This window comes from uncultured Croceicoccus sp. (genome assembly GCF_947496385.1).
Taxonomy (GTDB): domain Bacteria; phylum Pseudomonadota; class Alphaproteobacteria; order Sphingomonadales; family Sphingomonadaceae; genus Croceicoccus.
On record NZ_CANMCP010000005.1, the window covers coordinates 1 to 115,343 of the forward strand.

The following is a 115,343-nucleotide window of genomic DNA, read 5'->3' on the forward strand; positions in this document are numbered from 1 at the left end:
ATGGGCCAATCGCACCGACAGCAACTGCCGCATCTGCTTCGTCCTCATCGACGGCAGGTTCGAACCGGAGTTGGAAGGCTGACTGTGCCTGCCGTGCCGGTGGATGTCGATCCCTTCGGCGACGAGTTCCTTCGCGATCCCTATGCGTTTCACGGGGCGCTCCGGGACGCGGGGGCCGTTATCTGGCTCCCCGCGATCAACGCTTTCGGCATGGCCCGGTTCGAACATGTCAGCGCCGCGCTGAAGGATCACGAAACGTTCTGCTCATCACGGGGTGTCGGGCTTGCCGACTTCGCCAAAGAGGAACCGTTCCGCGCACCCTCTCTCCTGCTGGAGGCCGATCCGCCGCTGCACGACAGAACACGTCAGCTGATGAACAGGATCGTGTCGCCCAAAGCCTTGAAGGATTTGCGACCGCAATGGCAGGAGAAGGCCGACAGGCTGGTGCGGACGCTGGCCACCGGAATCGAGTTCGATGCGGTGACCGAACTTGCCGAGGTTTATCCGATGATGGTGTTTCCCGATACGATCGGGCTGATGGACGAGGGGCGCGAAAACCTGCTCGACTATGCGGCGATCGTCTTCAACGCATTCGGCCCCAGGAACCAGATTTTCGAGGACGGCATCCGGGGCAGCGAGGCGGCGATCGCCTGGGTCGATGCTGCGTGCAAGCGCGAAAACCTGAAGCCCGGCGGGTGGGGAATGGCGGTGTTCGAAGCCGCGGATCGCGCGGAATGCTCGAACGAAGAGGCCGAACGGCTTGTCCGGTCATTCCTTACCGCAGGCGTCGATACGACGGTCAACGGTATCGGGCACCTCGTGCTGGCGCTATCGCAAAACCCGGATCAATTCGCCCGGCTGAGGGCGGACCCCGCGCTGGCGAAAAAGGCATTCGAAGAGAGCTTGCGCTGGGATTCCACCGTGCAGACGTTCTTTCGGGTGACCACGCGGGATGTGGAAATCGACGGGACAGCGATACCGCAAGGCGCGAAGGTCCTGCTCTTCCTGGCCGCAGCCAATCGCGATCCCGGCCACTGGATCGAGCCGGAGCGGTTCGACATCGAACGCAATGTGAGCGGACATGTCGGCTTCGGCTTTGGCATCCATCAATGCCTTGGGCAAATGGTGGCGAGGCTGGAAGGGGAACTCGTCGCGAAGGCGCTTGCGCAGAACGTCGCTTCGATCAGGCCGTTGGGGGAGCCGGTTCGCCGTCTCAACAATACGCTTCATGCGCTTGCGAGCTATCGCGTCGCGGTTCAACCCGCATGACCGCGCACAGCGCGCCGTGCGCCGCCGGGGCACCGGGACGGAATGCCGTGCGGGAGGGAGGAAGACGCCCGCCTGTTCGATCAATCGGCTTTCAGCGCGGCGGACACCGCGAGAGACACGACGCGCCGGACAACCTCGCTGCGGTCCACTTCCCGCGGCTCGATCTTTTCAATCATGTGTTTGCGCCGAAGCGAAGCAAAGCCGTAGATCGTCGACCAGAATGCAAGGCTTCGCAGACCGATCTCGCTTTCATCGCCGTCGGGGAATGCCTCCCGCAGCGGTCGCAGCAGGGCCGCATGTCCGATATCCTGATACTGGACCAGAACAGGGTCGACCGAAGGGCTCGTGAGCTCGCTTTCATACATCAATTCGAGAAGTCGCGGGCTGGAGCCCGCAAAACCGACAAATTGCATCCCCATCTCGTGGAGGGTTTCTTCGGGCGAGAGTCCGGCATTCACGGTGGACTCCGCAAATCTGGAAAGCTCGGCATAACCCTCGATCGCGAGGGCGAGGAGCAAGGAACGGCGATCCCGGAAGTGATGGTAGGGCGCGCCGGGCGATACGCCCACCGATTGCGCCAGGGTTCGGACGGAGAGGGAATGGTGACCTTCCTCGTCCACGTATTTGCGCCCGGCCCGCAACAGGTCGCCGCGCAGGTCGTCCTTGTGATATTTTTCCGCCTTCGAAGCCATCATCAATCCCGCAACAGCAATTTTCAGTCCTGAAATTCCGACTAAGCGATGGAAAGCACTCTTGCAAATGATCTAATCGCTGATTAGAAGTCGATCTAATCACAGATTAGATAGTGATGCGCAAAAGAGGGATGGGGATGTGAGCAAGGGCAAGATTGCCATTATCGGTGCGGGGCCGGGGGGCATGGCGGCCGCGCTCGCCGCGATCCGCGTGGGTTTCGACGTCACCTTGTTCGAACGCATGACTGAGGTGCACGCCGCGGGAAACATCCTGAACCTTTGGCCGCCGCCGCAAAAAGTGCTGAAGCTGATCGGGGTCGACACCGACGATCTGGGCGCGCCCTGCAAGGTGTTTTTCAAAAATCCGCAAGGCCATGTGCGCGCAGAGGTCATGCTGCCCGCAGAGGTGGAGCGTGAATACGGCGGCGGTTTCATCGGCCTGCTGCGCCGTGGCCTGTATCAGCGCATGCTCGATGCCTTGCCGCCTGGCGTCCTGCGCCTCGGTCACGAACTGACCGGGATCGAGGATCGCGGGGATAGCGTCATGTTGCAGTTTGCAAATGGCGAGCGGGACGATGCGGACGTGCTGATCGGTGCCGATGGCATCAACTCCTTCGTCCGCAGGCATTTGTAGGGGGAGGAGCCGATCCGCCACCAGAAGCTTCACCTCGTCGGCGGCTATCTTTTCCTCGACAGCGAGCCGGACGGAATTGGCGTGCTGTCGCACAATCGCACGACGCAGGTGAGTTACACGCCCATCCGTCACGAGGGGAAGTGGGGCTACGAGTGGTGGGTTCTCGAAGCCTGCGATCCCGACGCTCCGCCGCCCGCAGACCTGCATGCCTTCAGCGTCGAGCGCGCGCGCGGCTTTTCGAAGACGGTGCGCGATCTCATCGCCGCGACGCCGAAGGAGCATTTGCAGCGTTGGCCGATCCGCGACCGCCCGCCGATACGGCAGTGGTCCAAGGGCCGGATCACGCTCGTGGGCGATGCGGCGCATCCCACCTCTCCCTATGCGGCCTATGGCGCGGGCATGTCGATCGAGGATGGCTATTTCCTCGCGCGCGAGCTGGCCGCTGTGGATATCGGGGATACGCCGGCAGTGTCCGCCGCGCTGCAACGGTTCGAGGACAGGCGCAAGCCGCACACGTCGCGCGTGTCGCAGGAAGCCTACCGGATCGGCAAGCTGTTCCACCATTTGCCTGCGCCGCTTCGTCCGGTGAGGGATTTCGTCCTCGACCACACCCCCCTGCTCCAAAAGCAGGTCGGGGACGGCATGCCGGATCACATCATCTCGCAACTTGCCGAGATCGAGGACGCCGAACCCTACGTTCCCCTTCATCGCCGTGAGAAGAGCCACAGCCAATGACATCGCATTTTCAATACGGCGTTTCGCTTTACAGCTACACCGACGACTTCGGCACGGTCATGGACCTCGAAGACGCCTTCTACCACGTGTCGGAAACGGGCTCGACCGGGATCGAGATACTGGGCGAAACGCACCTTCCGGCCTACCCGCAGCTTGAAACGGCATGGCTGGACCGCTGGTTCGGCTTGCTGGACAAATACCGGCTCGAGCCGACCAATTTCGCGAGCTGGATCGATACCGACATTCAGCGCCGCCGCGATATGACGGTCGAGGAAGGGGCGCGGCAGCTGACCACCGATCTTGAGCTGGCGAGCCGTCTGGGTTTCAAATTCGTGCGCCCCAAGTTCGGCGTGATCGACGAGGAATTGACGCCGCACCCGATTTGGGAAGGCTGTGTCGAACGGGTGCTCGACCTGGCCGCGAAGCTGGATATTATCATCATCCCGGAAATCCATTCGCCCACGCCGATCCGGCATCCCGTGGTGGAAGGGTACATCGATTTCATCCAGCGAACCGGAACGAAGCATTTCGGACTGCTGATCGATACCGGCATCTTCCAGGACCGGCCCCTGCCCTTCTGGCAGCACGAGACGCCGGAAATGCGGGACGGTGCCATGAGCTTCCTCAACGGTATCAAGGTGCCGGTCGAGCAGCTGGCCGAGGTGATCGAATATACACCCTTCATCCAGGCGAAGTTTCACCACATCGACGAAGAGCTGCACGATCACAACATCCCCTGGGAAAAGGTCATCCCCGCGCTGAAGTCGCTCGGTTACTCCGGCTATCTGTCCAGCGAGTACGAGGGAAAACGGGACCCGTGGGTCGCCATCGAACAGGTGAGGCGCCAGCACGCCCTGATCCGCAAGCTGGAGCGCGAGTGGGAACAGGCCAATCCCTCGAAACCCAAGGAGCAGCGCGATGCTTGAGCATACCCCGATCCAGAGCAGCGGCTTTTCCAATATCGGCCCCGACGAGGACCGGACCGGCTTCTGCCTGAGGATACGCCAGCCCAATTACCGCGGTCTGCGCATGTCGCTGGTGGAGGGGATCAAGGTCGTCGTCGACGAGATCGAGTATCCCGCCGCGACCAATCTCTATCGCCTCGGCGAACGCACCTACACGTTCGATGAGCTCGACGCCGAAACCCAGGCGCGCTGGCCGGTGGGAACGGCAATCGAGGTGCTCGTCGACAAGCCGGGCGGCCTCGACGTGGGCGTCCATCTCGTCGAAATCGAGGTGCTTTTGCGCCACCCCTATTTCCCGCCCCAGTTCCGCCCGGCCCCGGTCCACGACCGCCGCCATATCACCATCATCCGCTGAGCTGGTGGGGGGCATGTCGACTTCTCTCAATGCCGTATCGCCAGCGGGACCGGCTCGCCGCGCGGGGACGGCACAGGGCATAATCATCATCCTGTCGGGTTTCCTGCCTGTGCTGGCGATCGTGAGCCTGGCGCCGGCGGTTCCCAGCATCATCGGCGCGTTCGCCGATATTCCGGGCGCGACGACCTGGATTCCGCTGGCCGTCACGGCGCCCGGCTTCATGATCGCGCTTTTCTCTCCGCTCATGGGGTGGATCGCGGACCGCCATGGCCGCAGGCGGCTGCTGATCGCCTCCACTTTTGGATATGGCCTTGTCGGGCTCCTTCCCTTTTTCTTCGGGACGATCGAGGTGCTCTTCGTGTCCCGGCTCACCCTGGGCTTTTTCGAAGCGGCGATCCTGACCGTCACGAACACGCTGATAGGCGATTATTACGCGCATGATCAGCGGCGCACCTGGCTGACGCTGCAAGGCGTGCTCGGGCCGATACTGGGCACGTCGACGGTGTTTTTCTCAGGGCTGCTTGCCGCGCAATCGTGGCAGTATCCCTTCGCGATCTATGCCGTGGCGCTGCCCATTGCCGTGGCGATGATCTTCCTCATCCACGAGCCTGACGTGAAGGCCGAAATCGGCACGCGCACGGACGTCACGCCGTTTCCATGGCAGACGATCCTCGTATGCTCGGGGTTCACGCTGTTCGCGGCGGCGCTCTACTATGTCTATATCGTGCAGGTCGGCCGGGCGTTCGGCGAAGTGGGCGTGGCGTCGCCGGACCGTGTCGGCCTGCTGATCTCCATCGCCAGCATCGGCGTGGTGATCGGCGCGACCCTGTTCCAGGTCATCTCGCGCAGGTTCGCCGCGGACTGGCAGCTGTTCACCTTCCTCGCCTTGCTGGGGATCGGTCTGATCGGGATCGGCAACAGCGACACCGCCACGGTGATGACAAGCTTCTCCTTCGTTCAGCAGCTGGGCGCCGGCATCCTGATCCCGGCGCTGGTGCTGTGGACGGTTTCGCATCTTCCGCCTGAGCATCGCGGGCGGGGCATGGGCATCTGGAGCGCTTGTTTCTTCCTCGGCCAGTTCGTCAGCCCGTTGCTCTTCTCGCTTGCGAACGACCTCTCCGGCTCCGTTCGCAACGCTTTCGCCTGGCTCGGCGCGCTTTCGATCGCCGGCGCGATCGCGGCCCGCCTCATGTCGAAGTTCATCAAGTAATTTATGTCACGATTCACAAAATAATTAAAAACTAACGGGAGTGGTTTCATGAAATATTACAGGATCAAGGCGTGTCTTCTCGCTTCTGGCGCGGCGCTTTGCGTTGCGGCGCCGGCCTCGGCGCAGGATACGGGCGCGGCGTCGTCGCGGGACGAACAGGCATCGAATTCCATCATCGTCACGGCGCAGCGGCGCGAGCAGGACGTGATGGACGTGCCCGTCAGCGTTACCGTGCTCAGCGAAGAAACGCTGACCAACCGGGGCATCAACGATCTGCGCGGCGTGACCAAGCTCGCCCCCAGCCTGCAGGCCGGGCAGGACAACCAGTTTTCCATTCGCGGCATCGGCACCGCAACCTACGCCGATACGGTGGAGCCGAGCGTCACGCAGGTCATCGACGATGTCGTGCTGGGCGCCCGCTATTTCGCCAGCGTCGGGTTCTACGACATCGAGCGCGTCGAAGTCCTCAACGGTCCGCAGGGTTTGCTGTTCGGCAAGAACGCCTCGGCCGGCGTGGTCAACATCACCACCACCCCGCCGCGGCTCGGCACGTTCGAAGCGTCGTCGGAGACCGAGCTCGTCTCGCGTTACCGCGACGGCGATGATGGTTTCGGATTTCGCACGCAGGGAACCGTCAACCTGCCGATCGGCAAAACGAGCGCCCTTCGCGTGAATGCGATCTACGGAGACCAGGATTCCATCGTCAACATCTCGAACGTGAATGCCGTGCGTTCCGAAGCGGACGTGGAGGAATATGCGTTCCGCGCCAAGTTCCTGACCGAGCCGACCGACGCGCTGTCCCTCTACGTGATCGGCGATTACGGGAAGGTCAGCGGCATTTCGGGCACGTTCGATTACACGTTCCGGTCCCTCGGAGAGGGAAGCCAGTATCCGCAGCTTCTGGAGGATGCAGGGGTGACGCCGGGTCCGCGCAATCTCACCTCCGTGGTGAACGGTCCCTATTTCCGCGATCTGGAAACGGTCGGACTGCAGGCGAAACTCGCCTATCTGTTCGATAGCGGCCTCGAGATCAGCAATATCACCGCGTGGAAGTCATACAGCCTCGACCAGACGTTCGATTCCGACTTCACCACGGGGGACTATCTCAACCGCAACGCAGCGACGAGCGACTACGATCAGTTTTCGAACGAGCTTCGCGTGACGCTGCCGGACAGCAATCGGCTCAGCGGTCAGGCCGGGCTGTATTACTTCTACTCGAAGAACAATTTTGCAGGGGACCGCCGCGGTGCCAACGGCCTGCCGCCCTTCGTGACGGGTGGCTTTCCCTTCTGCGTCGGCGCCGACGTTTCGGCAGGGCCGCCCCCTGCCTGCAATGTCAGCAATGTCGCGTTCATTGGTCAGGATTACGTCGGCACGAACAAGAACGAGAGCATGGCCGTGTTCGGCCAGCTGAGCTACGAACTGCTCGACACGCTCACCGTTACGGCGGGCGGGCGCGTCACGAACGATCAGGTATCCCTCGATCTTCTGGAGAATACCGATTCGTATTTCGTGACGCTGGGCATTCCGAACAATCGTTCCATCGGCGAAGTCGAAAACACCAATTTCAGCTGGAGGATCGGCGTCGATTGGGAGCCGGTGCCCGAAACGCTGGTGTACGGCTTTGTCGGGCAAGGGTACAAGGGGCCCGGTTTTTCGAACGCGGCGCCGGCCGTCAATTCGGACCTGTCGGTGGAGCCGGAAATCTCGACCAGCGGCGAGATCGGGATCAAGCAGGCGCTATTCGACCGCATGATGAACGTCAGCGTTTCCGCGTTCTATACCAAGTTCGACAATCTGCAGGTTCAGGCTTTCGACGCCGCCTTGCAGACGATCATTCTCCAGAACGCTGCGGAAGCCACCACGAAGGGTGTCGACGTCAACATCCAGGCGCAACCCGCACGCGGCCTGACCTTGCTGGCCAGCGCGTCATACGTCGATGCGACATACGACACCTATCCCGGCCGGCAATGCTACCCCGGCCAGGTATCGGCGAGCTGCGATGCAACAGGGACCTACGACGTGTCTGGCCGGCAGGTGCCGCTCTCGGCGAAATTCACCTCCGTCGTTTCGGCAGATTACGAATTCCCGCTCAGCGGCTCGCTCTACGGCAATGTCGGCGGCAGCTATTACCACCGCTCCTCGCTGCTTAGCGAATACGCGCCGGGCGCGGTGATCCCGTCCTGGGATACGTTCGATGCCAATCTGGGCATCCAGGGCGACAACTGGAGGGCTTCGCTGTTTTGCAAGAACTGCTTCAACGAAATCCGTCCGGTGTCGATCGAAGTCGAAGCGGGTGACGGCATCAACGCAGGGGCACTGACCCTGCTGCAGCGCTGGAGCTACGATTCGGTCCGCACCGTGGGCCTGCGGGTGGGTTTTGATTTCTGATCACGGTCGGGTGCAATCCGCATAATCCGGTTCCTGCCGCTTGGGTTGATCCCGAGAGGAAGGACCGGATTGGTGTGTGAGCAACCGTGTCGAACTCGCGGCTTCGCATGGGACCGATGGGCGGCGGGCATATCGCATCGCAGGATCTGCGCGCGCATCTTCCGATTCCGCCAAGGCGAGACGACCCCGCGTAGGGGATGCAGGGATCGCCGGTTTCGTGGTGCCTGTCCTCTCGCACCGGCGGGACGGAACCAGCGCGACCGCCAGCGTTGCTTCGTTTTTTGAAGGGGCGACCCGTTCGTTCGAAAAACGGAATGCTGCGCTATCCGGGCTGTCTGAACGGCACCGCGCGAGGCGCTCGATCATCGGGCCTATCCGCCCGCGCCCCGGTCGGCCGATCCCCGCCATGGAATGAACAAGGTCGCTGATCCTTACCGGACACTGTACCTTCCGAACGAGGAGGATCGAAGGAATTGCGATCCGATTTCCTGCCGGGTCGTCTTCACCCGATCATCCGCTGAGCCCCTATTGACCGGGAGGCCATGGTGCCGACGAAGGCCGGGACAATCCGTCGATCCGCGTGCCCGCGTCAGGGATCGGCGCGTGCCATAAAATTCATGCGCACCGGCCCGAGCAGACCCGATGTGCGGAGATCTGCGTCCGCAGTGTAAGTCGGACCGAACACCGTCGCATTCCGGGTGTCCTGCACGGCATCGCCAATCAGGCGGTTCACCCAGAGATTGGCGACCCGGATCTCCATGGTGTTGACGCCCGGCTTGATCAAAGGCGTGACGTCCAGGGTGTATGGTTCGGTCCACGCGATGCCCGCCGAAACGCCGTTCACCATGACCTCCGCCACGTCCCCCACCTTGCCGAGGTCCAGCTCGACGCGGGTGTTCTGGGCAAGAGCACGCCGTTCGATGGAAAATTCGCGCCGATAGGTCGCCGTCCCCGAATGATATTTCAATTCCGGTTCCGGCAACTCGGTCCACGAGACAAGGCGCTGCATGGCCGCCTGTTCGTCGGGCCCGTCAAACCGGACCTGCCAGTCGCTGCTCAGGTCGAGCTGTGCCTTGCGCACCATGGTCGCGCGCGAGGGCGCCGCGGACTTGCCGTCGTTGAGAAGGACCACGATCGCAGAACCGCCCGCAGGCATTTCCAGCGAGACAAGGGTACGATCCTGCACGGTGCGATAGGGCAGGCGCGCGCGCCGACCGGTAACGGCATCCCATAGTTCGGCGCGAAAACCGCCGGCCCTTAGCGAAACATCGCCGGCAAAGCCTTGCGCCCCCCGGTTGAACACGAAATATATTTCCGCATCCTTCAGCCTGCGGTGCTGCACCACGAAATCCGCATCGGGCGATGCGGTCCAGTCCGGAGTCATGCCCTGGTCGTGGAGAGCGTCATCGAGGCTGCTGAAAACGATGCCCTTGCCGACGCGATGCGGGCTTTTGCTGCCGGCCGGCCATAGTTCGTCGGCAAGCTGCTCCCAACGTTGCACGTCGTCGCTCAGGCTTGGCGTGCCGTCGGGGCGGGGGCCGGCGACCACGGCACCGCCGCTCACCAGCGAATGAATGCGCTCCAGCGTTGACAGGGTCATGCGTGCGCTGCTCCCGCCCAGCGCCAGGAGCCGATAGGGCACGCCGCCGTTCGAGATCAGCGTGCCGTCCGAAGACATGCGCATGGCCGACCGCAAGCCTTCCTCGCCCACGAAATCGAAGCCATAGCCGCGAGGCACCCCGTCGAAGGGACATTCGGAATACAATGCCGTAACAGGCGCTTCCTCGCCCACGAAATAGGCGATATCGGCCGCGTGGCGCCCTTGTTGCATGAGCCATGAAACGCGCGCGAGATAGTCGGTCCAGCCGCGCGCCATGCCGGCCCATGTTTCGTGCCGGGTGAAATACTGCCCAAGCTGCGGCGCGAGCGAGAACCCCGGTTTTGCATCGCCCAATGGCTGATGCGCCGAGGTGTGGATGATCATCCGGTTCACGCCCAGCGCGAAGGCGTGGTCGGCCGAAGGTTTGAGATCGGCGGGCGCGAACCCGAAGGGTTTCCCGAATGCGGTCAGGCTTTCGGCGCCGACCAGCTCGCGACCGTATATATTCGCCACCGATGCCGCGCCCTGTATATCGGCCGCGAGAGTTGGCCGTTCGAGGCGTCCGTTCGGCGCCCACCAGAATGCACCCATGGGAATATCGGCCCGGGCGCGGATCGCCAGATCGTCACCCAGTTGCGGGCGACGATCCTCGAGCGCTTCGGCGTAGTAGATGAGGCCGCTGGCTTGCGCTTCGCGCGCGAGCGTTCCGTAATGCGCCTCGGTCAGCAGGTCGGATATGGTGCGGCGAAAGTCCCAGAGAAACCGGTCGCTGTCCTGTGCGCTGTCGATCACCACGCCCGTGAGTGTGGGCAGGAAGGGCGTCGGATCATAACCGCGCAACCGGCGAAAATCCTCGATCATTCGCGGCGTCCAGTTCTGCGCTCCCGCCTCGATGCTATCGCTCAGCAGAGCGCGGATCCCGTGCGCGCCGACGAGCTGGTCGCCCACCGCCTCGCGATAGATGTCGAGGTAATGCGTGATATAACGCGCGACGGCATCGGGATCGAGCTTGTCCACTTCCAACCCGGTCGCCTCTGCGGGTGCCGGGCCGTTCGTCTCCCCGGTGAGGGAATAACCAAGGCGCAGGATCGTCCAGCGCCCGGCTGGCGGCACCCAGGCCAGTGAGCCATCGGCTTGAAGGAACCCGGTCACGTCGACGACATCGCCGGCGGGAATGGCGTCGTCATCCGCCGTCGCGGGCGTATCGTTGGCGTAGTAGTCCGCCGTGGTGGCAAAGCCCGCCTTTTCGACCCACCGATCGACCCTCGCACGTCCGGAAAAGCGCGCCTCCGTCAACGAAAAACTGTCGGGGGCGGGCGGCGCGGGCACGCCCACGGTGCCGGGCGCGGGGGGCGGCGCCCCGCCGGGGGGCTGCAACAGTTCGACCCTTGCAAATCGTACCGTCTCCGGTGCGAATGTTATCGCGCGCACACCGGCAGTATTGCCCGGAAGATCGGCGATGGTGCGGTAATTCGTTCCGTCCTCGCTCACGCTCAACACGGCTTCGGGTGGCGGGGGCGCGCCGAAACCCGTCGCCGCATTCAGGCCAAGTTCGAAACTGCTGATCGTCCTGGAAACGCCAAAGTCGAACGTCAGCGCCGCGCCGGCCTCTGTATCCATGGGCACGGATAGGGCTTCGGAATATCGCTCATCCGTCATCAGGGCCGTGTCGAGAGCGGCGTCGCCGCTCCGTATTGCCGCAATATCGGCGCGCGCGTCATCGATGGAAGGAAAGGCGAGTACCCGCACATCCCGGTAGAACACATGCCCGGCGCCGGTATGCGCGTTCGACAGATCCTGAATCGGGCCGGCAACATCCGGCGGCGAGGGAAGCATGCCGACGGGCATTGCGCCGGGCACCTCGATACGCGACCAGACGAGCTTCTTCATCGCGTCGGGAGCCTGAACAAAGGGTGCGCCGGTCGCGCTCCACCCGGGGGAGGAGGCGATCGCCAGTTCCAGGCCCAGTTGCTCCGCGACAAAGGCACTACGCGCGACGGCCTCGCCCCATTCCGGCGAGGACCAGATCAGCGGAGGATCGACGACGCGGGGTGTCGACAGCGTGCCCTCGAACAGTTGCACGCCGCCGATCCCCGCATCCGCCATCCAGCGAAGATCGGCCTCTGCATCCTTTGCGGAAACGTTGCCATTCATCCAGTGCCACCAGCTATACGGTCGCGCTTTGGAAGGAGGGTTGGCGAAGCCTTCTGCGAGCGATTGGGATTGGGATACCGATTGCGTGCATCCGGCCAGCCACAGGCCAATCGTGCTCAGCAGTGCGACTGTCCCCGCCCTCTTGATTCCAGTGATCCGCCGGCGGCGAAAATCGAGTGCTTCGTTTTTTGCAAAGCGGTTGGGCGTGCGCGGCATAGGGCTCGAAACTCATGGATAAATTTCGAACAGGCATAGCGCAGAAAAGAAGCTTGCAAACAATATAATCACTGATTGGATTGGCCGGCAGACGGTATTGGGTCGTAGACGGTCCCGCTCTTCGCGATCTGCCGGAGGGCCATGCGATGTGGCGGATACCGAACCCGAAGACCGAAGACCGAGCTTTCGCATTTTTCCCTTACCGAGGCGCTCTGCATATAGGCGAAATTGCAGCCCGGCGAGATCACGAGATCGGCAGTTTCGAGCGCCTCCACCCCCGCGCAATTTCCGAGGATACCGTTGACCCCGACATTATAGGGATTGTCCGGCTCCAGAAATTCCTTGGCCTGCGTCGTGTGGACCATCGGCGCCTTCACCTTTTCGCAAAAGGCGACGATCTCGTCCCGCGCGTCGCGTGCCCCGATCCCGGGATAGACCGTGACCTTGCCCGCCGCATCGACCAGCTCGGCGAGCTGCGCCATTTCGGAGTCGTTGGGCCGGCCCGCACGTGCCCGCGCACACGGCCAGCTCTCCGGTCATGCAGGCCTCGTCGCCTGCGGCGAAGGCGCCCGGCGGGATTGCGACAAATTCATTCAAGCGCGCAGCATGCGCCCCGCACGTCTTTCCAACCCGCCCATTGGCGCGCAAGGTGCGCCTTGGCCACAAGGGCCGCGATGGAGGAGCATGCATGGGCAGGACGCTGATCGGCGGGATCGAGGCGGGCGGAACCAAGATCGTCCTGGCGGTCGCGGAAAGCCCGACCGAGATTGTCGCAACCCATACGATCCCGACCCGCGAACCGGACGAAACTCTCGCCACGGCGCGCAACTGGTTCGAAGAAAACGGACCACCCTGCGCGATCGGGATCGCCAGCTTCGGGCCAGTGGAACTCGATCCCGGCGCGCCGCAATGGGGCCATATTCTCGAGACACCGAAGGCGGGCTGGTCCCAATACGACCTCGCCGGACATTTCTCCAGCGCGTTTTGCGTTCCCGTCGGGTTCGACACCGACGTGAACGCAGCGGCGCTCGGCGAATATCGTCACGGCGCCGGACAGGGTGCGGCCTCGCTCACCTATGTGACGGTCGGCACGGGCATCGGCGGCGGGACGGTCATCGATGGCCGGCTCGTCCACGGCGCCGGTCATCCGGAACTCGGCCATATCTATCCGCGGCGCGGCATTCAGGATCGCGATTTTCCCGGCATATGCCGCTTTCACGGCGATTGCCTCGAAGGTCTGGCCTCCGGTCCGGCCATTTTCGCACGCTGGGGAGCGACGCTTTCCGACCTTCCGGACGACCACGAAGCGCACGGGCTTGTGGCTGGATATCTCGCCCAGATGTGCCACACCGTCCACGCTTCGATCGCGGCGCAGGTCATCGTGCTGGGCGGTGGCGTCATGAACACGCCGGGTCTGACGAAGCGGATCGCCGGGAAGGCGCAGGCCCTTGGCGCGGGCTATTTTCCCGGCGCAGCGGACCACCGGATCGTCGCCCCTTCGCTCGGCGACAGGGCCGGGATCACCGGCGCACTGCTGCTCGCGGAAAATGCACGGGGCGCTTGATCGTGACCGGTTCGTTCGCGCCAATAGACGGAAGGCAGAGACATTTTTCGCGGCGAAACGCAGCCTTGCGCGATGGACGGCAGGTGGATGGAACGCGGGGCTTCTCGATCAAGATCGCGACGATCAGGCCCGCAACAATCTGCGCGAAGTGCACAAGAAACTTTCGCGCCGGGTGCGGCATGGCGCACGTAGGCCGACATGTTGCCAATCGGCGCCGTGATGGAAAAGAGCGCCCCACGCCGCTCCGTGCACGGTGGGAGGTCGGAACCGGGCAGGCCTGCTCTGGGCCGGCATGGGCTGGGCGATCCCGATCTGCTCGCCCGGAAAACCGCGCCGATATCATTGCGACCACCATGGCGCCCGACCCTCATCGAGGGCGAGATAGGCAGGGGCCGCGCACCCGAACACGGCCGCGCCTGACTCGTCGATCCGCAGCAACATGCTTCCCCTCGACATGGTGGAGGAGGCCGGCCTGCCCGCAGGGCGCACCGCGACCGGGAAAGGTGTTCAGACTGGCGCGCGGCCGTTGCCGCCGGGACGCGCGGCGGCACGATCCAGCCCTCGCTCGCACCCCGAACGGCGGAACAGGCATCGCTAGTCGTGGGTCCACGCCTTGAACCCATGCGCAGGACCTGCCCGCTCGGCGGCAAGTCGTCGCTCCCCCTGCCCTGAACCTGAGGTCATTTGAGGACCGATCCGCAATGCGCCATAAGTGCTATCGATCGAGCGAACAGGGCGTATAAAGCACCGCGAAATTCACGACCAGGAAACGATGTTCGCCATGCTGAAATCCCGTTTCCTGAGTGCGGCGCTGGCCTTCTCGCTCTGTGCTTGCAACACAGCGACGGCCTCGCCGCCGCAGAGCGTCGCCGACACGCCTCCCGCCGCGACGATGGTGACCGTTCCTGTCGACGGGCGCGAGCTTCGCATTTCCGTGTTTCGCCCGGCCGAGGCGCCGCGCGGCGTACTTTTCCTGTCGCATGGCGCCGGTGGCTCGCCGGAGATGATGCGTCCGCTGATCGACCGGCTGATCGGGGCGGGATTCGCCGTCGTCGCCCCGCTTCACCGCGATTCCATGACCTACCCGGCGCAGGACCGCGAGGATCTGCAATCCGCATTCGCAACGCGTATCGCCGACCTTCAGGCGACCTCGGCCGTCGCGGATCGACTCTTTCCGGGCCTGCCCTATGGCGGCGTGGGATATAGCTACGGTTCGCTCTTCGCCTTGATCGGCGGCGGCGCGCTAAAGGACATGGTCGGCGCCAGCGTCCCCGCGATGAAGGCGGTGGCCACCTTTTCCTCGCCGGGGCTGATACCCGGCGTGGTCACCGATGCGGGCCTGCAAGGCGTATCGGTGCCGACACTCATGATTACCGGCACTCGCGACATGGTGACCGGCTTCATCCCCGATCCCGCGGCCCACGTGCACTATTTCGAGAACGAGCCGGCCGGGGGACGCTATCTGGCGATCGTTGACGGCGCATCGCATGACTTCGTCTATGGGCAGGAGCCTGGCTATGACGCCGCGATCGACATCACGGTCCGCTTCTTGCAGGCCTATGTCCTGGGCGACGGGGCGGCTTTGCGGATGCTCAACGATACCGAAAGCCGCGGATTGATCGAATTTCGTCGCCGCTGAATTCCAAGGGCGCGCAGGTCGGCGCGCGTTCCCGCTAACCTACGCGGCGAATGCGCGCAGCAGGCGTATGGCATCGGCCGGAACGATGGGTTTGGGGATGAATTCCGCGCGTACCGGCAATACGTCGAGTGCAGGCTTGTGACCGCCGGACGTGACGATAATCTCGATCGGGGGCCAACGTTTCCGCACTGCCGCGGCGAGACGCAGGCCATCCATCGATCCGGGCATGTCGATATCGGTAAAGACGACGCGAATGTCCTTCCGCTGTTCGAGGATGATGACCGCCTCGTCGGCGTCCCTCGCCTCGACCGCTTCATAGCCTGCGTCCTCGACAAGATCGATCATCCCCAGCCGCTGAAGCGGGTCGTCCTCCACCACGAGAATGAGAACCGAAGGGTTCGATGTTGAAGCGTGTGAGATCATGGCAAATCAGGAACGCTCGAGATCGGCAATCGGCGCCTCGAAAGAGGCATTAAATCCGCCCGCTCCGTAATTCAGCGTACTTCCCCCCGTGCCGGCAAGCCCCATGCGGATGAGCCGCGACCCGAAGCCTTTCGTCGCGGGCTCCTCGACCGGCGGGCCGCCCCGCTCGTTCCAGTGCAGGATCAACTCACGCTCCTTCCCCTGCCCGGCGATGGTCCATTCGATTGCGATCGTGCCGTCGCTCGACAGCGCGCCATATTTCATCGCATTGGTCGCAAGTTCGTGGATCAGCAAGGATGTCGACAGCGCGGACCTCTGCCCCAGCCGCACATGTGGCCCCTTCGCACGGAAACGATCGGTGGCGCCCACGGCATCAAGCACCCGCCCGATCAGCTCGCCCAGATCCGCCGGGCCGATCGAATGGTCGAGCAATTCGTTCTGCGCCATGCCCAGCGCAGTGAGACGACGCGCGAATATGCTCAACGCGCCGGGTTCGAGATTATCACGAAGCGTCAGATTGGCGATCGATTGCACCATGGACAACGTGTTTTTCAGGCGATGGACAATCTCGTGATTGAGGATGTCCTGCTGTTCCTCGGCGCGGATACGCTGCACCGCGACGCGGATGCGCGCCGCCGCGTCCCGCAGGAACTGAAGATCCTCCCCGCTCCAGCTTCGCGGGCGCGTCGAGATCGCATAGAGCAGCGCCACGAACCGGCCTCTCTCAATGACCGGCACGTTCACGAAAGCCTGGGACCGGCGCGCCTCGAAGGCTGCGATATGGTCACGGGTGCGCGGATCGGTGCGACAATCCGTCACGATAACGGTTTCGCCGCGTTTGAGATCGTCGATATAGGACCCGTAATCCCGGAATTGATGCGTTCCCGACAAGGACAGCGCATCGTCGGTGGCCCAGTCGCTTTCGACCGCGATCGTTTCCGCATCGCTATCCACGCTGCCATAACCGACCAGTTCGATGCCGAGCGTCTGCCCGATGACCGCGCTTGCCGATCCAATGAGATCGTCCACCAGCGACGCGTTCTGAAGAACATCGGTGAGCGCGACCACCCCTGCCTGCCGGTTGAGCCGGTCCACCCGCTCGGTCGCGTCGCTGAAGATGACGGTGAACCGATCACCGCCGATCGACTGCGCGACGCAATCGTACCATCGGCCAAGGGCGCCGACCTGCTGCGTAAAGCGCGCAGGCTCGCCCGTTTCCACGACCGTTGCGAATGCCGCGATCCATTCGTCTTCTATGCCTGGAATGATCTCACGCACCCGGCGCCCGACCGCCTGGCCGCGCGGTACCCCGACGAGATCGTGCCACGCATCGTTCACCTCCTCGTACCGCCAGTCGATCGCCGCGCCGGCCGCGTCACGGATCAGCTCGCCGAGCAGGAACCCTTCCTGCAACGTGGCGAAGATGCCGCGCCATTTCCTTTCACTCGCGCGCAATGCCTCGTCGGCGAGAACGCGATCGGTGGTCTCGACGGCGAAAATGAACAGGCCCGCCACCGCGCCGCCGGGATCGAGAACGCGCGAATAGGAGAAGGAAAACCACGTTTCGGCCCGCCCCCTGTCCGTGGCAAGTTTCCACGGCAGGTCGGTATAATGCTGCGAGCGTCCGTCGAAGGCGTCCGCGATGATCGGCTCTGCCTGTTCCCACGCATCGGCCCACACTTCGTGGAACGGCGCCCCCATTGCCCATTCGAGACGCGGGCCGAGCAGCGGAAAATACGCCTCGTTGAAGAAGAACGTTAGCTCCTCTTCGCCCCAGCACAGGATCATCGATTCCGGCGAGTTGAGTATCAGGCTCAGGCAGGATTTCAGCGTATCGGGCCAGCGATCTGGCGGACCCAGCGGATGATCCGTCCAGTCGCGCGCAAGGATGAGCGTCGTCGCCTCCCCGCCGCCCGCAAGGAACGGGTACGCGTCGATGGACCTCGAGGATCGGTTGTCGGAATCACGTTTCATCGATGGGATCAACCAAGCCGCGGGCGGGGACGTAACCCCTTGAATAGAGTGGTGCCGCCGACGGACAAGCGCAAATGCTCCTGTAACGAAGAATGAGCCCGTCGCCCATTGTGCCGCATGCGTCCGGCACGGCTGAAACCCGTCAAAAGGTCGCGCCTGTTCCCCCTCGCCGCCGGATGCAAGCGAACGAAGCTGTCAGTCGGATGCGATACGCGCTCCGTCCTGCATATTGCGCCCTTGCCGAATTGTTCTTCAGGCCGTCGGATCTTGCCACAAGGCGGTGTTCGGTATTGAAGTGATTGTGGCAGGAGGCATGAACCGAGGCGAACTTCTGTAGCGATTTCATTAGGCTGAAGCGCAGCATCGCTCCTTCCCATCGTCGGAATGGCAGGTGTGAGTTTTCAGCTCGGTTGTTCGCGTAGCGGCCGGTCTCCTGCTTCTGCTCGCAGTTCAGTTCGGACATCGCAGCTTTGTAGGAGCGCAGACCGTCAATGACGCTTCAGCGCTCTTATCACGAAACGCAGGTCGGCTCCCTCCTCCCTGATTGAGGTGACGGAGCTTTCGCGCAGCTCGCCTGCGTGATCGACGGTGCGCCAAAGGTATACCATCTTGTCATTTATGCGGACGTACATCTCATCGAGATGCCAGTTCCACTGACGGAACCCGCGCATTCGGCTGATCCGCTGACGCCCTCTGTCCGCCGCAAAGATGGGGCCAAACCTGTTCCACCAAAGCCGTACGATCTCATGGCAGATGTCGATCCCGCCTTCCGACAAGCGATCTTCGACGTTCCGCAGCGAAAGCGGAAATCGAACCTGCATCATCACCACGCGGATGACCTCCGGCGACGAATGGAAATACCGGAAAGGGTTGGCTCGTTTGCGAGGGCGGCTCATCAAACTCGCCTAGCCTACCCCACCAAGTCTGCTTAGCGGCGCAATCCTTCCGACGAGGCCATTTTCCCCAAGGAAATCGCAGGAGGTGGCGGAGAGGGTGGGATTCGAACCCACGGTACGGTTGCCCGTACACTGCATTTCGAGTGCAGCGCATTCGACCTCTCTGCCACCTCTCCGCATCCGAGGTTCGTGCATCGCCTTTCGGCAACGGGTCGAACGAAGGCGGGCGGTTAACCGATGCGCCGCCCTTTGCCAAGGGGGCATTCGCAAAATATTCGAGATTTCCCACATGCGCGAAATGGCGCTCGCTTGTTTCGATCCCGCCATGCGCCTATATTGGGCGCATGAGCATCAATTTCGGTTCCAATGAGATCGACACGGACGCGGGCAGGAAACGCTCCACGTTCTATTCCCCGCAGGCCGGACGGGCGGTGAGCGCCCCTGCGGTGACGAGCGCGCGATTCGCCATCGGCGACGTGGTCCGCCATCGCAAGCACGATTTTCGCGGCGTCATCTTCGACATCGACCCCGTCTTCGCCAACAGCGAAGAGTGGTACGAATCCATTCCCAAGGAACTGCGCCCGCGGCGCGAACAACCTTATTATCACCTCTTCGCGGAGAACGATGAAAGCAGCTATGTCGCCTATGTCAGTCAGCAGAACCTGACCGAGGACGGCATTTCAGGGCCGGTCGACCACCCCTCGATCGAGATGATCTTCGGCGAATTCACCGACGGCCGCTACCCGCTGCACCGCTCATTGAGCCATTGACCGGTCAGCTGCGGATCTTCCATCCCGACCGCAGCACCGCATAGACGATGATCGCGAGCACGAGGTTCAGCACGCCGAGCCCGATCGCCCCGTGCAGGACTGCCATGTTCGTGTCGCCGATGTCGCTGCGCCCCAGAAAGCCGAAGCGAAAGCCCGAAATCACGTAGAAGAACGGGTTCAGGCGGCTGATCGACTGAAAGAACGGGGCGAGATTGTCGATGACGTAGAACGTGCCCGACAGCAGCGCGAGCGGCGCCACCACGAAATTCGTGACCGCCGCGTTATGGTCGAACTTTTCCGCCCAGATCGACGTCAGCATGCCGAGGAACGCCAGCATCGCCGTCCCCATCAGCCCGAACCACACGATCGCCCAGGGATGCGGCGCGGCGAGGTCGACACCGGGATAGAGCGCCATCGCCAGCGCGACGGCCAGCCCGACCAGCACGCCGCGCGTCACCGCCGCACCGACAATGGCGATCATCAGCTCCGCATTGGATAGCGGCGGCATCAGATAGTCGATGATCGTGCCCTGGATCTTCCCGCCCAGCAGGCTGAAGCTGGAATTGGCGAAGGCGTTCTGCATCATGCCCATCACGATGAGGCCGGGCGCCACAAAAGTCGCGAAATTCACGCCGAGGATTTCCCGCCCCGAACGGCCCAGCGCGACCGAGAAGATCACGAGAAACAGAAGCGTCGTGATCGCCGGCGCCCAGATTGTCTGCGTCTGCACCTTGAAGAAACGGCGGACCTCTTTCATATAGAGCGTCCACAGCCCGAGTCCGTTGACACGGCCGATAATAGGCTCGCCCGGCGCGCGAAAGCGCGAGACATGTTGCTTTATCGGGGCGGGCGTGATTTTCGGATCGTTCATACAGTCGGTGCGGTTACCGGTATGCGATGGGGATGGCAAGCAGCCCCGCCGCCTTCCACGCCGCGCCCGCACCCTGTCGGGCGAAAAGTATTTGAACGGAGTATCCATGAGCTGGACCGAGGAACGCATCGCCACGCTGACAAAGCTGTGGGAAGGCGGATCGACCGCATCGCAGATTGCAGAGGAACTGGGCGGTGTGAGCCGTAACGCGGTCATCGGCAAGGCGCATCGGCTGGGCCTGAAATCGCGGCCCTCGCCGGTGAAATCCGGCGAAAAGGCGAAGCCCAAGCCGGCCAAGCCGAAGAAGGAGGCCGCAACGCCCGAACCCAAGGCGCCCGCGGCGGAACCGGTCGCGGCGAAACCCGCGCCCGAACCCGCGCCTGCGCCCGCCCCGGCCCCTGTGGAACGCCCCGTCCGCCCGCAGGCCGAGCCCGCGCCCGCGCCGGCCCCCGCCGTGAGCGAGGACGACGACGCACCCGCGCAGAAAAGCAGCCCGCGCATCGTGTCGGTCGGCCCCGGCGGCTTCCTGCGGCAGGGTCCGGGCGATCAGCAGCCGCCGATTCCGCCCGCGCCGCCGCGCCGGCTCGTTCCCGCGAAACCCAGCCCGGACATCGCGGACAAGACCAGCCTTCTCGACCTCAACGAGCGGATCTGCCGCTGGCCGATGGGGCATCCGGGCGAACCGGATTTCCATTTCTGCGGCGAGGCGGTCAATCCCGGCTTCCCCTATTGCGTCGAACATTGCGGCCGCGCGTATCAGGCGCAATTGCCGCGCGGTTCGCGCCGCCCCCCGCCGCCGCTGCCGTTCGGCGGTCCGCGCGTGCGCTGATCTTCGGCTGATTCTTGAAAAAGGGCGTCCGGGCCGACCGGGCGCCCTTCTTCGTGGCCGGTCTTTTTCTCGCCATCGGCCGCTCGGTATGCTGGCCTATGCGGGTTTCATCGCTATCTGACGGCCATGAACGAAACCCTCTATCTTGCCGCGGCGCTCATCGTTCCGCTCATCATCGCCATCGTCTTTCACGAGGTGTCGCACGGCTTTGTCGCGCGCATGCTCGGCGACCATACGGCGGAACGAAAGGGGCGGCTCACGCTCAATCCCGTTCGCCATGTCGATCCGGTCGGCACCCTGCTCGTGCCGGGCGTGCTGGCGATGCTGTCGATGCCGGTGTTCGGATGGGCAAAGCCTGTACCCGTGGCAAAGAACCGCCTGCGCAATCCGCGCATCGGCATGATGCTGGTCGCGATCGCCGGGCCGGGGAGCAATTTCCTGCTCGCGCTCGTCGGCGCGGTGTTGCTGGGCACGGTTGCGGGTCTGGCCGGGCCGGATGCGGCGGGCGTTGCCGGTTTTGCGCTGACCTCGCTCTATTATTTCATCGCGATCAACATTTTCCTCGCGCTGTTCAATCTGCTGCCGATCCCGCCCTTCGACGGGTCGCATATCGTGGAGGGGCTTCTCCCGCGCCGGGCGATTCCGGCCTATGAGCGGCTCCGTCCGGCGGGCTTTGCGCTGGTGGTGATCCTGCTGCTCGTGGTGCCATACGTGTTTCCGGGGCTTGGCATCGTGGAAAACGTCATCCTGCCGCCGGTGCAATGGCTGCTCGACAAATATATCGGCATCGCGGACCTGGTCGCCGGTTATCGCGCATGATCAACGGCTGGATCATCCTCGACAAGCCGCTCGAACTCGGATCGACGCAGGCGGTTTCGGCGGTGAAGCGGAACCTGCGCGAGGCGGGGCTGGGCAAGGTGAAGGTGGGCCATGGCGGCACGCTCGACCCGCTGGCGACCGGCGTGCTGCCGATCGCATTGGGCGAGGCGACGAAGCTTGCGGGCCGGATGCTCGACGCGACGAAGGAATATGCCTTTACCGTGCAATTCGGCAGCGAGACCGACACGCTCGACGCAGAAGGCAAGGTGATCGCCGAAAGCGACCGGCGCCCGCCGTTCGCCGCGATTGCGGCCGTGCTCGACCATTTCACCGGCCCGATCGATCAGGTGCCGCCGGCCTATTCCGCGCTCAAGATCGATGGGCGGCGCGCCTATGATCGTGCGCGCGCGGGCGAGGACGTCGAGATGACATCGCGCCGCGTGACGATCCACGCGCTCGGTCTCGCGTCCGAGCAGCGCGACGATAGCATTGCGGGCAGCTTCGCGACGGCGGGCGGAAGGCCCGACCCCTACGACCCTGCGGCCCCGCTCGAACTCGCCGAATCGGTCACGCTGCTGGCAAAAGTGTCGAAGGGTACCTATATACGGTCCCTGGCGCGCGATATTGCGCGGGCGCTGGGCACCTATGGCCACGTGACCATGCTGCGCCGCACGCGCGCAGGCCCGTTCGGCGAGGCGCAGGCGATTTCGCTGGACATGCTGAATGAAATCGGCAAGGGCGCGCCACTTGAACGCATTCTCCTGCCGGTAGAGGCGGGGCTGGACGACATCCCGGCCCTCTCCCTTTCCCCGGACGCGGCAGGGGCGGTCCGACAGGGCCGCAAATTGTCCGGGCTTGCCGAACCCGACGGAACCTACTGGGCGAAATCGGGCGAAACGCCGGTCGCCCTCATCGAGGTTGCGGATGGCGAGGCAAGGGTCCTTCGGGGCTTCAACCTTTAACAGGATGTCGCGGAGTAAGACTATGTCGGTTACCGCCGAAGAAAAACAGCAGATTATCCAGGACCACGCCCGCCACGAAGGCGACACCGGCAGCCCGGAAGTGCAGGTCGCCATCCTGACCCAGCGCATCCGCAACCTGACCGGTCACTTCGACGCGAACCACAAGGATAACCATTCGCGTCGCGGCCTGCTGGTCATGGTCAACAAGCGTCGTAGCCTGCTCGCCTATCTGAAGAAGATCGATGTCGAGCGGTATAACGAGCTGATCAAGAAATTGGGCCTGCGCAAGTAAGCCGAGAGTTACGGGAAAGCGGCCTCATCAAACGGGCCGCTTTTTCGCTTATGGGGTCTGGGCCACGCCGCGACCCCCGATCAAAGGCAAGGCGAACGCAATCCGGCGTCGCCGCCTGCAAACAGGGGCCGATTTGCCCCGCACCGGACCGGGACGGATATTCCCGGCAAGGAAACCCCGCCTGAGCAATCTGGCCGGCGGGATTGAGGAAAGTACATGTTCGACACGAAAACCGTATCGATCGAGTGGGGCGGCAAGACGCTGACACTCGAAACCGGGCGCATCGCCCGTCAGGCCGACGGCGCCGTTCTGGCGACCTATGGCGAAACCGTGGTGTTGTGCGCCGTCACCGCCGCGAAGAAGGTGAAAGAGGGCCAGGATTTCTTCCCCCTCACCGTTCACTACCAGGAAAAATTCTCGTCCGCCGGCCGTATTCCCGGCGGCTTCTTCAAGCGTGAGCGCGGTGCGACCGAAAAGGAAACGCTGACCAGCCGCTTGATCGACCGTCCGATCCGTCCGCTCTTCCCCGAAGGGTTCTACAACGAGATCAACGTCATCGCGCAGGTCATGTCCTATGACGGCGAGACCGAGCCCGATATCGTCGCGATGATCGCCGCGTCCGCCGCGCTGACCATTTCGGGCGTGCCCTTCATGGGCCCGATCGGCGCGTGCCGCGTCGGTTACGAGGACGGCGAATACACGCTGAACCCGTCGCAGGCGCATGCCGCCGACACCGCGCTCGACCTGATCGTGGCGGCGACCGGCAATGCCGTGATGATGGTCGAATCCGAAGCGAAGGAGCTTTCGGAGGAGATCATGCTGGGCGGCGTGATGTTCGCGCATGACGAGTGCAAGAAGGTCGTCAACGCGATCATCGACCTCGCCGAGAAGGCCGCGAAGGATCCGTGGGAAATCGACGTCAGCGACGACCAGTCGGCGATCAAGGAAAAGCTGCGCGGGATCGTCGGCAACGACATCGCCGCCGCCTACCGCCTGACCGACAAGTCGGAGCGTTCGGACGCGCTCAACGCCGCCCGCGCCAAGGCAAAGGACGCCTTCGCCGACGAAGACGGCCAGACGCAGATGACCGCCGGCAAGGCCGTGAAGAAGCTGGAAGCCGAAATCGTGCGCGGCGCCATCCTCAAGGACGGCACCCGCATCGATGGCCGCACCACGACGCAGGTCCGCCCGATCGAGGCGATCGTCGGCCTGCTACCCCGAACCCACGGTTCGTCGCTCTTCACCCGCGGCGAAACGCAGGCCATCTGCACCACCACCCTTGGCACCAAGGAATCGGAGCAGATGATCGACGGGCTCGAGGGCCTGACCTATTCGAACTTCATGCTGCACTACAACTTCCCGCCCTATTCGGTCGGTGAAGTCGGTCGTTTCGGGGCGCCCAGCCGCCGCGACATCGGCCATGGCAAGCTTGCGTGGCGCGCGCTTCGTGCGGTGCTGCCGACGAAGGACGATTTCCCCTACACCATCCGCGTATTGTCGGACATCACCGAGTCGAATGGCTCGTCCTCGATGGCGACGGTGTGCGGTGGCTGCCTGTCCATGATGGACGCCGGCGTGCCGATCACGCGCCCGGTTTCGGGCATCGCCATGGGCCTCATCCTCGAAGGCGAGGAATTCACCGTGCTGTCCGACATCCTGGGTGACGAAGATCACCTCGGCGACATGGACTTCAAGGTGGCCGGGACCGAGCAGGGCATCACCTCGCTCCAGATGGACATCAAGGTCGCGGGCATCACGCGCGAGATCATGACCCAGGCGCTGAGCCAGGCGAAGGAAGGCCGCGCGCATATCCTGGGCGAGATGACAAAGGCGCTGGGTTCCGCCCGCACCGAGATTTCGCAGCACGCCCCCCGCATCGAGACGATCCAGATCGACAAGTCGAAGATCCGCGACGTCATCGGGACCGGCGGCAAGGTGATCCGCGAGATCGTCGCCGAAACCGGCGCGAAGGTCGACATCGACGACGAGGGCCTGATCAAGATCAGCAGCTCCGACAACAGCCAGATCGAGGCCGCGAAGAAGTGGATCGAAGGCATCGTCGAGGAAGCCGAAGTCGGCAAGGTCTACACCGGCAAGGTCGTGAACATCGTCGATTTCGGCGCATTCGTGAACTTCATGGGCGGCAAGGACGGGCTCGTCCACGTGTCCGAAATGAAGAACGAGCGCGTAGAAAAGCCGACCGACGTCGTGTCCGAAGGGCAGGAAGTGAAGGTCAAGGTGCTCGAAATCGACCAGCGCGGCAAGGTTCGCCTGTCGATGCGCGTCGTCGACCAGGAAACCGGTGAAGAGCTCGAAGACACCCGCCCGCCGCGCGAACCGCGCAGCGACCGGGGCGAACGCTCCGATCGGGGCGACCGCGGCGGTGATCGCCGTCCGCGCCGCGATGGCGACCGGGGTGGTCGTGGCGGACGCGGCCCGCGCCGCGAAGGTGGCAATCGTGGCGGCCCGGCCGACAAGGGCGAAGGCCCCGACCACATGCCGGCGTTCCTGAAGGACGACGATTGATCTGATCGCCGCGAGGCATCGGACATGAAACGGGCCGCGAAGGGAAACCTTCGCGGCCCTTTCTTTATGCCGTCGCCGCAGACATCGGCGCATGCTGTCCGCTTCGCTCACACAACGCGGCAGGGCACACCCGTGGTGGCCCCGATACACGATCCCGGCGGTAGGTGGATGAGACTGGTGGAGCCGAGGGGAATCGAACCCCTGACCTCGTCATTGCGAACGACGCGCTCTCCCAACTGAGCTACGGCCCCGTTCCAGTCATGTTCGCAGGTCTAGGTTCATCCGGCGAACGCGGCGCTGTTACCGCATGATGAGGCGGAGGCAAAGGGGGATTTTTCAAAAACCGCCCTTTGCCTGCCTGTCATCGATTATTGTCCGGTGGTGGTGACGGGCGGGGTCGCGCCATTCGGATCGGCGGGAGTCGCACCCGGAGTAACCGGCGTCTCCTGAACCGGGGGCGCCGGCACGATCTGCGGTTGGAGAACGGGCGGAACCGCATTGACCGGGTCGGTCACGACTGTCGCTCCGGTCGCGGCCACGCCGGTGTTGGATGGCACAGGATCGACGGGATCGCCATTCGCATCGACGGCAACCGGCGCGATGATCGGTGCGGCCGCGAAACTGCGCGGCGTGTAGGGATAGGGCTTCCCGTAGGTGGCGAGATATCTGTCCTCCCACGCGGCGGCCTCTGCCTTATACGCCTCGTACCGCTCGAAAAAGGCGAGAAACGGCTCTTCCATGCGGAGCAGCATGCCCGGCGCCGCCTCGCTCAGCCCGCCCTTCGGCATCAGCGCGAGTTCCTCGCTCACCTTCAGCGCGATCGGGCAGAACTCCTCCTCCATCGCAGGCAGGGCGAAATAATTATAGACCTGCGTCATGTAGGCGTCCTGCGGATCGCGGAACGTGGGCCCGTATTTCTGGCGAAATTCGCTATCCACCGTGCGCCCCGCGGCGGCGAGATCGCGCGTGTGCGTTTCAAGAAACGCGCCGTAGCGTTCGGCCATCGGTTCGTAGATGGCGCCGTCGCAATTGAGCGCCGCCACGTTATACGCGGAGCGCAGGTTCCAGACCGCCTGCGCCGGGGTCACCCAGGTATTGACCGTCTGACGCACGCCGGTCGAATCGGTGCGCGGCAACTGAAGCCCTTCGTGGGCGCGGTTGGGCGCCAGAGGGCGCGCGGGGAATGCTTCGGGCTCGGGCGGCGGGGGCGGCGGGGGCGCCGGTTCGGGCGTGGAGGAACATGCCGCAATCGCGGTCATGCTGGCCAGGGCGGCCATTCGAAAAATCGTGGAAATGCGTCCCGCCATGCTATGCGACCCTCTCTCAATTCGGGGAGATATACCGACATTCGATCTGACCGATGGGCGATGACCGCAGCGTGAAGCGCATGCAGCCCCGAAACAGATCGTATCCGAACCCCCTTATGCGCCAAGCCGGGGCCGCTCGTAAATGGCGAATATCCAACAAAATGCCCGGCCGGATCGGGTCCGGCCGGGCACATGTTGACATCGCCATTTCATCATCCGGCCCACCCGTGCGGACCGGATGCGAGGGAGCAACCGCGATCAGTCGCGCTGCCCCATGAACATCAGCAGGAACTGAAACATGTTGATGAAATCGAGGTACAGCGAAAGCGCACCCAGGATCACCGCCTTGCCCATAAAATCCGTGCCGGCGAGCTGAAAATACTGACGCTTCAGCCGCTGCGTATCATACGCGGTCAGGCCTGCGAAAATCAGCACGCCCAGAAAGCTCACCGCCCACATCAGCGCCGCGCTCTGCAGGAAAATGTTGATCACCGACGCGATCAGCAGGCCGATGACGCCCATGATGAGGAAGCTGCCCATGCCGGACAGGTCCTTCTTCGTGGTGTAGCCGAACAGGCTGAGCCCGGCGAACGCACCCGCGGTTGCAAAGAACGTCGCCGCGATCGACGCGCCGGTATACACGGCAAAGATCGTCGACATCGACGCACCCATGAGCGCCGCGAACGCCCAGAACAGGATCTGCAGCGTGCCTTGCGAAAAGCGGTTCGCGCCGAACGACATCGCGAAAACGATGGCCAGCGGCGACAGCACGATCAGCCACATCAGCGGCGAAGTCATGATCGCCACGCCAAAGGCGGTATTCGCCATGACGAATGCCACCACGCCGGTCAGCGCGACGCCCATCGCCATGTAATTGTAGATCGACAGCATGTATTTGCGCAGGCCGGCGTCAAAGCCCTCCCGCGTCTGCATACGCCCGTCGAGGCCCGTGGACGCGCCGAAGCCCGTCCGGGTGGGCTGGGGATCGTTCCAGTTTGCCATTTTGTCCTAACTCCTCTGCCAACCCGCCGAGAAGGCGGGCCGTTGCATGCAATATCGGCCCGATCGCCCCCGAATTCAAGGGAAACCGGGCACCGACGACCTTGCGTTACAATCGGATACCAACGGGAAACAAATGTTTAACGCCGGTATCGTTTCGGCCGGTTCAGGCCTCTTTGGCCATGGCGATGCTGCGATCGCGGGCGTTGCGCAGCGTATCGGTCATCAAGGTCAGCATGCGGTCGTTTTCATCGAGCGTGTCCAGCCCGGCCTGCGTCACCCCGCCCGGCGATGCCACGCGGCGCGCCAGTTCGCCCGGCGAATGTTCGCTGTTCGCGGCGAGCGCGGCGGACCCTTCGACCGTGGCGAGCGCGAGCCGATCGGCCTGTTCGCGCGGCAGGCCGAGCTCGGTCGCGGCCTTGGCAAGCGAATCGATGAAGCGGTAGACGAAGCCCGGCCCCGACCCGGCGAGTGCGGTGACGAGATCGAACAGGCTTTCATCCGGCAGCCATTCGCCCTGCCCCAGCGGCGCGGCGAGTGCATCGACCATGGCGCGCTGTTCGTCGCCGACATCCTTGCCGACGAGCGCGAGCGGCGATTTGCCGAGCGCCGCCGAAAGGTTCGGCATGACGCGCACGATACCGCCCGCGCGCGGGAATTTCGACGCCAGCGTATCGAGCTGCGTCCCCGCCAGGATCGACAGCACGACCGTCTCGCTCCCGATGAGCGGTTCGATGTCCGGCGCATTGTCGTTGAGCATCTGCGGCTTGATGCCGAGCATCACCGCATCGAACGTCTCGCCCTTGGGAAGTTCCTTGAGCAGGCGCACGCCATCGGGCGCATCCTCGCGATAGGGGTCCGCAATGGTGAAGATCGACGGATCCACCCCTCCTGCGAGCCAGCCGTCCAGCATGGCACCCGCCATGTTGCCGCAACCGATCAACAGCATCGAGCCGGGTGTATTCGTCGTCATCACGTTCATAATCTCAAGCTTCTCCTGCGGCATCGACGAGCGCGGATTGCAAGGCCGTCTGCGCGTCGCGATCGCCCCATAAAACGAATTGAAACGCCGGATAGAACCGGTCGCATTCCTCGACGGCCACCTCCACGGCGGTCTGCGCCTGTGACAGGCTAAGTAAGCCATCATCGCCCAGCATCAACCCGTGGCGGTAAAGCAGCACCGATCCGTTGGACCAGATATCGAAATGACCCAGCCACAATTGTTCGTTCACCAGGGTCATCAATTCGAACATCGTGACCCGCTTTTCCTGCGGGACGCGCGTTTCGGGCAGGCACAGCAATTGAAGCACGTTATCCTCGTGCCGCCAGATCGCGCGTAGCTGATATTTGGCCCAGGCGCCCTGCACCTCGCCGCTGATCTCGTCCTCGCCAATGAGTTCGTAGGGCCAGCTGCGCGCCTCGAAGAGCGACATCAGCATGTCGACGGGGGCCAGCTCCTCATGGGTGCTCATCATTTTGCGTCCTGTCGTCATCGTCGCTCCCGCCGCATGGATCGCCCGCCCCGCACGTGATGCGGGGCCGGCTTTCATGCTCGTGCCCTGCCACACCCCCGCTTGCCAATCCGCGCCCCATGCCGCACCGGGGCATAACCCCACACAGCTGTGCAGACCATGTGGAAAACGACCCTCCCTGTATCGGGATGGGTCGCATCGGTCACTCGCCCCTGCTGCGCCGGGCGCGTCGCCGCGATGCTTTTGCCCCATCGGAGCGGGTTTGCGGATCGGCGGCGATCGCGTCCATGCGCGGGAAACGCCCGAAGGTGGCCGCAGCGACCTGCTGCGCATTGCTCAGCCTCGGCATGACCCGCATATAGGGCGAGATCTGCGCGGCGAGTTCGGCCGGCAAGACCGTGCCGAGCAGTGCGACCGCCTCGCGCTCGTTCCCGCTGATGGCGAGCATGAAGGCCCGCGTGCGCCAGCCCGAGAGGTCCTGCCGTTCGAGCAGCGGTCGCAATACGGCATCGCCTGCGGCAAAATCGCCCCCGACGGCAAGGCTGAGCGCGTGGCGCCGGGTCAGCTCGTCCGCGACGTAATTATTGGGCGGAACGTCGCGCTGCTGCAGCAATTGCGCGGCAATCCGGTAGTAATACTGGGCCGAGGGCTGATCCCCGATGAGATCGTAGGCCAGCGCGCGATCCGCGGCGAGATCGGCGACGGGCGCGCCATTGGCCTCGGCCCTAGCGAACTGGTCGAGCGCGGCCTGCGGCTCGCCCTGCAAGGCGAGGATCGCCGCCCGCACGGACGCAATGACAGGATCCGCCGGTGCGTGCTTCTCGGCTTCCTCGACATAGGTGAGCGCCGCCGCCGGATCGCCCAGCCGCACCGCCGCCACCGCAGCCTCGCGCAGCGCCCCCAGATTGTCGGGATCGCGCAGGAGCACCGCGCGCGCATCCTTCAACGCGATCTGATCCGGGCCGGGAAGCGGCTGCACCACCGGCACGGCCGCGACCGGTGAAACCGCGACGCCAGCGCCCGCCCCCACCGTCAGAACGGCGGCCAGGACCGGGCGCAGGCGGCGCGCCATGCCGGCGGGGAAAGCACGCATGCGGTTAACGATTGTTGCGACCCAGGAAGCGCGGGATGTTGAGTGCGCCATCGTCATCGTCGTCATCGTCGAGATCGACACGGCGGTTGTCGCGGCGGGGCGCATCGCGGCTTTCGTCACGGCGGTCGTCCCGTCCGCGCGAAAGATTGGCCATGCGCTCGAACAAGGTGCTGCCGCCGCCCGAACTGCGCGGGGCCGGCGCCGGACGCGCCGGTGCGGGTGTGGGCGCGACGTCCTCAATCGGGGTGAGGCGGTCGGGAGCCGGCGCGGGCGGCGGCGTTTGCCGGGGGGCGGGCTCCGCCTCCATCCCGCCGAGCTGCAATTCGTCGCTCACGTCGGCGGGCGGCGGTGTGTCGGCCTGCTGATCGAGATTGAGTTCGAGCGGTTCGTCGTCATGCGCATCCTCGGCGAAACCGTGGTCGGTGCCGGGCGCCTTCAACTCGCGATCGTCGGCCGGATCGGGCAGTCCGGCGCCGCCATCCTGCGCCGCACCGCGCGTTTCGGCCACCGGTGCCGGCGGCGCTGCGGGTGCGGGCGCCGGGGACGAGCCGGGATGGACCGGGGCGCGGCCCGAACCCATGGAGAAACCCTTGACTGCGGGCGATTCCTGGCGGTCGGCGCTCTGATCGATGCCGGTCGCGACGACCGACACGCGGATCTTGCCTTCCAAATCGGGATTGAAGGCCGAACCCCAGATGATGTTCGCATCCGGATCGACGAGATCGCGGATATGGTTGGCCGCCTCGTCCACTTCCATGAGGCGCATGTCCTCGCCGCCGATGATCGACACGATGACGCCCTTTGCGCCCTGCATCGAGACCCCGTCGAGCAGCGGGTTGGCGATGGCCTTTTCCGCGGCTTCGAGCGCGCGATTGTCGCCCTCGCCCTCGCCCGTGCCCATCATGGCCTTGCCCATCTCGCCCATGACCGAACGCACGTCGGCAAAGTCGAGATTGATGAGGCCCGGCATCACCATGAGATCGGTGATCGACCGCACGCCCTGCTGCAACACCTCGTCGGCGAGGAGGAAGGCTTCCTTGAAGGTGGTGTCGGGGCTCGCGACCAGGAACAGGTTCTGGTTCGGAATGACGATCAGCGTGTCGACGTGCTTCTGCAATTCCTCGATGCCCGCGTCGGCGGCGCGCATGCGGCGATTGCCCTCGAACATGAACGGTTTCGTGACGACGCCGACGGTCAGCACGCCCTTTTCGCGCGCGGCCTTGGCGATGACCGGCGCGGCGCCCGTGCCGGTGCCGCCGCCCATGCCCGCGGCGATGAAGCACATGTGCACGCCCTCCAGCATGCGGTCGATCTCGCCGATGGTTTCCTCCGCCGCCGCACGGCCGACCTCGGGACGTGCGCCCGCGCCCAGCCCTTGCGTGATTTCGGGGCCGAGCTGGATCCGATCCTCCGCGATGGAGGAATTCAGCGCCTGTGCGTCGGTATTCACGACGACGAAATCGACGCCCTCGATCTCCGAACGGATCATGTTGGCGATGGCGTTATTGCCGGCGCCGCCGACGCCGATCACGGTGATGCGGGGGCGAAGCTCCTCAACCGCCGGCGGACCGATATTGATGCTCATGAAATTCTCCGGGACGAAAACCGTCGTCAGCGTTCAAGATTTAAGGCTGGCAAAATTATGGCGGGGTTTTGGCACAGAACAATTCATCGGGGCAAAGGGATAATGCAGATTTCCACACCCCAAAAAGCAGCACGGCATGCCTTTGTCGCGCGCCTGCCCCGCTCCGTCGCGAAGGGCGGACCGGCCCCGCCATCCGCCCTCAGAAATATTCACGCACCGCGCGCACCATCCGCGCGAGCAGGTTGCGCCCGCCGCCCCTGGCCCCATCGCCGATAGTCCCGTGCGCGCGTATGTCCACAGGATCGGCCGCGGCATGCAACACCAGCCCGGCAAGGCTCGCAAATCCCGGCGTCGCATGGGCCTCGGGCAGGCCGGTCATCGCGGGGGCGCGGCCCGTGCGCACCGGCTTTGCCAGCGCCTGTTGGACATAATCGGCAAGCCCGGCCAGTTCCGCCCCCCCGCCGGTGAGCACGATCTGCCGCCCGTTGCTTCCCCGCCCGGCCACAAAGCCCAGCGATTTCAGCGCCTTGGACACATCGTCGGTCCACCGCGCCAGCTGCCCGGTAATGACCGAGATCAGCTCGGCCCGCGGGATCATCTCCCCTCGGCCGGTGCTGTCCGCCGAAAGCGGTATCATCTCGCGATTGTCGGTCGGGCTGGCGATCGCCGAACCATAGACGCATTTCAGCCGCTCGGCCTGTGCGCGGCGGATACCGAAGGCGGAGGCGATGGCGTCGGTAATATCGCCCGAACCATAGGGCAGCACGTCCATGCCGACGAGCATGCCGCCCGCATGAACAGAAATATGCGTGACCTCCGCCCCCATGTCGATGACCGCGACGCCGAGGTCGCGCTCCTCCTCGGTGAGGCAGGCGTGCCCGCTGGCGACCGCGGCGCCGACGACGCCCGCCACTTCCAGATGCGCGCTCTGCACCGCCTCCATCAGATTGCGCAGCGGGCCGGTTTCCGCCTCCATCACGTGGATCGCGACCGAAAGCGTATCGGCATGAAGCCCGCGCGGGTTGGCCACGCCCTGCGCCTGGTCGAGCACGTAGAACGCCGGTTGCGCGTGAAGCACGGCGCGCTGTTCACCCGCCTCGGGAATGATCTGATCGCGCGCATCGACCAGCAGGTAATCGATGTCGTCCTGCTCGATCCGGCGTCCGCCGATCTCGATATCCACCTCGCGAATGGCGCTGGTGAGACCGGCATTGGCGCATCCGATCCATACCGCGTCGACCTGCACGTCGGCGGCGCGTTCGGCGCGTTCGATGGCGTCGCGCACCGCATGGGTCGCCGCGTCCATGTCGGTGACGTAGCCGCGCCGGATCCCGTCGGCGGCCCGGTGGCCCGAGCCCAGCACGATCATCTCGCCATCGCCGGTCAGCCCCGCAATCATGGCGGAGATGCGGAAGCTGCCGATATTGATGGCGGCGAAAATCTTCTCGATACGCGGTGCAGGCACGGCTGGTTCAGCCTCCGTCCGCTTCGCGCGCGCGTTCCGCGGCAAGCTCGGCCTGCGCCTTCGCCCGGCCCGGCACGCGCATGTAGGTGCGGTCGGGCGCGCGCATATCGAACACCGCGACCTGCCCGCCGAGCAGGCGATTGGTGCCGTCGTCGCGCGCAAAGGTGACGAGCGCATCGCGCGCCTCCTCGTCCCCTTCGGGCAGGGCGAGCACCTGCCCGGTCGCGAAGGTCAGGTTCCAGCGGCGATTGCCGATCCATTCCGCGCCGCGCACCTGCGGCTTGAGCGCGGGCGCGATGTCGAGCAATTGCGCAAGATCGACCGCGCGATCCTCCGCCCCCTCGCCCGACAGGACGAGCATCTTCTCCGCCCGCCCCCGCGGCACCGGCTCCAGCCTGTGGCCCGAGGGATCGATCAGCACGAATTCCTCGCCCTGACGCAGCACGGCATGCGGTTTGCGTTCCACCACGTCGATCACCAGCGCATCGGGCAATTGCCGCGACACGCGCGCATCCTGCACCCAGGGTAGCGCGACCAGATCGGCGCGCAGGCTGTCGAGATCGAGCAGCGGCATCGGCACGTTACGCGCGGCGAGCGCCTTGGCATAGATCGCCTGCTCGTCCATGCGGTTCACGCCGCGCACCTCGATCCGGTGCACGGCGAACCCGGCGCTGTCCGCCGCATCGGCCACCCGGGCGCGGATCATATCGGGCACGCCGAGCAGGACGGCCAGCCCCCATGCCGCGATGGCGAGCGCCGCCGCGATCAGCAGCTGAAAGAATTTCTGCAAGCCGCGTTCGGAAACGGGCAGCACGCGCATGATCGCGTCGGCCGCGCCGCCGGTGCGCGCCTTTGCCGTGTTGACGGCCTTGCGCTTGCCCTTGGCGGCGGCGGCGCGGCGGACGCCCTTTCCGCCGCGGCGGATGGTGGTGCTCATGCCCCCGCCTCCACCGGCTCGCCCGCAAAACGGCCCACGCGGCGGATTTCCCAATCCAGCGTCACGCCCGAATGCGCCTTGACCCGGCGGCGCACCTCCTCGCCCAGCATTTCGATGTCGCGGCTCGTCGCCTCGCCCGTGTTGATGAGGAAATTGGTGTGCTTCTCGCTCACCTGCGCATCGCCGATGGCAAGACCGCGGCACCCCGCCGCATCGACAAGTTGCCAGGCCTTGTGCCCGTCGGGATTCTTGAACGTGGACCCACCGGTCTTGGTGCGCAAAGGCTGGCTGTTTTCGCGCGCTTCGGCGATGCGGTCCATCTCGTCGCCAATGGCATCGGGGTCGCCCGGCGTGCCGCGGAACGTGGCGGCGGTGACGATCGCGCCGTCGGGCAGGTCGGAATGGCGATAGCGGTAGCCCATGTCACCGGGACCGAACGTGGCGGATGTCCCATCGCGCAGCACCACATCGCATGCGACGAAAATATCGGCCACCTCGCGCCCATACGCCCCGCCGTTCATCCGCACGAAACCGCCGACCGTGCCGGGAATACCGCGCAGGAACTCCATCCCAGCAATGCCCGCATCGCGCGCGCTGCTCGCCGCCAGAATGCCGCTCGTCCCGCCGCCCATGCGCAGGGTCGTGGGGTCGAGCGCCTCCACCTCGGCGAAGGCCTTGCCCAGCCGCACGACGACGCCGTCCACGCCGCCATCGCGCACGATCATGTTGGAGCCGAGGCCAATTCCCATCACCGGCACCCAGCCGGGCAGCGCGGCGAGGAATTCGCACAGATCCTCGGCATCGGCCGGCTCGAACAGCAATTCGGCCGGTCCGCCCGTCTTGAACCAGGTATATTTGGCGAGCGGCGCCATCGCGCGCAATTTCCCGCGCGGCGCATCGATGGCGAACGCCCCGCCATTCAGCCTGATCTCGAGACGATCCCCATGCTCGACTAGATCCGCCATCACGCGCCCCTTTTCGCGGCGACGGCATCTGCCAGCCCGGCGGCCCAGCGGGTGATGTCCCCCGCGCCAAGGCACACGATCATATCGCCCGGTTCGACAACGCCGGCCAGTGTTGCGGCGAGTGCATCGGCATCCTCGACCACGGCGGTCTGCCGATGGCCCCGATCCTTCAGCCCGGTGACAAGCGCATCGGCATCCACGCCCTCGATCGGCTCCTCGCTCGCGGCGTAGACCGGCGTGACATAGACGATGTCGGCATCGTTGAAGGCGCTCTGAAAATCCTCCATATGGTCGCGCAGGCGGGTGTAGCGATGCGGCTGCGCCACCGCGATGACACGGCCCGTCGCCCCTTCGCGCGCGGCGGACAGCACGGCGCGGATTTCCACCGGGTGGTGGCCGTAATCGTCGATAACGATCGCCGGTTCGCCGCCGGTCGCGATCTCGCCCACCTTGGTAAAGCGGCGCTTGACCCCGCCGAACCGGGCAAACCCGTCGCGCACCGTTTCGAACGGGCATTGCATTTCGACGGCGACCGCAATCGCGGCCAGCGCGTTCTGCACGTTGTGGCGGCCCGGCATCGGCAATTCGATGCCCTCGATCCGTTCGGCGGTGCCGTCGCGGTGGCGGATGGCAACGTCGAACCGATTGCCGCCGGGCACCGGGGTCACGTTTTCGCCGCGGATGTCGGCCTGCGCGCTGAAGCCATAGGTGACGACGCGGCGGTCGCGGATCTTCGGCAGGATCGCCTGCACCTCCGGATGGTCGAGGCACAGCACGGCGGCGCCGTAGAACGGCACGTTCTCGATGAATTCGACGAAGGCGTTCTTCACATTGTCGAAGCTGCCGTAATGGTCGAGATGTTCGGGGTCGATATTGGTGACCACCGCGATCGTCCCGTCGAGGCGGAGGAAGCTGCCGTCGCTTTCATCGGCCTCCACCACCATCCATTCGCTGGTCCCGACGCGTGCGTTGGAGCCGTAGCTGTTGATGATGCCGCCATTGATGACGGTGGGGTCCACCCCCCCTGCGTCGAGCAGGGCGGCGACCATCGATGTCGTTGTCGTCTTGCCATGGGTACCGGCGACCGCGACGGTGCGTTTCAACCGCATCAGCTCGGCCAGCATTTCGGCGCGCCTCACCACCGGGATGCGATTTTCGAGCGCGGCGACAACCTCCGGATTGTTGCGGCGGATCGCGGTGGAGGTGACGAGCACGGCGGCGCCCGCGACATTTTCCGCCTTCTGCCCGATCATCACCGGGATGCCTTTTTTGCGCAGCCCCTCGATCACGTGCCCTTCGGAAATATCCGAACCCTGCACGTCATAGCCGAGGTTGTGCATGACCTCGGCAATGCCGGACATGCCGATGCCGCCGATCCCTGCAAAATGGATGGTGCCGATGTCTGTGCCGACGCCCTTCATGCGCGCATCCCCCGCATTTCGCCGCGCGCGTCGGGCTGTTTCATGCGGATCACGTCCATGAGCGGTGCGCCGCCGAACCCTTCGACCAGATCGGCAAGATCGCTTGCCGCGTCGGGGCGCCCGCAATTCCACATGGCATGGGCGGCGGCGGCGAGCGTTTCCGGGGTGCGCGCAAGGTCGGCGACCTGCGCGGCCAGTTCCGCGGGCGTGAATTGCGGCTGCCGGATCGAGCGCGCGCCGCCGGCGGCGACAATGTCGCGCACATTGGCGGCCTGGTGATCGTCGGTCGCGATGGGCAGCGGCACGAGGATCGCGGGGCGCCCCACCGCGGTCAGCTCCGCAATCGTCGATGCGCCCGCGCGCCCGATGAACAGATGCGCATCGGCGAGCCTCTGGGCCATATCCTCGAAATAGGTGCCGAGCTGTGCCGTGATGCCATGCGCGGCATAGGCGTCGCGCACCGCTTCCATATCCTCCGGCCGGCATTGCTGCGTCACGTGGAGCCGGCGCCGCAGGGCGTCGGGCAATTGCGCCAGCCCATCCGGCACCACCTGCGACAGCACGCGGGCACCCTGGCTCCCCCCGGTGACGAGGATGCGCAACGCCCCGTCCTCGGCATATGCGGGAAAGGGCTGACTGCGCAGGTCCAGCACGGGCCCGCGTACCGGATTGCCGACGAGTTCGGCCCGCGTGCCCGCGCCCTTTGGCATGCGATCGACCTGTTCATAGGCGGTCGCGACAATGTCGGCATTGCGGGCAAGAAAACGGTTCACCCGGCCCAGCACCGCGTTCTGTTCATGGATGATCGACGGGATGCGGGCCGATTGCGCGGCCAGCAGCGCCGGCAATGCGGGATAGCCGCCAAAGCCGACGACCGCCGACGGTTCGAATTCGTGGAACAGGCGCAGCGCCATCTTGCGCCCCGACAGGATCGCGCCAATCCCCTTTATCTTGGCGAGGATGCCGCCGTCCATCCGCCCCGCGGGCAGGACATGGGCCTTCATCGCATGCGGCATGCCGGGGATGGCCGCGCCGCGTTCGTCGGTGATGAGCGCGACCCGGTGTCCCCGCCCGATGAGTTCGGTGCCGAGCGCGAAAGCGGGGATGAGATGCCCGCCGGTTCCGCCCGCGGCGAGCACGTAATGGCGCGAAGCCTTCGTCATGTCCTGCGCCTTCCTTGCAACGCGTTGAAACCGTCGCGCCCCAGATACGGATTGCGGCGTGTCACCGCCAGCAGCAGACCGATGCTGAGGCACAGGGCGATCATCGACGAACCGCCATAGCTGATCAATGGCAGCGTCATGCCTTTCGACGGGAAAAGCTGAAGATTGACGGCGATATTGATGAACGCCTGCCCGCCGAGCAGGGCGGCAAGGCCCGTCCCGCCGAGCACGGCAAACAGATCATCCTCGTCCCGGAGCCGCCACAGCACCCGCACCACCAGCGCGCAGAACAGCAGCGAAATCGCCGCCACGGACACGAGGCCGAATTCCTCCCCGATCACGGACAGGATATAATCGGTATGCGCCTCGGGCAGCGAATTCTTGCGCTCCCCCATCCACAATCCGCGCCCGAACCACCCGCCCGAAAGCATCGTCTTGCTGGCGAGATCGACCTGGCTGAAGGCCTCCCCCCCTTCGAGGAAGGCGTCGATGCGATGCCGCGCATTGTCGTAGAACATGTAGGCAAGCCCGACGATCGAACCGATCGCCCCGACGGCAAGCCCGATATGGCGCCACGGCATGCCCGCACACAGCACCAGCACGAACCACACCCCGCAAAGCAGCATCGCCGCGCCGAAATCGGGTTGCAGCATCAACAATCCGACCGAAAGCAGCAACAACGCCCCCGACGCCGCGATCACCGGGAGGCCGGGGTCGCGCACCTTCCACGACAGGATCCACGCGAGCGCGAGCGCGAAGGCCGGCTTGTAGAATTCGCTCGGCTGAAACGAGGCGCCGACATTGATCCAGCGGCGCGCCCCGTTCACCTCCGCCCCGACGAACGGCACCAGCACCAACAGCGCCAGCATCACCGCCGCCAGCACGATGGCGAAACGGCGGGCAAGGTCGCGCGGCATCATCGAGGTCGCCGCCATCACCCCCGCGCCGAGCACGAGCCAGCGCACGTGCGGCCAGAAGAAATAGAGATCGGGCAATGTCTTGCGCGCGGTCGAAAGCCGCTCTGCGCTGGCGGCGGAACCGGCCGCGACCGCGATAATGCCCGCGATCATGAGCGCGGCGACAATGCCGAGCAGCACCCGGTCGATCTCCCGCCACCAGATGGCGAGCTCGCGGCGGCGCCCGCGCCGGTAGCGGTTCGATTTACGGGCGATATGGACGCCGCGCGTCTCGCCCGCGAACTGGCCGCTTTCGAAATGAGGGGTCACGTTCATGGCTGCTGTCTCGCCTCCTCGATCGCACGCACGTTCTGAATGAAGCATTCGCCGCGCTTCTCGTAATCGCGGAACTGGTCGAAACTCGCGCATGCGGGCGACAGCAGCACGACATCGCCCGGCGTAGCCGCGGCGGCGGCGGCATGGACTGCCTGGCCCAGCATTTCCGCCCGCGTGACGGGGACGTGGGGCGACAGAAGACCGGCAAACATCTCGCCCGCCTCGCCAATGGTGTAGGCCGCGGCCACGTGGTGCAGCCAGTCTGCGCATTCCTCCAGCGCGTCCCCCTTGGCCAGCCCGCCGACGATCCAGTGGATGCGGGCCCGCCCCTCCCGCGGCGCGAAGGCGGCGAGCGCCGGCGCAGCGGAGGCCGGGTTCGTCGCCTTGCTGTCATTGATGAACACGGTGCCGCCAATGTCGGCGACACGCTGCATCCGGTGGGGCAAGCCTGTAAAGCTGGCCAGGGCGCGCGCGATGTCCGCATCGTTCAGCCCGCATGCCCGCGCCGCGGCGGTCGCGGCCGCGACATTGGCCCGGTTGTGCGGCCCCTGCAGCGCGGGCCAGTCCGACTGCTGCGACGGGATCGCGACATCCTCGATCACGGTGGGCGCCCGCCCGGCGAGCGCCTGCGCCACCTGCGGGATGGTGCGCAGCGACCGCGCATCGACAATCGCGGTGCCCGCGCCGCCCTGCATCTCGAAAAGGCGGGCCTTCGACGCGGCATAGCCTGCGAAACCGTCGTCGTACCGGTCGAGATGATCGGGCGTCAGGTTGAGCAGCATGGCGCAATCGCAGGCGAGCGAATGGGTCAGGTCGATCTGGTAACTCGACAGTTCGAGCACATAGACCCCACCTTCGGGAAGCGCCTCGGTCGCGAGGATGGGAATCCCGATGTTGCCGCCCATGCGCGCGGCGATGCCCGCGGTGTCGAGCATGTGCTGCACCAGCGCGGTCGTCGTGGATTTTCCGTTGGTGCCGGTGATGCCGACGACCTTGTGCGGCGGCATCGCGGCGCGGTTCTGCGCGAAAAGCTCGATATCGCCGATGAGCGGTACGCCGGCCTCCTGCGCGATCCCGGCAATGGGATGACGGTTGATCGGCACGCCCGGCGATACGACGATCCCGTCGAACCCGGCAAGCGCGCCCGCATCCATTTCGCCCAGTTCGACGCGCCCGTCGCTCGCCGCCATGGCCGCGTCGCGCGCATCCGCGTCCCGGTCCCACGCCCGCACATGCGCCCCGGCATTGAGCAGGGTGCGCACCGCCGCCTGCCCGCTGCGCGCAAGGCCGAGCACGGCATAGCGGCGCCCGGCGAAAACCTGCGGCGACAGGATCGAGGCGGCGCCCCCGCTCACCGCAGTTTCAACGTCGCGAGTCCGATCACGGCCAGCACGATGGCCACGATCCAGAAGCGGATGACGACGGTGGATTCGGCCCACCCCTTCTGCTCGAAATGATGGTGGATCGGTGCCATCTTGAAGACGCGCTTGCCCGTCCGCTTGAACCAGAACACCTGAATGATGACCGACGCGGCCTCCAGCACGAAAAGCCCGCCGACGATACCGAGCACGACCTCGTGATGCGTGCCCACCGCGATGGTGCCGAGCGCCCCGCCGAGCGCGAGCGAACCTGTATCGCCCATGAACACCGCGGCAGGCGGCGCATTGAACCACAGGAACGCAAGCCCCCCGCCGATGATCGCGGCGCACAGAATGGCAAGCTCGCCCGCGCCCTCCACAAACGGAATGCCGAGATAGGCGGCAAAATCGGTCCGCCCGACGAGATAGGCGATGATCGCGAACGTGCCCGCCGCGATGATCACCGGCATGGTGGCCAGCCCGTCAAGCCCGTCGGTCAGGTTCACCGCATTGCCCGCGCCGACGATGACGAAGGCGGCAAATACGTAGTAAAGCGGACCCAGAGGAATCCCGAACGTCACGAAGGGCAAATAAAGGCTGGTATCGCGCACGATCAGCCACGCGGCGATCCCGGCAATGAGGAATTCCCCCGCCAGCCGCACCCTTCCGGGCACGCCCGCGTGGCTCGATTTGCGCACCTTGTCCCAGTCGTCGAGGAAGCCGATCAACCCGAAACCCACGGTCACCGCGATGCATGCCCACACTAGAAACGAGCGCAAATCCATCCACAGCAGCATGGAGACGGTCACGCTGATCAACACGAGCAGCCCGCCCATCGTCGGCGTGCCCCGCTTGGCCAGATGCGTCTGCGGCCCGTCGAGGCGGATCGGCTGCCCCTTGCCCTGGCTCAGCCGGAGCATGTTGATGAAGCGCGGCCCCATCACCAGCCCGATGACCAGCGCGGTCAGCAGGCAGGCCCCGGCGCGGAATGTCTGATACCGGACAAGATTGGCCAGCCCCTCGAAATTCAGCCACTCGGCAATCAGAAAAAGCATCGAAATTCCCTTGGCGCACCGGCGAACCGGGGCGGCGCGATTGCAATGTCAACAAGGCCGGCGCATGCGACCCGCGATAATGCCATGGGCGATTGGGTGCCGCTTGTGAAGAACCCTGTTGTCCGGTTTCCCCGACGCGGCGCCGCGCGCGCGGATCGGGGCGGGATCGAAATGGCCCGCCGTGCCATGGTTCAGCCCGCCCTGCCCCCGGACGCGCCGCCCCCCGAAGCCTTGCCCGCAAACGCATCGTCGGCCAGCGTCATCGCCGCCGCGCCGAGCGATGCACCCGCCGCACGCATCGCGCCGATGATCGCCATCGTGGCATCGGCATCGGCACTGTCGGCGACGGTATAGCACAGCGGACGGCCATGGATTTCAACCGAGAGCAGCGTCCCGCCGAACGGTCCGACCACGCCATCGAGCAGGCGGATGTCGGCACTCGCCCGGCGGCCATAGCCGGTGACCGCGGCGCCCGCGTCCATCGCCGCGGCGCGCCATCGCGCGAAATCGGGATGGTCGGCAGGAAGGATTGCGGCGCCGCCCGCCTCGACCGAAGCGGCGGCGCGGCGGCCGGCCTCGCGGCCTGTATCTCGCCCGAGAATGACGAGATGGGGCCGCAGCGGTTCGGGCGCGGCGACGCCGTCGATCCCGAAGAGCGCATGGCTGCGATCCGCCGCCATCCGGCACAGCGCGAGGTCGAGCCCCTGCCCCGTCTCGGTGGTCCAGCTTGTGCCCCGGCTGGCGAGCTTGAGCGCGCGGCCCAGCACATCCGCCACCGCGCCGCCGGTAAAGCCGAGGATCGCCATGACCGTACCGCGCGCCCGGTTGCGCGACGCGCGCGCGAGGCGCGACAACGCCTCCCCCGTTTCGTCGACGAGGATATGTGGGCCTTGCACCCGCTGCGTCGTGACGATGCCCGCCGCGCCTTTGGCCCGTGCAGCCTGCGCATCGATGTGGCCTTGCGCGAAATAAAGCGTGCCGTCGTCCACATCATCCGCGACGGTGGCGATATCGGTTGCGGCGAAATCGCCGATCAACTGCCCGCCGACCGAACTTGCCACCGCCTGCGCGCGCCATAGGGGCTTGTCGGCGAGGCCGTGCGTTTCCGCGATGATCTGCGCACGGGTTGCCGAGGGGACGGGGCGTATGCTGACCTTGGATGCACCACTCATGCTGCGCACTCCCTTGCTACGGTGACATCGTCGAACGGTTCGATCCGCTGCGCCTCGCCGCGCCCGTGGATCTGTCCCTGTTCGTGGCCTTTCCCTGCGATGAGGACGATATCGCCCCGCCCGGCCTCGCCGATGGCGGCGGCGATGGCCTCGCGCCGGCCCGCAACTTCGCGCAAGGTGCCTTGATCGGCGCCGGCAAGGATCGCGGCGCGGATGGCGGCCGGATCCTCGCCGCGCGGATTGTCGTCGGTGACGATGGCGATGTCGCTGGCGCGTGCGGCGACCGTACCCATCGGTCCGCGCTTTCCGGTATCGCGGTCGCCGCCCGCGCCGAACACCGTGATGAGCCGCCCCGACACATGCGGGCGAAGCGCCGCAATCGCGGCTTCCAACGCGTCGGGCGTGTGGGCGTAATCGACATAGACCGGCGCGCCCGCCCGGTTGATCGCCGCGCGTTCGAGCCGGCCACGCACCGGTTGCAAGCGCCCCATCGCATCGAACACCTGGGCCGCGTCCGGACCGTCCTTCCCGCCCGTCACGATGGCCAGACCTGCGGCACACAGCGCATTCGCCGCCTGATACGCGCCGATCAGCGGAAGGCGGATCGTGCGTTCCTGGCCATTGTGCAGGATGGCAAGCTCCTGCCCCAGCTCGGTCGGTGTGCGCGAAAGGAGACGTATCCCCCCGCCCCCGTCATCGCCGCCATCCCCGTTCTCACCCACCGCGAAGAGCCGCAATCCGCGCCGCCGTACCCAGTCCGCGACGGCCGCGCTCTTGCCATCGTCCATCCATACGACCGCGGCGCCGCCATCGTCGACGACCTCTTCGACAAGGCGCATTTTCGCCGCGAAATAATCGTCCATGTCGGCGTGGTAATCGAGATGGTCACGCGACAGATTGGTAAAGGCACAGGCGGCAACCGGCAGGCCTTCGTTGCGATATTGGGAGAGGCCGTGGCTCGACGCCTCATACGCGACATGGGTGACCCCTTCGCGCGCAAGGCCGGTCATGTTCGACAGGAAGGTCGCGATGTCCGGCGTGGTCAGTCCGGTCGACACCGATTCGTCCGGCGTCGTTACGCCCAGCGTGCCGATCGACGCCGCGGAAAAGCCGCACATGCGCCAGATCTGCCGCGTCATTTCGACCGTCGACGTCTTGCCATTGGTGCCGGTCACGGCGACGACGGTTTTCGGCGTGGGACGGAAAAAGCCCGCCGCGATGCGGGCAAAGGCGCGGCGCGGTTCCGCATCGGCGATGTGGATCGCGCCATCGACATGCGCCTCGGGCCGGGCGACGATGGCGACCGCACCCGCCGCGATCGCCTGCGGGATGTAATCCTCGCCATTGGCGGTGCTGCCCCGGAACGCGCCGAAGACGCTGCCCTTGGCGACCTTGCGATTGTCGATGGCAAAGCCGGTGACTTGCGCCTCGCCCGCGACCGCTTCGTATCCCGCACGTTCGAGTAGCGTGTTCAGCCGCATCAATGCGCTCCCCCCACCAGCGGCATCAGGTCGGACAGGTCGATGTCGCGGTTTTCATCCGGATACACGCCCAGCATCGGGCCGATCCGCGGGACGAGCCGACCGACGGCGGGCGCCGCATTCCATGCCGCGGTCCGCTGATACGAGGTGGCGGGCGTGCCCTTCGGCTCGTCGAACATGGTGATCACGACATAGCGCGGATTGTCCATCGGAAAGGCGGAGGCAAAGGTCGTCACCAGCGTCGTGCGGGCATAGCCGCCATCGGTCGGCTTTTCCGCGCTGCCCGTCTTCCCGCCGAGACGGAAGCCCGGCGCCTCCGCCTTGCGCCCGGTGCCGTCGACCACGATCATGCGCAGCATCTGCCGCATGCGGGCGCTCGTCGCTTCCTTGAACACGCGGCGGCCCTTGGGCGCTTCGCCGGGGGCGAGCTTGTGCAGGGTCGCCGGGCGCCAGATGCCGCCGTTCACCATCGCGGCATAGGCGCTGGCGAGATGGAGCGGCGTCACCGCGATGCCGTGGCCATAGGCGACCGTCATTGTCGTCAGCCGCGGCCATTCCCCGCTCCGCCAGATGGGAAAGCCGCGCGCCGGCAGTTCGATCCGGGGCCGCTCGTTAAAGCCGAGCAGCTCCATCTTCGCCTTCATGCGCTTTGACCCCAGCTCGTCCGCGATCTGCGCCGTGACGATGTTGGAGGAATGCATCAGTGCTTCGGGCACGTTGAGGCTGGCGCCGAGCGAGTGGCTGTCGCGAATGGTGAAGCGCCCGACGCGAAGCCCGTGGCCGGCCGGGTAACGCCGCGCCAGATTGGTGACCGTGCCCGCGTCGATCGCGGCGGCAACGGCGAGCGGCTTGAACGTGGAGCCGAGTTCGTAGACCTGGTTCGTGACCCGGTTGAACATCAGCTTCATGCCCTCCTCGTCGATCTTGTTCGGATCGAAGGAGGGAAGCGAGGCCAGCGCGATCACCTCGCCCGTATCGACGTCGAGCACGATGCCCGCCGCGCCCAGAGCCTGCGCCTCGCCAATGCCGCGCATGAGTTCATCCTCGAGCGCGGCCTGCACCCGCGCGTCGATCGACAGCGGTACCGGCGTGCCCCGCGTCGCCGGGTCGGACAGCTGCGCGTCATACACCTGCTCCATGCCGACGCGCCCCTTCCCGTCGGACGCGACATAGCCCAGCACGTGCGCGGCAAGATTGCCTTCGGGATAATAGCGGCTGGGCTCTTCGGGCGGGTTCAGCGCGGGCTCGCCGATGGCGAACACCTTCGTGGCCTCTGCGGGGAGGATACGGCGGCGCAGATATTGCCCCTTGCCCGAGGCGAGCCGCCGGGTCAGGTCCGCCTCGTCCATGTCGGGAAAGATCGCGACCAGCTTTTTCGCGATTTCGGCGGCGGGCCGGGTCAATGGCGGACCGCCCTCCATCGCCTTGGGATTGAACCAGAGCGCATAGGATTGAAAATCGCGCGCCAGCGGGACGCCGTTGCGGTCGGTGATCTGTCCGCGATCGGGGAGCAGCGCATCGCCCGCGCGCACGGGCACGCCGTCGCTTTCGAAAAAGCCCAGCACCGCCACGCGCAGCAACAGCACGGCGGTGAACATGGCGAAGAAAAACGCGATCCACGCCATGCGTTGCCGCGCCTGACGCAGGGCGGTCGTGCGGATATTGCCCCGGCTCGCCGGCGGGGGCGCGGCATGGATTTCGCCATGCGCGCCGTTCGCCTTGCCTCCGCCCGAAAATTCCCGCGATGGTTCGAAATTCGCCCCGTAGCCGAGCGGCGCCGTGGCCATCAATCGGCTCCTTCCGCCTTGGCCAGAACGGCGTCGAGGTCGAAGCGTTCGGCAAAATTGCGCGGGGTCACGGCCTTGCCTGCCGGAATGGCGGGGAGGCTCGACGGTTCGACGCGGGTGGGTTTGGCCTTCGCGGCGCTTGGCCCACGCGCGTTATCCCGCGCGACCAGTTGCCGCATCATGCCGATCGGCGCGGCGGCATTGTCGGCCGCTGCCATGCGGACGGGTGCTTCGCCAGTCTCGTCGGCATCGTGCGTCGCATCCTGTGCATCGGCCATGCGCATCGGCGCGGGGGCGACCACATCGACCGGCTTGCCCAGCATGGCGAGCTCCTGCCGCGTTTCGAAAAACTGGTCCGCCTTGGGCGCGACATAGCCGAATTCGACCTCGTTCCAGCGGACGAGCTGCTGTTGCCGCGCGCGGGTTTGAAACTCGGTTTCGAGCACGATCAGCTCCTGCTTCGTCTGCAGGATCTGCCGCTCGGTCGCGGCGATGTCGCTCTTCACGCCCTTCACCTGCAACATCAACGCAAAGCACACGGCCAGCGTCACCAGCACCGCGGCGCTCCACATCATGGCCTGCGTGCGATTGCGGCTGATCATGGGGCCGGTCATGCGGTGTTCCTCTGCGATGCGGGGCGGGCGGGGGCGGCGGTGCGGGTGGCGGCACGAAGGACGGCGGAACGGGCACGGGGATTGCGCGCCAGCTCCGCATCGCCCGGACGAACGGGTTTGGCAGGCTTTGCAAACACCGCGCTCGCCACGTCGTCGGTCGCGGGCATGTGGCGCGACGGCGCGGCGCCCGTATTGGACGCATCGCGCAGGAAATGCTTCACGATGCGGTCCTCAAGGCTATGGAAACTGACCACGGCGAGCCGCCCGCCTTCGTTCAGCAAATCCTCCGCCGCGCAAAGGCCCGCCCGCAATTCGTCGAGCTCGGCATTCACATGGATGCGGATCGCCTGAAAACTGCGGGTGGCGGGATCCTTCGGGGCGTTGGCGCGGCGATCGTTGCGATTGAAGCCGAGCGCCTTGCGCACGATATCGGCCAGCGCGCCCGTCGTTTCCAAGGGGCGGGCCGCGACGATGGCCCGCGCGACACGGCGCGACTGACGCTCCTCGCCATAATGGTAGAGCACGTCCGCGATCGCGCCTTCCTCCGCGCTGTTGACGAAATCGGCGGCGCTTTCCCCCTCCCGCGACATGCGCATGTCGAGCGGGCCGTCGGCGGAAAAGGCAAAGCCGCGCTCCGCCTGGTCGAGCTGCATGGAGGACACGCCAATGTCCATCACCACGCCGTCGACATGGCGCACGCCGGCCTCGCGCATGGCATCGGCCATTTCGGAAAAGCGGCGCGGATGAAGGATGAGGCGCGGCGCATCGCCCGCCGCCTCCGGCCAGTCGCGCGCGGCGGCGATGGCGGTCGGGTCGCGGTCGAAGGCATGCACGGTCGCCCCCGCCGCGAGCAAAGCGCGCGTATAGCCGCCCGCGCCGAAGGTCGCGTCGATCACCACCGCATTGGCGAGCGGTTGCAACGCCGCGATCACCTCGTCGAGCAGGACGGGCACGTGGGGTGCGTCATGGTTTGCCATGCCGCTCACTTGCGGCCCCGCTTCGGCTTGGCCGCATCGCCGCGCAGCGATTCGCACGCCGCCTTCGCCGCGGTCCAGTCGTCGCCCATTTCGAACAGGCGCGCCGGGTTCCACAAGGTGAAGAACGCGCCGCCGCCCTGAAAGAACAGCTCGCCTTCGATCCGGGCGAGGTCGATGAGATGGTCGGGCATGATGAAGCGGCCCGATTCGTCGAACGGAATTTCAAGAAAGCCGTAAAGCTGCGCCGAGCGGGTATCGCGGTCGAATTCGCGGTCCATGCGCAGGGCGCGCTCTTCCTCCCGGTCGAGCTGTAGCTCCAGCTCATCCATGCGCGAGAGGCCGAATCCGGTCAGGCAATCCCACCGCTCATGCTTGGCCAGGCACAGGATGCGCGCGTCATCGGACGATCCGCGCACCACCTTGCGGAACGCAGGGGGCAGCACGAATCGGTTCTTCTCGCCGCGTAGCGAAAAGCCCTGCCCCCTGTAGCTGTGCGGCCGTGCCGGCACGTAGCGTCCCCAAAATTACAAACGCGTTTCTCCTCCCGGTGCCGTGCGTGAGCATGGCCCGGTACGCCCCCTTTCGGCGCGGGAAATGATCGTTCCAGTGAATGGAATCGCTATTAGCCCAAAGGGGTCGGGGATGAAAGGGGAATTCGCGGGAAACTACGTCCAAAATGAGTTTTACGTGCATTTCAAAGCAGCGTTTACCGCCCGCTAACTATGCGGAACCGCACGGAATCGTCAATCGGCACAAGCCGTCCCGTGCGATCCCCTCCCATTTACGGCAATGTCGGCCATCCGTCCCGCACGATCCCCGATGGGCAATGCGGCGGCGGGGTCAGAGCGGCGCTTCGAGCGTCTTCAGCATCGCGCGCAACGCGGTCTCCGCACCCTCCACCGGGGCGTCGCCGTCCTGCAAAAGCGCGGCATCGGCAATCGCCAAGACCGTGCCATCCCCGATCCGGCATCGCGCGATCAGCCCGCCTGCCTGCGTTTCGCACTCCGAATCGTGCCCCTCTCCGGTCAGGCGGAAATGCCCGGCCTGCGACACGGGCAACGGCGCGGGCGTGCGCGCCATGCGCCAGCCCTCGTCCTGCGCCTCGTCATAGGCGAGTTCGAGGCCCCAGCGCGCCAGGATCGGCGACAGCATCGCCATCGCCTCTGGCCTGCGCCGGTCGCCGAGCCCGTATTCCGAATGCGCCTCCAGCATCGGATCGGCGAGCAGCACAAGCCGCCCGCCGCCGCGCACCCATGTGTCGAGCGCGACATTTTCATCGCCTGCCAAAGCGCGCGGCTGTGCCATGAAAAGACGCTGCACGCCGCCATCCGCCGGGTCGCCCAATTGGGTCAGCCGGTCGACCGGTCGCAGATCGTAATCGCGCGCGATCACGGCCTTCGCCCAATGGTCCCGCGTTTTCCCGTCGAGCAACGCGTCAATGTCCCCCTCGGCCCAGAATATCGGCAGGCTGGTGAACAGGGCGAGCGCGGGCCTGTCGGCCGCAACCGTCGCGGCGCCCCCGGCCGAAGACGGGTTCGCCCCGCCAGCCTCCGCACCGCCGCCCGCGCCAGTATCCGTATTGCACCCGCAGAGTGCGAGCGCGGCGAACAGCGCGGCAAGCGTGCGCATCCTATTGCCCGCTGCCAGCGTCAGCACCGCCATTATTGCCACCACCAGTGCCGGTGGACGGCGTCGACGGCGCGGCCTGCGGCGGGGGGAGATCCGCGGCGGGAAGATCGCGCACGCTGTCACCTTCTCCCTCGGCGGGCAGTTCCGGCACGACGCCGATATCGACCAGCGGATCGGTGCGGTTGGCCTTCGCCTCCGCGCCTTCCTGCGCCGCGATCTGCGGATCCTCGGCCTCGCGCGCCTGCTCCATGATGGTGCTGGCCAAAGCGACGAGGAGCAGCATCGCGCCAATGCCCGCGATGCCGAGCTGTATGCGCTGGCTCGCCTGAACGCGGGCGCCGCGCAAGGCGGCGGAATCGCGCTCGGCCTTCCTGGCGGAGGCTTCGCGCCGGGCGAATCCGCGCGTCAACGCCATGATCGTGCCCCCCTCACCCGTTCAGCCACGGAAAGACGGGAAGCCCCTTGGCCCGCAACCATTCGGGATTGTAGAGACTGGAGAGATAGCGAAAGCCCGTATCGCACAGGATCGTCGCAACGCGCGCCGGCCGGCCGAGGTCGCGCGTCAAATCCTGTCCCAGGCGGATCGCCCCCGCCACGTTGATGCCCGACGACAGGCCAAGGCACAGCCCCTCCTCCTTGAGCAGGCGGCGCACCCATTCGAGGCCTTCCTCGTCCGAGATGCGATATTGCGTGTCGATCGGCGCACCTTCGAGATTGGCGGTGATGCGCCCCTGCCCGATTCCTTCGGCGACGGAGCTGCCCTCCGCCTTCAATTCGCCGTTCGCGTAATAATTATAAAGGGCGGCCCCGTGCGGATCGGAAAGCGCGATGCGCACATCCTCGCTGCGTTCCTTCAGCCCCATGCCGACCCCGGCAATGGTGCCACCTGTACCCGCCGCGCAGGTGAACCCGTCGACGCGGCCCTCCATCTGATCCCAGATTTCGGGGGCGGTGCTGTCGATATGGGCCTTGCGATTGGCGGTGTTGTCGAACTGATTGGCCCAGATTGCGCCGTCCGTCTCCTCCGCCAAGCGGCGGGAGGTGTGCACGAAATGGCCCGGATTGGAAAAGGGCGCCGCAGGGACCAGCACCAGCTCCGCGCCCAGCGCCCGCAGCGTGTCCATTTTCTCGCGCGATTGGGTTTCGGGCATGACGATGATGGTGCGATACCCGCGCGCATTCGCGACGAGAGCCATGCCGATGCCGGTATTGCCGGCCGTGCCCTCGACGATGGTGCCGCCGGGTTTCAGCGCGCCGCGTTCCTCCGCATCGCGCACGATCCAAAGCGCGGCGCGATCCTTCACCGATGCGCCGGGATTCTCGAACTCGCACTTGCCGAAAATGTCGCATCCGGCGGCCTCGCTCGGCCCTGCGAGCCGGACCAGCCGGGTGTTGCCGATAAGCGATAATGTATCAGGAATTGTCTGCATCATCGCCAAGGTAGGAGGCGCATTGCCGAAGGGCAACGATAAAGCGGCGGTCAATCGCGGGCCGCGCGCACCGCCGCGCCCGCGGCAAAGGGCGCAATGGCAAGCAGCACGAGACTGACCGCGCCGGTGAGCGCGATGCCGCCCTCGCCCCCGCTCGACAGGCTGCCCGCGCCGAAGATCAGCAGCGGTATCGCCAGCGGCACGATCAGCAGCCCCGAAAGCGCCGCGCCCCCGCGCAGCCCCGCCGTGATCCCCGCCACCATCACGCCGAGCGCCGCCAGCCCCGGCGTCCCCGCGAGCAGGCCCAGCATCACGACCCGCACCTGTTCCCCCGACAGGCCGAGCAGCGCCGAGGCGGGCAGAGCCGCCGCCATCAACGGCACCGCGAAGGTCAGCCAGTGCGAACCGATGCGCGACGCCATGATCCATTCCTCGCTCAATCCGCGGATCGCCCATTGATCGAAGAACCCGGCATCGAGGTCCGGCTCCACCAGCCGGTCGAGCGGAAGGATCGCCGCCAGCAACGCCGCGACCCACACGATGCCCCCGCCGCTGCGCGCGAGCAGCGCCGCATCCGGCCCCACCGCAAAGGGGTAGAGCATGGCCACCGCCAGGAAGAACAGCACCGGCAATCCCGCCCCGCCGCGCCGCCCGCCGGTGAGCAGCATGGCGACGTCGCGGCGGAACACCTGCGCCCAAAGGGCCGTCACGCGGCGTAATCCGGTATCGAGAGGCGCGCCATGCCGGGCAAGCGGATCGGTTGGTGCGAGGCGACGAGCGCGATTCCGCCCGCCCCGCAATGCTCCGCGATCAGAACCTCAACCATGGCGGTCGATGCCGCGTCGAGCCCGTTGAGCGGTTCGTCCAGCATCCAGATCGCCGCCCCGCGCCCCGCCATGCGCGCGAGCGCGGCACGGCGCCGCTGCCCGGTGGAAAGATAGCGCACCGGCACGTCGAGCAGGCCATCGATGCCGACCCGCTCCGCGATGCGCGCCGCGGCCTCGTCATCCAACCCGTCGCACCGCGCCCAGAAACCGAGTGCCCGGCCGAGCGGCAGATGCGTGTCCAGCGCCAGCCGTTCATCGAGCAGGGCAATATCACCGGTTCGCTCCACAGTGCCGGCAAAAGGCCGCGACAATCCCGCCAGGATCCGGATCAGGCTGGACTTGCCCACGCCGTTCGGCCCTGCCAGATGGAGCGCATCGCCGTGCTTCAACCGCAGCGACAGCTTTGCGAACAACAGCCGTTCGCCCCGCCGGCATGCCAGATCCCGCGCCTCCAGCGCGGCATTCGCATAGGCCATCGGGCCGGGCTGGGCTGGCGGGTCGGACGGAATGGAAAGGGCGGCGGCCATCGCGCCGGTCTATGGGATGATGGGCCGCGTGCCAAGCCAGGGGAATGGAAACGAATATGGTCGACAGGCTGACGAAAGAAGAAATCGGCGCGATGCTGGCGCAGGCGCCCGAATGGACGCTGCGCGAAGATGGCGGCGCGATCGAAAGGCGCTTCGTGTTCGACGATTTCGTCGCCGCATTCGGCTTCATGACGCGCGTCGCACTGCTCGCGGAAAAGGCGGATCATCATCCCGAATGGAGCAATGTCTACAACCGGGTGGACATCACGCTCACCACGCATGACGCGGACGGATTGTCGGCCCGCGACGCGGAGATGGCACGGGCGATCGACGCCGCGCTATAATGCCGGGTTCTGGTAATAATGCCAGGTGAAGATCGCCATCGCGCCGCGATGCGGTCGCCATTTTTCGGCAAGCGCGCGCGTGGCGCGTTCGTCGGGGCGTTCCTCCATCCCGGCAATGCGCCCGGCCCCCACCTGCACGGCGAGGTCGCCCGCCGGCCAGATGTCGGGCCGCCCCTCGGCAAAAAGCAGGTAGATTTCCGCCGACCAGCGGCCGATCCCCTTCACCTGCGTGAGCGCGGCAATCGCCTCCTCGTCATCGGCGGGAAGCGCGTGGAGGTCGAGCGCACCGTCATCGATCAACGCGCATAGGGACCGGGCATAGCCCTGCTTCTGCCGCGACAGGCCGCACGCCCGCAATGCGTCGAAATCCGCGTCCAGCAAGGCACGCGGCGGAATATCCTCCCCCAGCTGCGCGACGAGCCGGCCCCACACCGCATTTGCCGCCGCGACCGACACCTGCTGTCCCACGATGGTGCGCAGCAATGTGCGGTATCCGGTTTCGCGAATCCGTTCCTCCGGGTATCCGACCGCCTCCAGCGCACGCGCAACCTGCGGATCGCGGGCCGCGACCGCGTCCAGTCCGGCGGTGAGTTGTGCGTTCGTCAAACCCATCGCTGATCCTTCGTCATGTTGCGCCCGACCACAAGCAGGCTTGCCAAATCCTGCGCAACGCGATAGGAGCCCGCCCCGGACAGGCAAGCGATGCCAGGTGCATCGCCGCCGAAACATAGGGACAGACTATGCCGCAACTGATTGTCGTTAATCGCGAAGGCGAGGAAAAGCCGGTCGAAGCCCAGGACGGGCTGAGCGTGATGGAGGCGATCCGCGACAATGGTTTCGATGAATTGCTGGCGCTTTGCGGGGGCTGCTGCTCCTGCGCGACATGCCATGTCTATGTCGATCCCGCGTTCGGCGACAAGCTGCCCAAGATGTCGGAAGACGAGGACGATCTCCTCGACAGCTCCGACCATCGCAAGGAGAATTCGCGACTTTCCTGTCAGATCCCGATGTCGGGCGATCTGGACGGTCTGAAGGTCGAAATCGCCCCGGAGGATTGAGGCCAGCGCCGCGATCGTTCCGGTCGGCGCGAAGCCGGTTGGAGAGGAAACGCCCCGGTTCCCGCCAAGAGGAACCGGGGCGTTTATTTTGCGGCGGACATGTCCGCGTGCAACGCCCGGTCACACGTCGGCAGGCTCACACGTCGGCCCGCTCACACGTTGTAGGGCGGCGCGTGGCGTTCCTTCGGGCTCAGCGTGAAGATTTCGCAGCCGTCCTCGGTAATGCCGATGGAATGCTCGAACTGCGCCGAGAGGGACCGGTCGCGCGTCACCGCCGTCCATCCGTCGTCGAGCAGCTTCACCCCCGCCTTGCCCAGATTGATCATCGGTTCGATGGTGAAGAACATGCCCGGCTTCAATTCCGGCCCGGTGCCCGCGCGCCCGGCATGGACGACTTCGGGCGCATCGTGGAACAACCGGCCCAGCCCGTGCCCGCAAAATTCGCGCACCACGCCATAGCGGTGGTTTTCGGCATGGGTCTGAATGGCGGAGGCAATATCGCCGAGCCGCGCGCCGGGGCGGGCCTGCTCGATCCCGATCATCAGGCATTCATACGTCACGTCGACCAGCCGCCGCGCCTTTAACGGGACATCGCCGACCAGATACATGCGCGAGCTGTCGCCGTGCCACCCGTCGAGCAGCGGCGTCACGTCGATATTGACGATGTCGCCATCCTTCAGCGTCTTTTCCGAAGGGATACCGTGGCACACGACATGGTTGATCGAGATGCAGCAGCTGTGCCGGTATCCACGATAGCCTGCTGTGGCCGGAACCGCGCCGGCGTCGAGCGTCATCGATCGCACCGCGTCGTCGAGCGCGCCCGTGGTGATGCCGGGGCGCACCATTTCGGCCATCGCATCGAGGATTTCGGCCGCCAGCCGGCCTGCCTTGCGCATGCCGGCAAACCCGGCCTCGCCATGGAGCTTGATGGTGCCGTCGCGCGGCAGGATGTCGGTGTCGTCTACGGTCTGATATTGAGTCATCGGGCCCATGTAGCGTCGCGCGGGCCGGATTGCGAGTGGTCAAACAGCGAGACGGGCCGCGTTCACCCCTCCGGCGCGGCGGCGAATGCGTCGCGATATTCGGGACGGAGCGCGGCGATCACCGCCTCGGTCACCGGAATGGTGAGATCGTAGCTGCCCTCCGCATGGGCGCCCGCAACCGACGACCCGACGAGGAAACCGAGCCGGTCGATCCGGCGCCCGTCGCTCGACCCCAGGATCATCGAGGCATCGGACACAGGATCGATGCAGGCGTTTTCCCACCCGCCCTCGGTGCCCATGTCGCCGCGCCGTTCGGCCCGCGCGCGGTCGAGCGCGTCACACATCGGCCCGCGCACCGCATCGTTGAGAGCGGCGGTGCCCGAAAACATCGTGCCGGGCTGCAGCACGAGGTTCTTCTCCCGGTCGAGCACCAGCGCATCGAAGGTCTGCATCGGATGCGCGCCCCCTTCGTAAACATAGGTTTCCGCCGACAGCGAGACGAAGCGCGGCGTTTGCGTCACCACGCTCCATTCCTTCTCAAAACCGAAGGGGCGGAAGGGGTAGCCCGATGCCTCCGCCTCCCGCCGCGCGGCAGCTGCGCTTGTCGCGATCTCGTTGCGCAGGCGCTGCCGCTCGGCCGTGAGCGCATCCTTCAACGGGCCGGTGCCGGCAGCGGCGGGCCAGCTATAGGCAAATTCGAAATCGTCGGTGCTTTCGTCGACCGCCTCGGCCCGGCCCGGTTGCGCGGGAGTTTCGGCCCCGGCGGAGACGCTCGCCGCCTCCTCGCTTGCGGGCGATGCCGCAGGCTCCGCCGCGCCATTGTCGGAGCATCCTGTCAGCATCGGCAGGAACAGGGCGGTGGCAAGAGCCGTTCGAAACATGATCAGATTTTCCTCGCTAGCGGATAACAGTGCCGCCTATTGCGCCGACAACCAAGGATATGGATACGATGACCCGAACCGAAAAGAGCCCCGCCCTCATCGAGGCCGACCGCGGGCAGGACGCGATCGCGCTGCACCTCGTCAACAAGGACGGGTTCGATGCATGGCGCGCCACCTTGTCCGGGCCGCAGCGCGCGGCCCTCGCGGCGCAGAAGTTCAAGGGCAAGGGGTATGAAACCGCGATTCTGCCCGATGGCGATGGCTGGTTCGCGGTGGGCGGCGTCGCCAATCCCGCCGACCTGTCGAGCTGGTGCCTGGCCAAGCTTGCCGAGGTGCTGCCCGCCGGCACCTACCGCCTTGCCAAGGGGGACGCCGGCCCGGCGCTGTTCGGGTGGCAGACCGCGCAATATCGGTATGACCGGTACAAGAAGAACGCCGAGGCCGAAGGTCCGCGCATCCTCCTCACGCAGCAGGCCGCCGCCATCGACGCCGCCATCGCGGAGGCCGAGGCCGCCCATCTGGTGCGCGACCTCGTCAACACGCCCGCAGAGGACATGGGCCCCGAAGCGCTGGAGGCCGAGGCCGAACGCATCGCCAAGGCGCATGGCGCGACCATATCGGTTACGCGCGGCGACACGCTCGAACGGGAATATCCGATGGTCCATGCCGTGGGCCGCGCCGCCGCGCGCGGGGTCGCGCCGCGCATGATCGAAATCGAATGGGGCGATGAAAATGCGCCGCGCCTCGCCATCGTGGGCAAGGGGGTGTGTTTCGATACCGGCGGGCTCGACATCAAGGGCGCGAGCGGCATGGCGTTGATGAAGAAGGACATGGGCGGGTCCGCGCATGCGCTGGCGCTGGCGCAGCTGATCATGGCACGGGGGCTGAACGTGCGTCTGCATTGCCTCGTCCCGGCGGTGGAGAACGCGATTGCCGGCAATGCATTCCGGCCCGGCGACGTCCTGACATCGCGGGCGGGGAAAACGGTGGAGATCACCAATACCGATGCCGAAGGGCGGCTGATCCTCGGCGATGCGCTGGCGCGGGCGAGCGAGATGAAGCCCGAACTCATCATCGATTTCGCCACGCTGACCGGCGCGGCGCGCGTGGCGCTCGGCCCCGACCTGCCGGCGCTGATGGCGCGGCGCGATGCGACGGCGGATGCATTGCTCACCGCGGGCAAGGCGCATGACGACGAATGCTGGCGCCTGCCGCTTCCCGAAACCTATCGCGACATGTTGAAAAGCGACATCGCCGACATGGCCAATTCGGCCAGCGGCGGGTTCGCCGGCGCGATCACGGCGGGGCTTTTCCTAGATGCATTCGTCGCCGACGATCTCGACTGGGCGCATTTCGATACGTTCGCATGGCGCCCCTCGGCAAAGCCGGGACGGCCGAAGGGCGGCGCCGCGCTCGGCCTCAGGGCGGCATGGCACATGGTGCGCGCGCGTTTCGGCGGCAATTGAACGGGCGCGGCGGGGCGGAAACTTGCCTCTGTCGGCACGGCGGTCTAAGCGGCGCGTTCGCGAAAGACTTTCACTCGATCAGAAACATGCCGCCCTTGCCCGATCCAGTTACCCTGTCCATTCCCGCAGAGCCGCAGCCGCGCAGTTTCCACCTGTCCGGCCCGCGTGAGAGCGACGACCTGCGCCTTCCCGCGCGCGGCGATCTTGCGCATATCGATCTGGCCGGCAGGATCTTCGTGCCGCATTACGCGGTACCGATGGCGCATGTCGCGACGCGGGCCGCCCCGGTCGTGGCCTCGCCGCAGGTCGGGGCCGGTCCCGTCGGGTCGCTCAACGAAGGGGACATGTTCGACGTGCTCGATTTTTCCGGTGGATTCGCCTGGGGCTGCGCGCCGGGCGGCATGGCGGGCTATGTCGCGTCCGATGCGCTGGCGGCCAAGGCATGAGCGTGCGGGTCTTCATCGACGGGGCGGCGGGGACCACCGGCCTGGAAATCGCGGAACGGCTGCACGGGCGGAGCGAGATCGAGATGATCACCCTGCCCGACGACCGGCGCAAGGACGATGCCGCGCGGGCCGAGGCATTGAACGATTGCGACTTTGCGATCCTGTGCCTGCCCGACGATGCCGCGCGCGAATCGGTCGCGATGATCCGCAACGATACCACCCGCGTGATCGACGCATCGACCGCCCATCGCGTCGCGGACGGATGGACCTATGGTTTTGCGGAACTGGTCGGCCACGACGCCATTGCAAATGCGCGTTTCGTCTCCAATCCGGGTTGCTATCCCACCGGGTTTCTCGCCCTGGTCGCGCCGCTGGTGGCGGGCGGGCTGCTGCCGGCGGATTTCCCGTTCGTGTGTCACGCGGTGTCCGGATATTCCGGCGGCGGCAAGGCGATGATCGCCGATTACCGCAATGCCGGGAGCCCGCCCGCGTTTCGCGGCTATGCCCTCCATGGCGGGCACAAGCATCTGCCCGAAATGCAGAAACATGCCAGCCTGACCCATGCGCCGGTGTTCGCGCCGGCGGTGGTGCCCGCGATGCGCGGCATGGTGGTGGAGGTGCCGATCCCCGCCGCCGCGATGGGGGTTGCGGCCGACGCCGATGCGATGCGCGCCGCCCTGCGCGAACGCTATGCCCATTCGTCCATCGTCACCGTCGCGCCCGAGGACAGGGACCGGACCGCGCTATTGCTCGATGCCGAGGGCGGCGCGCATGACGGGATCGTGCTGCACGTGTTTGCAAGCGCGCACGGTGCGCAGATCCGGCTGGCCGCGACGCTCGACAATCTGGGCAAGGGGGCGAGCGGCGCCGCGCTTCAGAACCTCAACATCATGGCCGGGTTCGATGAGACGGCGGGGCTGAACCTCGGCAAATAGTGCCTGCGTGGCGGGCACTGCCCAATGTTTGGGCAGGGCCTGCACGATTAGGCATCACCTTGCCGGTCCCTACGCAAGTTTATTTTGCGAATCACCGCAAAAACCGCCTCTTTCGCCGCTCCGCCCCCTTTCGTTCGGGTTGTCCATCGCCTAGGGTTCCGCCCTAGTCGGACGGCGAATCTTCCCGTCGCCCCGGCGCGGCATCCCGGCATTCCCGCCCTTGCCGCATCGTGCGGGAAGCGCATTTGCGGGGGCCTTGAAAGCGCTGTGAAAAAGATCGAGGCAATCATCAAGCCATTCAAGCTCGACGAGGTGAAGGAAGCCCTTCACGAAGTCGGCGTCACCGGGATCACCGTCACCGAGGCGAAGGGCTTCGGACGGCAGAAGGGGCATACGGAGCTGTATCGCGGCGCCGAATATGTCGTCGATTTCCTGCCCAAGGTGAAGCTTGAGGTGATCGTTACCGCCGATCTTGCCGAGCGCGTCGTCGAGGCGATCGCCGGCGCGGCGCAGACCGGACGCATCGGCGATGGCAAGATCTTCGTGTCCCCGATCGAATCGGCGATCCGCATCCGCACCGGCGAACGCGACGCCGACGCGGTCTGAGTTCGCGCAGCGACCGCGCGGCACACGCGCGGAATGTCGAAATTCTCACGAAAAATCCCCGGCACGTCCGGGTACCAAGACGAAAGGTATGAACATGGCTTCTGCAAGCGACATCCTGAAACGGATCAAGGACGAAGAGATCGAGTGGGTCGACCTGCGTTTCACCGACCCCAAGGGCAAGTGGCAGCATCTTCAGATGCTGGCCGGGCCGCTGGGTGAGGACGAGCTGGAACAGGGCCTGATGTTCGACGGCTCCTCGATCGAGGGGTGGAAGACGATCAACGAATCGGACATGATCCTGAAACCCGATCTCGACGCCGCCTATGTCGATCCGTTCTCCGCGACGCCGATGCTGGTGCTGTTCTGCGACATCGTCGAACCCTCCACCGGCGAGCTCTATGGCCGCGACCCCCGTTCCACCGCCAAGCGCGCCGAGGAATTCCTGAAGACCACCGGGCTGGGCGACACCGTCTATGTCGGGCCGGAACCGGAATTCTTCATGTTCGACGACGTGAAGTTCTATGACGGCTACGATGGCTCGGGCTATCGCATCGACGACATCGAACTGCCCACCAATTCGAACCGCGATTACGAAGGCGGCAACCTCGCCCACCGTCCGCGCGCGAAGGGCGGCTATTTCCCCGTCGCGCCGGTCGACAGCGCAATGGACATCCGTGCCGAAATGGTCACGACGATGGTCGAAATGGGCCTGCCCATGGACAAGCACCACCACGAGGTCGCCTCCGCACAACATGAGCTCGGCATCACGTTCGGCACGCTCACGCAGACGGCGGACCGGGTGCAGATCTACAAATATGTCGTGCACATGGTCGCGCAGGCCTATGGCAAGACCGCGACCTTCATGCCGAAGCCGATCAAGGCCGACAACGGGTCGGGCATGCACACGCACATGTCGATCTGGGACAATGGCAAGCCGACCTTTGCCGGGAATGGCTATGCCGGCCTGTCCGACAATTGCCTCTACTACATCGGCGGCGTGATCAAGCATGCCAAGGCCTTGAACGCCTTCACCAACCCCACCACCAACAGCTACAAGCGTCTGGTGCCGGGCTTTGAGGCGCCGGTGCTCCTCGCCTATTCGGCGCGCAACCGGTCGGCATCGTGCCGCATTCCGTATGGCGCCGGCGAAAAGGCGAAGCGCGTCGAGTTCCGCTTCCCCGATCCGCTCGCCAATCCCTATCTGTCGTTCGCGGCGCTGTTGATGGCGGGCATCGACGGGATCAAGAACAAGATCCACCCCGGCGACGCGATGGACAAGAACCTGTACGATCTGCCGCCGGCAGAGCTCGCCGAGGTGCCCACCGTGTGCGGTTCGCTGCGTGAGGCGTTGCTTGCATTGGAGGCCGATCACGAGTTCCTGCTCGAGGGCGGCGTGTTCACCAAGGAGCAGATCGACGCCTATGCCGAATTGAAATGGGCCGATGTGCTGCGTTTCGAAACGACGCCGAGCGCGGTCGAATTCGACATGTATTACAGCGCCTGATTCCATCGGAACGGCATTTTGCGAAAGGGCGTCCGGCCGTGGGTCGGGCGCCCTTTTTGCATGCCCGCCACGTGGGGACAGGGGCCATGCCGCAGCGTACGCGATTGTGGAACCGCGCGCCTTTGCAATGCGTTACTCCCGCAAAGGAGATTAACAATGCGCAAGTTTTTGATCGGCGTTGCCGTGCTTGCCTTGTCCGCCCCGGTCGCCCACGCGCAGCCCGGAAATGGCAATGGCAACGGCCAGGCAAAGGGCCAGGCCGCCGCCCAGGGCGGAAACGGCAATGGCAACGCCCGCGGCAACAATGGAGCCGGCAACCGCGGCAATGGTGGCGGAAAGCCGGACAGGCAGGCCTCTGCCGCGCCTCGTAATCCGGGCAATGGAAATGGCAACGGCAACGGAAACGGCAATGCCCGCCTTGCCAACGATGCCCAGCCGCGCGGCAATTCCGCGAAATCGTTCAACGGGAACGGTAATGGCAACGGCAACGGGAACGGGAACCGGCCCGTGATGCAGGGCAAGAACGGCAATGCCCGGCAGGATCGCGATATCCGCTACGCCCGCGACGAGTATTATTCGCGCGGCGATTACCGCGACGGGCCCGTACGGGATATTTACTACGACTGCCGCTCGCCCGATTACCGGCCCGTCGATGGTTGCCCGCCCGGTCTTGCAAAGAAGAACAACGGCTGCATGCCGCCCGGCCTCGCGCGGAAGGCGGACCGCCGGTACGACCGTCTGGATTGGTGGGATCTGCCCAACATGACCGACGGGCGTTATCGCTATTACGACGGCAATCTGGTGCGGATCGGCGACGGCGGCAGGATCAGCGGCTATTACCCGCTGCTCGCCGGGGCGCTTTCGCCGGGACAGCGCTGGCCCAACTGGTTTCAGCAGGAGCCGCTCCCGTCCTATTACCAGTCCTATTTCGACCTCGGCAATGCGCAAAGCTATCGCTATGCCGACAATACGATCTACCGGATCGACCCCACGACGCAGGCGATCACCACGGTGGCGGCGCTGCTCACCGGGAACGACATTCGCGTGGGACAGCCGATGCCATCGGGATATGATGTCTACAACGTGCCGTATAATTACCGGGATCGTTACCGCGACGGGCCGGACGCCCGCTATCGTTACAGCGACGGCTATGTCTATCGGCTCGACCCGACGACGCAGCTTGTCCAGGCCGTGATCGAACTGCTGTGATGCGCAGGGAAGGAAAACCGATGAACCAGATCCTGCGCAATCTTTCCGCCGCCCTGCTGCTCGTCGCGCCGCTGGCCGCATGCGGATCGGACCAAGCCGAGGGTGCCGCCGGCGGGGCGACCGATGCCCGCAACGAATCGCTGGCTGCGGCGCTCGCCGATGCGGACGGGCTCTCGCGGTTGAGCGGTTCGCTCAACGAAACCGCCATGGCCACCATTTTCGACGGTACGGCGAGCTACACGATCCTCGCGCCCACCGACGCCGCCTTCGACAAGGCCGCGCTTTCCGCACAGGAAGGCGAGAGCGCGTATGCCGTGCTCGCCGCGGTACTGCGCGAACATGTCCTGCCCGGCGCGTTCACCGTGCCCGATATTGCCCGCGCGCTCCAAAACGACGGCAGTGTCGAGATGCAGAACATGGGCGGGACCATGCTGACCTTTGCGAAGGAAGGCGATGCGATCCGCGTCACGGACGAGGATGGCGGCACCGCACTCATCACCGGGGACGCGATCGTCGCCAGCAATGGCGTCGCCATTCCGGTCGATGCCATGCTGAAAACGCCGTAGCAGCGGCGCCGGGTGCGGGGCGATGCTCCGCACCCGTGGCCTGCGTCAGTAATCCCGGCTGACCTCGGCCCCGACCGAATTATACCCGATCGACGACACGCTGGCGAGCAGCGAGAGCCAGCCCGTGACCCGGTATTCGAGTGCGCTCGCGCTATAGCCGCGCCCGTCGGTAATCAGCTCGACATAGAGATTGCGCCCGAGATATTCCCCCGCCGCGACGCTGGTGCCCCGGCCCAGCGCCTCATCCGCGCCGACGATGCGCAGCCGGTCGAGGCCGATCGCACTGCGCAAACGGTTGATCGGGTCGAGCCCGCTCCCCCCGCCCTGCAAGGCTGCCACGGCGGAACCGAGCTGCAACGCCTCCGCCGCGGAGATATTCGCAATGGAATCGCCGAACAGCAGGCGGGAGAGCACTTCTTCCTCCGGCAGGGCCGGGACGGAGGAGAAGGCGATCTGCGGCGCGAGCGCGGAGCCGCTGATCGCGATGCGCGCGTCGATATCCTCCACGTCGGCCACGGCGAGCACGTTCAATTGCGGATCGGGCGGATTTTCACCGGTAAACTGAATCCGCCCGCGTTCGAGTTCGAAACGCTGTCCCGAAAACTGATACCCGCCGCGGACGAGCTCTGCTTCACCGTAAAGGCGCGGCGCCGCGGTGGTGCCGCGAATGCGAACATCGGCCTCCCACTCGCTGTCGAGGCCGAGTCCGGTCACCGTGAAACGATCGTCGGCGCGCACGTCGATGAGATAGCGCCACGGCCCCATGCGCGACCGTGCGGCCTGCTGATCCGCGGGGAGGTTGATTTCGCGCGTCGCAACGCTCGGCAGGCTTTGGGCCGCCGATGCGCGCCCCAATTGCCAGCGCCCGCTTTCCACGCGCAGGCGCCCGGCGATCGTGCCGCGATTGTCGCGCGCCACGATACGCATCGGGCCGGTCACCACGGCGCCGATTTCGTCACGGCGAAGCAGCTGTGCCTGCTGTGCCGCGATGCGAATATCCATGCCGACACCGCGCTCCGTAATATCGGACAGGTCGATCGTGCCGCTACCCGCAACCGTGCCGCCATTGCCCGCGCGCCCCGAAAACCGCCCGATCCGCAGGACGGAGCCATCGAAATTGCCGCGCAGGGCAAGGCCGTCGATATCGGTGCCGGTGAGCGCGCTCTGCATGCGCAGATCATCGCTGCGGATGGTGCCGCGCAATTGCGGATCGTCGAACGTGCCGCGCATGTTGGCGGCGATGCGGACCTCTCCGGTAAGGTCGAACAGTTCCACCGCGACCAGGCGCCAGATCGCATCGGCAGGCCCGCGATAGCGCGCCTGTCCCGTAAGCCGTCCGGCGCGCAACCGGTCGATTACCGCGCCGCTGGCGGGAAGGTCGTCAATCCGCGCCTGCAGCCGCCCGCTGCGGTTGCCGTTCTCGCGAATGACCGCGCGCGTCTCGAACCGGCCGGCCGACAATTCGGCCACCACCGCCAGGTCGACCGGCCGCGAGGTCAGCACCAGCCCGGACCGCGTCAAATCGTCGAACAGCAACCGCGCCCGTCCCGTCGGCGCCTCGCCCGGCATGTCGCGATAGGTGACGACGCCCGACGCCGTCCCGCCAAGCCCGAGATCGCTGATCAGCAGGTCGCCGACCGACATCGGCATGTCCGCAAGCTTCAGCGTGATGGCGTTCACCTCGCCCAGCTGCCCCTCGACCTGAAGTCGTCCGCCGGCAAAATCGATCTGGCTGCGCTGCAATTCCCATTGCGTGCCGCTCGCCCCGTCACGCCGCAGCAATACGGCGCGGCGCGGCATGGAAATGTCGCGCCCGGCGTAGCGCCCCCGCGCGCCGACCGCGATCCTTTCGCGCGACACATCGCCTGCCACGCGCAGGGCAAAGCGGCTGCCGCGCCGCCCGGCGATGCGGGCCCGGAAATCGCCCGCCCCGTCGCGCAGGCGCCCCTCCGCCGCGAGCCGTCCGATGAAAATGTCCGCGCGCGAGATCCCCTGCGCATTGATGGCGGCATCCAGCGTCGCATCATCGCCCAGGGTTCCGTCGATCCGGATATTCGCGGTGCGCACCTGTATCGGGACGGCGCCGGCGAACCGCGCATTGCGCAGCCGCAGCGCGGCATCGATCCCCTGCCCCGCGGCGTCCGGGGACAGGCCGACCGTTCCCGAAACCCCGCCCCCCGACAGCGCAAGCTCACCGGCGACACCGCCCGGCAACAGGCGCAATTGGCCGGTGACGTCGGTATCGCTGATGGAGAGGCGCTGCACACCGATCGCCGTCCCGCCACCGCGCATGGCGAGCAGGTCGAGCACCCCGTCGAACCTGCCGAGAAGCGATTGCCCCTCCGTCTCGATCCGGAAGCCATCCTCGCTCGGGTTCACGGCCACGCGCACATCGCGCAAGCCCGCCGCGGGATAGGGATCGGCAAAGACGAGCACCGCGCTCGGCCCGTTGCCGACGATGCTGCTCTCGATCTCGAACGCGCCGAAACGGACGTGCCTGCCCGTACCGGACACCGTGACCGTTCCGTCGAGCGCCCGCCTCCCGGTGAGCGAGAGATCGACATCGCGTGCGTCGATGCGGGCCGTGCGGATGAGGATCGGCGCACCGGCGGCAAGCTCCACCCGGCCCGAAAAGGCAATCGGCGGCCCCGCGATATTGCGCAGCGCGGCATTCGTGATCCGCGCCATCCGCCCGTCGAGCGCGGCGTTGAGCGTCCATTTGCGCGGGCCGCCAAGCGTGGCGGCGATGTCGCCGCGCATGTTCACCGTGCCCAGATTGGCAAGCGGAACGCCGGCGGCGGCAACCGGCCCCGACAGCGCATACAACCCCCGCCGCAAATCCCCGCGCAGCGCCAGCCGCGCGTCGATACCCGGCCCGGCGAGGCGCAGGGCATCGGCCGTAAGCTGCCCGTCGGAATGCACCAGCGTCCCTGTCAGCACCGCACCGCGAAGCTGCCGGTCGAGCGGAGCGACCCCCGTTGCAATCGCCCCCGCCATCAGCCGCACCGGCACGGTCAGGCGCCCGTCTTCCAGCATGCCCGTACCCCGCGCCCGCACCCGCGACAGCCGCAACGCGCCCAGCGTCACGCGATCCGCCGCGGCCTCATACCCGACCGCCGATCCGCGAAACGCCCCGTCAAAAACGAGCCGCGCCGTCATCCCGCGCAGGCGAAGATCACCGCCGAGCAGCGCCGGATCGCGCAAACGCAGCCGCGCGATCACATCGTCGAAACGGTTCTCGGCAAGGTCGACCGTCCCGCGGACATCGCCGGCAAGGCCGCGCCCCTTGAACCGGGCGGCGCCATCGACGACGCGGTTGCGCAAGGTCCCTTCGGCGCGCAGCGACACGCCCTCCCCCACAGCGCGCGCGGCCAGGCCGGTGAGCAGGTCGCCCGGATAGATCCGCCCCAGCGCGCCATATCGCCCCGCCCGGTTGGACAGGCGGAAGGCCGCGAACGTATCCCCCCCGCGCCGGACAAGCAGGCGCCCGTCCCAGCGCCGCCAGTCGCCATCGCCCGTCACCACCGCGCGCAGATCCTCCCGCGCGCCGACCATGCCAGCCAGCACGCCACCTGCCGGCGCGCGATAGTCGATTTCGAGGTCGAAGCGATTGTCCGCCGGCGCCATGTCCAGCCGCGCGGCCAGCCGGTCCGCACCGCCCAGCGCGCTGTCGATGGCGATCTTCGCGCGCCCGTCCGCGATCCTCGCCCGGCCAAGCAGGTTGACGCGCCGCGCCTCCCCCGCAATCTGGGGGCCGACGGTCAATGCATCGAATTCCAGCCTGTCGATGCGAATGTCGAAATTCGGCAAAATCGGCGCATCCGGGTCGCCGGGGTTGAGCGCGGGCATCCGCATCAACTCGCCCCGCCGGAAGACCAGGCGCCGCACGTCCAGCCCGCTCGTGAACCAGGCGAACGGTTTCCACGCCAGCTCCACCTCCGGCACGCGGGCAAAGACACCCTCCGGATCGGAAAAGCGCACATCGCGTAGAATCGCCTCGTCAAGGACCGAACCCTCGATCCGCCCGACCTCGATGCGAAGCCCGGATGCCGGCGCATAGCGGGACAGCGAATCGGCGATGAAGCGATGGCCGATGGGGCTGTCGATCACGGCGAAAAACACCGCCAGCGCCACGAACATCAACGCGACGCCCGCCGTGATCCGGATGCGCCAGTACCGGGCCCAGTTCCGGCGGGGCTTTTCCGGCGGCGCCTCCCCGGTCGCGACGCTGTCGAACGCGTCGGTCAAAACGCCTGGCCCAGCGAGACATAGACCGCCACAGGGCCATCGCCCGGGCGCGGATTGATTGGCGTGGCGAGATCGACGCGCAGCGGCCCGAAATTCGTGTGATACCGTATGCCGACGCCCGCGCCGAATTGCAGGTCCGACAAGCGCGGCGTGGTGGTGGTATCGACCGCGCCCGCATCGATGAACGGCACCACGGAAAGCGCGCCGTCGAACAGCCCGGTGCGCACCCGTGCCTCCAGCGCGAATTCGGTCATCGAACGGCCGCCCGTCGGATCGCCGATCGTATCCTTCGGGCCGATCTGCTGATAGCCGTAGCCGCGCACCGATCCGCCGCCGCCTGCGTAAAGCCGGCGCGAGGGCGCGATGTCGGACAGGTCCAGCCCCGTGATCGTGCCGAAACGCACCCGCCCCGCCCCGACGATGCGGTCGGTAAGAGGCTGGTAAAAACTCCCGTCGAGGATCGCCCGGGCATAGAAACCTTGCGATCCCGTTGAATTGTTGCGGCTGAATTCCGGGGAGAGGAGCAGCGATGCACGCCATCCGCGCCGCGGGTCGAGCAGGTCGTCGCTTTCATCGAAACCGATCCGCCCCGGCGCCGCCGCCACAAAATAGGTTTCGCGCGGGCCGAGATTGCCGTCGAGCGCGCCTTCGCGTTCCTGCGACGCGACGAGTTCGAGCCCGGCGGCCCAGACGAAGCGTTTCTGAAAGATCAGCGTCGAAAGCCGCTCGTAGCGCGCGATGGCCGAAATCGTGCGGGCCTCGTACGCGTCGCGGTCGATCGTGTTGGCAAACAGGTCGAGCGTGAGAACGCGGTCGCGCCCGGTGAAATTGTTGCGGCGGACCGTCGCCCCGATGAGCTGTTCCTGCGTGCCCGCGATGCCGCGCAGGCGCAGCATGCCTTCGGGCGGGAAGAAATTGCGATGCTCCCAGCTTGCCGCGAGCCGGAAACCCTGCCCCGTGCCGTAACCAATGGCCCCGGCAATCGTGCGAAGCGGGGCAGGCGTGATATCGACATCGATGTCGGCCACTCCCGGCTCGCCATCGGCGGGCGGAACCACGGCGCGCGGGCGCACGGTCAAGGTGGAGGCGAGCCCTGTTTGCAGGATCGCCTCGCGCAGATCTTCCACATCGCTGCCGCGATAGGTTTCGCCGGCCTTGAACCGGGCGATTTGCGCCAGATGCCGTCCCGAAAGGAAATCGGGATCCGTGCTCGTCACCGTGCCGAACCGGTATTTGCCGCCCGGCGCCACCGGCATGGACAGCGTTCCGCCATCCACCGCGTGGTCGATGGTGAGCTGCGGCTCGGCCACCTCGGCAAAGGGATAGCCATTTTGCGTCAGCGCATATTGAAGGTCGATCCGCTCGAAAGTGATCGCGTCGAGATCGATGGGATCGCCCGCCTCCACCGCAAAACTGCGACGCAGCATGGCGCTATCCCCCCCGGTCGCGTCGAGCGAACCGAGATCGATCGCCATGAGGCGGTAACGCGGCCCCGGCTCCAGCACGAAGCGGAACCGCGCATCGGAGCCGCCGTCCGGCGCCGGCGACACGTCGGACCCGTCGTCCACCGGCGCAGCCTCCGCCGCGCGCCGCCCGGCGAGTTCGCGGCGAATATCGGCATCGTAGAACCCGTAAACGGTGAGCAGCCGCGCCAGCAGATCCTGATCCGCGCGCGCACGATTGACCACCTGCGCCAGCGTATCGTCATCGTCCGCCAGCGATTCCAGCGTGGACAGCGCCAGAAAACGTTTCGTGAAATTCTCGAACTGTCCGAATTGTGCGAAGGCATCGGGATAAGCGAGCGTGATCCGGTCGGACAGGGCCGTCCGCACCAGATCGCTTTCCCGCCCGGCAAAATCGCTTTCCATGTCGGCACTGCGCAGATCGGCGGCGATTTCAGGGCCCGCCGGGTCGAGCAATTCGGCCAGCGCCGGATCGGGCGCGATCGGTTCGATCTCGACCGCCAGCCGTTCGTCATCGGGCCAGGCCAGCGTATATCCCGTCTCGTCGATCGGGGTGTCGACGACGTCGTCGACCGCGCTTTCGGCTTCGGCATTCGTCGCCCACCCCTCGGCATCGGCGACCGCGCCATCGGGGATCAGCGCCTCAAGCTCCGGATCGGTCTCCTGCGCGCGTGCGCCGGGCGGCGCCCAGAGTGCCGACGCCCACAGCATCGCCGCCCCACCGAGCAGGGCGACACGACGGGATTCAGCGCTTGGCCGCCGCGTATTGCCGCTGGCCGCCGGGCATGCCGTCCTTGTTGCCGCCATGGGTGCCGCCATCGCCGCGTCGGGGCGCGGAAGCCTCGGCAATGAGAGCGCTCTGACGATCGGCATCGAAACGTTCCCACCCCTGCCGGCCCAGCCGTTCGAGGGGCCGATAGCGGACCTTGTATTGCATGCGCGGCGAACCCTCGATCCAATAGCCCAGATAGACATAGGGAAGGTCGGATTGGCCTGCGCGCCGGATATGATCGAGAATGATATAATTGCCAAGTCCGGTCCGCGCGGGATGGTGCGGGTCGTAGAATGAATAGATCATGGACAGGCCATCGTCCTGACGGTCGGTCAGGCAGGCCCCGACCAGGCGACCCGGCGTCCCATCCTCGCCCGGCTCGCGATATTCGATGACATAGCTGGTCACGGGCGTCTGTTCCACCATGTCGGCGTAATCCATCTCGTCCATGGCGGACATGCCGCCATCGGGATGGCGCACGGACAGGTATTTTTGCAACAGATCATATTGCTCGACCGTGGACCAGGGCCGCGTCGCCGTCGCGATCAGGTCGCCATTGGCCTTCATCGTGCGTTTCTGCGTGCCGGAGGCGCGAAATTCGCTCGCCACGACGCGCACCGACACGCACGCCGAACAGCTGGCGCAATTGGGGCGATAGGCGACGTTCTGGCTGCGGCGGAATCCGATCCGGCCAAGGGCATCGTTCAGCGCTTCGGCATCCGGCCCGTCGATCTCGGTGAAGACCTTGCGTTCCTGGCGATCCGGCAGATAGGGGCACGGCGCCGGAGCGGTCACGAAGAAACGGGGAAATTTTACCGGCGCAGTCATGATGCGATCACCTGGCCCTTTCGCTCTTTGACGTTCCAAAACCGATGCACCATGGCCGATTGCCGATGCTGCACCTGCGTAGATGGCAAAGACCCACAGAAGGTTAAAGTCCATTAACTACGTTTGAACGTAGCAAAACCGACCTCTCCCGCAATGGCACACGTTGAAATTTGTTGGATTAAACATGGAACGGGGCCGCGCAAACACGCGCCGCCCCGCCGGTTTCAGGCGAGTTCGACCTCGCTCACCACATAGCCTTCGCCCTGAAGCTGCGAGACGAGCGCGTCGATCTGCGCGCGGTCGCGGGCCTCGCACTCGATATCGGTGATCAGCCCCTTGGCAGGCAGGGTGGTGAAGATGCGCTGGTGATAGATCTCGATGATGTTCACGTTGTGCGCATCGAAGGCGCGCATCACCTTGAACAAGGCGCCCGGCCGATCCTGCAGCGTGAGACGCAGCCGCGCCAGCCGCCCGGACCGCGCCAGATCGCGCAGCAACACATTGGCGAGCAGCCGGGTGTCGATATTCCCGCCGCACAGCACGATGCCGATATTGCGCCCGGCGAACAGATCGGGATTCGCGCGCACAGCGGCGAGCCCGGCGGCACCGGCCCCTTCGACCACCGTCTTCTCGATCTGCAGCAGAAGCGCGGTCGCCGATTCGAGCTGCGGCTCGTCGACCAGCACGATATCGTCGACATTGCGGGCGACCACCCTGGACGTCATCTTGCCCGGGTCGCGCACCGCGATCCCTTCGGCCAGCGTGTCGCCGCCGCATTCCATGCTCTTGCCCTTCACCTTCGCATACATGGAGGGGTAGAGAGCCGCCTGCACACCGTAGATGGCGATGTCGGGCTTCACCTCCCGCGCGAGGGTGGACATCCCGGAAATCAGCCCGCCGCCGCCGATGGGCACGCAGAGCGTGTCGATCTCGGGCGCATCCTCCAGCATTTCGAGCGCGACCGTCCCCTGCCCCGCGGCCACGCGCGGATCGTCGAACGGGTGGACGAAGGTCAGCCCCATATCCTGTTCGAGCTGCCGCGCATGGGCATAGGCCTCGTCGTAGGTTTCCCCTTCGAGCACGACATTGCCGCCCACGGCCTCGGTCTGCATCACCTTCACCGTGGGGGTGGTGCGCGGCATGACGATCGTGACCGGCACGCCGAGCCGCGTGCCGTGATAGCTCAACCCCTGCGCATGGTTGCCCGCCGATGCGGCGATGACGCCGCGCGAACGGGCATCGTCCTCCATGAGCAGCAAGGCGTTGAGCGCGCCGCGTTCCTTGTAGGCGGCGGTGAACTGCTGATTCTCGAACTTGAGCCAGATATTGGCGCCGGTAATGTCGGAGAGCGTCTTGCTGTGCATCGTCGGTGTGCGCACGATCTGCCCGCTGATGCGCGCGGCGGCGGCGCGGACATCCGCGGCGGTAAACGGGGCCTGATCGGCAGCGGTCGTGCCGCCGGCCTTCGATGCGTTCTGAAGATCTGCCATGGTCGCCGGCCCTATCGGATATGGCGCGCCGTGCAAATGGCGTTTAAGGCTGTCACTTATGAAGTCTGTCTTTACCCCCGTCCGCCCCGTGCTCTCCGCCCTCGCCATGCTGGCCGTGGCGGGCGCTCCTGCCCACGCCGATACGCTGATCGACAATGTGGCGGGCATGCGTTTCGAACGCGACGGCACCGTCGAACGCTTTGCCGCGCTGCTGATCGACGATGACGGGCGCGTTGCAGGGCTTTACCGCGAGGGCGAGCGGCTCCCGCGGGAGGTGGATTATCGCCTCGATGGCGAGGGCCGCGTGCTGATGCCGTCCTTCGTCGATGCGCATCTGCATGTCGCCGGGCTGGGACTTGCGACGCTCACACTCGACCTGTCGGACACGAACAGCCTCGCCGAGGCGCAGCAGCGCATCGCCGCCTATGCCGCCGACAATCCCGACCGGGCATGGATCATCGGGCGCGGCTGGAATCAGGAACGCTGGGGCCTTGGCCGCTTTCCCACCGCCGCCGACCTCGACGCGGCGGTCGCGGACCGGCCCGTGTGGCTCGAACGGGTGGACGGCCATGCCGGATGGGCGAACACGGCGGCGATGCGGGCCGCGGGCGTCGATGCCGACACGCCCGACCCCGATGGCGGACGCATCGAACGCATTGCCGGCGGCAAGGCGCCCGCCGGCGTGTTCGTCGACGGGGCCAGCGCCCTCATCGACAAGGCCCGCCCCTCCATCCGGCCGGAGGATCGCGACCGCGCACTGCAAAATGCGCAGGACCTGCTCATCGCGCGGGGGATCACCGCCGTCGCCGACATGGGCACGACGATGCAGGACTGGCACACCTATCGCCGGGCGGGCGATCTTGGCCGGCTGCGGATTCGCATCATGTCCTATGCCCACGGGGTGGAGGACATGGAGGCGATCGCCGGGCCCGGCCCCTCGCCCTGGCTGTACCGCGACAGGCTGCACATGGGCGGGGTGAAGCTTTACCTCGACGGGGCGCTGGGTTCGCGCGGGGCATGGCTCAGCCAGCCCTATGCCGACGCGCCGAAGCAGACGGGTCTGCCGCTGCTCACCGGCACGCAATTGCGCAATCTGATGAGCCGGGCCGCGATGGACGATTTCCAGGTCGCGGTGCACGCCATCGGCGATGCCGCCAATGCGGAGGTGCTCGACGCGATTGCGGAGCTCGACGATACCTACACCGGCGAGCGGCGCTGGCGCATCGAACATGCACAGATCGTCGCACCGGCCGACATCCCGCGCTTTGCCGCGCTGGGCGCGGTGGCCAGCATGCAGCCGCAGCATCAGACCTCGGACCGGCTGATGGCGCAGGCGCGGCTGGGGCCGGACCGGCTCGACGGTGCCTATGCCTGGGCCTCGATGGAGCGAGCGGGCGTGCCGGTGGCCTTCGGCTCGGACGCGCCGGTCGAAGCGCCGGACGTGTTCGCCGGGCTCGCCGCCGCGATATCGCGCACCGATGCCGATGGGCAGCCGGCGGGCGGATGGTATCCCGACGAGACGATCATGCCGGCGCAGGCGCTTGCCGCCTATACCGCGACGGCGGCATGGGCCGGGCGGGCCGAGGGGCGCTTCGGCACGCTGGATACCGGCGAATGGGCCGATTTCATCCTGCTGAATGAAAATCCGCTGACCGTCTCGCCCGAACGTCTGCGCGCGATGACGGTCGTGGAAACATGGATCGCGGGACAGCGGGTCTATACCGCCGATCGCGACTGACCCACGTGCGTGACCCCCGCGCGCGTGGCGCGGCCCGTCCGGTTCAGGCTTCCTTCTCGACCTCGGCGGCAGCGGGGGTTTCGGCCTCGCGCACGCGCTTGCGCTCGCTCCACCGCATGATCAGCAACGAGCTTTCGAACAGGAGATAGAGCGGCAGGGCCAGCACAAGCTGAGAGCCCGGGTCGGGCGGCGTCACGATCGCCGCCAGCGTCACGATGCCGACGATGACATAGCGCCGCGCCTTCACCAGCTGCGCCCGCGTCACCAGCCCCGCCCGGTTCAGCAGGAGCAGCAGCACCGGCAGCAGGAAACAGATCCCGAACGCCAGGATGAACTGCATCACCAGCGACAGATAATCCCCGGTGCCGGGCAATGCTTCCATCTGCATCCCGCCGGTTTCGCCCGAAAAGCCGATGAACCAGCGAAACGCGGTCGGCATCACCACGAAATAGGCAAGCGACGCCCCCGCCGCGAACAGGATCGGCGTCGCGAAGAGGAACGGCAGGAACGCCCGCTTTTCCCGCGCATAAAGCCCCGGCGCGACAAAGGCCCAAAGCTGATTCGCGATGATCGGGAACGACAGGCAGAACGCCGCGAACAAGGCCACCTTCAATTCGACGAAGAACGCCTCGTAAAGCTGCGTATAGATGAGCCGCCCCTCGCCCGCCGGGAACGCCTGCGTCAACGGGCGGACGAGCCAGCCGAAGATCGTGTCGGCAAAGGGCAGGCAAATCGCAAAGGCGATGCCGAGCGCGAGCAGGCACCGGATCAGCCGGTTGCGCAATTCGATGAGATGGTCGAGCAGCGGCTGCTCGCTCTCGTCTATGTCGGGAATGCGATAGACCATGGGTTTAGCCCCGCGTTTCGGGCGCGTTCGCATCGTCCGATGCGGTGCTTCCCGATGCGCTGCTTGCCGATGCAGGCGGCGTCGGGGGTGCGGGCGGGTTGAGCGGCTCCATCTGCGGGCCGGCGTCGTCGTCCGCCGCGGCGGTGCCGCTCACACCCAGAGGCGCAGGAGGCGGCGTTTCGGACCCCGGATCGCGCGCGGCTTCGGGATGGCGCGCCATGATCTCGGCATTCCGCCGCTTCCACTCATCCTCCATGTCGGACAGTTCCGCGTCGCGGACCATCGCATCGATCCCGGCGCGAAAATGGCCGGTCACCTTGCGCATCTTCCCGATCCAGCGGCCCGCGGTCCGCATGGCGAGCGGCATGTCCTTCGGCCCGATGACGAACACCGCCGCGCCGATGATGATCAGCAGTTCAAAAGCACCGATGTCGAACATGGCGGGATCAGCCGTCGCCTCGCCGTATCACGCCTTGGGTTCGGACGCGTTCGGATCGGCGGGTGCGGAAACCGGCGCCGATTCGCCCGGTGCGGGGGCGGGCGTCGCGGTCGGCGCCGGCGTTACCGGCGGCGCGGGGGTGGGCGCGGCCTCGCTGCGCTGCTCGATCCGCGCGGCGTCCTTGCGCTCTTCCTCGTTCATGCCTTGCTTGAAGCTTTTGATGCCCTTGCCGAAATCACCCATCATTTCGGATATGCGTCCCCGCCCGAACAGGACGAGGATCAGGACAGCGACGATCAGCAATTGCCAGGGACCGACATTCACGATGCATTCTCCACAACGGGTTTCATGGCTGTGATCTAGGCGCTTTCGCCGTCATTATCCAGTGCTGCCGTGCGGGCATTCGGATCGGTTCGCCCGATATTGCCGTCATCGCCGGCGTCGTCGCGTCCCGCTTCGCGTTCCCCCATCGCCCGCTCCATCGCCTCCTCCACCGGGTCGAGCAGGCCCGCGGCGCGCAATTCGGCGAGGCCGGGCAGGTCGCGGCGGCTCTGGAGGCCGAAATGCGTCAGGAACGCGGGCGTCGTCGCGTAGATCACCGGGCGGCCCGGCACCTCGCGCCGCCCGGCCGCCCGGATCCAGCCTGCCTCCATCAGGACATCGAGCGTGCCCTTCGCCGTCTGCACGCCGCGGATCGATTCGATTTCCGCCCGGCTGACCGGTTCGTGATAGGCGACGATGGCGAGGCATTCGGTCGCCGCGCGCGACAGGCGGCGCACTTCCTCGCGTTCGCGGCGGAGCAGTGAGGCGAGATCGGCGGCGGTCTGAAAATGCCAGTGCTGCCCGCGCCGGACCAGCTCGATCCCGCGCCCTTTGTAATGCGCCTCCAATTCGCGCAGCGCGGGCGTGACATCCTCGCCGCCCAGATGCTCGGCTATGTCCTGCGCGCTCATCGGCTCCGTTGCGGCGAACAGCACCGCCTCCACCCCGCGCACGAGATCGGGCCGTGCCATGGCTACCGTTCGGCGCTGCGCAGGCGGAGGGGGCCGAACGCCGTATCCTGACGCAGGTCGGCCTTGCCTTGTTTTGCAAGTTCGAGCGCGGCGGCGAAGCTGCTCGCCAAAGCGGAGCGGCGCAATTGCGGATCGGCATGCGGTGGCAGGAATTGGCGCAGTTCCATCCAGTCGATCGCGACGCCCAGCATGGCCGACACCCGCGACAGCGCGCTTTCCAGCGTCATGACCGCGCGGTCCTTCACCATGTGGACGACAGGCGCGGTGCGGGCCTTCACCTGCCCGTAGGCGTGCACGATGTCGAACCATTCGCATTGCCAGGCCTTGCGCTTCATCACGCGCAGCCCTTCGGGTGCGCCGCGCAGGAAATTGTCGCGCCCCAGCCGGTCGCGCGCCATGAGCCGCGCCGCCGCCTCCCGCATCGCGGCGAGTCGCTGCAACCGCAACTGGAGCCGCAGGGCCAGCTCCTCGGGACTTGGATCCTCCTGCTCCGCCTTGGGCAAAAGCAGCGCGGATTTGAGATAGGCCAGCCACGCCGCCATCACGAGATAATCCGCCGCCAGTTCGAGTTTCAGCGCGCCCGCCGTGTCGATATATTCCAGATATTGATCGGTCAGTTCCAGGATCGAGATCGTGCGCAGATCGACCTTCTGCCGCCGCGCGAGATCGAGCAGCAGGTCGAGCGGTCCCTCCCAGTTGTCGAGCTCGATATAAAGCCGCGCGGCATCCTCCGCATCGGCGGGCGCCTGCGCGTCCCATCCCGCCTCGCTGAGCAGCGGCGCCGGGGACGGGGTGTCGTTCACGCCGCCATGCCGGCCGCGCGAAACAGGGCATCGCGTTTCGCGATCGCGGCGGCGCGCGCGTCCGCGCCGTCGAACGGCGCCGCCACGCGGGTCGGCGCCATCGCCGCGGACAGCCGTTCGCGCGCCCGCTCCGTCATCGGCGGCAAGGCCTCGGCGATGCCCGCCATGTCGTCCATCCGGGCCCAGCAATTGAGCACGACATCGCACCCGGCGGCAATCGCAGCGGCGGACCGTTCGGGGATGCTGCCCGAAAGCGCCTCCATATCGATATCGTCCGACAGCAGCAGCCCGTCGAAACCGATGCGGCGCCGGATGATATTCTCGATCACGGTCGGCGATTGCGTGGCGGGACGGTCCGCGTCCCATGCGGTAAACACGATATGCGCCGTCATGCCGACCGCCGCATTGCGAAGCGCGCGAAACGGATAAATATCGCGTTCCAGCGCGTCATCGTCCACGGTCACGGTGGGCAATTGCTTGTGGCTGTCGGCGGTGGCGCGCCCATGGCCTGGAATGTGCTTCACGATGCCCTGCACGCCGGCATCGAGCAATCCGTCGAGCACCGCGCGACCAAGCGAGGCAACCCGCATCGGATCGCGGCCCAGCATGCGGTCGCCAATGACATCGTGCGTGTCGTGCGTACCGACGTCGAGCAGCGGCAGCGCATCGCACGAAACCCCCGCCTCGGCGAGGTCCAGCCCGATGGCCAGTGCGTTTGCGCGCGCCGCCTCCATCGCGGACATCGGCGCGATGTTGTAAAGCCTGTCGAACACGGCCCCTGCGGGATAGGCCGGCCAGACCGGCGGCTTCATCCGCGCGACGCGTCCGCCTTCCTGATCGATGGTGATGAAGAGATCGTCGCGCCCGTGCAGGCTGCGCAGCGCGTCGGTCAACGCACGCATCTGAGCCGGACTTTCGCAATTGCGCCCGAACAGGATATAGCCGGCGGGGTCCGCCTCGCGCAGGAAATCGCGCTCGTCATCGGTGAGCGCGAGGCCGGAAAGGGCAAAGATTGCAGGCGTCATCCGACCGAAATCGCGCAATCGCCGCGCTTTCGCAAGGTCGGACATGCGGCCACCGGGGAAAACCGGACCGCACGCGCCCTATTTCACCTGGCACTCGATCCCGTTGCGGCGCAGATCGCGGCATAGCGCATGGGCCGGACCGCGCGCAGGGGCCAGCGCCTGAAGCCTGTAGACCGTGCCGATGTCCGCCCGCCCTTCGACGACCCGGTGGCCATGCGCGCGCAGCGGTTCGTAACGCGCGATCAAGCGCTGCCACCCCGCCTGCGCGTCGTCCTCGCTCGAAAACGCGCCGATCTGCACCGGGATGCCAGTGGGTGCGCCGGTTGGTTCATCGCTCGATGACGTGTCGCCCGCAACCGGTGCCGTTTCCCCGCGCGCCAGCGTGCCGCGCTGCTCGACCCCTTCGCCGACGAGATAGGCGGTGTCGCCCGTCCCGCGAAAGCGCAGTCCGCCCGGATCGTCGGGGCGGATCTTGTACGGCGTATCGGGCGCCGCGATGATCGAACCGTCGGCCTGCGGCGGGGTCGCCATGCGGTCCGACGCGAACCAGAAGATCAGCGCGAGCCCGAGGACGACCGCGGCCAGCACCCCCGCAAACGTGCGCACGCGGGGCCAGTCCACGCCCTCGTCCCGGTCCTCTCCGGCGGGTTCCAGCCACGGCAGATGCGTGTCAGGCTCACCCAATGCGAGCCGCCCGTCATCCGCCCGGTCCTTCGCCGCCATGGCCGCCCCCGTCGCTTAGAGTTCCTCTGCCGCCTCGACGCCCAGAATGGCGAGCCCGTTGCGGATCACCTGCGCGACGCGTTCGGCAAGATACAGCCGCGCGCCCGTAAGATCGGCATTGTCGGCGACGATGAACCGCTTGTCCATCCGGTCATTGCCGAGGTTCCAGTAGGCGTGCAGCGATCCCGCCAGCTCGGCGAGGAAAAACGCGATGCGGTGCGGTTCGCGCGCCCGGCCCGCTGCCTCCACCATGCGGGGAAACTGCGCGGTCTGCCTGATGAGCGCCTGCTCCTCCTCGCCCAGCAGGTCGAGATGCGCGTCCGACGGCGCCATGCCGGCCCCCGCCCCCTTGCGCAGCGTCGAACAGATGCGCGCATGGGCATATTGGACGTAGAAGACCGGATTGTCCTTCGACGCCTCGACCACCTTGGCGAAGTCGAAATCCATCTGCGCCTCGGGCTTGCGGGTGAGCATGGTGAAGCGCACCACGTCCTTGCCCACTTCCCTCGCCACCTCGGCGAGGGTGACGAAATTGCCCGAACGCTTGGACATTTTCACCGGCTCGCCATTGCGCAGGAGCTGCACCATCTGCACCAGCTTCACGTCGAAAGGTTTGGGCGTGCCGTCCTTCGCGCCGGTGAGCGCGGCGACCGCGGCCTTGATCCGCTTTACCGTGCCGGCATGGTCCGCGCCCCATATGTCGATCAGCGCGTCGACGCCTTCCGACTTCTGAAAATGATAGGCGAGGTCGGCGCCGAAATAGGTCCACGCGCCGTTCGACTTCTTGATCGGGCGGTCCTGATCGTCGCCGAATTGGGTGGAGCGGAACAGCGGCAGTTCGACCGGCTCCCAATCCTCGGGCGTCTTGCCCTTGGGCGCTTCCAATACGCCGTCGTAGACGAGACCTTTTTCGCGCAGGAACTTCTCTGCTTCTTCGGGCTTTCCGGCGGCCTGCAACTCGGCCTCGGACGAAAACAGGTCGTGATGAATGCCGAGCAGCGCCAGATCCTCGCGAATCATGGTGAGCATGGCCGCGACCGCCTCTTTCCGAAACAGCGGCAGCCATTCCGATTCGTCCGCGCCGACGAAGGCATCCCCATGCTCGCGGGCAAGCGCCTCGCCCACCGGGACGAGGTAATCGCCCGGATACAGCCCCTCGGGAATGGCGCCGATCTCTTCGCCCAGCGCCTCGCGGTAGCGCAGGTGCACGCTCTTCGCCAGGACATCGACCTGCCCGCCGGCGTCGTTGACGTAATATTCGCGGATGACCGCAAAGCCTGCGAATTCGAGCAGCGCGGCCAGCGCATCGCCGACCACCGCGCCCCGGCAATGCCCCATGTGCATCGGCCCCGTCGGATTGGCGGAGACATATTCGATGTTCACCGTCTGTCCGGCGCCCATGTCGGACCGGCCGTAATCGTCGCCCAGTGCCGCGATGGCGCGCAATTCGCCGAGCCAGGCGTCACTTCCAAGCCGCATGTTGATGAAGCCCGGCCCGGCGATGCTCGCCTCCTCGACGGCGGGATGCGCGGTCAGCTCGGCGACGATTCCCTCGGCAAGGGCGCGCGGATTGGTCTTGGCCGGCTTGGCCAGAACCATCGCCGCATTGGTCGCCAGATCGCCGTGGGAGGGATCGCGCGGGGGTTCCACCGCGACATTCGCGCGGGACAGGCCAGCCGGCAGCGTGCCCGCCTCCACCAGTCGGTCGAGCACGGCATCCACCGCATCGGACATGACGGCGTGCAGCGTGGCGGTATGGGTATCGTTCGGTGTCATGCCCGCGCGGTTAGCGTCTTATCCTCGCGGGGGGAAGCCGGTGATGCGCGAAATCGCGTTACTGCCGGCCCGGCGCCCGCTTTACCGGGTTGCGTTATAGGCGAGCTGCTGCGGCGTGAGCTGAAACCCGACCAGCATTTCGAAGGTGGCGCGCGCGACGGCGGCCTTCACCTCCGGATCGGCGAGCGGATCGAGTGCGGCATCCTCGTCGCCGGCCTTGCGCCGCCGGGTGATGCGGTCGCGCACATCCTCAGGGAGCGTGGCGGCGGCGCCGTCGACGAAGGCACCGGCCCGCGCGCTGGCCTGCGCCCGGTCCTGTCCGGCGGCGAAATCGATCGTCACCTCGCCGACCCGTTTCGTCAGCACCGCGGTCCCGCCGCGCACGACGGTCACGAAATAGGGGAGCGTGACCTGCCGCGCCTGCGCGGTGTCGCTGCGCCGGGCATAGACGTCGAAGGCCACCTCGGAATAAATCCGCGCGCCGCTATCGTCGCAGGTCACGCGCAGGTTCGTCATTGCCGCCGTCACGTCGAGCGAGGCCGCGGTCATCGCCTGCGGATCGCGGAACGTGGTGATGTCGCCCGTGTAATCGGGAATGCCGACGGCGGGACAGCGCGACCGCACCGCATTCACACCCACGCCCTGGTCGACGACCAGCTCACCCTCGGTGCTGCACCCCGCGAGAAGGGCGGCTGTGCCCAGCGTCGCGGCGATGCGGGCGATGCGGTTACGGTATTTCATGCGGCAAAACCCTTATCTGTTCATGCGCGAACGCCTGTTCCCGCGCGTGCGGAGCGTATGGCCACGATGCCCGCGCCGGATGTTTCCCCGTCGCCCTTAACGGTCATGCGGGGGAAGGGCAATCGAGACGGCGCATCGCTCCTGCGCGCGGAATCGTTTACCGCCGATTTACGGGCGCGCGGCGTTTCGCGGCGGGCGTCGATGGCGCGGCTTTGCAAGGGTGAAGAATAACGCGCGCGCTGCTCGCTTTACGAAACGGGGCGCGCGGCGCTATGCAGGGGCGCAATGACCCAGCCCAGCACTCTTGCGCCCGCGCGCACCGCCGATACCCGCCTCCCGCTCAAGGTGCTCATCGCGGCGCCGCGCGGGTTCTGCGCCGGGGTGGACCGCGCCATCGAAATCGTCGAACGCGCGCTCACCCGTTATGGCGCGCCGGTCTATGTCCGCCATGAAATCGTCCACAATGCCTTCGTCGTCGACACGCTGCGCGAAAAAGGGGCGGTGTTCGTGGATGAGCTGGACGAGGTGCCCGACGGCGTGCCGGTCGTCTTTTCCGCGCATGGCGTGCCCAAGGCCGTGCCCGCCAATGCCGAGGATCGGGGCCTCGACTATCTCGACGCGACATGCCCCCTCGTCAGCAAGGTGCACCGGCAGGCCGAACGGCAGGTGGAGGCAGGGCGCCACATCCTGTTCATCGGCCACCGCGGCCACCCGGAGGTGATCGGCACGTTCGGGCAGGTGCCCGACGGCTGCATGACTCTCGTCGAAACGGTGGAGGACGTGGCGTCGCTGTCCTTCGACGACGACGCGCCCCTGGCCTTTCTCACGCAGACGACATTGTCGGTCGACGACACCAACGCCATCGTGGAGGCGTTGCGCGCCCGGTTCCCGCAGATCGTCGGACCCAAGGCCGAGGACATCTGCTATGCCACCTCCAACCGGCAGGCGGCGGTAAAGGCGATCGCGGCCAAGGTGGACCTGATGCTCGTCATCGGCGCGACCAATTCGTCGAATTCGGTCCGCCTTGCCGAGGTCGCCGAACGCATGGGCACCGATGCCCGCCTGATTCAGCGCGGCGCCGATATCGACCCGGCCTGGCTCGATGGGGTGGGCACCATCGGCCTCACCGCCGGGGCGAGCGCGCCTGAAGTGCTCGTGCGCGAGGTCATCGACCGGCTCAACGCCTTGCGCGAGGTGGAAGAGGACGTCGTCACCACGGCGGAGGAACACATCACATTCAAGCTTCCGCGACAGCTCGCGGACTGAAACCATGGCGGTCTATACCCGCATCGGGGCGGAGGACATGGACGCGCTGATCCGCGCGTTCGGGGTCGGCACGCTGATTTCCGCCAAGGGCATTGCCGAGGGCGTTTCGAACAGCAACTGGCTGATCGAGACGGATGGCGGACGCGACGGGGCGGGCAGTCGCCGCTTCATCCTCACCATGTATGAAGAGCGGACCGAGGCCTCCGACCTGCCGTTCTTTCTCGGCCTGCTCGACCATCTCGCGGCGGCGGGCTGTCCGGTGCCGCGCACCATCCACGATACAGGGGGCGCGTCGTTCCGCATGTTCCCGGCGCGGATGCGCGACGGCTCCATCGTCGAAAAGGCCGTCGCGCTGATCGAATTTCTCCCCGGCGTGTCCGCCGACAGTCCGACCCCGGCGCAGGCCCGTTCGGTCGGCATCGCGCTCGCCGGCGTGCATCTTGCCGCGCGCGATTTCGCGATGCGCCGGGACAACGGGATGGGCCCCGCCGCGTGGCTGCATTTCACGGCCGAGTGCGAGGGGCGATGGGACGAGATCGACCCCGCCCTTGCCGCCGTCCCCGATCTTGCGCGCGATATCGCGGCCCGCTGGCCCGGCGACCTTCCGCAATCGGTGATCCATGCCGATCTTTTTCCCGATAACGTGCTGCTCACCGGGGATGGGGTTTCGGGGCTGATCGATTTCTATTTCGCGTGCAACGGGGCGATGGCCTACGACCTTGCCGTGACCCATGCGGCGTGGTGCTTTTCCCCCGACGGGCGCGAATTCGATGCAGAGCTGAGTGCGGCCCTGCTCGCCGGGTATGAAACGGTGCGCGCGCTCGGCGACGAGGAGCGTGCGGCGCTTCCGCTGCTGGCGCAGGGGGCGGCGCTGCGTTTCCTGCTCACGCGGGCCTATGACTGGCTCCATACGCCCGCCGATGCGCTGGTGACGAAGAAGGATCCGGTCGCCTTTCTCAATCGCCTGCAATTCTATGCCCGCCACGGCGACGCGGCCTTCGCGGCATGAGCGACGTCGAAATCTTCACCGATGGCGCGTGCAAGGGCAATCCCGGCCCCGGCGGATGGGGCGCGATTCTGCGCAAGGGCGAAGTGGAAAAGGAAATGTCCGGCGGCGAGGCCGACACCACCAACAACCGGATGGAAATGACCGCCGCGATCCGCGCGCTGTCCGCGCTCAAACGGTCGTGCCGCGTCGATCTTTATACCGATAGCAAATATCTGATCGACGGGATCACGAAATGGGTCTTCGGCTGGCAGAAGAAGGGGTGGAAGACCGCGGCGAAGAAGCCCGTGCTGAACGAGGATCTGTGGCGCGAACTGCTCGACGCGGCGCGCCCGCACACGATCGAATGGCACTGGGTCAAGGGGCACGCCGGTCATCCGGAGAACGAACGCGCCGACACGCTCGCCAGCGATGCGGCGGATGCTATCGCCGGGCGTTAGGCGTTAGGCGCTAGGCGAAGCGCGCGGGGGCGTAGGGCGCAGGGTCGAGCGGTTCGTCGCCCCCCTGGCCGAGCAGCAGCGCCGCGGCCAGCGCCGAGCCAGCGGGCGCGGTCTGTATCCCGAAACCGCCCTGCCCCGCGCACCAGAAAAACCCCTCTGCCAAAGGATCCCAGCCATAGACCGGCAGGCGATCGGGCGCAAAGCTGCGCAGCCCGGCCCAGCGCCGCTCGACATGTTCGGCGCGCCAGTCGACCACCTGCTCCAGCCGCGCGATGGCGGTCGCGACGTCGATCTCCTCGGGCGCGGCATCGCACGGCGCGGAGGGCGTTTCGTCATGCGGCGATAGCCAGATGCGTCCGCTTTCCGGCTTGAAATAGAAGCGTTCGTCGATGTCGAGCACGAGCGGGAGCGTCGCCGGCGCGGGCGGATCGGTCCGCACCTGCGCGACCGTGCGGCGCAGCGGCGCGATGCCCAGCGGCCGCGCCCCCGCGATCCGCGCGATCCCGTCGGCCCAAGCGCCAGCCGCATTGACCAGCACACCGGCCCGCATCGTCGTGCCATCCGCCAATACGAGCTGCCATTCCCCCCGCTCCCGCCGGGCGGAGGAAAGCCGCGCCCGGTTGCGCAGGCCCGCCCCGCCCCGCCGTGCCAGCGCGAGGAAATGCGCGTGCAGCGCGGCCACGTCGATGTCGCAGCAATCCGGTTCCCACGATGCGGTTGTCCAGCCCTCGCGAACGCCCGGCACGCGCGCCTCGATCTCCTCACGGTTCAGCATCGCGACATCGACACCGAGTGCGGCAAAACGCGAAACGAACGCGGCGATGCGGCCTCGGTCCTCCTCCCGCGCCAGCGTCAGCGCGCCGCGCGGGGCGAGGAACCCGTGCCGCCGTAGATACGGCCCCGACGCGATGGTGAGCGGCGTGATGCCCGGCCCGCCATAGCTTTCGGCCCAGAACGCCGCCGAACGACCCGTCGCGTGATAGCCCGGCTCGTCCTCCGCCTCGATCATCGTCACGCTGCGATGCGGCGCGAGCCGCGCGGCGAGCGACGCCCCGGCCATACCTGCGCCGGCAATGACGATGTCGAACCGTTCCGTCATGATGCGGGGGGTGCCGCCTCGTCCAGGAAATCGTCGATCGCGAGAAGCGCCCGATCGCGGATCGCATCGGTCTCGCGGAGGATTTCATGCGCGCAATCCGGCCCGAACTCGACCAGTCGCGAATCGAGAATCAGGCGATTGGCCCGCCGGATCGCATCCGCCGACACCAGCCGGTCCGCGCCTGTCGCGACGAACATGATCGGCACCGCGACCCGTCGCAACACCGCCTCCCGCGCGAGCCAGCGCATGGAACCGACCGCGCCTGCGACCCAGCCCCAGCTCCCCGGCCCCATGGCGAGCTCGGGGCGCTCGCTGCGCCACCACACCTCGTCGGCATAGCGGCTTTCGTCATGGGTCAGGAGGTCGATCCGGTCCTGCGGCAATTCGCCGGGCTTCTCGCTCCAGCGCCAGGCCGGCGTCGTCGCGCCCCGGACCCAGCGCATCGCGCGCGCCGCAGCATCTGTGATCACCGCGGGCATCTGTTTCCCCGCAAGGCCCAGCATCGGGGCGACCAGCACCGCCGCATCGGGCGCGATCCGGCCCTCCGCCATCGCGCGCAGGGCGAGATGCCCGCCCATGGAATGGCCGACCACGACCCGCGGCCCGCCACCCTGCTCCATCCATTGCGTCCAGAAATCGGCGAGATCGTCGACCCACAGGCCGAAATGATCGACATGGCCGCTCACGCCATCGTCGCCCAGCCGTCCCGATCCCGCCTGCCCGCGCCAGTCCACCGCCGTCACGCGCCACCCCGCCCGATGCCAGCGGGTCAGCGTTTCGAGATATTTTTCATACGAATCGCCCCGTCCCGGGAGGAACAGCAACGACCCGCGCGGCGCGGTGCCGGCCCCATGGTCGAGGTCGATCCGCCGCACGCGAAACCCGTCGGGCGCGGTCCATCGCGTTTCGCGCGCGTGGGCCGGAATTTGTCGGCGGACCGGGTCGGGAGAGGACGTCATCTGGCTCGGGCCATCTTTTCGGGCTTGGTTACTATTTGGTAAGCCATGCCGCCTAAACCGGGCCTCGCAATGGTTAAGACGGGGTTTGGAACATGGACGATGGGCTGCTCACTTACGCGGCGGTCGCCGCCTTGGCAATCGCGGTGCTCTATGCCGCTTTTACCGATTACCGGTATCGCAAGATCAAGAACACGCTCTGCCTCGCCATCGTGGTCATGGCGCCGCTGTTCTGGATCGGGAACGGGCTATCGCTCTGGCCGGGGGTGGCGATTCAACTGATCATGGCGGTGGCCGCGTTCCTGGTGGGGGCGGTGCTGTTCCGGCTGGGCCAGGTGGGCGGCGGCGATGTCAAGCTGCTCGCCGCGATCGCGCTGTGCATGGAGCCGCGCTGGTATCTCGCGCTCATCGTGTTCACCGCGCTTGCCAACGGGGTGCTGACGCTTTTCGTATGGCATCGTCATCGCCGCGCCCGGCGCAAGGGCGCGACGACCGGCCGCATGCAGGTGCCCTATGCCATTTCGGTGGCCGCCGCGATGATGGCGGTGATCGCGGTCCGCTACGGCGCGGGGTTGAGCGAGCTCGGCAGTGCGACGCTCGGGTCTTGACCTGATCTTAACCATTTGGGGCGAATTTCACTTCGACAAACAGGCGCGGACGGGATTCGCCGGACCTTGCGCATAAATGAGGGCTGATGGGCCATGGACAGGAAAAAGCTGATATTGCTGGCGGTGGCATTGGTGGTGGCGGTGGGGACCGCGCTGATGGCGCGCAGCCTGTTCGCCGGCAGCACCGCGCCGCAGGTGCAGGCCGCACAGGTTCCGGAAGGGCCGCGCGTGCTGGTCGCGCAACGCGCCCTGCCCGTCGGCACGATCATCACGGCGGACGCTCTGCAATTCAAGCAGTGGCCCTCCGAAATGGTGCAGGATGCCTATTACATCGATGGCGAGGCGGATCTGGAAAAACTGCTCGGCACGGTCGTGCGCTATCCGGTGACCGCAGGGCAACCTGTCACGCATGGCGCATTGGTCATGCCGGGCGACAGGGGCTTTCTCGCCGCGGCACTCGGCCCCGGGATGCGCGCGGTCACCGTGCCGGTCTCGGTCAAGACCGGGGTCGGCGGGTTCGTCTTTCCGGGCGACCGCATCGATCTCGTGCTGACGCAGCAGGTCACGGGCGACGGCCCGCCGTTGAAGGTCGCCGAAACGATCCTGCGCAACCTGCGCGTCCTCGCCACGGATCAGTCGACGACCACGCGGACGGTCGAGGGGAAGACCGTGGTGCAGGGTTTCCGGACCGTCACGCTCGAGGTGACGCCCCGCATCGCGGAGCAGATCGCGGTGGCGCAGACGATCGGCGAATTGTCGCTCTCGCTGCGCTCGCTCGCCGATAATCAGGATGAGCTCGACCGCGCAATCGCATCGGGCGAGGTGATCGTGCCCGACGATGCGACGCCGGAACAGGAGGAGGCAATCCTGCGCACCGCGATGAACCGCCCGCAGGCCGGCCGCTCCACCGTGCAGACGGGCGCCGACGTATCCCGCTTTCAACGCCGCACCGTCCCGCCCCGGAAAGGCAATTCGGGCAGCAGCGCCCCTGTCCGCCGGATCGACGCGGACGAGGACCGCAGCCGCAATTCCTCCAGCGGGTCGCAGACCGCGCAGTCGGGCTATCAGGGGCCGATCGTCCGGATCAGCCGCGGGACCGATACCGTCGCCGTTCCGGTCGGCAAATGATCGCGCGAAAAGGTAAGAACGGGATCATGATCAGGCAGACAAAATCGAAGACCGCGTTCGCGAAACGCCTGTTCGCAGGGGTTGCCCTTGCCGCGACCGCGCTCGCCCCTGCGGGACCGGGCATGGGCGGTGCGGGCGGCATTGCACGGGCGCAAAGCGTGACCGCACCGGCGGGCGAGATTGTCCTGTCCATCGGGCGGGGGCAGCTGGTGAACGTCGCGGGACAGATGACGGATATCTTCATCGCGAATGACGCGATCGCGGATGTAAAGGTGAAATCCCGCAACCAGCTTTATGTCTTCGGCAAGGCGGGCGGGGAAACCACCGTCTATGCCTCCAACGCGGCTGGCGATATCGTGTGGTCCGCCAATGTGCGCGTCGGCTCCAACATCGACAGCATCGACCAGATGCTTGGGCTGGCCATGCCAGAGGCGCGGATCGCCACGGCCACGATGAACAACACGGTGCTGTTGACAGGGACGGTCGCGTCGCCCGGCGATGCGGCGGAGGCGGAGCGGCTGGTCGCGGCCTTCGTCGGCGATGGCATCAACGTCATCAGCCGCCTGAAAACCGCCACGCCATTGCAGGTCAGCCTGCATGTCCGCTTTGCCGAGGTCAGCCGTTCGCTGGTCCGCGAGATGGCGTCGAATCTCGTCACCCGGGACACGACCGGCGGGTTTCAGTTCGGGGTTCAGCGCGGCAGCAACAATGCCGGTCGCGAGATCATCGACGCCTTCAACTCCGACCGTTTCCCCAGGGTCGACGCATCGGCCATGTACAATCTTCCGAGAGATTCGATCAGCCTGCCATTCGACCCCACGACCGGGCAATTTGTCGTAAACGGCACGCGGTTCAGTTCGCCGGGCAATCAATCGGAGCAGACCGCGCTCAACCTGGCGGGCAAGCTGCTCGGGATCGACGTCAATCTGGGCCTCGACCTGGCGGAACGGGTCGGGTTGATCACCACGTTGTCGCAACCGAACCTGACCGCGCTTTCGGGCGAAACGGCCACCTTCCTTGCCGGCGGCGAATACCCCATCCCGATCAGCCAGGGCCTGGGCGCGACGAGCGTGCAATATCGCGAATACGGGGTCAGCCTGTCCTATTCGCCGACTGTGCTCGCCAACGGGCGCATCTCCATTCGCGTTCGGCCCGAAGTGTCCGAACTGTCCTCCCAAGGGGCCATCACCATCGAAGGGTTCCAGATTCCCGCGCTCACCACGCGGCGGGCGGAAACGACGGTGGAACTGGGCTCGGGCCAAAGCTTCATGATCGCAGGCTTGCTGTCCAACAATTCGCGTCAGACATTGGAGAAAACGCCGGGTGCGGGCGACCTCCCCATCATCGGAAGCCTGTTCCGCTCCACCGATTTCCGGCGCGGGGAGACCGAGCTTGTCATCGTGGTCACGCCCTATCTGGTCGAGCCGGTCGATGCGAAGGACATCGTCCTGCCCACCGACGGCTATCGCGCGCCGGACGAGTTGCAGCGCATTCTCGGCAACATGCAGACCGACGGCGTGTCGGCCGGCGTAACGGGGAGCGAACGCCCCATGCCACGCAGCGAGCCCGCCCCGCCCCTGCGCGCCGATGGTGGCTCAATGGCGCCGCCCGCCGGTCCGGCCGCGACCGAAACGGGCGACCCCGCCCCCGGCTTTTCGTTTTGAAGGGTGACCCAAGCATGATGCCCATGACCACGCCCCACCGCCCGGCCCGACGCCTGCGCACTCTGGCCTTTCCCCTCTGCATCGCGCTTGTCGCGGCGCTTTCCGGCTGTATCGGCGGGGTGCCGCACAATCGCTCGCTCTATTCCGTGAAACAGCCCGTGGTCACCGCGCAAACCCATGTCCTCGACGTGCGGACGATGGCCTATGGCCTGCCCCAGTCCGAACAGGCCCGGCTCGACGAATGGCTCGAAGCGATGGATTTCGGCTATGGGGACAGGGTCTCGGTCGACGGTGCCATCGGCGACGATGCCATCGCCCAGATCGCGGCACTGGTCGAACAGCGGGGCATGATGCTGTCGGCCAACGCGCCCGTCACGCAAGGCGGGCTGCCGCCGGGGGTGGTGCGCGTCGTGCTGACCCGCGCTACCGCCGCGGTGCCGGGTTGCCCGGACTGGTCCGCCGATTCCGATGCGAACCCCTATAACGCGACCTATCCCAATTTCGGGTGCGCGATAAACGGCAACATGGCCGTGATGATCGCCGATCCGCAAGATCTGCTGCGCGGGCAACGGGCCGGCGGGGGCACCGATATCATGACCGCGGCCAAGCCGATCGAGAGCTATCGCGAACAGCCGCCCAGTTCGCAGCGCGGCCTGATCGGTGCGCAAACCGCCAGCCAGGGAGGGAACCAGCAATGAGCGCGTCCACAGGCAACAAGTCCGATCGCGACAGCTTTGCCGCCTATGTCTGCGACCAGCCCACGATGGACATCGTGCGCACGGTGATTTCGGATCTCAACATTCCCGAGGACAACATCAACCTGGGCGGGTTGCGCAACGCGGTGCAGTCGCTTTCGGTGAGCGCGAGCCCGACGATCCTTCTCGTCGACCTGTCCGAATGCGCCGACCCGCTGTCCGACATCAACGCTTTGGCGGAGGTTTGCGAGCCCGGCACGATGGTCGTCGCGATGGGGAAGGTGAACGATGTCCGCCTCTACCGCGAACTCATCGCCAGCGGGATTCAGGATTACCTGCTCAAGCCGCTATCGGAACAGATCCTGCGCGAGGCGATGGTGTCCGCGCTCGCCGTGTTCAATTCGCCTCGCAATTCCGCGGCGAACGGCGGCGGAACGGAACGCACCCATGTCAGCACGGCTGTGGTCGGCACGCGCGGCGGCGTCGGCGCCACCACCATCGCAAGTTCGCTCGCCTGGTTTTTTTCGGACGAGCGGAAACTGCCGACGGCGTTGCTCGATCTCGACGTCCATTTCGGGACCGGGGCGCTCGTCATGGATCTCGAACCGGGTCGCGGCCTCACCGATGCGATGGACAACCCGAGCCGGATCGACGGCCTGTTCATCGAACGCGCGATGGTGCGTGCCAATGAAAACCTATCGGTCCTTTCCGCCGAGGCGGCGATCGGCACGCCGCTGATGACGGATGGCAGCGCCTTTGTCCGGTTGAGCGAGGAGTTTCGCCAGGCCTTCGACATGACGGTCATCGATCTGCCGCGCAACATGCTCATCAATTTTCCGCATGTTCTGGCCGAAACGAACGCATTCGTGCTCGTCACGGAACTGACGCTGGCATCCGCGCGCGATGCGATCCGCATCCTGTCCTGGGTCACCTCGAACGCGCAGCACGTGACCCCCATCATCGTGTGCAACAAGATGCCCGCCGGCCAGACCGAGATCACGCGCAAGGATTTCGAAGCCTCGATCGAACGCAAGATCGACATCGTCATCGCCGAAGACGCGAAGGCAGCCGTCAACGCGGCAAAGCAGGGCGAAACCTTCATCGAGGCCAACCGCAACAGCAAGGCAGGCGGCGCGATCGCCGATCTCGCGAACCGCATCTATGCGATGTCGGGAGACGGAGAACCCGTGAGCGGAAAATCGGAAAAGAGCGCCCTGAAGGGCATGTTCGACCTTCGCGCCCTTCTCGGCACAAAGCAGAAGGCATGATGCGGCGCGCGGGGGACAAGCCATGGGATTGATGCAGACGCTGATGATTGCGGGTGCGATGCTCGCCCTGTTGCTGCTCGGCTATTACGGCGTTTACGAGAACATGCGCTCGCGCAGCCAGACCAGGCGGCTGGACAAGATCCGCGCGCGCCATGCGCTTAATGAAAGCGCCAAGGTGGAGGCGCAGCTCAAAAAGGCGGTCGCCGCGCGCAAGCCGCGCCGCCGCAAGGGCGGTGCCGATTCCCGGCTCGATGCGCTCGTGCTTCGGCTGGAGAGGACGGGCGACAAATGGTCGGTCTCCCAATATCTCTACATTTCGGCCGGGCTGACCGTCATCGTCGCAGCGCTGACCCTGTTGAAAACAGGGGCCGTTTTCCTCTCGCTGTTTGCAGGGCTGGCGATCGGGTTGGGGCTGCCCCACTGGATCGTGGGGTTCATGATCAAGCGCCGCCTGGATCAGTTCAACACCCGCTTTCCCGATGCGATCGAACTGCTCGTCCGCGGGCTGCGCTCCGGTTTGCCGGTTACCGAAACTATGGGTGTCGTCGCGCATGAGGTGCCCGGCCCCGTCGGCGCCGAATTTCGCGGTGTGGTCGACGGCGTAAAGGTCGGCCGCACGCTCGACGATGCGCTACAGCAGACCGCGAACCGGCTCAACATCCCCGAATTCCAGTTTTTCTGCATCAGTCTCGCCATTCAGCGCGAGACGGGCGGCAATCTGGCCGAGACATTGTCGAACCTTGCCGAGGTGCTGCGCAAGCGCGCGCAGATGAAGCTGAAGATCAAGGCGATGAGTTCGGAATCGAAGGCCTCTGCCTATATCGTCGGCTCGCTACCGTTCATCGTCTTCACGCTCGTCTATCTTCTGAACCCCGACTATCTGGGCGGATTTTTCGTCGACGACCGGCTGATCGTGGCGGGCATCATCGGTGCCGTGTGGATGAGCATCGGCGCGTTCATCATGTACAAGATGGTCAGTTTCGAGATCTGAGGGGGGACGCGGCATGACGAACCAGGGCGATGGCCCCACCCTTCTCGGCTTCGACGTGATCACGGTCGGCACGCTGCTGGTCGCGGTCGCGACCTTTGCCGTGATGCTCGCCATCTATGCCGCCGTGACCGTGCGCGACCCGATGGCGAAGCGGGTCAAGTCGCTGAATGCCCGGCGCAACGAATTGAAGGCCGGGCTGACCGTGATGGCGCACCGGCGGCGCAGCGTGCGGCGCAACACGACCCATACCGACAAGGTGCGCCGCATCCTCGCCAAACTGCGCATGTTGCAGGACACGCAGATCAGTGAAATCGAGCAGAAGCTCATGCAGGCGGGCATCCGGCGCAAGGACCTGGCCTATGTCGTCATCGCCTTCCGGGTGATTGCGCCTGTCGTTCTCGGCCTGCTTGCCGCCTTCATCGTCTACTGGTCCGACACATTTCCCGAATGGGGCAGCTTCAAGCGGTTCATGCTCTTCGCCGCCGCGCTCGGCATCGGGTACAAGGCGCCCGACATCTACCTGAAGAACAGTATCACGAAGCGCACCGACGCCATACGCAAGGGGCTTCCCGATGCGCTCGACCTGCTCGTCATCTGTGCCGAGGCGGGGTTGACGGTCGATTCCGCGTTTGGCCGCGTGGCGGGCGAACTCGGGCGCGCCTATCCCGAGCTTGCTGACGAATTTTCGCTGACCTCGATCGAATTGTCGTTCCTGTCCGAGCGGCGCCAGGCGTTCGAAAACCTCGCCTATCGCGTCGATCTGGAGGCGATCCGCGGTGTCACCACCACCATGGTCCAGACCGAGCGCTACGGCACCCCGCTCGCCTCCGCGCTGCGCGTGCTTTCGGCGGAATTTCGCAACGAACGGATGATGCGGGCGGAGGAAAAGGCCGCGCGACTGCCGGCGATCATGACCGTGCCGCTGATCCTGTTCATCCTGCCGGTGCTGTTCATCGTCATTCTCGGGCCGGCGGCCTGTTCCATCTCGGACGCGATGCTTTAACGGCGCACCGGGTCCGAAGCCCGGCGCGTCAATCGCGCCTTGCGCCGATCTCGCGCGCGCGGTCGAACAGCTTGCCCAGTGTGCGCAGAAGCGTCTCGCGCTCGCTCGCCGACAGCACCTGGAGCAGCGACGCCTCCATCTCCAGCGCGAGCGGCATCACCGCGTCGAAGATCTCGGTGCCCTCCTCCGTCAGTTCGAGGAGATGGGACCGGCCGTCGTTCGCATTGGGGCTGCGCTTGATGAGCGCACGGTCGCACAACACCTTGCACGCGCGATTGACCGCGACCTTGTCCATGAACGTCGCTGCGACCAGATCGCGCTGCGTCAACGCGCCCGCATCGCCCAGAATCGCCATGACCCGCCATTCGGATACCCTGAGTCCGAAGCGTCGACGATATTCGCGCGCAATATTGTCGCTGACCATGTTGGAGGTGACGGACAAGCGATAGGGCAGAAAGTCGGCAAGGCGGGATGAAAGCTGTTTCATAGCGTTTCCCTATCGCGCAATCGCCGCTTCGCCAAGCTTCGCCTTGCCATTTACCTTAGTATATTACGCGAATGACCGCCTGTGGCGTATTTAAATATCCGTGGAACGCCCCTGAACCCGACTTGTCTTTCGCAATGGGCATCGCGCCTGATGATCGAGCGACTTTACGCGCAAAACGCCATTTGCCGCCTTGCACGACGATTCCACGCAGATGCCCGGCACCCGTCGCGATTGCACGTTGACGGCGCAAAAACGGGATACTGTTGCCCGATAACAACATGGCCAACTTAATCGTTGAATCTGTGACTTAATTAAATTGCAAAAAAATGACGGTCAGGGGAGCCTCTGAACTCTCCTTTAACGGCGTGAGCCGAGGGGCACGGATTCCTTGGGGGCATCCGATGTATGACATTAGAGGGACTGAACACATGAACGCTTGGACTTTCCGCAAGCAGGCGCTTGCCACCGGTTCGGCGCTGCGCGCGATTGCGCTGATCGGCGCCGGATCCGCGGCGATCGGCGTGGCCACCGCGCCCGCCCATGCGCAGGATTTCACGCGCGGCTCGATCACCGGCACCGTCGTCGACGAGGCAGGCAACGCGGTGCAGGGCGCCAATGTCACGCTCACCTCGAACGAGCAGGGCTTCAACAACACCGCGGTCACCGATGCCGATGGTTCGTTCCGGATCAACGGCCTGCCGACCGGTTCCTACTCGATCACCGTCACGTCGCAGGGTGCCGTCGTCGTGCGCGATACCGGCGTAGGCGTCGTCGCCGGCCAGAACAGCTCCTATCGCTACATCGCGGGTGAAAGCACGCTGGGCGAAGAAGTCGCGGGCGGCGAAGGTATCGTCGTCGTTGGCCGCCGTATCCAGGTGAACGATTTTGCCGCGACGCAGACGGGCGTCACCCTCGACGTCGAAGACCTCGCGCAGACCGTCCCCGTCGGCCGCGATCAGACCTCTCTCATCCTGCTTGCGCCGGGCACCACGCCGGGCGACGAAGGCTTTGGCAACCTAGCCTCGATCAACGGCGCGACCGTTGCCGAGAACCAGTATTACATCAACGGCCTCAACGTCACCGATTTCCGCAACCTGCTCGGCAGCTCGATCGTTCCGTTCGAGTTCTACCGTACCACCGACGTCAAGACCGGCGGCTATCAGGCGGAATACGGCCGTGCGCTGGGCGGCGTGATCTCCTCGATCACGAAATCCGGCTCCAACGAATTCGCCGGCGGCGCCGTTGTCGTCTTCGAACCGCAGGGCCTGCGCAGCCAGACGCCCAACACTTTTGTCGATGCGGATTCCGATCCCGAGACCGAAGGCGACATCATCGGCAATCTGAACTCGCGCGATTACGACCAGTCGCTCGACGGCAACTTCTACCTGTCCGGTCCGATCATCAAGGATCGCCTGTTCTTCTACGGCCTTTACAACGCGCGCTATCGCGAAAATGCCGACACGTCGTTCTCGGGCGCACGCACGACGACGATCCGCGACGACAGCCCGTTCTTCGGCGGCAAGCTCGACTTCGTGATCGCCGACGGCCATCGTCTCGAAGGCACCTATTTCCGCGACAAGGTGACGCGCGACATCATCTACACCGGCTTCGACACCGAAAACATGGTCGATGGCGAAGTGCAGGGCGGCCTGAGGCAGGAATTCGGCGGCGACAACTTCATCGGTACCTACTCTGGTCAATTTACCGACTGGCTGTCGATTTCCGGCTCCTATGGTCAGTACAATGACAATACGACGCAGGTCGCCAGCCCGAACAACGCCTATATCCTCAGCCGGATCGGCAGCACGCGTGTCGTAGGCGGCACGAGCACCGGGCGAAACAACGACGAGAGCAAGCGCGAATTCTATCGTGCCGACGCCGACATCTATGTCGACTTCTTTGGCGAGCACCACATCCGCGGCGGTTTCGATCTTGAAAAGCTGTCGGCTGGCGAGAACACGACCTATAACGGTACGGGCTATCGCTATGACGTGCGGTCCAACCTCGCGATCCGCTGGTACTACCTCAACGAAGGCGGGTTCAACACCGATCAGCGCGCCTTCTATCTTCAGGACTCGTGGTCGCTGCTCGACAATCGCGTGAACCTGCAGCTCGGCGTTCGCAACGACAGCTTCAAGAACTACGGCGTGACGGGTGAGAAGTTCTACGATTCGGGCGATCTTTGGGCACCGCGCCTGGGCGCATCGTTCGACGTGTTCGGCGACGGCGCGACCAAGCTGAACGTGTTCTATGGTCAGTATTACCTGCCGATCGCCACGAACACGAACATCCGCCTCGGCGGTGCCGAGACCTACTATCAGCAGGTCGATTTCTACGGCACCTCGCAGGACCTGAACGGCGATGGCATTCCCGATCAGTATACGCTCGACGAAAATGGCGATATCGTCGGCTTCGACGCGAACTTCGGCGGGGGCGTCTGCCCCGAGGGCACGCCCAATGCAGGCGAAGTGTGTAACAACGTCTATAGCGACGGCACCGCCGGGCCGACCGACACGCTGGTGTCGCAGACCCTGAAGCCGAGCCGGACCGACGAATATATCATCGGCCTGGAGCACCGGATCGGCGATTGGCGCGCGTCCATCAACTACACTCGTCGCCGCCTGGCCTCGACACTGGAAGACGCCGCGATCGATGCTGCGGTCAATTCCTATTGCGCCGACAACGGTATCGCGGGCTGCGAAGATGTATTCACTGGCTACCACCAGTACGTGCTCCTCAATCCGGGCGAAGACGTGACCGTGCGCCTCGACGGCGACTGCTCCATCGAAGGGCAGTGCGATGTCGTGACCCTCGATGCGGCCTCGCTCGGCTATCCCGAAGCGGTGCGCGATTACGACGCGGTTCAGTTCGAACTGGAGAAGGCGTATAACGGCCTCTACGGTTTCCGGTTCAACTACACCTACATGGACCTTCGCGGTAACTTCGAAGGTGCGGTGAAGTCGGACAACAACCAGACCGACGCCAGCCTGACGCAGGATTTCGACCAGCCGGGCTTCCTCGAAGGTGCGACGGGCCCCCTTGCCAATGGCCGCAAGCACACCTTCAAGCTCTACGGCAATGTCAGCCCGACCGAATGGCTCGACCTTGGCGCGAACATGACCGTGTCCAGCCCGCGCAAGTTCAGCTGTATCGGTAACTACTTCGATTCGAACAATTTCGCGGCAGGTTACGGTGCGGCATCCTACTATTGTACCCAGGATGGCGTCGGCGGCACCCCGGTCGAAAATTCGGGTGGCACGACGTCCTATCTCGTCCCCCGCGGTAGCGCGTTCGAATCCGAATGGAGCAAGAATGTCGATCTCAGCATCACGTTCAAGCCGTTCGCCAGCAACCGGAACATCCAGTTCCAGACCGCGGTCTTCAACGTGTTCAACTGGAAGCAGGAAACCGACTACAACGAATTCGGCGATCTCGATCTCGACTATACGCCGAACAGCAACCCGAACTATGGCCGCGTGACCGCCTATCAGGCGCCGCGTGCGGTCCGGTTCACCATGTTCATGCGTTTCGGAGGCGACGCGAAATAAGCGTTTCCACCAAAGTGCCGGACACCGGACAATGGAAAGGGGCGGCTTCGGCTGCCCCTTTTTATTGACCCCGCCTTGCGCGCCGGCCCATCATTCCCGTTCGCCATGGACCATGCCCGATGCCATCCCCCGAAGTGACAACCGCCGCCGCCGCGTTTCAGGCCGCCAATCGCGCCGACGACCGCCCGGCGCTGCTCGCCGCGGCGCGTGTGCTCGTGGAGAAGCGCGCACCGATCGGGCCCCAATGGAATTTCGCGGCGCAGGCGATCATGCGCTGCGGCGATCTCGATCTTGCCCTGCGCGCACTCGATTTGTGGCAGGATCAGGCCGCCCCGCCCCATGCCGCTGCGCATGAGAAAGCGGTTCTCCTCGCGCAATCGGGGCGTGAGGACGACGCGCTTGCCCTTGTCGCGCAGCTTCCCGAAACGCACCCCACACCCGTTGCCAATGCGTATCTGCGCGGATCCATCGCGGCCAATCTGGGGCGCCGGGATGAGGCGGAGCTTCATTATCGCCGTGCCGTGGCCGCCTTGCCCGTCTCGGGTCGGTCGTGGGTCGGGCTGGCGCAGCTCGACCGGCTCACCCCTGCGGACCGGGCCGCCATCCGCGCCCGGCTCGACGCCCCCGACGCAAGCCGGATCGAAACCGTCGACCGTGCAGGCCTGCACCATGCGCTCGCCATCGCCGCCGATCGGGAGCAGGACCACGCGAAGGCCTTCAACCATTTCGACTCGGCAACCCGGATTCAGGCCGAGCTATACCGCTATACGGCCCGAGACGACGAGAATTCCGTGCGAACCGCCCGTATGTGGCACGCACCCGATATCGCCCGCCATGCCATCGCCGGCCCCGCGCCGGAGCGGCAGCCGATTTTCGTTACCGGCCTCGCGCGAAGCGGCACAACGCTCGTTCAACAATTGCTCGCCGCGCATTCGGAGGTCGATGGCGGCCGGGAGCTTGGCCTTACCGTGCCGGTGGAGGTGATGACGGGCGGGTTCGCCCCGGCGGATTTCGACCGTTATCGCGCCGGCGGCGGCACGATGGAGGCGTTGCGCGACACCTATCTCCGCTTCGCTGGTCAACGCATTGCCGGCACCGGGCGCTTCGTCGACAAGACGCTCAACGCCAGCCGGGCGATCGGCCCGCTCGCGGCGATGTTTCCCGACGCGCCTTTCGTCTGGTTGCGCCGCGATCCACTCGACAATGCGTGGTCCATCTATCGCGCGTGGTTTTCGAACAATGTGCTATCCGGATGGTCGCTTGCCGATATCGCGCACCACATGATGGTGGAGGATCGCATGCATGCCCACTGGGCCGATGTGCTCGGCGACCGGATGCTGACCGTGCCGTATGCCGATCTTGTCGAGCATCCGGAGGAATGGACGCGCCGGATCACCAGCTTTTGCGGACTGGAGTTCGAGCCGGGCCAGATGGACTTTCACCGCCGCGCTGGCGCGGTCAGCACGGCCAGCGCCCTGCAGGTGCGCGAACCCGTCAATCGCAAGGGTATCGGCGCGTCGGCTCCCTATCGCCGCTGGCTCGACCCGTTCATGCGCGTGTATCGCGCCGCACCCGTCGATACGCCGCCGGACCCCGCGACGCTGGTGGCCGGATTTAAGGACGGTCTCGCGCGGCAGGATATCCTTGCGATCAACCACGCGGCGAAGGGCCTGATCGTGGCGAAGGCACCGATGGGCAATTCCTGGCGCGCCATTGCGCAGGCCTTGTTGCGCAATGGCGAGAAGACCGCCGCGCGGGACGCGATGCGCCTGCTGGAGGAGAACGGCGGCAATACGCGTGCCTTGCGGATCGAGCGGGCCGCATTCGTCGCCCGCTCCGGATTGCCCGAGGACGCGCGACAGCTTCTGTCCGAAGGCACCGGCAATGCGCAGGACGCCTCCGCCTCGCTGCAATTCCTCCACGGGTCGATCGCCACCAATCTGGGCGAGGCGGAGGTGGCCGCCGAACATTTCCGCCGCGCGGCAGGGATGCAGCCGGCATCGGGGCAATGCTGGCTCGGGCTCGCGATGACGGGCGCCGCCGACGATGCCGACCATCGGGCGATGGAGGATGCGTCCGCCGCGCTCGCCCATGCGCCGCCGGCCGAACGCTCGGCATGGCACTACGCGCTCGGCCACATGCGCCATCTTGCGGGTGAGCATGCGCGCGCATTCGATGCCTTTGAAAAGGGTGCGGCCCATATGGCACCGCTGCGCCCGTTCGACCGGGAGGCCGATCGCGCCGATGCCCGCGCGGCGGTGGATGGCTGGGCCGAGGGGCTGCGCGACACGCGCGGGGCGGATCGGCGCAAACCGGTGCGCGACCCCGTGTTCGTGACGGGCCTGCCGCGGTCCGGCTCGACACTGGTGGAGCAGATCCTCGCCGCCCATTCCACGGTCGCCGGTGGGGGCGAGCTCGGCCTGCTTCGCCTGCTTGAACAACGGATCGGGGGCAAGTCGCACGGCGCCTTCGCCCGCTGGGAACGCGATGGCGGCCGGGCCGACGATCTTGTCGCGCATTACGATCATCTCCTGAACGAAAGCGTGACGCGGGACGGGCGCGTCATCGAAAAGACGTTGTCGACCTCCCGCCATCTCGGGCTCGTGGCGACATTGTTGCCCGATGCGCCGGTCGTGTGGGTGCGTCGCGATCCGCTCGACAATGCGTGGTCAGCCTATCGCACATGGTTTGTCGAGGGCGTCGCGTGGAGCTGGAACCAAGCCGATATCGCGGCGCACATGGCGTGCGAGGATGCGCTCCACGATCGCTGGCAAGACGTTCTGGGCGACAGGATGCTGACCATTGCATACGAAACGCTGGTCGACGATCCCACCACGCAGATCGGCCGTATCCTCGATCATTGCGGGCTTACGCGGGAGGCTGCGTGCTTTGCCCCGCACGAAACGAAACGCAGCGTCATCACCGCCAGCGCGATGCAGGTGCGTGCGCCCATCAACCGCCGCGGCATCGGCGTCGCCGACCCCTATCGCGACCGACTCGCCCCGTTCGAAGCGGCCCGGTTCGGCAACGACACGCTTTTGTGAATTTTTGTGAAACCTTTTTCGGTTTCGCACTCACTCCCAAGGCGATGCCGCGCATCTGTATCAGAAATGTCACAGATTTTCGCGAAAGGTTTCCGAAGATACCAATAGGTTTTGCATAACGCCGGCGAGTTTGAGAGTGGCGCCCCCCTGAAAGTTTTGCCCGTCCGGTGCGAGCGAACCACAGCGGTTTCGTTCGGCAGCGCGCCGCCGTCACCGCGTGACGTGCGGATCGGACGGGCGACCAGCAAAGGGAATGGATTCCATGAAAACCTCTTTTCGAAACAAGCGCTTGCTCGCGGCCAGCTCGGCCCTGCGTGCGGTTGCCCTGATCGGCGCCGGCAGCGCCGCAGCCCTGTCGGTTCCCGCCTTCGCACAGGCAGGCGACACCGATGGCGTTGTCACCGAGGAGCAGGTCAGCGCGCCGATCGTGGTGACCGGCTCGCGCATCCGGCGCGCCAATCGCGACACGATCGAGCCTGCGATCGTCGTCGATTCGCAGCAGATCGAGGAACGCGGCCAGACCAGCGTCGGCGAAGCACTCGAGGATCTTCCCGCATTCGGCCCCCCGGCGAACAACCCCGTCGGTGGCCAGGGCGGCAGCTTCGGTTCGGGCCAGACCTTCATCAACTTCTTCGGCCTGGGTTCGCAGCGCACGCTGACGCTGCTCAACAGCCGCCGCTATGTCAGCTCGAACACCGCGTCGATCTTCGGCCCGGTCGCGGCCGGTTCGCAGGTCGACCTCAACACCATTCCCACGCTGATGGTCGACCGGCTTGAGACGATCGCGGTCGGCGGCGCGCCGATCTACGGCGCCGATGCCATCGCCGGCACCGTGAACGTCATCCTCAAAGACCGCTTCGAAGGTGTTCGCTTCGACGCGCAGATGGGCATTGCCGAAGAGGGCGACGCCCGCGAATACCGCCTCGGCGCGCTCACCGGCACGAGCTTTGGCGACGGGCGCGGCAACATTGTTGCGGCCTTCGAATATAACCGCACCGACGGCCTGACCTATCGCGATCGTGACCGGACCGCGCGCGGCCTGTTCTATGCGGGTCCGACCGATCCCGATTCGCCTTTCGATAACGTGTTGATCGAAGATCGTCGCATTCCTGCACTTAGCGAATTCGGCGCTCCGAGCTTTGCTGATTCCGTGCCCGGATTTGGCGGCGAAATCACCGACGCTTCCGGCAACGTGCTCGTCTTCAATGCTAATGGCGATCTCGTTCCCCTTGATTTTGGTATGCCTTACCGCGGGATCAACTCTTCGGGCGGCAACGGCTTCAGCCTCGTCGACGTGTCGAACCTGCGTTCGCCGGTCGAACGTTACCTCGGCGCGATTCAGGGCACCTATGATCTGACCGACAACGTCACCGCATTCTTCGAAGGGCAATACGCCAATTCGAAGGGCACCGAATTGCGTGCGCAGCCGGTGTACAACACCGCCCTGTTCGATGCCGGTGGCGCGCCCGACGGCAATCTGATCATCCCGATCGACAATCCGTTCCTGTCGGACGAGGCGCGCGCCACCATCGCCGCACAGCTTCCCGAAGGTCAGGATTTCTTCTATCTCGGCCGTGCCAACACCGACCTCATTTCCGGTCGCGGTTCGTCGACGGTGGAAGTGTACCGCTTCGCCGGCGGCCTGCGCGGCGATTTCACGCTGGGCGAACGCGACCTGAACTGGGAAGTGTCCGGCCTGTACGGTCGTTCGAAGACCGACGGCCGCAGCCGCGAGCTGGTGCAGCAGAACTTCGAAAACGCGCTCGCCGGCTGCCCCGCCGGTGCCGCATCCGCGCCCGTCGACACGGTGAGCGCGACCTGCGTGCCGTTCAACCCGTTCGGCAACGAGAATTCGCAGGCCGTGGCGGATTACATCACGACCATCGCGAACCCCGTCGCCCTGAACGAACAGTATGACTTCATCGCCACGGTCGGCGGCGACCTGTTCAACATCTGGAGCGGTCCGGTCGCGTTCTCGCTCGGTTACGAGCACCGCGACGAATCCTCGGATTTCGATCCGGGCGAATTCTTCTTCGGTCAGGTGAACCCCGAAGATCCGGACGGCCCCCGCGACCAGTTCGGCCGTTCGATCCCGATCGATGCCGTGTCCGGTTCGTACAACACGGACGAGGTGTTCGGCGAGGTGCTCGTGCCGCTCGTCACCGCGGCGATGGAAGTCCCGTTCGCCAATCTGATCGAGGTGAAGGGTGCGGCGCGTTACGTCGACAATTCGTTGACCGGCGGTGATCTCACCTGGACCGCAGGCGGCCGCTGGCAGCCGGTTCGCGACATCACGTTCCGCGGCAATTTCACGCGTTCGATCCGCTCGCCCGCGATTACCGAGCTGTTCAACCCGACCAGCGCGATCTTCACGACCGCAGACGATCCGTGCGATGCGCGCTTCATCAATGCGGGTCCGAACCCGACCCAGCGTGCGGCAAACTGTGCAGCGGCGGGGATTCCGGCGAACTTCACCTCCAATATCGTCGATTTCACGACGCGCGGTTCGCTTTCGGGCAACACCAATCTGGAGAATGAAAAGGCGGACAGCTGGACCGTGGGCTTCGTGTTCACCCCGACCTTCGCCCGCGGGCTCACGCTCTCGGCCGACTGGGTGGACATCTCGCTCGAAGGCGCGATTCAGAGCGTCGATGCCGAGCAGACGCTCGAGGCATGCTATGACGCGACGAGCTTCCCGTCGGATGCTTGCGGCCGGATCGACCGCGACGCCGCCGGTCAGGTGGAATTCGTGCGCACCGGCTATCTCAACGTCGCAAGCTACGACTACAAGGGTCTGGTGAGCGAAGTGCGCTGGGTGCAGCCGACCCCGTTCCTCGGCGCGGACAGCCGCGTGACGGTGCGTGGCTCGTACCAGTATATCGATCAGCTCGAAACGCGGGTCGGTTCCGGCGATCTGGAAACGCTGCGTGGCGGTATCGGCTATTCGAAGCATCAGGGCACGCTGGGCCTGAGCTACGACAACGATGCGTTCGGCATCTTCGGTCAGGGCCGTTACATCGGCGAGGCCGTGGTCGATCCCGACGCTGCGCCCGAAACGTACGAATTCTTCGAGCGTGACGATGTCATCTTCGTGGATGCCGGCATCAGCTTCAAGGCTGGCGACGACATGGTGCTGCGCCTCATCGGGGAGAATATCTTCGACACCAGCGCGCCGTTCCCCTCGCCCGCCGGTGGTGGTCTCGTGACCTATTTCGATGGGATCATGGGCCGCTACTTCAAGGTGGCTGCGACCTTCGGCTTCTGATCCTTCAAAAGCCTGCGCATAAGGAAACGGGCCCGGCCATAAGCCGGGCCCGTTTTCGTATCGGGCTCTCTTTTCGAATTACGCGACGCGCATCTGCAATTCGCCGTCGCCCTCGTCGATATGGACGGTGCTGCCATCGGCAATCTCGCCGCGCAGCAGCCGGTCGGCGAGCGGATCCTGCAAATGCCGCTGTACCGCGCGTTTCAACGGGCGCGCGCCATAGACCGGATCGTAACCGACCCGTCCGAGCCAGCGTTTCGCCGCATCGGTGAGGTCGAGCGTGATCTTGCGATCCTTGAGCAATTTCTGCACCCGGCCCACCTGAATATCGACGATCGGCGCCATGTGCTCCTCGGCCAGACGGTGGAACAGGATGATCTCGTCCAGCCGGTTCAGGAATTCGGGACGGAAATGCCCACGCACCACGTCCATCACCTGCGGTTCGACATCGGCGACGGTCTGCCCGTCCTCCATGTTCGCGAGATACTGGCTGCCGAGGTTGGAGGTGAGGATGATCAGCGTATTGCTGAAATCCACCTGCCGCCCCTGCCCATCGGTCAGCCGCCCGTCGTCGAGCACCTGCAGCAGCACGTTGAACACGTCGGCGTGCGCCTTTTCCACCTCGTCGAACAGCACAACCTGATACGGGCGGCGGCGCACCGCCTCGGTCAGGACGCCGCCCTCGTCATAGCCGACATAGCCCGGCGGCGCCCCGATCAGGCGGGACACGGCGTGCTTCTCCATGAACTCGCTCATGTCGATGCGGACCATCGCATTGTCGTCGTCGAACAGGAACCCGGCCAGCGCCTTCGTCAATTCGGTCTTCCCGACGCCGGTGGGCCCGAGGAAGAGGAAGCTGCCGAGCGGACGATTCGGATCCTGAAGCCCGGCACGGGCGCGCCGCACCGCCTTCGACACCGCCTCGACCGCCTGGCTCTGGCCGATGACCCGCTTGCCCAGCGCGCCTTCCATGTTGAGCAGCTTTTCGCGCTCGCCTTCCATCATCCGGTCGACGGGCACGCCGGTCCAGCGGCTGACGACGCCGGCGATGTCGTCCTCCGTCACCACCTCGCGCAGCATCGCGTTTTCGGACTGCGCCTTGGCCTCTTCCAATTGCCGGTCGAGTTCGGGGATGCGGCCGTAGGACAGCTCGCCCGCCTTCGCGAGATCGCCGGCCCGCTGCGCCTGTTCCAGCTCGATCCGCGCGGCGTCAAGCTGCTCCTTGATGCGGCCCTCCGCGGCGATCTTGTCGCGCTCGTTCTGCCAGCGGGTGGTCAGTTCGCTCGACTGCTGCTCGAGATTGGCGAGTTCCTCGCGCAGTGCCTTGAGTCGGTCCTGCGACGCGGCATCGGTTTCGCGTTGGAGCGCCTGCTCCTCGATCTTGAGCTGGATGATGCGGCGGTCGAGGTTCTCAATCTCCTCGGGCTTGCTCTCCACCTCCATGCGGATGCGGCTCGCCGCCTCGTCCATGAGGTCGATCGCCTTGTCGGGGAGGAAACGATCTGCGATATAGCGGTTCGACAGCGTCGCCGCCGCCACCAGCGCATTGTCCGAAATGGTGACGCCGTGGTGCAGCTCGTATTTCTCCTTGAGCCCGCGCAGGATCGACACCGTGTCCTCCACCGTGGGTTCGTCGACGAAAACCGGCTGAAACCGGCGCTGGAGCGCGGCATCCTTCTCGACATATTTCTGATATTCGTCGAGCGTCGTCGCGCCGATGCAGTGCAGCTCACCGCGGGCCAGCGCGGGTTTCAGGAGGTTGCCCGCATCCATCGCCCCTTCCGACTTGCCCGCCCCGATGAGCGTGTGCATCTCGTCGATGAACAGGATGATGTGGCCCTCCGCGCCCTTCACCTCGTCGAGCACGGCTTTCAACCGCTCCTCGAACTCGCCGCGATATTTCGCACCCGCGATCAGGCTGCCCATGTCGAGCGACATCAGCGTGCGGTCCTTCAGGCTGTCGGGCACATCGCCATTCGCGATGCGCAGCGCGAGGCCTTCGGCAATGGCGGTCTTGCCGGTGCCGGGTTCGCCGATCAGGACGGGATTGTTCTTCGTCCGGCGGGCAAGGATCTGAACAGTGCGGCGGATTTCCTCATCCCGGCCGATCACGGGGTCGAGCTTGCCGGCACGCGCCGCCTCGGTCAGGTCGCGGGCGTATTTCTTCATTGCGTCGTAGCTTTCCTCGGCGCTCGCGCTGTCGGCGGTGCGGCCGCCGGTCGCCTCCTGGATTGCGGCCTCCAGCGCCTGCGCATCGACATTCGCGGATTTCAGCGCCTGCCCCGCCGCATTCGATTGCGACAATGCGAGCGCCTGCAACACGCGTTGCACCGGCACGAAGCTGTCGCCGGCCTTCTGGCTGAGCTGCTCCGCCTGATCGAGGACGCGAACCGCATCATTGTCCAGCCCCGGCGTCGCCTGCGCGCCGCTTCCCGACACGGCGGCGATTTTTGCCAACGCCGCATCGGCCTGCGCTTCGGCCTGCTTCGCATTGCCGCCGGCGCGCTGAATCAACTGCGCCGCCATGCCCTCGTTATCTTCGAGCAAGGCCTTCAAAATATGGGCGGGCGAGATCCGCTGATGATTGTTGCGGATCGCCACGGTCTGCGCCGCCTGCAGAAAGCCTTTGGCGCGATCGGTAAATTTTTCGAGATTCATCACACAATCCTTGTCGTTACGGACAGGAGATAGTGTTGCATTTATACAACACAAGGGCCTTGCCTGCGCGCGTTGAAGATTTTGTCGCGACCCGCCGATTTCAAGGGGCGGTATCTACCGCGAACGGACCGATCTTCGCCTTCGGGACGGCGTTCTAAGGCTGGCGTTTCCGGTTGAAACTGATACCGAATAGCGCGCTCGCGCCGTCTGGCGCCACGATCGATTGAGGGGGATTTATCCATGCGTATCATCACCGCCTGCCTTGCCGCCGTATCCTCGCTCGCGCTGTCGGCCTGTGCCGTGCAGAATGCGAGCGCGCCCGTCGCCGCAAATGCGCCCGCCCCGGCCATGGCCCCTTCGATGGCAGAGCCCGCCTCGCTCGACGCGCTGGTCGCCGAGGTCGATATTCCCTATGATCGCTTCACGCTCGACAACGGCCTGACCGTGCTGGTGCATGAGGATCGAAAGGCGCCGCTGGTGGCCGTTTCGGTCTGGTACGGCGTGGGATCGAAACATGAGCCCGAGGGCAAGACCGGTTTTGCCCATCTGTTCGAGCACCTGATGTTCAACGGGTCGGAAAACGCGCCGGGCGATTTCTTTCAACCGTTGCAGGATGCCGGCGCGACCGATTTCAACGGCACGACCTGGTTCGACCGCACCAACTATTTCGAGACCGTGCCGACCGGCGCGCTCGACCGTGCGCTGATGCTGGAAAGCGACCGCATGGGTTATCTGCTCGGCGCGGTGACGCAGGAAAAGCTCGATAACCAGATCGGCGTGGTTCAGAACGAAAAGCGGCAGGGCGACAATCAACCCTACGGCATGGTCGAATATCTGGAGCTTGAAACGCTCTATCCCGAAGCGCACCCCTATGCCCATTCTACGATCGGTTCGATGGAAGACCTGTCGTCCGCCACGCTCGACGATGTGAAGGACTGGTTCCGCGATCATTACGGGCCGAACAATGCGGTGCTGGTGCTGTCGGGCGATATCGACACCGCGACGGCGCGGGCGAAGGTGTCGAAATGGTTCGGCGCCATCCCCGCCGGCCCGGCCATCGCGCCGGTCGCCGCGCCGGTGCCGACGCTTCCCGCCGATGTCGAACGCACGCTCACCGACCAGGTCGCGACGACGCGCGTCTATCGCATCTGGGCGACGCCGGGGCTCGACAATCCGGATTACCTGCCGCTCAACGCCGCCGCGTCCGTGCTGGGGGGGCTGGCGAGTTCGCGGCTCGACAACACGCTGGTCCGGGATGAGGAGATTGCTGTCCGCGTCGTCGCCAGCAACAGCGCCTTTGCGCAGGGCGGGCAGTTCACCGTCTATGCCGACGTGAAGGACGGCGTCGATCCGCAGGTGGTCGCCGACGCGCTCGACCGCGAAATCGCCCGCATGATCGCGCAGGGCCCGACCGAGGATGAATTGCTGCGGGCGAAGACCGCCTATGCCGCGTCGCAGATCCGCGGCCTCGACAATCTCGGCGGGTTTGCGGGCAAGGCACCGACCTTGGCGCAGAGCCTCCTCTACCAAGGCTCGCCCGACGCCTATAAACAGGAGTTGCAGCGCGCCGCCGACTTGACCCCGGCGCAGGTTCGTACCGCGGCGCAAACATGGCTGTCCCGCCCCGTCTTCCGCCTCACGGTGGAGCCGGGCGAACGGAACGAGGAAGGCGCGACGCCCGGAAGCTACCGCACCGGTACCGACGGCGCACTGCGCGGCCCGGCCTTCTTCATGCAGCCGGGCAGCGACCCTGCCGCCGCCATGACCCGGGCAGAGGCGGACCGCTCGCAATTGCCGGAGATCGAGCAGCTCGCCGCACTCGATTTCCCGGAGATACAGCGTGCCACATTGTCGAACGGTATCGAGGTCTATTTCGCGCAGCGCGACGCGATCCCGACCGTGTCGATCCGGCTCGCCTTCGATGCGGGCTATGCCGCCGATCCGCGCGATGCGCTGGGCACGCAATCGCTGATGCTGTCGTTGATGGACGAGGGTACGCGCACGCTCGATTCAGAGCAGCTGGCCATTGCGAAGGAGCGGCTCGGCGCCGCGATCGGTTCGGGCGCGAGCCTCGACGAAACCTATTTTCAGCTCGACGCCCTGGCGCCCAATCTCCTGCCCTCGCTCGAACTGCTGTCGGACTATGTACGCAACCCCGCCTTCGCGCAGGACGATCTCGACCGGGTGCGTGCGCAGCAATTGAACCGGCTCGACAATGAGCTGACCTCGCCCGGCTCCATTGCGCAGCGGGCCTTGTTCCCGCTCCTTTACGGGCCGCACCATCCCTATGGCATCCCGCCGTCGGGCCTCGGCAATCGCGCCGCGGTGGAGGCGGTTTCGCAAAGCCAGATCGCGGGCTTCCACGACAAATGGCTGCGCCCCGATCTGGCGAAGATCTTCGTCGTCGGCGACAGTTCGCTCGGTGAAATCACCCGGCTGCTGGAGGCGAGTTTCGGCGATTGGCAGGCTCCGGCGACCCCTGCCCCGACGAAGGATTTCAACGTCGATGTCCCGGCACAGCAATCGCGCATCGTGTTGATCGACCGGCCCAATTCGCCGCAATCGATCGTGCTGGGCGCACGCGTGCTGGATCAGAAGGGCACCGACGATCTCGTGCCGCTGGGCAGCGCCAATTACGTGTTCGGCGGCAATTTCCTCTCTCGCATCAACATGAACCTGCGCGAGACGAAGGGCTGGTCCTATGGCGTGCGGAGCATCGTGTCGCGCCCGGTCGATCGCTCCTCCTTCATGATCTATGCCCCGGTGCAGGCGGACCGGACGGGCGATTCCATCGCGGAATTGCGCCGCGACCTCTCCGCCTTCACCGCCGACAAGGGCGTGAGCGCGTCCGAGCTCAGCGCCCTGGTCAACTCCAACATCCGCGAATTGCCCGGTTCGTTCGAAACGCAGGGCGACGTGCTGGGCGGCATCACGAGCATCGTGCGCAATGGGTGGAGCGACGATTATTACGAAACGCTGGCCGACCGGTATCGCGGCCTGACCGCGGCGCAGCTCGATGCCGAGGCCCGCTCCGCCTTTCGCGGGGATGATCTCGTCTTCGTGGTGGTCGGCGATGCGGACGTGGTGGAGCCGCAGCTGCAATCGCTCGGCCTCCCGGTGGAGGTCCGCACCCCTTCGGGCGAATAGGCCGGCACGCAGGCACAAGGAAAGGGCGCCGGAACTTGCTTCCGACGCCCTTTTTCGTGGTCTCGCGTTTTTGCGGTTCGCGGGGGTTTAGCCCAGCTTCTGCTTCAGGATGTCGTTGACGACCTGCGGATTGGCCTTGCCCTGCATCGCCTTCATCGTCTGTCCGACGAAGAAGCCGAAGAGCCGGTCCTTGCCGCCGCGATAGGCTTCGACCTTGTCCGGGTTGTCGGCCAGTACCGTGTCCACCGCCGCCTCGATCGCGCCGGTGTCGCTCTCCTGCTTCAGCCCCTCACGCTCGACGATTTCGCCGGCGCCGTCGCCGGTTTCCAGCATGATTTCGAGCACCTGCTTCGCAATGGAGCCGGAAATCGTGCCATCCCCGATCAGCGCGAGCAGTTCGCCACCCTTTTCCGGCGTGACCGGGCTGTCGGACAGATCCTTGCCCAGCTTGTTGAGTGCGCCAAACAATTCGCTCATCAACCAGTTCGACGCCTGCTTCGCCACGTCGGCTTGTGCCTTGCCCTGCTGCTCGGCCGCGGTGGTCAGCAGCTTTTCGAACCAGCGCGCGGTTTCGACCTCCGCCGTCAGCACCGCCGCATTATAGGGCGGCACGCCAAGCTCATTCTCGTACCGCAGACGCTTCGCATCGGGCAGTTCGGGCAGGCTGTCGCGGCACGCGGCAAGAAACGCATCGTCCAGTTCGAGCGGCAACAGGTCCGGATCGGGGAAGTAGCGATAATCGTGCGCGTCTTCCTTGCTCCGCATCGATCGCGTCGTGCCAGTGTCGGGATCGAACAGGCGGGTTTCCTGCACGACCTTGCCGCCATCCTCGATCAGCTCGACCTGCCGGTTGGCCTCGTATTCGATGGTCGCCATGACGAAGCGCACCGAATTGACGTTCTTCGTCTCGGTCCGCGTGCCGAATTCCTCGCCTGGGCGGCGCACCGACACGTTCACGTCGGCGCGCATGGAGCCTTCCTCCATATTGCCGTCGCACGAGCCGACATAGCGCAGGATCGTGCGCAGCTTGCGGACATAGGCGCCGGCCTCCGCGGGCGAGCGCATGTCAGGCTTCGAAACGATCTCCATCAGCGCGACGCCGCTCCGGTTGAGGTCGACATAGGACATCGTGGGATGCTGATCATGCATCAGCTTGCCGGCGTCCTGCTCGACATGGATGCGCTCCACCCCGATGCGCTTGGTGGTGTTTTCGGGGTCTTTTTCATCGAGCACGATGTCGAGATGCCCCTCACCCACCAACGGATGATAGAGCTGGCTGATCTGGTAGCCCTGCGGGAGATCGGCGTAGAAGTAATTCTTCCGGTCGAAACGCGACCATGCGTTGATCTGCGCATCGATGGCCATGCCCGTGCGCACCGCCTGCCGGATGCATTCGCGGTTCGGCACCGGCAACATGCCCGGCATCGCCGCATCGACGAGGCTGACCTGCGTGTTCGGCTCCGCGCCGAACGCCGTCGCCGCGCCCGAAAACAGCTTCGCCTTCGACGTCACCTGCGCATGAACCTCGAGGCCGATGACGACCTCCCACTCACCCGTGGCGCCGTGAATCGTATAGGTGCTCATGCTTTCCACCATGTGTCGGGCTTGGCCGTGAAACCGGCGCGCTGTTCGATGGCGAGCCCGGCGTTCAGCACGCCCTGCTCGTCAAACCCCTTGCCGATAATCTGTAGCCCGAGCGGCAGACCATCGCGGTTCAGCCCGGCCGGCACCGACATCGCCGGCAATCCCGCGAGCGAGGCAGGCACCGCGAACACGTCGTTGAGATACATGGAGAGCGGGTCCGAAACCTTGTCGCCGAGCGGAAATGCCGCCGAAGGGCACGTCGGCGCGAGGATCACGTCGCAGCTTTCCCAGGCCTTGGCGAAATCGTCGGCGATCAGCTGCCGCACCTTCTGCGCCTGCGTGTAATACGCATCGTAGAACCCGGCGCTCAACACATAGGTGCCGATCATGATGCGGCGCTTCACTTCCTTGCCGAAACCGGCGGCACGGGTCGCGGCATACATGTCCTGCAACCCCGCCCCGTCGGGAAGGTCGCGCAAACCGTAACGCACCCCGTCATAGCGCGCGAGGTTGGAGGACGCCTCCGCCGGCGCGATAATGTAATAGGCCGGCAGTGCATATTTCGTATGCGGAAGCGAGATATCGACGATGGTCGCGCCCGCATCCTTGAGCCATGCGATCCCGTCGTCCCAGCTTTTCGCAACGTCGGCATCCATGCCATCCATGCGGTATTCGCGGGGAATGCCGACGCGCTTGCCCGAAAGGTCGGGGTTTAGGCCTGCCTCCCATTCCGGCACCGGCGCGTCGAGGCTGGTCGAATCCTTGGGATCGAAACCGGCCATCGCCTCCAGCATGATGGCGCAATCGCGGGTGTCGCGCGCCATCGGCCCGGGCTGATCCAGGCTGGATGCGAACGCCACCACGCCCCAGCGCGAGCAGCGGCCATAGGTCGGCTTGATCCCCGTGATGCCGGTAAAGGCGGCAGGCTGCCGAATGGAGCCGCCGGTGTCGGTGCCGGTCGCCGCGGGGCACAGCCGCGCCGCGACCGCCGCGCTCGACCCGCCGGACGAACCGCCGGGGGCGAGCGGCGCGTCGCTGCCCTTCGCGCGCCACGGGTTGACGACATTGCCGAATGCGCTCGTCTCGTTCGACGAACCCATCGCGAACTGGTCGAGGTTGAGCTTGCCCAGCATGCCCGCGCCCGCATCCCACAGCTTTGCGGAAACGGTCGATTCGTATGGCGGCACGAACCCTTCGAGGATGTGGCTCGCCGCGGTCGTCGGCGTGCCGTCGGTCGCGAACAGATCCTTCATCCCGATGGGCACGCCGCCCATCTTGCCGATGTCCTGCCCCTTGGCCCGGCGCGCGTCGACATTGCGCGCCGCGTCGAGCGCGCTGTCCGGCGTGGTCACGATGAAGGCGTTGAGATCGGACGCGGCGGCGACGGCGGCGTTGAACGCCTCGGCCACCTCGACCGCGGTGAAATCGCCATTGGCGACGCCGTCGCGAATCTGCGCGACGCCCATTTCGGTATGTTCGGTCATTATTCGATCACCTTCGGCACGCCGAAAAACCCGTGTTCGGGGGCCGGCGCATTGGCGAGCACCTTGTCGCGCACGCCGCCGCCCGTCTTGGGATCGGCATTCACTTCATCCTCGCGCAGGCGCAGCGCATTGGGCACGACCGTCGCCATCGGCTCCACGCCGGTGACATCGACCTCGCCCAGCTGTTCGACCCAGCCGAGGATGTTGTTGAGTTCGGGGACCATGGCCTCGACCTCCGCATCGCTCATGGCGATGCGGGCGAGGCTGGCGATCTTGGTGACCGTTGCTTTATCGACTGACATGACACGCGCGTTAGCCAGACAGCCGCCGCTTGCCAAGCGGCTGTGTGGCCGGCGGCGTGTAAAAATTACTCCGCCGGGGCAGGCTGCTCCGGCAGAGGCGCGGGCAGCGGGGCCCCGCCGGGACCACCCGGGCCGCCAAGACCCATGGCACGAAGCTGCTCCTGCATCGCCTGAATCTCGGCCTGGCTACGGAATTCGAGCAGTTCGACGGTGAATTCGAGGTCGCTGTTGGGCGGGATCACGCCGCCGCCCGCGCCCTCTTCGCCATAGGCGAGATCGGAGGGGATAGTGACCACATAGCGCCCACCGGTCTGCATCCGGGTGAGCGCGTCGGCAAAGCCGGGCACCACGCCGCCGACCGGCATCGCGGCCTGCTCGCCGCTGTCGAAGACCGTACCGTCGGGCAGGCGCCCTTCGTAATTCACCAGCACGATATCGTCCATCGACGGGCTCGGCCCCTCGCCCGCGGCGAGCGTATCGACCGTCACGCCTTCGTAGCGGGAGGCCCACGCCACGCCGGCGGCGAGCAGGACGGCGATCGCGATCCCGATCCAGAGCTTGGTGAGGATGCCCTTGCCGATGGGCTGCAACGGTACGCGGGTGACTTCGGCCATGATCTTCCCCATTCTTGAACGACGGTCGGTTTGCGAAGGCCCCGCCATGGAGGGCAGCAAAAAGGGCGCCGGAAATATCTGGCGCCCTGATGGCTCATGCAGGCGGCGGCGACAAGAGGCTTTGTGCCCTGCCGCGTGCCCTCATGCAAAGGCTATGGCTTAACGCACGCCATCGCGTTCGGCACGCTTGCGCTCGAGCTTGCGGGCGCGGCGCACGGCGGCGGCCTTTTCGCGCGCACGCTTCTCGCTGGGCTTTTCGTAGTGGCGGCGCAATTTCATTTCGCGATACACGCCTTCCCGCTGAAGCTTCTTCTTCAACGCACGAAGGGCTTGGTCGACATTGTTATCGCGAACCATGATTTGCATATTCTGAAACTACCTCACATCTGTTGTCAGTTCGGCCAATGATGCCAACGCCGGTCGGACCGGTCCGCATGCACCTCGACTCGATGAAAAACGAATCACATTGCCAGAAGAGCCCGAATTCAACGAAAAACCGGCCATAGCTGGCGGCGCCGCTACCACCCGCAATGCGGAAAAGCAAGCGCCGGAACCTGTACCATATACCACGCAACGCCCCGTCGCGCAAACCGTCGCGCAAATCCGGGCCAGTACGAGCCGCAATCAACGGGAGCGCCGCTTTTTTCCGGCCTTTGCCGGCGCGCGGCGACACGCCCCTTTCGCATTCGCGCGGCAACGCGTAAGGCGCTCATGATAATGAACCAGACCACCATGAACCACCCATCGCCCCTTTTCGCATCGTTTCTCGTCGCCGCAGGTGGCGGGACCGGTGCCGTGCTGCGCTATCAGCTCGGCCGCGCGATCACCGGCCTCTTCCCCGCGTCGAGCGGGAGCTTCCCCTGGCCGACACTCGCCGCGAATGTCTTCGGCAGCCTCGCCATGGGGGCGTTGATCGGCTGGCTCGCCCGGCATGGCGGTGGGGGGAGCGAGGCCTGGCGCCTTCTGCTGGGCATAGGCCTGCTCGGCGGTTTCACCACGTTTTCCTCGTTCAGCCTCGAACTGGTCATGCTGTGGGAACGCGGCGCGGCGCTCGCGGCACTGAGCTATGCGCTGGTCTCGGTGATCGCCGGGGTCGCGGGATTGTTCATCGGGCTTTCGATCATGCGGGTGGCGGCATGAGCGCGCCTGAAAATCCTGGCGAAAAGAGCAGCGACAATGTCCGGCAATTCGTGGTCAGCCGCGACGATGCGGGCATCCGGCTCGACCGCTGGTTCAAGCGCAACCTGCCGCAGATCGGCTTTGCCACCATCTCGCGCTGGGCGCGGACCGGGCAGATCCGGGTCGATGGCGGGCGGGTCAAGCCTGACGACAGGCTCGAACCGGGACAGCAGATCCGCGTGCCACCCGGCGGCGAGACGACCACAGGGGCCCCGCGCGAGCGGCGCCCGCTGACGGAGGAGCAGCTGGAGCAGGCGGACGCAATGCTGCTCCACCGCGACCGCGCGGCCATCGTGCTGAACAAGCCGCCCGGCCTCGCGACGCAAGGCGGCACGGGCACGCATCAACATGTCGACGGCCTGCTCGACGCCTATGCGACGGGCGGGGCCAAGGCGCCGCGGCCCCGGCTCGTCCACCGGCTCGATAAGGATACGTCGGGCGTCCTGCTGATCGCCGCGACGCCCGGCAGTGCCGCGTTCTTTTCCAAGCGATTTTCGGGACGGTCGGCGAAGAAGATCTACTGGGCGCTGGTGGTCGGCGTGCCGAAGGTGCCGCACGGGGTGATCGACCTCGCACTTGCCAAGCAGCCCGGCACCGGCGGCGAGAAGATGATGCCGGACGAAGGCGGACAGCCGGCCAAGACCCGTTATCGCGTGGTCGAACGGGCCGGCAATCGCGCCGCCTGGGTGGAGCTGGAGCCGCTGACCGGCCGCACGCACCAGCTTCGCGTTCATCTCGCCGCGATCGGCCATCCCATCGTCGGCGACGGCAAATATGGCGCGCAGGAGGCATTCCTCACCGGATCGATCAGCCGCAAGATGCATCTTCACGCCCGGCGCCTGATCATCGACCATCCCGATGGCGTGGCGCTCGACGTGACGGCGCCGTTGCCCGAACATTTCGCGGCCAGCATGGAGCAGCTGGGCTTCGATCCCGCGCTCAGCGACGCCGAGCCGGAGACCGGCCCGCCCCCGCCGCCGCGCGAGATTCTCAAGCAGCAGGCCCGCCGCCACGCAAAGCAGGTGCGCAAGGACAAACGCGGCGAACGGCGCGAACGTGCCGGCGTGAAGAGCAGTTCGGGCGGCAAGCCGAAATCCCGCCCCGGCAAGACGGCCGGCCCGGCACGCCCCGGCCCAAAACGCAACGGCCCCGGCCCCCAGGGCCGCAAGCCGGGTGGAAAGCCGAAGAAGCCATGAACCGGGTGGCGATATTCGATTGCGACGGCACGCTCGTCGATGGACAGGCGAATGTCTGCGACGCGATGGAGGAAGCCTTTGCCGCCTCCGGGTTGCAGGCGCCCGACCGGCTTGCCATCCGCCGCGCCGTCGGGCTGTCCCTGCCGCAGGCCATGGCGCAGCTCGTTCCAGGAGGCGACGCGGTGCAGCATGAAATGCTGGCCGAACGGTATCGGCTCGCCTTTCGCACCCATCGCGAGCGGGGGCTGGTCAACGAACCGCTGTATGACGGGATGGCGATGTTGCTGCGCCATCTGCACGCGGCAGGCTGGACGCTGGCCGTTGCCACCGGCAAATCGGACCGCGGCCTTGCCCATTGCCTCGACCATCATGGCATCGCCGATCTGTTCGAAAGCCTGCAGACCGCCGACCGGCACCCATCGAAGCCGCATCCGTCCATGATCGAACGTATTCTGGACGATACGGGCGTCGATGCGGACCATGCGGTGATGATCGGTGATACCAGCTTCGACATGCTGATGGCCG

Annotated in this window: 98 protein-coding genes, 2 tRNA genes and 1 pseudogene (1 of these 101 running past the window's edge); 42 read left to right on the plus strand and 59 right to left on the minus strand. The window is 65.8% G+C overall.

Going from position 1 to position 115,343, the window contains the following annotated elements; translation table 11 throughout:
- The first annotated feature begins 84 nt into the window (after positions 1-84).
- Positions 85-1,269 (plus strand): cytochrome P450, encoded by a 1,185-nt coding sequence (locus Q0897_RS09400; RefSeq protein ID WP_299309113.1) that lies wholly within the window; start codon positions 85-87, stop codon positions 1,267-1,269.
- A gap of 80 nt (positions 1,270-1,349) precedes the next feature.
- Here the strand turns inward: Q0897_RS09400 and Q0897_RS09405 are convergent, their stop codons facing one another.
- Positions 1,350-1,964, minus strand: a complete 615-nt coding sequence (locus Q0897_RS09405) for a TetR/AcrR family transcriptional regulator (RefSeq protein WP_299309114.1) — start codon at positions 1,962-1,964, stop codon at positions 1,350-1,352.
- 136 nt (positions 1,965-2,100) lie between these two features.
- On the opposite strand from Q0897_RS09405, the gene Q0897_RS09410 reads away from it, so the two are divergent.
- The 6 genes from Q0897_RS09410 (at position 2,101) to Q0897_RS09435 (ending at position 8,251) form a co-directional block, all read left to right on the plus strand.
- The gene (locus tag Q0897_RS09410) at positions 2,101-2,595 is read left to right on the plus strand and encodes an FAD-dependent oxidoreductase (protein WP_299309116.1); all 495 of its coding nucleotides are present in this window, start codon (positions 2,101-2,103) and stop codon (positions 2,593-2,595) included.
- 81 nt (positions 2,596-2,676) lie between these two features.
- Positions 2,677-3,330, plus strand: a complete 654-nt coding sequence (locus Q0897_RS09415; protein ID WP_299309118.1) for an FAD-dependent monooxygenase — start codon at positions 2,677-2,679, stop codon at positions 3,328-3,330.
- Positions 3,327-4,256 (plus strand): TIM barrel protein, encoded by a 930-nt coding sequence (locus tag Q0897_RS09420; RefSeq protein ID WP_299309119.1) that lies wholly within the window; start codon positions 3,327-3,329, stop codon positions 4,254-4,256. The genes Q0897_RS09415 and Q0897_RS09420 overlap by 4 nt, the downstream gene beginning before the upstream one ends.
- Positions 4,249-4,650: a DUF6379 domain-containing protein gene (locus tag Q0897_RS09425; RefSeq protein ID WP_299309120.1), complete on the plus strand. Its 402-nt coding sequence runs from the start codon at positions 4,249-4,251 to the stop codon at positions 4,648-4,650. The genes Q0897_RS09420 and Q0897_RS09425 overlap by 8 nt, the downstream gene beginning before the upstream one ends.
- A 13-nt stretch (positions 4,651-4,663) precedes the next feature.
- On the plus strand, positions 4,664-5,860 hold the full coding sequence (locus Q0897_RS09430) for an MFS transporter (RefSeq protein WP_299309121.1): 1,197 nt from the start codon (positions 4,664-4,666) through the stop codon (positions 5,858-5,860).
- Positions 5,861-5,908: 48 nt separating this feature from the next.
- Complete coding sequence (locus Q0897_RS09435) at positions 5,909-8,251, plus strand: TonB-dependent receptor (protein WP_299309123.1); 2,343 nt, start codon at positions 5,909-5,911, stop codon at positions 8,249-8,251.
- Positions 8,252-8,840: 589 nt separating this feature from the next.
- On the opposite strand, the gene Q0897_RS09440 is transcribed toward Q0897_RS09435, so the two are convergent.
- Both Q0897_RS09440 and Q0897_RS09445 read right to left on the minus strand, forming a co-directional pair.
- Positions 8,841-12,221, minus strand: coding sequence for a glycosyl hydrolase (locus tag Q0897_RS09440; RefSeq protein ID WP_299309125.1), 3,381 nt, complete (start codon positions 12,219-12,221; stop codon positions 8,841-8,843).
- 68 nt (positions 12,222-12,289) lie between these two features.
- Complete coding sequence (locus Q0897_RS09445; protein ID WP_299309126.1) at positions 12,290-12,703, minus strand: hypothetical protein; 414 nt, start codon at positions 12,701-12,703, stop codon at positions 12,290-12,292.
- A 206-nt stretch (positions 12,704-12,909) separates the two neighbouring features.
- On the opposite strand from Q0897_RS09445, the gene Q0897_RS09450 reads away from it, so the two are divergent.
- Together Q0897_RS09450 and Q0897_RS09455 are read left to right on the plus strand one after the other, a co-directional pair.
- Positions 12,910-13,785 (plus strand): ROK family protein, encoded by an 876-nt coding sequence (locus Q0897_RS09450; RefSeq protein WP_299309127.1) that lies wholly within the window; start codon positions 12,910-12,912, stop codon positions 13,783-13,785.
- Between the two features lie 781 nt (positions 13,786-14,566).
- Positions 14,567-15,424 carry a hypothetical protein gene (locus Q0897_RS09455; RefSeq protein WP_299309129.1) on the plus strand — a complete coding sequence of 286 codons (858 nt, stop codon included), beginning with the start codon at positions 14,567-14,569 and terminating at the stop codon, positions 15,422-15,424.
- A 39-nt stretch (positions 15,425-15,463) separates the two neighbouring features.
- Here Q0897_RS09455 and Q0897_RS09460 read toward each other — a convergent pair whose 3' ends face one another.
- From Q0897_RS09460 to Q0897_RS09475, 4 genes and pseudogenes are all read right to left on the minus strand, one after another.
- On the minus strand, positions 15,464-15,847 hold the full coding sequence (locus tag Q0897_RS09460; protein WP_299309130.1) for a response regulator: 384 nt from the start codon (positions 15,845-15,847) through the stop codon (positions 15,464-15,466).
- A gap of 6 nt (positions 15,848-15,853) precedes the next feature.
- Positions 15,854-17,821, minus strand: coding sequence for a PAS domain-containing protein (locus tag Q0897_RS09465; protein ID WP_299309131.1), 1,968 nt, complete (start codon positions 17,819-17,821; stop codon positions 15,854-15,856).
- A gap of 142 nt (positions 17,822-17,963) precedes the next feature.
- Positions 17,964-18,717, minus strand: a pseudogene (locus Q0897_RS16100) (DDE-type integrase/transposase/recombinase).
- Between the two features lie 86 nt (positions 18,718-18,803).
- Positions 18,804-18,893: transfer RNA gene (locus Q0897_RS09475), tRNA-Ser, on the minus strand.
- Positions 18,894-19,061: 168 nt separating this feature from the next.
- On the opposite strand from Q0897_RS09475, the gene hspQ reads away from it, so the two are divergent.
- On the plus strand, positions 19,062-19,487 hold the full coding sequence (gene hspQ, locus Q0897_RS09480; protein WP_239804388.1) for a heat shock protein HspQ: 426 nt from the start codon (positions 19,062-19,064) through the stop codon (positions 19,485-19,487).
- Positions 19,488-19,491: 4 nt separating this feature from the next.
- Here hspQ and Q0897_RS09485 read toward each other — a convergent pair whose 3' ends face one another.
- Positions 19,492-20,358 carry an ABC transporter permease gene (locus tag Q0897_RS09485; RefSeq protein ID WP_299309134.1) on the minus strand — a complete coding sequence of 289 codons (867 nt, stop codon included), beginning with the start codon at positions 20,356-20,358 and terminating at the stop codon, positions 19,492-19,494.
- Between the two features lie 106 nt (positions 20,359-20,464).
- On the opposite strand from Q0897_RS09485, the gene Q0897_RS09490 reads away from it, so the two are divergent.
- The 5 genes from Q0897_RS09490 to pnp all read left to right on the plus strand — a co-directional run bounded on the left by Q0897_RS09490 (position 20,465) and on the right by pnp (position 25,786).
- Complete coding sequence (locus tag Q0897_RS09490) at positions 20,465-21,187, plus strand: GcrA family cell cycle regulator (protein ID WP_299309135.1); 723 nt, start codon at positions 20,465-20,467, stop codon at positions 21,185-21,187.
- Positions 21,188-21,313: 126 nt separating this feature from the next.
- Positions 21,314-22,006 (plus strand): site-2 protease family protein, encoded by a 693-nt coding sequence (locus Q0897_RS09495; protein WP_299309136.1) that lies wholly within the window; start codon positions 21,314-21,316, stop codon positions 22,004-22,006.
- A complete protein-coding gene (gene truB / locus Q0897_RS09500) occupies positions 22,003-22,968 on the plus strand; it encodes a tRNA pseudouridine(55) synthase TruB (RefSeq protein ID WP_299309137.1) in 966 nt (321 codons plus the stop codon). Before Q0897_RS09495 ends, truB begins: the two co-directional genes overlap by 4 nt.
- A 22-nt stretch (positions 22,969-22,990) precedes the next feature.
- On the plus strand, positions 22,991-23,260 hold the full coding sequence (gene rpsO / locus Q0897_RS09505) for a 30S ribosomal protein S15 (protein WP_202085869.1): 270 nt from the start codon (positions 22,991-22,993) through the stop codon (positions 23,258-23,260).
- Positions 23,261-23,476: 216 nt separating this feature from the next.
- Positions 23,477-25,786: a polyribonucleotide nucleotidyltransferase gene (gene pnp / locus Q0897_RS09510; RefSeq protein WP_299309140.1), complete on the plus strand. Its 2,310-nt coding sequence runs from the start codon at positions 23,477-23,479 to the stop codon at positions 25,784-25,786.
- A gap of 175 nt (positions 25,787-25,961) precedes the next feature.
- On the opposite strand, the gene Q0897_RS09515 is transcribed toward pnp, so the two are convergent.
- From Q0897_RS09515 to ccmA, 26 genes are all read right to left on the minus strand, one after another.
- A tRNA-Ala gene (locus tag Q0897_RS09515) sits at positions 25,962-26,037 on the minus strand.
- Positions 26,038-26,154: 117 nt separating this feature from the next.
- Positions 26,155-27,045, minus strand: coding sequence for a hypothetical protein (locus tag Q0897_RS09520; RefSeq protein WP_299309141.1), 891 nt, complete (start codon positions 27,043-27,045; stop codon positions 26,155-26,157).
- Positions 27,046-27,351: 306 nt separating this feature from the next.
- Positions 27,352-28,095: a Bax inhibitor-1/YccA family protein gene (locus Q0897_RS09525; protein ID WP_239804397.1), complete on the minus strand. Its 744-nt coding sequence runs from the start codon at positions 28,093-28,095 to the stop codon at positions 27,352-27,354.
- 163 nt (positions 28,096-28,258) lie between these two features.
- Positions 28,259-29,065, minus strand: a complete 807-nt coding sequence (locus tag Q0897_RS09530; protein WP_299309144.1) for a pyrroline-5-carboxylate reductase — start codon at positions 29,063-29,065, stop codon at positions 28,259-28,261.
- Positions 29,066-29,078: 13 nt separating this feature from the next.
- Positions 29,079-29,567, minus strand: a complete 489-nt coding sequence (locus Q0897_RS09535) for a YbjN domain-containing protein (protein WP_299309146.1) — start codon at positions 29,565-29,567, stop codon at positions 29,079-29,081.
- A 199-nt stretch (positions 29,568-29,766) separates the two neighbouring features.
- Positions 29,767-30,657, minus strand: coding sequence for a hypothetical protein (locus Q0897_RS09540; protein ID WP_299309147.1), 891 nt, complete (start codon positions 30,655-30,657; stop codon positions 29,767-29,769).
- Between the two features lie 4 nt (positions 30,658-30,661).
- Entirely contained in the window at positions 30,662-32,242 is a 1,581-nt protein-coding gene (ftsZ, locus tag Q0897_RS09545) for a cell division protein FtsZ (RefSeq protein WP_299309149.1), read from the minus strand.
- A 199-nt stretch (positions 32,243-32,441) separates the two neighbouring features.
- Positions 32,442-33,707, minus strand: coding sequence for a cell division protein FtsA (gene ftsA / locus Q0897_RS09550; RefSeq protein ID WP_299309151.1), 1,266 nt, complete (start codon positions 33,705-33,707; stop codon positions 32,442-32,444).
- 7 nt (positions 33,708-33,714) lie between these two features.
- Positions 33,715-34,644 (minus strand): FtsQ-type POTRA domain-containing protein, encoded by a 930-nt coding sequence (locus Q0897_RS09555; RefSeq protein WP_299309152.1) that lies wholly within the window; start codon positions 34,642-34,644, stop codon positions 33,715-33,717.
- Complete coding sequence (gene murB / locus Q0897_RS09560) at positions 34,641-35,609, minus strand: UDP-N-acetylmuramate dehydrogenase (RefSeq protein ID WP_299309154.1); 969 nt, start codon at positions 35,607-35,609, stop codon at positions 34,641-34,643. The genes Q0897_RS09555 and murB overlap by 4 nt, the downstream gene beginning before the upstream one ends.
- The gene (gene murC / locus Q0897_RS09565; RefSeq protein WP_299309155.1) at positions 35,609-37,030 is read right to left on the minus strand and encodes a UDP-N-acetylmuramate--L-alanine ligase; all 1,422 of its coding nucleotides are present in this window, start codon (positions 37,028-37,030) and stop codon (positions 35,609-35,611) included. Before murC ends, murB begins: the two co-directional genes overlap by 1 nt.
- Positions 37,027-38,193 (minus strand): undecaprenyldiphospho-muramoylpentapeptide beta-N-acetylglucosaminyltransferase, encoded by a 1,167-nt coding sequence (murG, locus tag Q0897_RS09570; protein WP_299309156.1) that lies wholly within the window; start codon positions 38,191-38,193, stop codon positions 37,027-37,029. The genes murC and murG overlap by 4 nt, the downstream gene beginning before the upstream one ends.
- Complete coding sequence (locus Q0897_RS09575; protein WP_299309157.1) at positions 38,190-39,425, minus strand: putative peptidoglycan glycosyltransferase FtsW; 1,236 nt, start codon at positions 39,423-39,425, stop codon at positions 38,190-38,192. The genes murG and Q0897_RS09575 overlap by 4 nt, the downstream gene beginning before the upstream one ends.
- Positions 39,422-40,759 carry a UDP-N-acetylmuramoyl-L-alanine--D-glutamate ligase gene (gene murD, locus Q0897_RS09580; protein WP_299309360.1) on the minus strand — a complete coding sequence of 446 codons (1,338 nt, stop codon included), beginning with the start codon at positions 40,757-40,759 and terminating at the stop codon, positions 39,422-39,424. The genes Q0897_RS09575 and murD overlap by 4 nt, the downstream gene beginning before the upstream one ends.
- A 17-nt stretch (positions 40,760-40,776) precedes the next feature.
- Positions 40,777-41,838 carry a phospho-N-acetylmuramoyl-pentapeptide-transferase gene (gene mraY, locus Q0897_RS09585; protein ID WP_202085887.1) on the minus strand — a complete coding sequence of 354 codons (1,062 nt, stop codon included), beginning with the start codon at positions 41,836-41,838 and terminating at the stop codon, positions 40,777-40,779.
- 191 nt (positions 41,839-42,029) lie between these two features.
- Positions 42,030-43,010, minus strand: coding sequence for a hypothetical protein (locus tag Q0897_RS09590; protein ID WP_299309159.1), 981 nt, complete (start codon positions 43,008-43,010; stop codon positions 42,030-42,032).
- Entirely contained in the window at positions 43,007-44,491 is a 1,485-nt protein-coding gene (locus tag Q0897_RS09595; RefSeq protein WP_299309161.1) for a UDP-N-acetylmuramoyl-L-alanyl-D-glutamate--2,6-diaminopimelate ligase, read from the minus strand. The genes Q0897_RS09590 and Q0897_RS09595 overlap by 4 nt, the downstream gene beginning before the upstream one ends.
- Positions 44,491-46,116, minus strand: a complete 1,626-nt coding sequence (locus Q0897_RS09600; RefSeq protein ID WP_299309361.1) for a penicillin-binding protein 2 — start codon at positions 46,114-46,116, stop codon at positions 44,491-44,493. Before Q0897_RS09600 ends, Q0897_RS09595 begins: the two co-directional genes overlap by 1 nt.
- 161 nt (positions 46,117-46,277) lie before the next feature.
- On the minus strand, positions 46,278-46,892 hold the full coding sequence (locus tag Q0897_RS09605) for a hypothetical protein (protein ID WP_299309162.1): 615 nt from the start codon (positions 46,890-46,892) through the stop codon (positions 46,278-46,280).
- Complete coding sequence (gene rsmH, locus Q0897_RS09610) at positions 46,889-47,869, minus strand: 16S rRNA (cytosine(1402)-N(4))-methyltransferase RsmH (protein ID WP_299309163.1); 981 nt, start codon at positions 47,867-47,869, stop codon at positions 46,889-46,891. Before rsmH ends, Q0897_RS09605 begins: the two co-directional genes overlap by 4 nt.
- 5 nt (positions 47,870-47,874) lie before the next feature.
- Positions 47,875-48,378 (minus strand): division/cell wall cluster transcriptional repressor MraZ, encoded by a 504-nt coding sequence (locus Q0897_RS09615; RefSeq protein WP_299309164.1) that lies wholly within the window; start codon positions 48,376-48,378, stop codon positions 47,875-47,877.
- A 331-nt stretch (positions 48,379-48,709) separates the two neighbouring features.
- On the minus strand, positions 48,710-49,498 hold the full coding sequence (locus tag Q0897_RS09620) for an ABC transporter (RefSeq protein WP_299309165.1): 789 nt from the start codon (positions 49,496-49,498) through the stop codon (positions 48,710-48,712).
- Position 49,499: 1 nt separating this feature from the next.
- Positions 49,500-49,913: a hypothetical protein gene (locus tag Q0897_RS09625; protein WP_299309167.1), complete on the minus strand. Its 414-nt coding sequence runs from the start codon at positions 49,911-49,913 to the stop codon at positions 49,500-49,502.
- A gap of 13 nt (positions 49,914-49,926) precedes the next feature.
- Positions 49,927-50,928, minus strand: a complete 1,002-nt coding sequence (locus tag Q0897_RS09630) for a cysteine synthase A (RefSeq protein WP_299309362.1) — start codon at positions 50,926-50,928, stop codon at positions 49,927-49,929.
- A gap of 50 nt (positions 50,929-50,978) precedes the next feature.
- Entirely contained in the window at positions 50,979-51,638 is a 660-nt protein-coding gene (locus Q0897_RS09635) for a heme exporter protein CcmB (RefSeq protein ID WP_299309169.1), read from the minus strand.
- A complete protein-coding gene (gene ccmA / locus Q0897_RS09640) occupies positions 51,635-52,231 on the minus strand; it encodes a heme ABC exporter ATP-binding protein CcmA (protein WP_299309363.1) in 597 nt (198 codons plus the stop codon). The genes Q0897_RS09635 and ccmA overlap by 4 nt, the downstream gene beginning before the upstream one ends.
- Positions 52,232-52,338: 107 nt before the next feature.
- On the opposite strand from ccmA, the gene Q0897_RS09645 reads away from it, so the two are divergent.
- Positions 52,339-52,626: a 4a-hydroxytetrahydrobiopterin dehydratase gene (locus Q0897_RS09645; protein ID WP_299309364.1), complete on the plus strand. Its 288-nt coding sequence runs from the start codon at positions 52,339-52,341 to the stop codon at positions 52,624-52,626.
- Here Q0897_RS09645 and Q0897_RS09650 read toward each other — a convergent pair.
- A complete protein-coding gene (locus Q0897_RS09650) occupies positions 52,621-53,238 on the minus strand; it encodes a DNA-3-methyladenine glycosylase 2 family protein (RefSeq protein ID WP_299309171.1) in 618 nt (205 codons plus the stop codon). The genes Q0897_RS09645 and Q0897_RS09650 overlap by 6 nt on opposite strands.
- 128 nt (positions 53,239-53,366) lie before the next feature.
- Here Q0897_RS09650 and Q0897_RS09655 point away from each other — a divergent pair, with 128 nt between their 5' ends.
- Positions 53,367-53,684 (plus strand): 2Fe-2S iron-sulfur cluster-binding protein, encoded by a 318-nt coding sequence (locus Q0897_RS09655; RefSeq protein ID WP_299309172.1) that lies wholly within the window; start codon positions 53,367-53,369, stop codon positions 53,682-53,684.
- Between the two features lie 152 nt (positions 53,685-53,836).
- On the opposite strand, the gene map is transcribed toward Q0897_RS09655, so the two are convergent.
- Positions 53,837-54,676, minus strand: coding sequence for a type I methionyl aminopeptidase (map, locus tag Q0897_RS09660; RefSeq protein WP_299309174.1), 840 nt, complete (start codon positions 54,674-54,676; stop codon positions 53,837-53,839).
- A 53-nt stretch (positions 54,677-54,729) separates the two neighbouring features.
- A complete protein-coding gene (locus Q0897_RS09665) occupies positions 54,730-55,548 on the minus strand; it encodes a DUF4163 domain-containing protein (RefSeq protein ID WP_299309176.1) in 819 nt (272 codons plus the stop codon).
- Between the two features lie 68 nt (positions 55,549-55,616).
- Between Q0897_RS09665 and Q0897_RS09670 the strand changes: the two genes are divergently transcribed.
- The 7 genes from Q0897_RS09670 to Q0897_RS09700 all read left to right on the plus strand — a co-directional run bounded on the left by Q0897_RS09670 (position 55,617) and on the right by Q0897_RS09700 (position 62,280).
- Positions 55,617-57,014, plus strand: a complete 1,398-nt coding sequence (locus Q0897_RS09670; protein ID WP_299309177.1) for a M17 family metallopeptidase — start codon at positions 55,617-55,619, stop codon at positions 57,012-57,014.
- A gap of 95 nt (positions 57,015-57,109) precedes the next feature.
- Positions 57,110-57,460 (plus strand): SH3 domain-containing protein, encoded by a 351-nt coding sequence (locus tag Q0897_RS09675; RefSeq protein ID WP_299309178.1) that lies wholly within the window; start codon positions 57,110-57,112, stop codon positions 57,458-57,460.
- Positions 57,457-58,395 (plus strand): N-acetyl-gamma-glutamyl-phosphate reductase, encoded by a 939-nt coding sequence (gene argC, locus Q0897_RS09680; protein ID WP_299309179.1) that lies wholly within the window; start codon positions 57,457-57,459, stop codon positions 58,393-58,395. The genes Q0897_RS09675 and argC overlap by 4 nt, the downstream gene beginning before the upstream one ends.
- 267 nt (positions 58,396-58,662) lie before the next feature.
- A complete protein-coding gene (locus tag Q0897_RS09685; protein WP_202085906.1) occupies positions 58,663-59,001 on the plus strand; it encodes a P-II family nitrogen regulator in 339 nt (112 codons plus the stop codon).
- A gap of 94 nt (positions 59,002-59,095) precedes the next feature.
- Positions 59,096-60,505, plus strand: a complete 1,410-nt coding sequence (glnA, locus tag Q0897_RS09690) for a type I glutamate--ammonia ligase (protein WP_299309180.1) — start codon at positions 59,096-59,098, stop codon at positions 60,503-60,505.
- A gap of 156 nt (positions 60,506-60,661) precedes the next feature.
- Positions 60,662-61,714, plus strand: coding sequence for a hypothetical protein (locus Q0897_RS09695; protein ID WP_299309182.1), 1,053 nt, complete (start codon positions 60,662-60,664; stop codon positions 61,712-61,714).
- A gap of 20 nt (positions 61,715-61,734) precedes the next feature.
- Positions 61,735-62,280, plus strand: coding sequence for a fasciclin domain-containing protein (locus Q0897_RS09700; RefSeq protein ID WP_299309184.1), 546 nt, complete (start codon positions 61,735-61,737; stop codon positions 62,278-62,280).
- A 45-nt stretch (positions 62,281-62,325) separates the two neighbouring features.
- On the opposite strand, the gene Q0897_RS09705 is transcribed toward Q0897_RS09700, so the two are convergent.
- From Q0897_RS09705 to Q0897_RS09720, 4 genes are all read right to left on the minus strand, one after another.
- Positions 62,326-66,528, minus strand: a complete 4,203-nt coding sequence (locus Q0897_RS09705; protein WP_299309185.1) for a translocation/assembly module TamB domain-containing protein — start codon at positions 66,526-66,528, stop codon at positions 62,326-62,328.
- Positions 66,525-68,702: a BamA/TamA family outer membrane protein gene (locus tag Q0897_RS09710; protein WP_299309187.1), complete on the minus strand. Its 2,178-nt coding sequence runs from the start codon at positions 68,700-68,702 to the stop codon at positions 66,525-66,527. The genes Q0897_RS09705 and Q0897_RS09710 overlap by 4 nt, the downstream gene beginning before the upstream one ends.
- 34 nt (positions 68,703-68,736) lie before the next feature.
- Positions 68,737-69,591 carry an arginyltransferase gene (locus Q0897_RS09715; RefSeq protein ID WP_299309189.1) on the minus strand — a complete coding sequence of 285 codons (855 nt, stop codon included), beginning with the start codon at positions 69,589-69,591 and terminating at the stop codon, positions 68,737-68,739.
- Between the two features lie 224 nt (positions 69,592-69,815).
- On the minus strand, positions 69,816-71,081 hold the full coding sequence (locus tag Q0897_RS09720; RefSeq protein ID WP_299309190.1) for a threonine ammonia-lyase: 1,266 nt from the start codon (positions 71,079-71,081) through the stop codon (positions 69,816-69,818).
- 58 nt (positions 71,082-71,139) lie between these two features.
- On the opposite strand from Q0897_RS09720, the gene Q0897_RS09725 reads away from it, so the two are divergent.
- A complete protein-coding gene (locus tag Q0897_RS09725; protein WP_299309191.1) occupies positions 71,140-72,819 on the plus strand; it encodes an amidohydrolase in 1,680 nt (559 codons plus the stop codon).
- Between the two features lie 43 nt (positions 72,820-72,862).
- Here the strand turns inward: Q0897_RS09725 and tatC are convergent, their stop codons facing one another.
- The 9 genes from tatC to Q0897_RS09770 all read right to left on the minus strand — a co-directional run bounded on the left by tatC (position 72,863) and on the right by Q0897_RS09770 (position 80,186).
- Positions 72,863-73,666 (minus strand): twin-arginine translocase subunit TatC, encoded by an 804-nt coding sequence (gene tatC, locus Q0897_RS09730; RefSeq protein WP_299309192.1) that lies wholly within the window; start codon positions 73,664-73,666, stop codon positions 72,863-72,865.
- 4 nt (positions 73,667-73,670) lie between these two features.
- The gene (locus Q0897_RS09735) at positions 73,671-74,105 is read right to left on the minus strand and encodes a twin-arginine translocase subunit TatB (protein WP_299309194.1); all 435 of its coding nucleotides are present in this window, start codon (positions 74,103-74,105) and stop codon (positions 73,671-73,673) included.
- Positions 74,106-74,132: 27 nt separating this feature from the next.
- Positions 74,133-74,432, minus strand: coding sequence for a twin-arginine translocase TatA/TatE family subunit (tatA, locus tag Q0897_RS09740; protein WP_299309365.1), 300 nt, complete (start codon positions 74,430-74,432; stop codon positions 74,133-74,135).
- Between the two features lie 32 nt (positions 74,433-74,464).
- A complete protein-coding gene (scpB, locus tag Q0897_RS09745) occupies positions 74,465-75,118 on the minus strand; it encodes an SMC-Scp complex subunit ScpB (protein ID WP_299309195.1) in 654 nt (217 codons plus the stop codon).
- Positions 75,119-75,120: 2 nt separating this feature from the next.
- Positions 75,121-75,894 (minus strand): ScpA family protein, encoded by a 774-nt coding sequence (locus tag Q0897_RS09750; RefSeq protein WP_299309366.1) that lies wholly within the window; start codon positions 75,892-75,894, stop codon positions 75,121-75,123.
- Between the two features lie 23 nt (positions 75,895-75,917).
- Entirely contained in the window at positions 75,918-76,946 is a 1,029-nt protein-coding gene (nagZ, locus tag Q0897_RS09755; RefSeq protein WP_299309196.1) for a beta-N-acetylhexosaminidase, read from the minus strand.
- A gap of 78 nt (positions 76,947-77,024) precedes the next feature.
- A complete protein-coding gene (locus Q0897_RS09760; RefSeq protein WP_299309197.1) occupies positions 77,025-77,669 on the minus strand; it encodes an SPOR domain-containing protein in 645 nt (214 codons plus the stop codon).
- A 15-nt stretch (positions 77,670-77,684) separates the two neighbouring features.
- Positions 77,685-79,445: an arginine--tRNA ligase gene (argS, locus tag Q0897_RS09765; RefSeq protein ID WP_299309199.1), complete on the minus strand. Its 1,761-nt coding sequence runs from the start codon at positions 79,443-79,445 to the stop codon at positions 77,685-77,687.
- Positions 79,446-79,526: 81 nt separating this feature from the next.
- Positions 79,527-80,186, minus strand: a complete 660-nt coding sequence (locus tag Q0897_RS09770) for a hypothetical protein (protein WP_299309200.1) — start codon at positions 80,184-80,186, stop codon at positions 79,527-79,529.
- A gap of 285 nt (positions 80,187-80,471) precedes the next feature.
- Between Q0897_RS09770 and ispH the strand changes: the two genes are divergently transcribed.
- The 3 genes from ispH to rnhA are packed head-to-tail and all read left to right on the plus strand — an operon-like array spanning position 80,472 to position 82,898.
- Positions 80,472-81,452 carry a 4-hydroxy-3-methylbut-2-enyl diphosphate reductase gene (gene ispH / locus Q0897_RS09775; RefSeq protein WP_299309201.1) on the plus strand — a complete coding sequence of 327 codons (981 nt, stop codon included), beginning with the start codon at positions 80,472-80,474 and terminating at the stop codon, positions 81,450-81,452.
- 4 nt (positions 81,453-81,456) lie between these two features.
- A complete protein-coding gene (gene thrB / locus Q0897_RS09780) occupies positions 81,457-82,461 on the plus strand; it encodes a homoserine kinase (RefSeq protein WP_299309203.1) in 1,005 nt (334 codons plus the stop codon).
- Positions 82,458-82,898 (plus strand): ribonuclease HI, encoded by a 441-nt coding sequence (gene rnhA, locus Q0897_RS09785; RefSeq protein ID WP_202085940.1) that lies wholly within the window; start codon positions 82,458-82,460, stop codon positions 82,896-82,898. The genes thrB and rnhA overlap by 4 nt, the downstream gene beginning before the upstream one ends.
- Positions 82,899-82,908: 10 nt before the next feature.
- Here rnhA and Q0897_RS09790 read toward each other — a convergent pair whose 3' ends face one another.
- Positions 82,909-83,997 (minus strand): FAD-dependent oxidoreductase, encoded by a 1,089-nt coding sequence (locus Q0897_RS09790; RefSeq protein ID WP_299309204.1) that lies wholly within the window; start codon positions 83,995-83,997, stop codon positions 82,909-82,911.
- Entirely contained in the window at positions 83,994-84,956 is a 963-nt protein-coding gene (locus Q0897_RS09795; protein WP_299309205.1) for an alpha/beta hydrolase, read from the minus strand. The genes Q0897_RS09790 and Q0897_RS09795 overlap by 4 nt, the downstream gene beginning before the upstream one ends.
- A gap of 92 nt (positions 84,957-85,048) precedes the next feature.
- On the opposite strand from Q0897_RS09795, the gene Q0897_RS09800 reads away from it, so the two are divergent.
- The 7 genes from Q0897_RS09800 (at position 85,049) to Q0897_RS09830 (ending at position 92,310) form a co-directional block, all read left to right on the plus strand.
- Positions 85,049-85,561, plus strand: coding sequence for a prepilin peptidase (locus Q0897_RS09800; protein ID WP_299309206.1), 513 nt, complete (start codon positions 85,049-85,051; stop codon positions 85,559-85,561).
- Between the two features lie 93 nt (positions 85,562-85,654).
- Positions 85,655-86,689, plus strand: coding sequence for a Flp pilus assembly protein CpaB (gene cpaB, locus Q0897_RS09805; RefSeq protein WP_299309208.1), 1,035 nt, complete (start codon positions 85,655-85,657; stop codon positions 86,687-86,689).
- A gap of 122 nt (positions 86,690-86,811) precedes the next feature.
- A complete protein-coding gene (locus Q0897_RS09810; RefSeq protein WP_299309367.1) occupies positions 86,812-88,353 on the plus strand; it encodes a type II and III secretion system protein family protein in 1,542 nt (513 codons plus the stop codon).
- Positions 88,354-88,376: 23 nt separating this feature from the next.
- Entirely contained in the window at positions 88,377-89,051 is a 675-nt protein-coding gene (locus Q0897_RS09815; protein ID WP_299309209.1) for a CpaD family pilus assembly protein, read from the plus strand.
- Complete coding sequence (locus tag Q0897_RS09820) at positions 89,048-90,316, plus strand: pilus assembly protein CpaE (RefSeq protein WP_299309210.1); 1,269 nt, start codon at positions 89,048-89,050, stop codon at positions 90,314-90,316. Before Q0897_RS09815 ends, Q0897_RS09820 begins: the two co-directional genes overlap by 4 nt.
- Before the next feature lie 22 nt (positions 90,317-90,338).
- The gene (locus Q0897_RS09825) at positions 90,339-91,307 is read left to right on the plus strand and encodes a type II secretion system F family protein (RefSeq protein ID WP_299309211.1); all 969 of its coding nucleotides are present in this window, start codon (positions 90,339-90,341) and stop codon (positions 91,305-91,307) included.
- Between the two features lie 13 nt (positions 91,308-91,320).
- Positions 91,321-92,310, plus strand: coding sequence for a type II secretion system F family protein (locus tag Q0897_RS09830; protein WP_299309212.1), 990 nt, complete (start codon positions 91,321-91,323; stop codon positions 92,308-92,310).
- Between the two features lie 28 nt (positions 92,311-92,338).
- Here Q0897_RS09830 and Q0897_RS09835 read toward each other — a convergent pair whose 3' ends face one another.
- Positions 92,339-92,797, minus strand: coding sequence for a MarR family winged helix-turn-helix transcriptional regulator (locus tag Q0897_RS09835; protein ID WP_299309213.1), 459 nt, complete (start codon positions 92,795-92,797; stop codon positions 92,339-92,341).
- A gap of 428 nt (positions 92,798-93,225) precedes the next feature.
- On the opposite strand from Q0897_RS09835, the gene Q0897_RS09840 reads away from it, so the two are divergent.
- The 3 genes from Q0897_RS09840 to Q0897_RS09850 all read left to right on the plus strand — a co-directional run bounded on the left by Q0897_RS09840 (position 93,226) and on the right by Q0897_RS09850 (position 102,654).
- Positions 93,226-96,345 carry a TonB-dependent receptor gene (locus tag Q0897_RS09840; protein WP_299309214.1) on the plus strand — a complete coding sequence of 1,040 codons (3,120 nt, stop codon included), beginning with the start codon at positions 93,226-93,228 and terminating at the stop codon, positions 96,343-96,345.
- 119 nt (positions 96,346-96,464) lie between these two features.
- Positions 96,465-99,389 carry a sulfotransferase gene (locus Q0897_RS09845; protein WP_299309215.1) on the plus strand — a complete coding sequence of 975 codons (2,925 nt, stop codon included), beginning with the start codon at positions 96,465-96,467 and terminating at the stop codon, positions 99,387-99,389.
- A gap of 262 nt (positions 99,390-99,651) precedes the next feature.
- Entirely contained in the window at positions 99,652-102,654 is a 3,003-nt protein-coding gene (locus tag Q0897_RS09850; RefSeq protein WP_299309216.1) for a TonB-dependent receptor, read from the plus strand.
- Between the two features lie 78 nt (positions 102,655-102,732).
- Here the strand turns inward: Q0897_RS09850 and clpB are convergent, their stop codons facing one another.
- Positions 102,733-105,312 carry an ATP-dependent chaperone ClpB gene (gene clpB, locus Q0897_RS09855; RefSeq protein ID WP_299309217.1) on the minus strand — a complete coding sequence of 860 codons (2,580 nt, stop codon included), beginning with the start codon at positions 105,310-105,312 and terminating at the stop codon, positions 102,733-102,735.
- A 240-nt stretch (positions 105,313-105,552) separates the two neighbouring features.
- Here clpB and Q0897_RS09860 point away from each other — a divergent pair, with 240 nt between their 5' ends.
- Complete coding sequence (locus tag Q0897_RS09860) at positions 105,553-108,459, plus strand: pitrilysin family protein (RefSeq protein ID WP_299309218.1); 2,907 nt, start codon at positions 105,553-105,555, stop codon at positions 108,457-108,459.
- An 87-nt stretch (positions 108,460-108,546) separates the two neighbouring features.
- Here the strand turns inward: Q0897_RS09860 and gatB are convergent, their stop codons facing one another.
- From gatB to rpsU, 5 genes are all read right to left on the minus strand, one after another.
- On the minus strand, positions 108,547-110,043 hold the full coding sequence (gatB, locus tag Q0897_RS09865) for an Asp-tRNA(Asn)/Glu-tRNA(Gln) amidotransferase subunit GatB (RefSeq protein ID WP_299309219.1): 1,497 nt from the start codon (positions 110,041-110,043) through the stop codon (positions 108,547-108,549).
- On the minus strand, positions 110,040-111,527 hold the full coding sequence (gene gatA / locus Q0897_RS09870) for an Asp-tRNA(Asn)/Glu-tRNA(Gln) amidotransferase subunit GatA (protein WP_299309220.1): 1,488 nt from the start codon (positions 111,525-111,527) through the stop codon (positions 110,040-110,042). Before gatA ends, gatB begins: the two co-directional genes overlap by 4 nt.
- A complete protein-coding gene (gene gatC, locus Q0897_RS09875) occupies positions 111,527-111,829 on the minus strand; it encodes an Asp-tRNA(Asn)/Glu-tRNA(Gln) amidotransferase subunit GatC (RefSeq protein WP_202085973.1) in 303 nt (100 codons plus the stop codon). The genes gatA and gatC overlap by 1 nt, the downstream gene beginning before the upstream one ends.
- Positions 111,830-111,894: 65 nt before the next feature.
- Entirely contained in the window at positions 111,895-112,443 is a 549-nt protein-coding gene (locus Q0897_RS09880; RefSeq protein ID WP_299309221.1) for an FKBP-type peptidyl-prolyl cis-trans isomerase, read from the minus strand.
- Between the two features lie 159 nt (positions 112,444-112,602).
- Complete coding sequence (gene rpsU / locus Q0897_RS09885; RefSeq protein WP_179408292.1) at positions 112,603-112,809, minus strand: 30S ribosomal protein S21; 207 nt, start codon at positions 112,807-112,809, stop codon at positions 112,603-112,605.
- A 351-nt stretch (positions 112,810-113,160) separates the two neighbouring features.
- Here rpsU and crcB point away from each other — a divergent pair, with 351 nt between their 5' ends.
- The 3 genes in view from crcB to Q0897_RS09900 are tightly spaced (each overlapping or abutting the next) and all read left to right on the plus strand, a layout consistent with a single transcriptional unit that may run on beyond the window.
- Positions 113,161-113,583, plus strand: coding sequence for a fluoride efflux transporter CrcB (gene crcB, locus Q0897_RS09890; protein WP_299309224.1), 423 nt, complete (start codon positions 113,161-113,163; stop codon positions 113,581-113,583).
- Positions 113,580-114,818, plus strand: coding sequence for an RluA family pseudouridine synthase (locus tag Q0897_RS09895; RefSeq protein ID WP_299309226.1), 1,239 nt, complete (start codon positions 113,580-113,582; stop codon positions 114,816-114,818). The genes crcB and Q0897_RS09895 overlap by 4 nt, the downstream gene beginning before the upstream one ends.
- Positions 114,815-115,343 carry the 5' portion of an HAD-IA family hydrolase gene (locus tag Q0897_RS09900; RefSeq protein WP_299309227.1) on the plus strand. It continues 128 nt past the right edge of the window, so 529 of the gene's 657 nt are visible here — the first part of the coding sequence; the start codon lies at positions 114,815-114,817; its stop codon lies off the right edge, out of view. The genes Q0897_RS09895 and Q0897_RS09900 overlap by 4 nt, the downstream gene beginning before the upstream one ends.

Bases quoted from the DNA above. Each gene is read 5' to 3' on its own strand.
- Q0897_RS09405 (WP_299309114.1), bottom strand. From the start codon at position 1,964: ATGATGGCTTCGAAGGCGGAAAAATATCACAAGGACGACCTGCGCGGC.
- Q0897_RS09420 (WP_299309119.1), top strand. From the start codon at position 3,327: ATGACATCGCATTTTCAATACGGCGTTTCGCTTTACAGCTACACCGAC.
- Q0897_RS09425 (WP_299309120.1), top strand. From the start codon at position 4,249: ATGCTTGAGCATACCCCGATCCAGAGCAGCGGCTTTTCCAATATCGGC.
- Q0897_RS09430 (WP_299309121.1), top strand. From the start codon at position 4,664: ATGTCGACTTCTCTCAATGCCGTATCGCCAGCGGGACCGGCTCGCCGC.
- Q0897_RS09435 (WP_299309123.1), top strand. From the start codon at position 5,909: ATGAAATATTACAGGATCAAGGCGTGTCTTCTCGCTTCTGGCGCGGCG.
- Q0897_RS09440 (WP_299309125.1), bottom strand. From the start codon at position 12,221: ATGCCGCGCACGCCCAACCGCTTTGCAAAAAACGAAGCACTCGATTTT.
- Q0897_RS09445 (WP_299309126.1), bottom strand. From the start codon at position 12,703: ATGGCGCAGCTCGCCGAGCTGGTCGATGCGGCGGGCAAGGTCACGGTC.
- Q0897_RS09450 (WP_299309127.1), top strand. From the start codon at position 12,910: ATGGGCAGGACGCTGATCGGCGGGATCGAGGCGGGCGGAACCAAGATC.
- Q0897_RS09455 (WP_299309129.1), top strand. From the start codon at position 14,567: ATGCTGAAATCCCGTTTCCTGAGTGCGGCGCTGGCCTTCTCGCTCTGT.
- Q0897_RS09460 (WP_299309130.1), bottom strand. From the start codon at position 15,847: ATGATCTCACACGCTTCAACATCGAACCCTTCGGTTCTCATTCTCGTG.
- Q0897_RS09465 (WP_299309131.1), bottom strand. From the start codon at position 17,821: ATGAAACGTGATTCCGACAACCGATCCTCGAGGTCCATCGACGCGTAC.
- hspQ (WP_239804388.1), top strand. From the start codon at position 19,062: ATGAGCATCAATTTCGGTTCCAATGAGATCGACACGGACGCGGGCAGG.
- Q0897_RS09485 (WP_299309134.1), bottom strand. From the start codon at position 20,358: ATGAACGATCCGAAAATCACGCCCGCCCCGATAAAGCAACATGTCTCG.
- Q0897_RS09490 (WP_299309135.1), top strand. From the start codon at position 20,465: ATGAGCTGGACCGAGGAACGCATCGCCACGCTGACAAAGCTGTGGGAA.
- Q0897_RS09495 (WP_299309136.1), top strand. From the start codon at position 21,314: ATGAACGAAACCCTCTATCTTGCCGCGGCGCTCATCGTTCCGCTCATC.
- truB (WP_299309137.1), top strand. From the start codon at position 22,003: ATGATCAACGGCTGGATCATCCTCGACAAGCCGCTCGAACTCGGATCG.
- rpsO (WP_202085869.1), top strand. From the start codon at position 22,991: ATGTCGGTTACCGCCGAAGAAAAACAGCAGATTATCCAGGACCACGCC.
- pnp (WP_299309140.1), top strand. From the start codon at position 23,477: ATGTTCGACACGAAAACCGTATCGATCGAGTGGGGCGGCAAGACGCTG.
- Q0897_RS09520 (WP_299309141.1), bottom strand. From the start codon at position 27,045: ATGACCGCGATTGCGGCATGTTCCTCCACGCCCGAACCGGCGCCCCCG.
- Q0897_RS09525 (WP_239804397.1), bottom strand. From the start codon at position 28,095: ATGGCAAACTGGAACGATCCCCAGCCCACCCGGACGGGCTTCGGCGCG.
- Q0897_RS09530 (WP_299309144.1), bottom strand. From the start codon at position 29,065: ATGACGACGAATACACCCGGCTCGATGCTGTTGATCGGTTGCGGCAAC.
- Q0897_RS09535 (WP_299309146.1), bottom strand. From the start codon at position 29,567: ATGATGAGCACCCATGAGGAGCTGGCCCCCGTCGACATGCTGATGTCG.
- Q0897_RS09540 (WP_299309147.1), bottom strand. From the start codon at position 30,657: ATGCGTGCTTTCCCCGCCGGCATGGCGCGCCGCCTGCGCCCGGTCCTG.
- ftsZ (WP_299309149.1), bottom strand. From the start codon at position 32,242: ATGAGCATCAATATCGGTCCGCCGGCGGTTGAGGAGCTTCGCCCCCGC.
- Q0897_RS09555 (WP_299309152.1), bottom strand. From the start codon at position 34,644: ATGAGCACCACCATCCGCCGCGGCGGAAAGGGCGTCCGCCGCGCCGCC.
- murB (WP_299309154.1), bottom strand. From the start codon at position 35,609: ATGGCGGATCTAGTCGAGCATGGGGATCGTCTCGAGATCAGGCTGAAT.
- murC (WP_299309155.1), bottom strand. From the start codon at position 37,030: ATGAAGGGCGTCGGCACAGACATCGGCACCATCCATTTTGCAGGGATC.
- murG (WP_299309156.1), bottom strand. From the start codon at position 38,193: ATGACGAAGGCTTCGCGCCATTACGTGCTCGCCGCGGGCGGAACCGGC.
- Q0897_RS09575 (WP_299309157.1), bottom strand. From the start codon at position 39,425: ATGAACGTGACCCCTCATTTCGAAAGCGGCCAGTTCGCGGGCGAGACG.
- mraY (WP_202085887.1), bottom strand. From the start codon at position 41,838: ATGCTTTTTCTGATTGCCGAGTGGCTGAATTTCGAGGGGCTGGCCAAT.
- Q0897_RS09590 (WP_299309159.1), bottom strand. From the start codon at position 43,010: ATGAGTGGTGCATCCAAGGTCAGCATACGCCCCGTCCCCTCGGCAACC.
- Q0897_RS09595 (WP_299309161.1), bottom strand. From the start codon at position 44,491: ATGCGGCTGAACACGCTACTCGAACGTGCGGGATACGAAGCGGTCGCG.
- Q0897_RS09600 (WP_299309361.1), bottom strand. From the start codon at position 46,116: ATGGCGTGGATCGCGTTTTTCTTCGCCATGTTCACCGCCGTGCTGTTG.
- Q0897_RS09605 (WP_299309162.1), bottom strand. From the start codon at position 46,892: ATGACCGGCCCCATGATCAGCCGCAATCGCACGCAGGCCATGATGTGG.
- rsmH (WP_299309163.1), bottom strand. From the start codon at position 47,869: ATGGCAAACCATGACGCACCCCACGTGCCCGTCCTGCTCGACGAGGTG.
- Q0897_RS09620 (WP_299309165.1), bottom strand. From the start codon at position 49,498: ATGCGCACGCTTGCCGCGCTGTTCGCCGCGCTCGCACTCTGCGGGTGC.
- Q0897_RS09625 (WP_299309167.1), bottom strand. From the start codon at position 49,913: ATGGCGTTGACGCGCGGATTCGCCCGGCGCGAAGCCTCCGCCAGGAAG.
- Q0897_RS09630 (WP_299309362.1), bottom strand. From the start codon at position 50,928: ATGCAGACAATTCCTGATACATTATCGCTTATCGGCAACACCCGGCTG.
- ccmA (WP_299309363.1), bottom strand. From the start codon at position 52,231: ATGGCCTATGCGAATGCCGCGCTGGAGGCGCGGGATCTGGCATGCCGG.
- Q0897_RS09645 (WP_299309364.1), top strand. From the start codon at position 52,339: ATGGTCGACAGGCTGACGAAAGAAGAAATCGGCGCGATGCTGGCGCAG.
- Q0897_RS09650 (WP_299309171.1), bottom strand. From the start codon at position 53,238: ATGGGTTTGACGAACGCACAACTCACCGCCGGACTGGACGCGGTCGCG.
- Q0897_RS09655 (WP_299309172.1), top strand. From the start codon at position 53,367: ATGCCGCAACTGATTGTCGTTAATCGCGAAGGCGAGGAAAAGCCGGTC.
- map (WP_299309174.1), bottom strand. From the start codon at position 54,676: ATGGGCCCGATGACTCAATATCAGACCGTAGACGACACCGACATCCTG.
- Q0897_RS09665 (WP_299309176.1), bottom strand. From the start codon at position 55,548: ATGTTTCGAACGGCTCTTGCCACCGCCCTGTTCCTGCCGATGCTGACA.
- Q0897_RS09670 (WP_299309177.1), top strand. From the start codon at position 55,617: ATGACCCGAACCGAAAAGAGCCCCGCCCTCATCGAGGCCGACCGCGGG.
- argC (WP_299309179.1), top strand. From the start codon at position 57,457: ATGAGCGTGCGGGTCTTCATCGACGGGGCGGCGGGGACCACCGGCCTG.
- glnA (WP_299309180.1), top strand. From the start codon at position 59,096: ATGGCTTCTGCAAGCGACATCCTGAAACGGATCAAGGACGAAGAGATC.
- Q0897_RS09695 (WP_299309182.1), top strand. From the start codon at position 60,662: ATGCGCAAGTTTTTGATCGGCGTTGCCGTGCTTGCCTTGTCCGCCCCG.
- Q0897_RS09700 (WP_299309184.1), top strand. From the start codon at position 61,735: ATGAACCAGATCCTGCGCAATCTTTCCGCCGCCCTGCTGCTCGTCGCG.
- Q0897_RS09710 (WP_299309187.1), bottom strand. From the start codon at position 68,702: ATGCTGTGGGCGTCGGCACTCTGGGCGCCGCCCGGCGCACGCGCGCAG.
- Q0897_RS09715 (WP_299309189.1), bottom strand. From the start codon at position 69,591: ATGACTGCGCCGGTAAAATTTCCCCGTTTCTTCGTGACCGCTCCGGCG.
- Q0897_RS09720 (WP_299309190.1), bottom strand. From the start codon at position 71,081: ATGGCAGATCTTCAGAACGCATCGAAGGCCGGCGGCACGACCGCTGCC.
- Q0897_RS09725 (WP_299309191.1), top strand. From the start codon at position 71,140: ATGAAGTCTGTCTTTACCCCCGTCCGCCCCGTGCTCTCCGCCCTCGCC.
- tatC (WP_299309192.1), bottom strand. From the start codon at position 73,666: ATGGTCTATCGCATTCCCGACATAGACGAGAGCGAGCAGCCGCTGCTC.
- Q0897_RS09735 (WP_299309194.1), bottom strand. From the start codon at position 74,105: ATGTTCGACATCGGTGCTTTTGAACTGCTGATCATCATCGGCGCGGCG.
- scpB (WP_299309195.1), bottom strand. From the start codon at position 75,118: ATGGCACGGCCCGATCTCGTGCGCGGGGTGGAGGCGGTGCTGTTCGCC.
- nagZ (WP_299309196.1), bottom strand. From the start codon at position 76,946: ATGACGCCTGCAATCTTTGCCCTTTCCGGCCTCGCGCTCACCGATGAC.
- Q0897_RS09760 (WP_299309197.1), bottom strand. From the start codon at position 77,669: ATGGCGGCGAAGGACCGGGCGGATGACGGGCGGCTCGCATTGGGTGAG.
- argS (WP_299309199.1), bottom strand. From the start codon at position 79,445: ATGACACCGAACGATACCCATACCGCCACGCTGCACGCCGTCATGTCC.
- Q0897_RS09770 (WP_299309200.1), bottom strand. From the start codon at position 80,186: ATGAAATACCGTAACCGCATCGCCCGCATCGCCGCGACGCTGGGCACA.
- ispH (WP_299309201.1), top strand. From the start codon at position 80,472: ATGACCCAGCCCAGCACTCTTGCGCCCGCGCGCACCGCCGATACCCGC.
- thrB (WP_299309203.1), top strand. From the start codon at position 81,457: ATGGCGGTCTATACCCGCATCGGGGCGGAGGACATGGACGCGCTGATC.
- rnhA (WP_202085940.1), top strand. From the start codon at position 82,458: ATGAGCGACGTCGAAATCTTCACCGATGGCGCGTGCAAGGGCAATCCC.
- Q0897_RS09790 (WP_299309204.1), bottom strand. From the start codon at position 83,997: ATGACGGAACGGTTCGACATCGTCATTGCCGGCGCAGGTATGGCCGGG.
- Q0897_RS09795 (WP_299309205.1), bottom strand. From the start codon at position 84,956: ATGACGTCCTCTCCCGACCCGGTCCGCCGACAAATTCCGGCCCACGCG.
- Q0897_RS09800 (WP_299309206.1), top strand. From the start codon at position 85,049: ATGGACGATGGGCTGCTCACTTACGCGGCGGTCGCCGCCTTGGCAATC.
- cpaB (WP_299309208.1), top strand. From the start codon at position 85,655: ATGGACAGGAAAAAGCTGATATTGCTGGCGGTGGCATTGGTGGTGGCG.
- Q0897_RS09810 (WP_299309367.1), top strand. From the start codon at position 86,812: ATGGGCGGTGCGGGCGGCATTGCACGGGCGCAAAGCGTGACCGCACCG.
- Q0897_RS09815 (WP_299309209.1), top strand. From the start codon at position 88,377: ATGACCACGCCCCACCGCCCGGCCCGACGCCTGCGCACTCTGGCCTTT.
- Q0897_RS09820 (WP_299309210.1), top strand. From the start codon at position 89,048: ATGAGCGCGTCCACAGGCAACAAGTCCGATCGCGACAGCTTTGCCGCC.
- Q0897_RS09825 (WP_299309211.1), top strand. From the start codon at position 90,339: ATGGGATTGATGCAGACGCTGATGATTGCGGGTGCGATGCTCGCCCTG.
- Q0897_RS09830 (WP_299309212.1), top strand. From the start codon at position 91,321: ATGACGAACCAGGGCGATGGCCCCACCCTTCTCGGCTTCGACGTGATC.
- Q0897_RS09835 (WP_299309213.1), bottom strand. From the start codon at position 92,797: ATGAAACAGCTTTCATCCCGCCTTGCCGACTTTCTGCCCTATCGCTTG.
- Q0897_RS09840 (WP_299309214.1), top strand. From the start codon at position 93,226: ATGAACGCTTGGACTTTCCGCAAGCAGGCGCTTGCCACCGGTTCGGCG.
- Q0897_RS09845 (WP_299309215.1), top strand. From the start codon at position 96,465: ATGCCATCCCCCGAAGTGACAACCGCCGCCGCCGCGTTTCAGGCCGCC.
- Q0897_RS09850 (WP_299309216.1), top strand. From the start codon at position 99,652: ATGAAAACCTCTTTTCGAAACAAGCGCTTGCTCGCGGCCAGCTCGGCC.
- clpB (WP_299309217.1), bottom strand. From the start codon at position 105,312: ATGAATCTCGAAAAATTTACCGATCGCGCCAAAGGCTTTCTGCAGGCG.
- Q0897_RS09860 (WP_299309218.1), top strand. From the start codon at position 105,553: ATGCGTATCATCACCGCCTGCCTTGCCGCCGTATCCTCGCTCGCGCTG.
- gatB (WP_299309219.1), bottom strand. From the start codon at position 110,043: ATGAGCACCTATACGATTCACGGCGCCACGGGTGAGTGGGAGGTCGTC.
- gatA (WP_299309220.1), bottom strand. From the start codon at position 111,527: ATGACCGAACATACCGAAATGGGCGTCGCGCAGATTCGCGACGGCGTC.
- gatC (WP_202085973.1), bottom strand. From the start codon at position 111,829: ATGTCAGTCGATAAAGCAACGGTCACCAAGATCGCCAGCCTCGCCCGC.
- Q0897_RS09880 (WP_299309221.1), bottom strand. From the start codon at position 112,443: ATGGCCGAAGTCACCCGCGTACCGTTGCAGCCCATCGGCAAGGGCATC.
- rpsU (WP_179408292.1), bottom strand. From the start codon at position 112,809: ATGCAAATCATGGTTCGCGATAACAATGTCGACCAAGCCCTTCGTGCG.
- crcB (WP_299309224.1), top strand. From the start codon at position 113,161: ATGAACCAGACCACCATGAACCACCCATCGCCCCTTTTCGCATCGTTT.
- Q0897_RS09895 (WP_299309226.1), top strand. From the start codon at position 113,580: ATGAGCGCGCCTGAAAATCCTGGCGAAAAGAGCAGCGACAATGTCCGG.